Raw genomic sequence first — 107,266 nt, 5'->3', positions numbered from 1 at the left:
GGGCGATCGAAAAGCAAAGGGTGCTCTTGACGCTGTTGGTACCCACTTGAACTGCCGTTCGGGTAATTCAATACAAAGTGTTTCGGCATTTTTGGTATGGTGCAGCACCTGTTCCAAGGACTGATCTTTGCACCGCAGGAAGCGGCATTGTCCCTGCTCAACGAGATGCTGTAGAAATGCCCGAAGCCATACCTATCAAAGACCACGAGAAAGAACATCGCCTGGTCAATAAACGCCTGTTGGCCTGCGCAATACTGGTGCTTGGCATCACCTGTGCCTTGGTCGCCCGCATGTATTTCCTGCAAGTGGTCGAGTTCGACTATCACTCCACCATCTCCGAAAACAATCGTGTCCATGTCCTGCCCATTACCCCGGCCCGCGGCCTGATCTACGACCGCAACGGCGTGGTCCTGGCCGATAACCGCCCCAGTTACAACCTGACCATCACCCGCGAGCGGGCTACCGATCTCAAAGGCGAACTGGATTCGATCATCACTCTCCTGCATCTGCCGCCCGAAGACCGCGCAGTCTTTGACAAGGCCTTGAAACAGGCGCGTCACCCGTTCGTGCCCGTAACGTTGTTCTATGAATTGACTGAAGAACAGATCGCCATATTGGCGGTCAACGAATTCCGCCTGCCAGGCGTGGATGTGGAGCCACAGTTCGTGCGTCACTACCCGTTGGGCGCACACTTCGCGCACTCCATTGGCTACGTGGGCCGTATCAACGAAAAAGAGTCAAAAGAACTGGATTCGGTCGAGTACCGTGGCACGCAATCTATCGGTAAAACCGGAATCGAGCGTTTCTATGAGGCGCAATTGCACGGCCATGTGGGTTATGAGGAAGTCGAGACCAATGCCCAGGGCCGAGTGCTGCGGGTGCTCAAACACACCGACCCGATTCCCGGTAAAAACATTGTCCTGAGCCTGGATATCAAGCTCCAGGAAGCCGCCGAAGAAGCCCTGGGCGACCGTCGCGGTTCAGTGGTTGCCCTGGATCCACAAACCGGCGAAGTCCTGGCAATGGTCAGCAAGCCTAGCTTTGACCCCAACTCGTTCGTCACCGGCATCAGTTTCAAGGAATATGCCGCTCTGCATGATTCCATTGACCGCCCCTTATTCAACCGGGTGCTGCGCGGGCTGTATGCGCCAGGCTCGACGATCAAGCCGGAAGTGGCCATCGCCGGTCTCGACAGTGGTGTCGTCACCGCACAGACACGGGTCTTTGACCCCGGTTACTACCAACTGCCCGACTTTGATCACAAATACCGCAACTGGAACCACAGCGGCGATGGCTGGGTAGATATGGACGCTGCCATCATGCGTTCCAACGACACCTACTTCTATGACCTGGCCCACAAACTGGGGATCGATCGCCTACACGACTATATGGCCGAATTCGGCCTCGGCCAGAAAGTCTCCCTGGATATGTTCGAAGAGTCGGCCGGCCTGATGCCGTCCCAGGCCTGGAAGCGTGCGACGCGCCGCCAGCCGTGGTTCCCGGGCGAAACCGTGATCCTTGGCATCGGCCAGGGCTATATGCAGGTCACGCCATTGCAACTGGCCCAGGCCACCGCGCTGATCGCCAACAAGGGCGTGTGGAATCGCCCGCATCTGGCCAAGACCATTGACGGTGTACCGCCCGTGGATGAACACCCCATGCCCAATGTCGTGCTTAAGAACCCCCGCGACTGGGACCAGGTCAACCACGGCATGCAAATGGTGATGCACGATCCGCGCGGGATCGCCCGCGCATCGGCCGCCGGCGCGCAGTACCGGATCGCCGGAAAGAGCGGGACCGCACAGGTGGTGGCGATCAAACAGGGTGAGCGCTACAACCGTCTGAAGACTCGCGAGCGCAACCGCGATAACGCACTGTTTGTCGGCTTCGCTCCGGCGGAGCATCCCAGGATCGTGATTTCAGTGATGATCGAAAACGGCGAGGCGGGCGGCCGCGTGGCCGGCCCTGTGGTCCGCCAGATCATGGATGCCTGGCTGCTTGATCAGCAGGGTCACCTTAAGCCGCAGTACGCGGCGCCCGCTAAGGCTTCGGGTGATCCGCGCGTCTGAAAGAAGGTTTTACTCCAGCCAGAGAGCGGGACCGCCCGGTAGATAAGCGATTGCATTTAGCCACAGCCTGCGCAGATAATGAGATGAATTATCATTAACGTCTGTGGCTGCCCGCGTGTCTACTCCTACCGATCCCAAGGCTCTTCTGGCAACGCTCTATGACGACAACCATCGCTGGCTACGCGCATGGTTGTATCGTCAGCTCAAGTGCCCGCAGGATGCAGCGGACCTGACCCAAGATACGTTTATCCGCATTCTGGATGCGCGCCAGCTCAACCAGCTCGATGAGCCCCGTGCGTTTCTCAGCACCGTGGCCCGCCGGCTGTTATTCAGTTTCTGGCGCCGCAAGCGCCTGGAGCAGACTTACCTCGACAGCCTGGCGCAACTGCCGGACGCCTATACACCGTCGGAAGAAGATCTGGCCCTGGTACGCGAGGCGCTCGAAAGCATCGACCGCCTGCTCAATGGCCTGCCGCCCCGTGTCCGGCAGATCTTTATGCTCAACCGTCTCGAGGGCTTGTCGCAACCGGCTATCGCCCAGCAACTGGACGTGTCGCTGGCCACAGTGGAGCGCGATCTGCGGCGGGCTTTCCTGCACTGTCTGGCCGAGTCGGCGGACCTGACATGAGCCAGTCCAAGGTTGACGCCACCACCCGCGCTGCCGTGGATTGGTTGCTGCGCCTGGAGGCGGCCGCTGATGATCCCTCTGTGCGTCAAGCCTTCGAAATGTGGTTGCGGGCCAACCCCCAGCATGCCGTTGCCTGGCAGCGGGTCGGCAGTTTGCTGCAGCAGCCGATTGCCGACTTGCAGCGCGTCGAAGCCCGCGGCCCCGGTCAGTTACGTGCCATGACCCAAGCCCTGGCAGCCCCGGATTCGGAGTCGCGGCGCAAGGTGCTGCGTGGTGGCTTGGCACTGGTGTTGTTCGGCGTCAGTGGCGCGGCGATCTTTGACCGCGACCAGCCACTCACAGGTCTGTGGGCCGACCGCCACACAGCCACCGGCGAGCGGAAGACCTTCGCCTTGGCCGATGGCAGTCGCCTGAGTCTCAACGCCCGTAGTTCGGTGGATATACAGTTCAGCGATAGCCGCCGCCTGATACGTCTGCGCGAGGGCCAAGTGTTCGTCGATGTCGCCGCCGACCCGCGCCGACCGTTTGTCATCGCTACCGCCCAGGGAGAAGTCCAGGCCCTGGGGACACAATTCATGGTGCGCCAGGAGGCCGCCGGCAGCTTGACCTCGGTGCAACTGCATAGCGTGCGTGTCACCACGCTCGGCGGCAGCCAGCGCCGTGTAGAAGCGGGGGAGGCGGCGTGGTTCAGCGACAGCGATGTGCGTCCAGTACCGCTCTCGGTGCGCAGTCGGGCAGATTGGCGCGATGGTCGCGTCGACATCCGTGATGAACCCCTGGGCCTGCTGATCGACGCCCTGCGCCCGTATCGCCGCGGTGTGCTGCGGATCAGCGAGCAGGCCGCAAAAGTACGCGTCTATGGCGTGTACCCGCTGGATGATCCGGCGCAAACCCTGGAGTCGCTGGCCCAGACCTTCCCCCTGCGCATCAGTCACTACGGTCCTTGGTTGACCCTGATTGATGTGCGCTGAGTGGCCGATGGGAATTATTTTCAATCAGCGTGAGGGGATCGCGGATCTCGCGAGTCAAGGTTAGGGAACGCCAACCTGACAATGAGCATCCTCACCCTATGGCACCCTTGATGATCCGTCCCTGCCTGTTGACCCTGGCCGTAACCCTGGCTGTGATTGGCCAGCCCGCTGTGGCCCTGGCCGACACCGCCGCCAGCGCCCAGCAATATTTCAATCTGCCCGCTGCAGCCCTCGGCGATAGCCTGAGCCGGCTGTCCCGGGAAAGCGGGCGCACGCTGTCGGTCACCCCGGCCTTGCTGCAAGGTCGTCGCGCACCCGCATTGCAGGGCCAATACAGCCCGGAGCAGGCCGCGCAACACTTGCTGGCCGGCAGCGGCCTGGGCTTGACCGTCACCGAAAACGGCACATGGAGCCTGTATCTGCTGCCTGAGGGCGCGCTCAATCTTGGCGCCACCACGGTCACTGGCCAAGTCGCAGAAAATGCCTGGGGCCCCGTCGATGGCTATGTCGCGACCCGCAGCGCCACGGCCACCAAGACCGATACACCGATCCTGGAAATCCCGCAGACCGTCAACGTGGTCACCGCCGACCAGGTCAAGGTCCAGGGCGCGCGCAACCTGACCCAATCCCTGCGCTATACCCCGGGCATGGACACCAACGGCTACACCGACCGTAATACCATCGCCGATGAGTTGGGCAGCCGTGGCTTTTCTCCCACGTTGCTGTACCTCGATGGTGCCTACCTGCCTTACGCCGGCAGCCTCGGCGGTGCGCCACAAATCGACCCCTACACCCTGGAACGTATTGAGGTACTCAAGGGGCCGGCGTCGGTGCTATTCGGGCAGAACCAGCCGGGCGGGATGATCAACCTGGTGTCCAAGCGTCCCACCACCGAAGCGCGACACCAGGTCAAGTTCGGCGTGGGCAGCTACGACCGGGTCAACGGCGCCCTGGATTTCAGCGGCCCTATCGATGACGCGAAAACCCTGAGCTACCGCCTGATCGGCCTGGCCCGCGACGGCAACGAGATGGTCGACCACGCGACCGACAGCCGTACCTTGCTGGCCCCCAGCCTGACCTGGGCGCCGACCGAAGACACCGCCCTGACCCTCTACGCGCAGATCCAGCGCGACAAATCCCTGGCCGATTACCAGGCACTACCCGCCATCGGCACGCTCTATCGCAACTCCAAGGGCCAGCGCATCGACCGCGACACCTTCCTCGGCGATTCCGATTGGAACAACTACATCCGCGATCAATATGTGCTGGGCTATGACTTCTCCCACGCATTCAACGACAACCTGGAATATCGCCAGACCGCACGTTTTACCGACGTCAACGATCGCTATAAAGGCTTCTACCTCAACCGCTTCGCCGAACTGCCCGACGGCAGCACCGACGATACCCGCGCCAGCCGCACCAAACTGGACTGGCGCCAACACAACAGCGCCTACACCCTCGATAACAACCTGCAGGCCAAGTTCGCCACCGGTGCCCTGGAACACACCTTGCTGGTGGGCTTCGATCACCGCGAGTTCACCCGTAAATACCAAGGCTACAACCTCTACGGCGCGGAAATCATCGACCTCTACAAACCGTCCAACTACCACACCTTTGGCCAGCCGCAACTGACCACCAAGTGGAACAACACGGTCAAGCAGACCGGCCTGTATGCCCAGGACCAGATCAGGTTTGATCGCTTCATCCTCACCATGGGCCTGCGTGAAGACTGGGCCGAAGTGATCAACCGCGACCTGCTGGACCGCAGCACGGTGTCGCAGAAAGACAAAAAACTCACGCGTCGCGTGGGCCTGACTTACCTCACCGACTTCGGCCTGGCGCCCTACGTCAGCTATGCCGAGTCGTTCCTGCCAAGCGTCGGCCGTCTGGCCCCGGAACGCGGTGGCGGCGCCTACAAACCGGTGGAGGGCGAGCAATATGAAGCGGGGGTCAAGTACCAGCCCAACGACCAGTCATTGCTGACCTTGTCGGTGTTCCAGATCAAACAGAAAAACGTCCTGACCGGCGATCTGGTCTATCGCGAATACCAGTTGCAGGAAGGTGAAGTGCGCTCACGCGGCGTCGAATTCGAAGGCAAGGCACGGTTCGGCCAGGTGGAGTTGATCAGCGCGCTGTCGTACCTGGACGCGATCTATACCAAGAGCAACTACGGCGATGAGGGCAACCGCAGCGAGGCGCAAGCCCCGTGGAGCGGCAGCGTCTGGGCCGACTACCATTTTTCCAGTGATGCCTTGGCCGGCCTGACCGCAGGTGGCGGTGCGCGTTACACCGGGAAGAAATACGGCGACTCGTCCAACACCTTCAAGACCCCGTCGTTCGTGGTCTACGACGCTACGGTCAGCTACGACCTGAGCCGCCTGAGCCCCACATTCAAGGGCGCCGAAGCCAGCCTCAACGTGCAGAACCTGTTTGATCGCGAGTATGTCTCGTCCTGCAACTACGCCTTTGGTTGCTATTACGGCCAGGAGCGCACTGCGTCCCTGGCCGTGTCCTACGACTGGTGAGCTACTTGATCACCACCGGGTTCACCGGCGCGCCGCTGCCACCGACAATCTTCAACGGTGCGGCGGTGTAGAGGAACTTCCACTGGCCGTCGTCGGCACAATCGGCGGCCAGATCCTCCAGCAGCACGATCTCGGTAAAGGCGATGCCGAGGTTGCGCATCAGCGCGCAATGCAATGGAATCTGCACCCCCGACACCGGATCGGTGATCACCTCATTGGCGATGGTGTCGGTCACCAGGTTGGGGATTTCCATGGCATGGAACCACTCCACCAACTCCCGGCTGTAGGTCAGGCCAGGCTCCACCAGGTCCTTGAAGAACTCAGTCTTGCCATACTCGTAGAACGCGCCCATGGAGCCGGTACGGATGATCAGGATGTCGCGTTTTTCGATGGTCACGCCCTGGGCCTTGGCGGCCGCCAGCAAGTCCAGGTGATTGAAGGTTTCGCCACGGCCCAGGTATTTCTTGCCGCGATGGCGGGCCATGTCGATCAGCACCGCGCGCCCGACCACGCCACGTTCGGCAATCGCCAGCACACTGGCCTTGGCCATGCCGCCGACGGTGCTCATGGCGTCGTAGCCGTTCCACAGTTGATTGTCGTACCAGGCATGCCCGAGGGCGTCGTACTGGGTCGAGCCTTGCAGCTGCATGAAGATCACATCGTCGCAATACGCTGCGCCGCCGGTCATTTCGGGTTGCTTGCCGAAGTGATAGTGGCTGTGATCCAGGGTATTGAAGCGCATCGACGGGTTGCGTGCCGGCCACATCGGGTCGCCGCCCGGATGGCCGATTTGCACTTGCAACGTGAAGGTCTTGCCTTGGCGCACCGAGGCCACGCCGCGCAGTACTTCGGCTTCGGTCAGGTAATTGAGGGCGCCGACCTCATCGTCCGGTCCCCATTTACCCCAGTTCTTTGGCAGGCCATCGAGTAATTGCTTGGTGCTCGGTTCGTTCTTGTTATGTAAGTCACACATATCGACTCCGATCCCTATGGTCGTTGAGTTACACGCAGCGCCCACCATCGACTTCAAGGCAAGTGCCGGTGATAAAAGCCGCTTCGTCCGAGGCCAGGTACAGGCAGGCATTGGCCACGTCTTGCGGGGTGGAAAAACGTCCCAGGGGGATAGTCGCCATGAACTTCTGGCGGTTTTCCGGGGTGTCCGGCACACCCATGAACTCACTGAGCAGCGCCGTGGCGCCGACCACCGGGTTCACGCAGTTGACGCGGATATTGTCCGGGCCCAGTTCCGCTGCCATGGTCTTGCTCATGACCACCACCGCACCCTTGCTGCCGTTATACCAGACCAGCCCCGGGCGCGGGCGGATCGCCGCAGTCGAGGCAATGTTGACGAACACGCCGCCGCCCTGGCCGCGAAAGTGCGGCACAAAATGCTTGGCGCTGAGGAAGATACTTTTGACGTTGACCGCGAACACCCGGTCGAACTCGGCCTCGTCCACTTCCAGCATCGGTCGGTTGCGGTGGGTGGTGCCGGCGTTGTTGATGACGATATCCAGCCCGCCGAATTGCTCCAGGGTCGCCCGCAACAGGGCGCCCACGCTTTCGTCGTTGGCCACGTTGACCTCGATGAAATGCGCATGGCCGCCGCTGGCCTCGATCTCATTGACCACCCGCTGGCCGCCGGTGGCGTTCATGTCGGCGACGATAACCCGCGCACCCTGTTGGGCGAAGGTCTTGGCGATGCCTTCACCAAAGCCGGAGCCGGCGCCAGTGACGATGGCTACTTTGTTTGCGAGACGCATGGAGTGTTCTCCTTTCTTGTTGTTGTAATGGCTTAGCCGTGTTTGATCGCAATGGTCTTCAAAGTGGTAAAGCCCAGCAGGGCCTCGAAGCCTTTTTCCCGGCCATAACCGCTGGCCTTGACGCCGCCGAAGGGCAGTTCAACCCCGCCGCCAGCCCCGTAGTTATTGATGAAAACCTGGCCGCAGCGCAGCTTGCGCGCCAGGCGCATTTGCCGCGCGCCGTCGCGGGTCCACACGCCGGCGACGAGGCCGAAATCGGTGCCGTTGGCCAGACGGATGGCCTCGGCTTCGTCGTCGAAGGGCATCACGGCCAGTACCGGACCGAAGACTTCCTCCTGGGCCAGGCGGCTGTCGGGCGGCACGTCACGAAACAGCACCGCTTCCTGGAAGTAACCGCCACTGCCGGCTTCGGCCACCACCTGGCCGCGCGCGGCAACGGTGATGCCGGCCTGCTCGGCTTCGCGCACGAACTCGCGCACCAGGCGTTGCTGCTTCTGGTTGATCAGCGGCCCCATATCCAGGTCCAGCGCCGAAGGCCCGGTGCGCAATTGGCGGAAGCGCTGGCTGAGCTTCTCCAGCAGCGTTTCATAAATACTGCGCTCTACCAGCAGCCGGCTGCCCGCCGAACAGGTCTGCCCACAGTTCTGCACAATGGCATTGACCAGCACCGGCAAGGCTTCATCCAGGTCCGCATCGGCGAACACCAGTTGCGGTGATTTGCCGCCCAGTTCCAGGGTCACCGGGCAATGCCGCTCAGCGGCCGCTTTCGACACCGCCGTGCCGGTGACTGTGGAGCCGGTAAACGAGATGTGATCGATTCCAGGATGAGCGCACAACGCAGCGCCGGCTTCGTAGCCGTAGCCGGTCACCACATTGATCGCGCCGGCCGGAAAGCCCACTTCGGCGGCAATCTGCGCCAGGCGCAGCAGCGACAGGCTGGCATCCTCGGCCGGCTTGACCACGCAGGCATTGCCCGCTGCCAGGGAGGCGCCGACGCTGCGGCCGAAGATCTGCATCGGGTAGTTCCACGGGATGATATGCCCGCTCACTCCATGGGGCTCGCGCACGGTGAGCACCGTGTAGCCGTTCTGATAGGGCAGGGTTTCGCCGTGCAGCTTGTCGGCCGCGCCGGCGTAATATTCAAAATAACGGGCGAGGGCAGTGGCATCGGCCCGTGCGACTTTCAGCGCCTTGCCGGTGTCCCGTGCTTCGATCTGCGCCAGCTCTTCGTGGTGTTCCAATACGGCCACGCCGAGCCTGGCCAGCAGGCGGCTGCGCTCCAGGGCCGACAATGTGCCCCATGGGCCATCAAAGGTCTCGCCCACGGCCAGGCGTGCGGCGCTGACGGCGGCGTCGATATCGGCGGCGGTGCCCCGGGCGATGCTGGAGTAGGTTTCGCCGCTGCTGGGGTCGATCACCGGGATATCTTCAAGTGAGGTCGAGGCCTGCCATTGGTTGGCGATGTAGTGTGCGTTGATCATGTTCAGCTCCTGTTCCCGGCGATGCATTCGGCGATGGCCACGCCCACTTCAATCGTACTGGCACTGCCGCCCATTTCCCGGGTGCGTGGACCCTCGGCAAGTACCGTCTCGATGGCCAAGACAATGGCGGCTGCGGCCTGTTGGTGGAGCGGGTTGCCATTGCCCAGATGCTCGATCATCAACGCAGCCGACCAGATCTGGCCGATGGGGTTGGCCACGCCCAGCCCGGCAATGTCCGGTGCCGAACCATGCACCGGCTCGAACAGCGACGGGTAGCGTCGCTCGGGGTTGAGGTTGGCCGATGGGGCAATACCGATGGTGCCGGTACAGGCCGGGCCGAGGTCGGAGAGGATGTCGCCAAACAGGTTGGAGGCCACCACCACGTCAAACCAGTCCGGGTGCTGCACGAAGTGTGCACACAGAATATCGATATGGAATTTAGCGGTCTTGACGTCCGGGTAGCGCTGGGCAATCAGGTTCACCCGCTCGTCCCAGAACGGCATGGTGATGGAAATGCCGTTGGATTTGGTGGCGGCCACCAGGTTCTTGCGCGGTCGCTGCTGGGCCAGTTTGAAGGCATAGTCCACCACGCGGTCCACGCCTTCGCGGGAGAAGATCGACTCTTGCACCGCGATCTCGCGCGGCGTGCCTTCCCACATCCGCCCGCCGACGCTGGAGTATTCGCCCTCGGTGTTTTCCCGCACCACGATAAAGTCGATATCCCCCGGCACACGGCCGGCGAGCGGGCAGGGCACGCCGGGCATCAGGCGCACCGGGCGGATGTTGACGTACTGGTCGAACTGGCGGCGGATCTTCAGCAGCGACTCCCACACCGCCGTGTGGTCGGCGATGATGTCCGGTGCGCCCACGGCACCGAAGAAGATCGCGTCATGGCTGCCGATCTGCTCGGCCCAGTCGTCCGGCATCATGCTGCCGTGGGCCAGGTAGTGTTCGCTGCACCAGGCAAAGTGATCGAACTCAAAGGCAATCCCGAAACGCCGGCTGACGGCCTCCAGTACACGCAGGCCTTCGGGCACCACCTCGCGGCCGATACCGTCGCCGGGAATCACGGCAATACGATGGGGGGTGCTGGTCGTGGAATTGGACACGCCGTGTCTCCTGTTTTTGTTGTTGTCAGTGAGGCGGGGACATTCTTGGCACAGGTGCAACGGTGGGGGAATTGCTGATTGTGGAAGTGGCCTTCGCAAAATTCGAAGGCCGGCGGTTATGCGCGATTACAGGCACCGAGGTAGTCGAATAATGCCAGGCTTGTAGGAGAGGGCTGTTGCTGGCGCATGCACAGGTACATCTGGCGGTCGGCCCAGGGGTCGTCGATTTCGATAAAGCGCAAGGCCATTTCCTTGCGAAAGATCTGCACGGCGCCCTGGGGCAGCACGCCAACCCCTTGGCCGGCGGCAATCAGCCGGCACACGGCTTCAAAGCTGCGTACCTGGACCCGCAGGCGCAGGGGCATGCCAATCGCCGCAGCGGCTTCGGTGATCAGCGCGGTGATGGCGGCGTTATCTTCCAGGCCGACAAAGTCGTAGCCCAACAAATCCTCAAAGCGCGCATGGCGCATCTTGAACGGATGATCATCAGGCACCAACAGGCACAGGCGGTCCTGGCAGTAAGGGACAAAGCGCAGTTCCTCGCCGCTGGGCTGGGTGGTGACGATCCCCACATCGGCCACGCCATCACGCACCGCTTGCAGGATTTCGCGGCTGCGTTCCTCGCGGATATCCAGGCGGATACCAGGATGCAGGGCGTTCCATTGGGTCAATTGGCTGGGCAGTTGCTGGCTCATCGCCGAGCTGTTGGCATACAGGCACACGCGGCCGGTGGCGCCCTTGGCGTAGTCGGCGAGGTCGGCATGCATTACGTCGACCGCCCGCAAGATCGACAACCCATGCTCCACCAGCACTTCCCCGGCCGCCGTCGGTGAGACGCCGGTTGAGGAGCGGTGCAACAGGGCGACCTTGAAATGCTGCTCGAGCAACGACAGACGCCGGCTGGCCGCCGACAGCGAGAGGTGCGACTGCTCGGCAGCCCGGGACAGATTGCCCAGCTTGACCGTCTTGAGGAACAGCTCGATGGAGGTGAGGTCGGGGGCCATGCCAGAGTCCTTGTGCGCGGTCTTTGAAAACTACGCAGTTGGGGCCGGGCTGTCCAATAGCCTGCCAACTCAACATACTTTGTGAATGCTGTTTTCGGCCTGATACAGAACAAAATGTGGGAGCTGTCGAGCGTTAGCGAGGCTGCGATAGCGGTGGCTCAGGCGATATTTCTGGTACCTGTGCCGCCGCTATCGCAGCCTCGCAGGGCGAGACAGCTCCCACAGGAGCTTAGCGCTGGATCCGGGATTTCAGTCTGTAAGGTGGGGCTCAGAACTCGATGCTTGCCGACAGCTTGGCCACCCGCGGATCGCCTTGGGTCAGGTAGCCGCCCATCGCCGATTCCCAGTATTTGGTATTGGCCACGTTGTCCACGGTAAGTCCCAGGGTGACGTCGCGCTGGTCCATCTTGAAGTTGTAGCGTGCACCCAGGTCAAAGCGGTTCCAGGCCGGCAGGCTGAGCTTGTTGGCGGCATCGACATACTGCCCGCCGGTGCGCAGCATGCGCCCGCTGAGGGTCACGCCTTGCAGGCCTGGCACATCCCAATCCACCCCGGCATTGAGCTGGAACGACGGCACGCCAATCGCGCGGTTGCCGTCGTTGGCGCCGTTCTGTGTGCCCTTTAGCTCGGTTTTCATGACTGTCACACCGCCCAGCAGGCGCAGGCCGGCCAGCGGTTCGCCGAATACGTTGAGTTCCACGCCCTTGTTGATTTGTTCGCCTTCACGCACGAAACGCGCAGTGGTGGCGTCGATGATCTCGCTGTAGCCGGCGCCGGGCTGCTCGATGCGATACACCCCCAGCGTTGCGCCGTAGGTGCCCATGTCGACCTTGACCCCGGCCTCGACCTGCTTGGAGCGGGCCGGGGCGTACACCAGGCCAGCGTTGGTCACCGTGCGAACACCCAGTTTCTCTGGTGCGGTCGGCCCCTTGGCCAATCCTTCAATCCGATTGGCATACAGCGACACATGCTCCCAAGGCTTGAACACAATGCCGTACACCGGCGTGGTAATCGACTGATCGTAGTTGGCGGTGCGGCTGGCGCTCATGTAGTTGTAGCCCTGCACCACCATTTGCTGGCGGCGCAGGCCGAGCGTGACCAGCAGGCGATCCTCGACAAAACCAAAGGTGTTGGAGACCGCCGCGCTGCGCACGAAGGTCTTGGCGGTGATGGTCGGATCGCTGAAGTCGGTGCCAGGGGTATTGCGTGGGCTGTTCAGGCGCGGTTCGGCGCCGGTCACCGGCTGGTAGATATTGGTGGGAGTCTTGGCGCTGTCGAACACATAGGCGTTACGTGCCTCGGTCCAGATCCCCGCCAGGCCGAAGTTCAGGCGATGGCTCACCGGGCCGGTCTGGAACTTGCCGTTCAGGCCGGCCATGGCGCTGCTGTTGTCTTCTTCGTGGGCGATGGTCGAAGCGCTGGTCTGGGCGTTGCCCAGGTTGTCGTTGATGGTCACCGATGAGTACTGGCCCATCTCCCGAGTGTGCTTGACCCCGCCCGCCGCGTAGGCGGTCCAGTTGTCGTTCAGGTCATATTCGGCGCGCAGCATGCCCAGGGTGTCTTCAATATTGGTCGCACTCCAGCGCGGTGCGTAGTTGGTGTCGGCCGACGGTGCGTCGGGTACCTGGGTCACGGCTGTCCCCAGGAACACCGAGTTGCGCCCGCCATTGACGCGCTGCTTCTGATACGCGAAATCCCCCGACAGACGCAGTGCATCACCCTGGTAATCGAGGCCCGCGGCAAACAGCTTGGAGCGCTGGTTTTCATTGTCGGTGCCGGTATCGCCTTCACGCTGGGACAGGTTCACCCGTGCCCCAAAACGATTGTCTTCGCCAAAGCGCTGGCCGATATCCAAGTGCTGGCCAATCCGGCCTTCGCTGCTGATATCGGTGCTGAAGCGGCGCAGCGGTTCATCGCCGGCGCGCTTGGGTTGCAGGTTTACGCCGCCGCCGATACCGGAGCCGGAGGGCGTTACCCCGTTGATAAAGGCGTTCGGGCCCTTGAACACTTCCACCCGCTCCAGGGCGTCGGTGGACATGATCTGCCGGGGTAGGATGCCGTAGAGGCCGTTGTAGGAAATATCATCGCCATTCAGTGGCAGGCCACGAATCACGAACAATTGCGACTGGTTGGCGTAACCCGACGCCTGGCGCACGGATGAGTCGTTGAGCAGTACATCGCCCACGGTCTCGGCCTGCTGGTCGCGAATCAGTTTTTCGGTGTAGGAGGCCATGCTGAATGGCACGTCCATGATGTCCTGGTTGCCCAGTACCCCCAATTGCCCGCCGCGCGCTACTTGGCCGCCGGCGTACACCGGGGGCAGGGCGCCGGGGATAATTGATTCGGCGCTGATGCTGGTTGCCCCCAGTTCCAGGGCCTGGCCGTTGCTCGCATCCTGCGGGGTTGGTTGGGGGGCGCTGTGGGCGGCAAAGCTCAGGGAGCAGCACAGGGCGAGCAGGGTCGGGCGAAACGGCACGGCAAGTCGGGCACAGGTGGGCATGGTCGATCCGGACGGTGAACCGTCAGTGTGAGGAAGGGGGCAATGGCGTTGCGCTTCCTCATTGCGCGAATACGACTCCGGTGCAAATGATAATAAGTGCTAAGTAGTGTTTTACAAACTGTTTTTTGCTGTACGACTTTTCTGAAGGCCAGAAAATTTCTATTAAGGCCTTACGGCGGATGCCGAGTAGAATCGCGCCCTGAAAGCGATTCCTGAGGTGCGGCAAGGTGGATTTACAGCAGGGTTTTGTCCTGACCCGGCATTGGCACGACACCCCGGCGGGCACGCAGGTCAGCTTCTGGCTGGCCACCGACCAGGGGCCACGGTATATCCGTCTACCGTTGCAGCCTTCGGTGATGTTTATTCCCGTGGCCCATCGCGAGCACGCGCAACGAGTGCTCAAGGGTGAGCGCGATGTGGATCTGCGCCCGCTGCAGTTGTGTGACTTCCATCACCGCCCGGTCCTGGGCCTCTATACCCGCCAGCATCGCCAGGCCATGGACCTGGAAAAACGCCTGCGCCAGGCCGGCGTGGATGTCTACGAAGGCGATGTACGCCCGCCTGAGCGCTACATGATGGAACGCTTTATCACCGCGCCCGTGGCGTTTGACGGCACACCGGGCGAGGGCGGGACACTGCTGGAGGCGCAGATGAAGCCGGCGCCGGACTACCGTCCGGCGTTGAAACTGGTCTCTCTGGATATCGAAACCACCGCGCGCGGCGAGCTGTACTCCATCGCCCTGGAAGGTTGTGGTGAACGCCAGGTGTATATGCTGGGCCCGCCGAATAAAACCGACGCGGTGGATTTCCAGCTCGAATACTGCGACAGCCGCGCCCAACTGCTGGAGCGCCTGAACCAATGGCTGGCACAACACGACCCCGACGCAATCATTGGCTGGAACCTGGTGCAGTTCGATCTGCGGGTCCTCCATGAGCATGCCAAGCGCCTCAACGTGCCATTGCTGCTCGGCCGTGGCGGCGAGGCCATGGCCTGGCGCGAACATGGCAGCCGTAACCATTACTTCGCCGCCGCTGCCGGGCGACTGATCATCGATGGCATCGAAGCCCTGCGTTCGGCCACCTGGACCTTTGAATCCTTCAGCCTGGAAAACGTCGCCCAGACCCTGCTCGGCGAAGGCAAGTCGATCTCCACGCCCTACCAGCGCATGGACGAGATCAACCGTATGTTCGCCGAGGACAAGCCCGCGCTGGCGCGCTACAACCTCAAGGACTGCGAGCTGGTGACGCGGATTTTCGAAAAGACCGAACTGCTCAAGTTCCTGCTGGAGCGGGCCAGCGTCACCGGCTTGCCGGCGGATCGCAATGGTGGTTCGGTGGCGGCGTTCACTCATCTGTATATGCCGCTGATGCATCGCCAGGGCTTTGTCGCGCCGAACCTGGGGGACAAGCCGCCCCAGGCCAGCCCCGGTGGCTTTGTCATGGACTCGCGGCCCGGCCTGTACGAGTCGGTGCTGGTGCTGGACTACAAAAGTCTCTACCCGTCGATTATCCGCAGCTTCCTGATCGACCCCGTGGGCCTCATCGAAGGCCTGCGCCATCCCGACGACAGCGAGTCGGTGGAAGGCTTTCGCGGCGCCCGTTTTTCCCGCACCCGGCATTGCCTGCCGTCGATTGTGGCGCGGGTCTCCGAAGGCCGCGAGGTGGCCAAGCGCGAGCATAACGCGCCGCTGTCCCAGGCCCTGAAAATCATCATGAATGCCTTCTACGGCGTGCTGGGTTCCAGCGGTTGCCGGTTCTTCGACACACGACTGGCCTCGTCCATCACCCTGCGCGGCCACCAGATCATGCGCCAGACCCGCGAACTGGTCGAAGCCCAAGGCTATGAAGTGATCTATGGCGACACCGACTCCACCTTCGTCTGGCTGGGTAGTGCCCACTCCCAGGAGGAGGCCACACGCATCGGCCAGGGCCTGGTGCAGCACGTCAACCAATGGTGGCGCGAACGCCTGCAGAGCGAATTCGGTCTGCAAAGCGCCCTGGAACTGCAATACGAAACCCACTTCAGCCGCTTCCTGATGCCGACCATTCGCGGTGCGGAGGAGGGCAGCAAGAAGCGTTATGCGGGCCTGGTGACCCGGGCCGATGGCAGTGAAGAAATGATCTACAAAGGCCTGGAAACCGTGCGCAGCGACTGGTCGCCCCTGGCCCGCCAATTCCAGCAGGAGCTGTATCAGCGCATCTTCCATCGCCAGCCCCACCAGGATTACGTGCGTGACTACGTGCGCCGCACCCTCGACGGCGAACTCGATGAACTGCTGATCTACCGCAAGCGCCTGCGCCGGCAACTGGGCGACTACGAGCGCAACGTGCCGCCCCATGTGCGCGCCGCGCGCCTGGCGGATGAGTACAACGACCGCCAGGGTCGTCCACGGCAATACCAGAACGGTGGCTGGATCCGCTATGTGATCACCGTCAACGGCCCCGAGCCCCTGGAGGTGCGCCAGGCGCCGATCGACTACGACCACTACGTCACTCGGCAATTGCAGCCGGTGGCCGACGCGATCCTGCCGTTTGTGGATGACGATTTCAGCACCTTGGTCGGTGGTCAGATGGGCTTGTTTTAACGGCGGGAAAGCGTTTCACTCTGGACGCTGAACCGGTCGGAGGAACGCCCCATGTACACGCTCTACGGCACGCAAAGCTCAGGCTCATGCATCGTTGAAATCGCCCTGCAACGTTGCGGCGTGCCCTGGCAACAGGTCGATGCCAGCCCCTGGGGCGACACGGCGGGGATGGAGGCTCTCGGGCAGATCAACCCGCTGCGACAAATCCCCACCCTGCAACTGCCCGACGCCAGCGTGCTGACGGAAAGCGCGGCGATCCTGATCCATCTGGGCCTCGCGTATCCGGCCAGCGGACTGCTATCTGGTAACCGCGCCCAGATCATTCGCGGCCTGGTGTACATCGCCGCCAACTGCTACTCGGCGATCACCATCATTGACTACCCACAACGCTTTCTCGACGACGCCGACGAGACGGTGCAGGCGCAACTGATTGCGGGCACGCAACAGAAACTGCATCGAACCTGGCAGGTATTTGCCGAGCAGTTTGCCGGGCAACTTTTTACCCCGCAGGGGTTGCCCAATGCCCTGGGCATCATGGCGGCCGCCGTGTCCCGTTGGGAGGGCGTGCGGGACGTCCTGCAGCATTCCCACCCCGCGTGCGCCCAGGCTCTGGCGGGGGTGGATGGCGATCCGCAGGTGGCTCCGGTCTTTGCCTGGCACTGGCCGGATTGGCCCGCGCAGTGAGCCCTGGCAATCAGAAGAAACAATGAGGCCCGATGGGCCTCAAACCCTTGCGTCGCGGGCGTCCTAGCCTACTCTTTCTGATAGTCGCGTAGGAATCATCCTTGAAATTGACTGTCGCAGACATGAAACTCAAAAACTCTGCATGGAATTGGAAGGAGGTACGCATGCTCGTCCGGTCGCTGACCCTGGCTACCTTGATGGCGTTTACGGGGCCGTTGTTGGCTGCGGATAACCGAGGCCCGCTGGAACAGGATCAAGGCAAATTCCGCCCGCTGATCGTGATTGCACCCAGCTCTATCGACCCGACTCAGGTCCAACTCAAGAAAGATCTTGAACAGCCTGAGAACAAACAGAAGTTCGCCGAGCGCAACATGGTGCTCTACACCGTGAACTACACGAGCATCGGCACCGTCGGCCAGCGCGACGGCAAGGACCTCGGCGCCCAGGACACCAATGCGCTGATCCGTGCCCTCAAACTTGGCGCCAGCGCCGGTACCAAAGTGATCCTGGTGGGCAAGGACGGCGAGAAGAAAGTCGAAAAGACCGTACCCCCCGATACCCTTGACCTTGCAGAATTTTTTGCCGCAGTCGACAAAATGCCAATGGCCGAAAAAGAAGCCGCCGCACCCGTCGAACCAGAACCTGCCGCACCGGCTGCGGGCAAGCCTGGCGCCAAAGCCAAGCCTGGCAAGCACGCGCCGCAACCCCTGGAAGATTGACGCTTTCGGAACAACCCTTTGTAGGAGCCGGCAAGCTGGCTCCTACAGTGGATGCGTTGGCAAGTCCTACAAGCCGTGTGCCACTTGCAGGCATTGCGCCATGAAGCATATGATAACCGTTATCATTTACGGCTTACCTCCTGTGCGCGTCCTCCATGCCTCCGATTCCTGCGACAAGCCCCACTGACCTCGCCACCCTGTATCAGCAGCAACACCGCTGGCTGCAGCACTGGTTATGGCGTCGTTTGAACTGTTCGCAGAGCGCTGCTGACTTGGCCCAGGACACCTTTCTGCGCCTGCTCGCCAAGAATCAACCCCTTGAGGTCCAAGCCCCCCGCAGCTTTCTGGCGAAAGTCGCACAAAGTGTGCTGTCCAATCACTTCCGCCGGCAAAAGCTGGAAAAGGCCTACCTGCAAGCCCTGGCGCTGTTGCCAGAAGAGGTGGCGCCCAGCGCCGAGACCCAATGGCTGCTCCTGGAAACCCTGATGGCCCTCGATGAAGTGCTCGGCCGCCTGGCATTGCCGGTGCGCCAGGCCTTCCTCTGGTCGCAGCTCGATGGCTTGAGCCACGGCGAAATTGCCGAGCGCCTGGGCACCAGCATCACCACGGTCAAGCGCTACATCGTCAAGGCCGGTGCGCAGTGCATTGTGCTCGACAGCCAGCGCCCATGAATCCGTTGCCCCTGACCCTGGAAGCTGCTGAGCAGGCCATGCACTGGCAATTGGAGTTGCAGGCAGCGGACGTTACTGAACAGACCCGGGCGCAATGGCTGGCCTGGCGCCAGCAAGATCCTCTCAACGAGCAGGCATGGCAGCATTCCCAGCGGTTTTTCCAGCGCATGCACGAGGTGCGAGACCCCGCGCACCAGGCCCTGGTCAGCGCCACCCTGTTACCGGCGCTGTCCCGTCGTCGGGTCCTGAAAAACCTGGCCCTCTTGCTGGCCGCCGGCAGTGTGGCGTGGACCGCCCGGGATGCCGGGCTGTTGCAGCCCTGGACCAGCGATTTCAGCACCACCGTCGGTGAGCAATGGCGTATCGACCTGGCGGACAATACCGAGATCCAGCTCAATACCGACACCGCTATCGATGTGAACTACAGCCCCGACCAGCGCCTGATCCATCTGTTGCGCGGGGAGATCCTGGTAGTACCCAACCCGTTGGACGCCCGCCCGCTGTGGGTGAAAACCGCCGAAGGCCTGACCCATGCCGCAGGCGGGCGCTTCAGCGTGCGCCAGCGCGATGGGTTTACCCAGTTGGGGTCCGACCGGCAGCCACTGGCGGCGCAGATTCCATCGCGCAGCCTGAGCCTTTCGCCCGGCGAGATCGTCAGCTTTGACCAGCAGACCCTGTTGGCGCGACGCCCGCAGCGCGCCGGCGAACTGGCCTGGGGCCGCGGCATGATCGTCGCCGAGGGCCTGCGCCTGGAAGACTTCCTCAATGAATTGAGCCGCTACCGACGCGGGCATCTGGACTGTGACTCGAGCGTGCGCGAGCTGCGTGTGTCCGGCACCTATCCGTTGGCCGACACAGACCGCATCCTCACTGCGCTGCAACAGACCCTCGAGCTGGACGCGCAGCATTTCACGCGGTTCTGGGTCACGCTTAAACCGCGTCGGGCGCAGGTATGAATTTATTTTGCATGCATGTGGTCCGTTTCCGAATCTCACGAGACTTATATCCCCAGACACTCACTTATCTGGGGAACAGCGCATGCACCCGCAACGCACCATTCGGGCAACACTGAAAAAATCACTGGCTGTGGCCGTCGTCCGCGGCATTGCCAGCTTCGCCGGGGCCGCACCGTTGTTGCTGGCGCCGGCCTGGGCCATGGCCGCGCCACAGCAGGAGTTCGACATTGCCCCAGGCTCCCTGGCCGGTGCGTTGAACCAGTTTGGCCAGGCCACGCATATCTTGCTGTCCTACCCGGCCGCGCTCACGCAAGGGCAGACCAGCCCCGGCCTGCAAGGGCGACATGACCTCGACACCGGCCTGGCAATCCTGCTCAGTAACAGCTCGCTGCAAGCGGTGCGCGGCAGCGGCGATAACTACTCCCTGCAACCCCGTCCTGCCGACGGCGCATTGCAACTGGGCACCGTATCGATCTCCGGCAAGGCGCCGGGGTCGACTACCGAGGGCACCGGCTCCTACACCACGCAGTCGTCCAGCAGCTCAACCCGCCTGAACCTGACGCCCAGGGAAACCCCGCAATCATTGACCGTCATGACCCGCCAGCGCCTGGACGACCAGCGCCTGACCAACCTGTCGGACACCCTGGATGCCACCCCCGGCATCATCGTGTTGCGCGACGGCCTGGGTTCGGAAAGCGACGCCTATTTCTCCCGTGGCTTTCAGATCCAGAACTTCGAAATCGACGGTGTGCCCACCGTCACCCGCATGGACAACTACACCCAGAGCATGGCGATGTACGACCGGGTGGAAGTGGTGCGCGGCGCCACCGGCCTGATCAGTGGCATGGGCAACCCCTCGGCCACCATCAACCTGATCCGCAAGCGCCCGACAGCCGAGGCGCGGGCTAGCGTAACCGCCGAAGCAGGCAACTGGGACCGCTACGGCAGCGGCCTCGACGTATCCGGCCCCCTGACCGAAACCGGCAATGTGCGCGGGCGCTTGGTGGCCGACTACAAGACCGAACACGCCTGGGTCGACCGCTACAAGCAGCAGACCCAGTTGCTGTACGGCATCACTGAATTCGACCTGACCGAAGACACCTTGCTGACCATGGGCTTGAGCTACCTGCGCACCGACGTCGACGCCCCGGCGCGCTCCGGTTTGCCCACACGCTTTACCGATGGTTCGCGCAGCAACCTCAGCCGCTCCCTGAATACTGCGCCGGCCTGGTCCTATAACGACCATGAGCAGACCAGCTTCTTTACCTCCATCGAGCAGAAGTTCGACAGCGGCTGGAGCGCCAAGGCTGAGTTCACCCATTCGCAAAACAAGTTCGATGAGGTGTTCAACTACGTCAACGGCAGCCTCAACAGTGATGGCAGTGGCACCACCCAGTTGCCAGTGCGATTCTCTGGTACCCCGCGCCAGGATAATCTCGACCTGTACGCCACCGGCCCGTTTGACCTGCTGGGCCGTGAGCACGAGTTGATCGCCGGCGTGACCTTGTCCAAGTACAAGGAAAACGTGCCCAGCCATGGCGGCTGGAACTATGCGTATTCCGGCTCCCCGGCGGGCGCCATCGACAACCTGTTCAACTGGGACGGGCACTCGGCCAAGCCGGGCTTCCCGGTGACCGGCAAATCCTCGGTGGATGAAAGCCAGTACGCCGCCTACCTGAGTACCCGCCTGCGCATGACCGACGATTTGAGCGTGATCCTCGGCAGTCGGGTCATCGACTGGAAGCGCGACACCCAGGACAGCCCCTACGGCGGCGTTGCCACCCGTACCAGCGAGTCGGAAACCGGCGTGTACATTCCCTATGCCGGGGTGGTCTACGACCTGACCGACAATTGGTCGGCCTATGCCAGCTACACCAAGATCTTCAATCCCCAGGCCAGTTGGGTGCGCGACATCAACAACAAGGCCCTGGAACCCATGGAAGGCAAGGGCTACGAGCTGGGCTTGAAGGGCAGTTTCTTCGACGAGCAGTTGAACACCAGCCTGGCGCTGTTCAAGTTGGAACAGGACAACCTGGCGATCTGGATCGACACGCCGGGCGGCAACACCTATCGCAACGAGAAGGGCACCACCACCGAGGGTGTCGAACTGGAACTCAACGGTGAGCTGGCCGAAGGCTGGCAAGCCTCGGCGGGTTACGCCTATGCGGTCAGCACCGATGCCGACGACAAACGCATCGTCACCACCTTGCCGCGCCAGAGCCTGAAAACCTTCACGACCTACCGCCTGCCGGGAGCGTTGAGCAAGGTGACCGTGGGGGGGGGAGTGAACTGGCAGAGCAAGGTCGGTGAAGACCTGCACACGTTCAGCCAGGGTAGCTACGCCATCACGAACCTGCTGCTGCGCTATGACGTGACGCCGCAGCTAAGTACCTCGGTCAACCTCAACAACCTGTTCGATCGCGAGTACTTCAGCTATGCCGGCAACCACGGAATGTACGGCGCGCCGCGTAACCTGATGACCAGCATCAAGTACGACTTCTAACCCTGCCCCCGATCCCCTGTAGGAGCGAGCTTGCCCGCGATAGCAGTAGTTCAGGCACTGTTACTGTCGACTGACACACCGCCATCGCAGGCAAGCCAGCTCCCACCTTTGATTGGTGTCACGGCCAAAATACTGCACCCGACAAAAATCCCCTGTAGGAGCGGGCTTGCCCGCGATAGCAGTAGTTCAGGCACTGTTTTTGTCGGCCGACACACCGCCATCACAGGCAAGCCAGCTCCCACCTTTGATTGGTGTCACGGCCAAAATACTGCACCCGACAAATATCCCCTGTAGGAGCGGGCTTGCCCGCGATAGCAGTAGTTCAGGCACTGTTTTTGTCGGCCGACACACCGCCATCGCAGGCAAGCCAGCTCCCACCTTTGATTGGTGTCACGGCCAAAATACTGTACCCGACAAAAATCCCCTGTAGGAGCGAGCTTGCTCGCGATAGCGGCGTATCAGCCACCGAATCTATTGGCTGATCCACCGCCATCACAGGCAGCAGCTCCGCGCGTTGCCTTTTTGCTGTGTGCAGCTCACGCCTTCCACGGCTTGAGCCACAGCCCCAACCCCAGCAGCACTCCGGCGCCCGCCAGGGTGCTCAAGCCCAACTGCCAGCCATCGCTGTGCAATGGGTGCAGGACCAGCGCCGCTGCTCCCAGCAACACCACACTCAGCCCCCACTGCAATGGCCAGCCCAGTTGCCCGAGCAGGTGTTGGCGTTGCATCAGCAGCAGGTTGGTGACGATCACCCCACCCAAGGCCGCCAAGGCGATGCCCGGCAGGCCGAAAAAGTACGGCAGCACTACCAGCAGGCCGGCATTGACCAGGCTGCCCAGCAGTTCGCACTTGAGCGGCAGGCGCGTATCGCCGCTGGCGTAGGCATAGCGGGCGAGCATGGCGTTCCAGGCGCCGAACACCAGGGGCGTGGCGAACCAGGCAAGCAGGGCGGGCAGCGGGCCGTCGGCACTTTGCGCCGGCATCAGCAGGTGAATCAGCACGGGGCTCGCGCCAATCAGGCCGAGGGCGGCCGGCAGGCTCAATAGGGTCGCGGCGTCCAGGCCACGGCGCAGCAAGGCCAGGCGTTGTTGGCCCTGTTCGCCGCTCATCAGCCCCAGCAGCACCTGGTTGAGACTCATCAGCGCAATCAACGGCAGGTTGATCAGTTTGCGCGCCAGGTTGACCCAGGTCACCGCGCCTTCGCCCAGGTAGCTGGCGATCAGCCGTTCGAGCAAGGCCAGGCCCTGACTGGCGACATTGCTTGCCAACAGCGGACCGATACGTCCCAGCAGCTCGCGGCCGGCCTGGGCATCGCCCTTGACCTGCCAGGGGCGCCAGCCGAACGACCAGACCGGTGCCAGCAGCGGCAGGCACATCAACACGCTGCCGGCAAAAAAACACAGCGCCAGTTCCTCGCTGTCGCTGGCCGTGCCCTGGATAAACAGGTACAGCACCGGCGGCAGGTTGAACAGTAACGAACCCAGCCCCGGCAGCACAAAGCGCTGGCGCGCCTGCAACGGAATACTGAACAGGCCATGCATCACCAACCCCGGCGCACAGGCGGCCAACCAGCGCAGGTTGGCGGCGGCCTGGTCGTGGGCGGCGGCATCCAGCCCCGGGCCGATCAGCCGTACCCACAATGGCGCGCCCAGTGCCAGCAGGGCGAACAGACCCAGGCCCACGCCGAGCAGGCGCGGCGACAGGCTGGCCAACCACGCTTGCTGGCGTTGCCCATCACGTTGTTGATAGAGGGGCAGGGCAGCCGCTGCGAGCAAGCCGGCAGCCAGGGTCATGCGTAGCGCTTCGGGCAGAAACACCGCCACCAGGAACCCATCGCTGCGGCTGCCCGCACCCCAGGCCGCGACCAGCAGCCATTCCCGGGCAAAGCCGGCCACCAGCCCGGCGAGGGTCGCCAGGGTCAGCCACAGGGTGCTGCCAAACATCAGTGCAACAGGGTGAACAGGCCCTTGCCACCCACCTTGTAGTTCAGCCCGCGAACGCGTTCGCCCATGACTTTGGCACCGGTGCCGCCGACAATTTTGTATGGTGCGACGGTTTTGGCCACCACGGTATTGGCGGTCACCACCGAGCCTTCGCACAGATGGGTGCCGAAACCGATCAGTGCCCGGCTGCCGATCCACACGTAGTCGTCGATGTAAATCGCCCCGGAAATCGACCAGAACTCCGGCGCCTGCAAGTCATGACTGCCGGCGATGATCAGCACATGGGAGGCAATCGCCACATGGTTGCCGATCACCAGGCCAGAGCGCGCATCCACCTGGCAATGCCAGCCGATCACGGTGTCGTCGCCCACTCTGAGGTTGTGGATGCCCAACACCTCGGTGTTGCGCCACAGGCTGGAGCCCTTGCCGATCTTCGCACCGCCCAGGCGCAGCCAGCCGATACGGATGTGGTGGCTGGGGATCTTGTTGATCAGGATGTTGTAGGCCATGTCCCAGGCGCTGCGCCAGCGGTCCTTGAGGGTTGCCCAGTTCTTGCCATAGATCGGCAGGAACTGCGCCGGGACATCCTGTTTCATGCGATGGAACAAGCGGCGTGCCACCGGATGTCCAATGGTCGGCTCCACGTCGAAAGAGGTCATCCAGAAGAGTTTGTTGCTGCCTTCGCCTTCTTCAAAAACCACCTCGTTGGCCAGGCACCAGGCCAAGCCATCTTGCAAGTCTTCCAGGCTCACACCGAGTTCGCTGGCCAAGGCGGGCAGGCGGTCACGCAGGTCGGGGGAGTGAATAGTGCGATGTTTCATGGTTGGCTATCCTTTGGCACGGAAACAGGAGCAGAAGCGGTCACGGTCGGGTTCAGGCGCACCTGTTGCAGGCTGATGCCCATCAACAGCCAGAACAGCGCGATCAATACAAAGGTGAAGCTGAAGTAGTGGTCGAAGATCCCGGTCAGCAGCGCCGCCAGTACACCGCACACACAGCCCAGCCACAGTGCGTTGTCGGCGGTGACTTTACGCACCGAGCCCAGCGGCCGAACCTCACGCCACCACAACACGGTGACGGCGATAAACAACAGCATCCCGGGAATGCCGATCTTGTAGATGAAGTTCAGCCACAGGTTGGAAATCCCCAGCAGGTTAGTGCCCGGCACCGGTGGGTCGATCTTGAAGCCGATGCCCAGCGGGTACTTGGCCATGACATCGGGGAACCCGGCGTACTCGTCGAAGCGGATCTCGGTACTGGCGTTGGTGGTCGAGAACATCGTCATCAAACGGTCCTGCAACGGCGGATAGAACATCACCAGGGCGATCACAAAAGCGACGCCGATGCCGATAATCCGCCCGCTGTGGGGCACGCGCTTGTAGGTCAGCCAGATCAGGATCAGCGCCAGGGCCACAATCGCGCCCCGGGAGATACTCAGCAGCAGGCCGGCGCAACCGAGCACCGCCACCGCCAGGCCCAGGGCACGGCGCCAGCCGGTGCGGGTCCAGCCGTAAAACAGCGCCAGTGGGATGAACAGCACCAGCACGCCACCGGTCAGGTTCGGGTGGACCCAGGGCGAGGCCATGCGTTTGTAGTTGGCCGAGAAGATGTCCTTCACCGCCTCGGGGTGGGCGTATTTGAGGTCGGTGAGGATGTCGATCATCGACATCGCATTGCGCGTCTTGAGGAACATGAAGATCGACAGCGACAGCATCGCCAGGTTGCCCAGCAGCAGGGCGACCACCACTTTGTCGCGGTCGGCATCGGTGCGCAGCAGCAGCGGCACGATAAACAGCAACGACAGGTTCATCAGCCAGCGCACCCAGTTGACCGGCCCGTTGCCCTCGGCGTGGATGATGATCATGCCCCAGATAAACGGGATGGTGCTGAACAGCATCAGCCACATCAAGGCCCGCTCCGTGGGGCGCCAGACCATGAAGCCACGGGTCTTGCCGATAAACGATTGCCAGAATACCCCGGCCCAGGTCAGGCCCAGCACCGCTTCGCTGATGGTGGTGCGGATCCCCAACTGCAAGGTGGTGTAGGGAATACTGGTGGCCAAGACGGCAAAGATCAGCAGCCCCCACAAGGGTTTGCGGATCAAGGTCAGCGCCACGCCCAGGCCGACCACGATCATAAAGACCTTCATCGGCGGCAGTGCCAACAGCAAGCCACCGAAGATCAGGCCCAGGAGCAGACTAACGAGTTTTCCTGGCAGCATTAGCGGTTCAATTCCTTGAGCAGTTTATCCAGGCGCAGGCGGTAGGCCGGTTCGGCAAATTGCCGGGCCCACGTGCGTTGCAATTCGGGGTCGGCCGTGGTCCCGGGCGCTGCCAGTGACACCATCAATGTTTGCAGTTGCCCGGCGTCGTCGGGCGCAAAGCGCGCCGCCGTGGGGGGCGCCACTTCATCCAGCGCCGAACCACGGGCCACCGCCACCGGCGTGCCGACACTCAGTGCTTCCACCACTGGCAGGCCAAATCCTTCGGCATAGGAAGGCTGCCACAGGTACGCGGCATGCCGGTAGAGCGCCTGCAACTGGCCGTCGGACAGACCGTTGCGCCAATGCAGGCCGGGCAAGTCGCCGAGGGTCGCCGGCACATCGCTGGCGTGGCCGACCAGCACCAGGTCCGGCACGTTCGGGTCCCTGGCGCGGCTGGCTTGCCATTGCGCAAGAAAGAACGCCATGTTCTTGCGTGGCTCACGGGTGCCCACCACCAGCCAGTAGCGCGCGGGCAAGCCCTCGGGCAGCGGCTCGGGTGCTTCGGTGAACTGCGGCACCAAGTTGTGCAACACCCGGAACTTGGCCCGCGCCCAGGGGAACAGGCGCGCGGCTTCATCACACGAAAACTGCGACGGGCACCACACCCGGTCCGCCTGCCACACCGACCAGGCAATCGACGCGCCATCGATCATGCGGTAGGCCACGGCCTTGAGCCGGGAGCGATGGAAGTTGCGATGGGTCAGTTGGAACAGGTCGTGCAGCACCAGCACATAGCGGGTGCCGGCGGGTTTGCGGCACAAGGGCAAGCCCATATTGGCCGTGGCGATGTACAACTCGATCCGCTGTTCGTGGATCCCCCGGGGCAAAAAACCGCGTTCAAAGCGCAGCCGTACCTGGGGGCGTTGCAGGCCTTCCAGCGGGCTGGCCCAGGGCGGGCAAACCGCGGTGTCGCGCTGGGGATGATCCAGCGGCGCCTCGCTGAACAGCACCACTTCAGTGTTGTCCCGGGCGCGCAAGGCTTGCTCCAGGGCCAGGACCTGACGGGCGATACCCGACGAAGGCGCGACCGTGGCGGGGCGGTAATCCAGGGCTACGCGCATGCTTGGGGCTCCTGTTGGGTGGGCAAGGTGCGGTAGATCTGCTCCAGTTCGTTACCGGCCACCGCCCAGTCGTGATAGTTGCGCGCGTAGTCCCGCGCGGCATTCGCCAGTTGGCTGGCCAGCGCCGGCTCGTCCAGCAGGCGCACAATGGCCTCGGCCAGGGCTTCGGTGGTTTCGCCAGGCAGATAGTGTGCTTGCGCCTCGACCGCCAGCCCGGACACGCCCTGGGCGGTGCTCACCAGCGGCAGGCCGGCGGCCATTGCCTCCAGCACTTTGAGTTTGGAGCCGCCGCCATGGCGCAGGGCGGCGACAAAACCTGCGCAGCGGCGTTGCAAGGCGGTCAGGTCGGGGACAAAGCCCTGCCATTCAATACGTTCGTCCGGCCAGCGCTCACGCCAGTGCTCGGGCAAGCCAAAGCCAGCTACCGCCAGGCGGGCGCCGGGGCACTGCAACCAGACCCTGGGGAATATTTCGTCGAGCAGCCACTGCACCGCATCGAGGTTCGGTGCGTATTCGTAGTTGCCGACAAACAACAGGCGCTGGCTCTGCGCATCGGCGCTGACCGCGCTGAACGCACGGCTGTCGACCCCATTGACCACCACGCTCACCGGGGTGGCGGTCAGTTGGCCGATGGCCTGGGCGTCGGCCTGGGTTACGGCCACCACATGGCACGCCGCATCAAACGCCTTGCGCTCCCACTGCCGGCAGCGCCACTGGTCGTAGCGCACGAACGGCCCGGCCCACTTCGGGAAACGGTCATAGGTGGCGCCGCCCAGGCTGGATTCCAGGTTGTGCTCGGTGAGCACGAAGTCCCGCGATTGCTGGTGCAGGACACTGAAGTACGGTTGCAGGCTGTAGCTGTGCTCGACCTGGATCACATCCCAGGTTTCGTCCAGCAGTTCGCCAAAGCGCGCCTGCAACACCGGTGACAGGCCGTTGACCGTGGTCAGCAACGGCCAGGGCGCAAACACTCCGGCGAGCAGGGTCATGGGGTGTTTCAGCGGTCGGCGTGGTACCACGATCAAGCGTTCGAGCAGGGGCTCGAGGGCGGCGTGCACGGCGGCGTCGGCCGGCGTCTTTGATTGCACCAGCAAGGTGATGCGGTGCCCGCGCTCACTCAAGGTACGCAGCAAATGGTACTGCCGGGTCTTGCCGCCGCTGGTCATCGGCCACGGCAGATAGGGCACAATCCACAGGATTCTCACGTGCAGCTCTCCATGCCTGGGCGTGCTACCACACCAGTATCTGCAACGACGGTTTCACCACGGGGCGAATGCCGTTGTAATCGTTAAGGGCCTGCCTGGCGCCGGTCAGCGGGTCCAGCAACTCGGCGCGCTGTACCTTGGGCAAGGTGATGCTGGTGCCTTCAGCGCTCCAGTACATCAACAGGTGTTTACCGTCTTCGCGGGTCCAGGCCACGCTGTAAAAAGTCTTGGGTACGTCTTCCAGCGCCGGGGTGACGCCCGGCTTGAGCGTCGGCCCGGTGATCTCGAGGAAGCGGGCGAGGGCGCTGTAGACCGGCTTGGGTTCGCCGTTGAGGTCGAGCAGGCCGTAGTGCTGGTCACGCACGGAGGCGCGTTCATCCAGGTCGGACAGGGCAAACAGGAAAATCTTCTGGTAGTCCTGGGACGCCATCAGCGCCAGGCGGCGCAAGGTGAAGTCGGCCTGGCCGTCGACGCCGATCAGGTCCTGCATTTCCTTGGGCCCGCTATAGCTGGACCAGCCCCACTCGGTGGCCCAGACATCCTTGACCCCGGCACCGTGCAGCACCGCATTGAGCTGGTCGCCGCGCAGCAGGACTTCGTTCTTGCCTGGTTCGTCGGTTTCAGGGGTCATCGAATACGGGTGATATGCCGCCACCATGCCCAGGGTTTGTACGCCCATTTTGCCGAGGGCTTCAAACATCAGGGTTTTGCCGCGCGGCGGCATCTGGCTGTAGTAGGCCATGCCGCCCATCACCTGGATTTTGTCCGGGGCGGCGATATTCAGTGCCTGGTGACTGGCCAGCAGCAAGCGCGCGTATTCCTCGGCATTCACTTGCGGGCGCCAATTGTTCGGCAGGTTCTGTTCGTTCCACACCTGCCAAGCGTTGATATTCGGGTAGCGCTTGGCCAACAGCGCCAGGCGCAGGGCGTACACGTTGGCATCCCGTGGGCGGTACTGGTCCTGGAATTCCGCGCCCCTGGGGGCGGTGGTGATGAACGGCGCCGAGCCCACCAGGTAGAACACCGAGCGGATCTTCTCGGCGGTCAGGGTGCGGTCCAGTTCATCGAAGGTGCTCAGTTGATAGTCTTCCTCCTTGGGTTCCAGGCGGTCCCAATGCAGGTCGACGCGCACCCAGTCCAATCCCAGTTTCTGGTATTGGCGGATCTGCTTCTGGTACTGCTCGGGCTTGAACCACAGAAAGTGCGCGTTCACCCCCAAAAACTCGCGCCACACCACGGTGCGCTGGGGCGCCAGGTTGACCGGCTCTGCGTCGACCTTTTCACTGAGCAGCAGCGCGCCGCCCACGGCCAGGGCAATGACCAATGGCAAGTAGCGCCACATCGGGCGAGTAGAGGACGTGTTCATCGCAAAGGCTCCTTGACTACGGCCTGGAACAACTCGGCAAAGCGTTGGGCGGTGCTGGCCCACTGGCGCTGCCGGCCGATATCGGCAGCGTGGTCGGCCCACTGGCGGGCCTGTTGCGGGTCGAGGATCAGGCGGCTCAAGGCATCGCTCAACGAGGCGATATCCCCCTGTTGATAGGTGATGCCATTGCCACCGGCGACTTCTTCGGCGAAGGCGCGGGCGTTGGAGGTAATCACCCCGCGCCCGCAGGCATTGGCCCAGGACAGCGCGCCGCTGGTGCCGCGCATCTGGCCGAGGAAGCCGAGCTTTTTCGATTCGCGGTAAGGCAGCACCATCACATGGTGCGCCTGGATCGTGTGCGGGATATCGGCCGAAGGCAGGTCCAGTTGCCAGTCCACCACATCGCCCAGGTGCAGGGTGGCGATCAGTTGGCGCAGGCCATCGAGGTAGTTGCCGGCCGGGTCGAAGGTCATTTCTGGTGCGGTGCCACCGGCCAGCGTCAGGCGCACCTGGCCACGGCATTGCGGGTGGGCGGCCAGGGTGCGGGCCAGGGCCTGTAGCAGGTCTTCGATGCCCTTGCCCCGGTAGATAAAGCCGAAGTACAGCAGGCGCAGCGGTTGCAACGGCGCCAAGGCCACGGGGGCGATGGGCAGGTTGCCGTGGGCAATCACCGCCACATGCTCGGGCTTGAGGCCCATGCGCTGGCGCAGGCAGTCGCCGCCCAGGCGGGTGAGGGTGATCAGGCGGCGCATGCTTTTGGCCAGGCGCCGTTCTTCGTAAAGGGTCAATGGATCGGCCAGCAACGCCGCCGCCTGGGGCAGCGGGTGGGGCAGGCGTTCGAGCAGGGTCAGCGGGAAAAACAGCTTGGCCCGGCGCCAGATCAGGCGTTCCGGGTCGTGCACGGTGGCGGTCAGCGGCAATTGCGGTTGGGTGCGGCGCAGGTAGTCCAGGGCCTGAAACTCGGCAAAGCGCCCGCCGCCCAGCTCGGCATGCACCAGGTCCACGCCGCGCCAGTCAAAGGCTTGCAGGCGCTGCAGCTGTTGCGCCAGGTCCAGGCAACCCTCCAGCGGCGTCAGCACCTCCAGGCCTTGTTCGCGCAACGCGCTGCGCAAATGCGCAGCGTAGTCGGCGATCCCGGTCTGCTCCGGCGGTAGTGGCGCCAGCAGCGCAATGCGCATCAGGCCGCACCGCGCCAGCTGTTGATCCGCGCCAGGACATTGGCCGGCACTTCAAAACGGCGGCGGTTGAGGATCATCCCGTCGACTTTGCCGAACGCGGTGGTCAGCAACGACAGGGCGTTCTCGATGGTCGGCACGGTACTGGTGCGGGCTTCGATCACCAGCACAATCTGGTCGGCACGGCGCAGGGTGAGGAATGCCTGCGGGTTGGACGACAGGGCAGACGCATCCAACAGCAGCACTTCACCCGGCTTCGCGGCGTCGCTGCCGTTGACCGAGACCCGGTGGCCGCGTTCTTCCAGCAGACGCTTGAGTTGCTCGATGATAAAGCTCACGCCCTCGCCATGCCGTGCCGAGGTCAGGCCCAGGGCAAAGCCCTCGCTGGCGATGCGCTCGGCGGGCAGCAGGCTGTACAGGCGATAGATGCTGGCGGTGAGGGCTGCCGGCGTGGCGTGTTGCACATCGGGGATGCTGCTCCACAGCGGTACACCGAACACTTCCTGCAAGCGCGCGCCATCGTGGATACGTTGGTCCAGCAGGTACAGCACATAGATGGTCAGCAAACCGACGGCCAGGCCGGCAGGAATGGTGAACAACAGAATCAGCAGGCTCTTGGGAAACACGCGCGCCGGGTTGAGGGTGGCGTGTTCGATCAGGGCGATGTTGCTGATCTGGCTGCTGTCCAGTTCGTGGTCGATGCGCGCCTGTTCGAGGTTTTCCGAGTACAGCGCGTAGCTTTTCTCGGCGGTGCGCAGTTGCTGGGTCAGCTTGTTCAGTTCGGGTTCATCGGTCATCGCCTGGTCACGCTGGGCGCGCAGTTCGGCGAGGGTCTTGTCGTAGTTCTCGATTTCCCCGGCCAGTTTGCGCTCCTGCAACTGGGCGTCGATGATCTGCTGCTTGACGTTGATCACCAGGCTGTTGGGCGCGGTGTTTTGCGAGCGTTCCAGGCGTGTCGCTTCCTGGGCGCTGAGAGCTTCCATGTCGCGGATGTTCTGCTCGATCTGGTTGACCTGCGGCGTACCTGGCAGGTAGGTGCGCAGCAGGCGTGCGCGTTCTACTTGCAGGGCGTTGAGCTGGCGCTTGAGGTCAAGCTGGGTCGGGTTGAGGCTGGTTTCCCGGGCCGTTACCACTTCCGCTGGCTGGTTCTTGATCTGCTGGCTGGCGTTGGCCAGGAAGCTGCGGATCCCCGCGATCTGGTTTTGTGCGGTGACCTTGGCGTCGGTGACGCGGTCGATCTGGTTGGTCAGGTTTTTCAGGCGCGCGTCCACGCTGATCGAATCGATCTGCTTCAAGCGGCCCTGCAGTTCATCCTTGAGCCCCTGGATGTTGGTGGCGACCTTGGTGCGCTCGGCTTCATAGAAGGTATGCAGGCTCTTGCGCCCGAGAATCCGCGCCCGCTCTTCGAGGTAGGCATCGACCCAGGTCTCGACGACCTTTTGCGCGATGACCGGATCGTCCCAGGTGAAGGAAATCTCGATCACCGAGGAGCCCGGCTCGTGACCGGCTTCGAAGTTCTTCTCCAGCTTGGTCGCCAGGCGTTCCAGCGGGCTTTGCTTCTCGGCCAGGCCCACGAATTGCAGGACGCTGCGCACCGCATCGAGCACTTCACCCGCGGCTTTCTTGACGTAGAACTTGGTGACTTTCCAGAAGCCCTGTGGCGGCTCGGACGTCATCGCCAGGTAGCGCTCGGCAACGATATGCACGATGGGCCGACCGGTGAGCATCTTCTCCTCATCCACGATCGGGTCGTGTTGGGTGCTGGGCGCAATCAACGTCTGGCGGTTAGCGGCTTCGATTGGCAGCGTGGTGTTGTCCCGCCCTGGCTTGACCAGCAAGCGCGCGTCGGACTCGTAGCGAGCCGGCAACAGGAAGGCACCCAACACGGCCACCACAATCGTGGTGATCACGGCCAGTTTGAATTCGCGGCGGAAGATGAAAAACAGCCGCAAGAGGTCGCGTAGAGAGCGGATTTCGATCACAGGATCACTCCATTGATGGGGAGGTGAAAACTTCTATTTTTCGGAAGGGCGTGATCATTAGTGGCTAGAAGCATGTGCCACCCCGACAGTCGACGGTGTTCCCGCTATTTTTAACGTCACTCTGATTCAGGTCGTAGTTCAAGCCCACGCCAATGCCCTTGTTGATCGGGAACAGACGGGTGAAGTACATATCCACTGCTTCCACCGTCGCGCCGATACCTGACTGCGGCACATAGATTAGGTCGCCACGTTGCAGGGCCACTCGAGGGTGATTTGGGTCGGTCAACATGCTGTTCAAACTGATGAAGTAGGTCTTGTACTTGCCATCCGGGCCGGTGCGCATTAACGCCACATTGGAGCTGTCCGCTGATGGCAACACCCCGCCGGAACTCAGCAACGCCTGCTCCACACTGACATTGCCCGCCAGGTCAAAAAACGCCGGATTAGGTACCGCACCACCGATAAACACCTTATTGCTCGGTGCGCTGGCGATGTTCACCGTCACTGCTGGCTCGCGGTAGATGCGCTTGTACTTGTCGGTAATTTCCTTCCCCAGGTCTTCAGGCGTGCGTAATGCCGCCTTGATCCGACCGATGCTGGGGATCGAGATCACTCCGTCGGGACGCACGACAAATACCGTCATGTCGTCGGCTGCTGCGGGCTCCTGCGCATCACGCACGATGCGCAACAAGTCCCCACTCTGGATCAAGACCTGGGGCGGTGGCAGGTCGGCCAGGCCCAGCGCGGCCTGGTGCCCGGCCTTGAGCGTATTGTCATCAGGAAGCGGCACCCGCGCAGGGGTCGAACAACCAGCCAGCCAGATCGAGGCAGTCAACAGGCTGAACAGGGTAAGACGGGAACGTCGGTTGGTAGTCTTCATGACGGCTCAAGTCCAGTAGGTGGAAAACATGCCCAGGCGCTGCTTGAGCGATTTGGGCAGGTAGCGTTCAAGGTGGCCGAGGCGATAGCCCAGCAATTTAAAAGCACTGCGCACCACCACTTCGGGGGCGCGGTGCAAGGCGTTGGCCTCGCGCAAGGCACGTAATTCGGCCAGTACATAGCGTTTACCTTCGCCGCCGGCGTCGCCGAACGCTTGGCGAATCCACGGCTCGCGGCCGTAGAACACACCAATGTCGAAGTAGCGGTGAAACTCATCCATGAGTCGGTAGTCGTGGGAGTGATAAACCCGGGCGCTGGCCGCGTACTGCACCTTCCAGCCTGCCAGCAGCATGCGCGCGGCGACGTAAGCGTCCTCGCTGCCGATCACGTCGGCCGGGAACCCGCCCACGGCCTGCAGGGCGCTGCGCCGGTACACGGAAAACGAGTCGGAGCTAAAGCACGTCTTGATCCCCAACTGCGGCGCATCGGCCAGGCTTTTGCTGCGGCTGTGCGCCGGGTAATTGAAGTGCCGCGACTGCGCACCCAGCACCCCGGCACCGGGGTGCGGCAGTTGCCGGCCGTAGGCAACACCATTGAGCGGGTCCAGTTGCAGCTCTTCGAGCAGCTTGGCGAACGTCTCGGGTTCGGCCGGGATCGCGTCCTGGGTCATCACGATCAGGGCGTCGCCGCCCACCTGTTCGCTGGCCCAGCGCCGCGTACCTCCGTGGTTGAAGTGGCGGGCGTCGATCACTTCGACACGGGCGCCGAACTCGCGAAAGCGCGCCACTGTGTCGTCGCTCGATGCGCTGTCGACCACCAGCATTTCGTCGGGTTGCACGGTTTGCATGCGCAGCGCCGGCAGCAGCCGGTCGAGGTGGCTGGCTGCGTTACGGGTCGGAATGATCAGGGAGGTACGCATCAGGGCTGGGGCTCGCTGCCGGGCGCGCGGCCGTAAATATCATCGAAGCGCACGATGTCGTCTTCGCCCAGGTATTCGCCGCTCTGCACCTCGATCATTACCAGATCGATGATGCCGGGGTTGGTCAGGCGGTGTTTGTGCCCGGCGGGAATGTAGGTGGACTCGTTCATGTTGAGCAGGATCTCGCGCTCACCATTGGTGATCATGGCGGCGCCGCTGACCACTACCCAGTGTTCGCTGCGGTGGTGGTGCATCTGCAAAGACAGCGAGCCCTTGGGCTTGACCACGATGCGCTTGATTTTGAAACGGGTGCTTTCCTCCAGCACCGTATAGGTGCCCCACGGCCGGGTGACGGTGCGGTGCAGGCTGAATGCCGGGTGGTTCTGGCGCTTGAGCTCGGCGACGATATGGCGCACGTCCTGGCTGCGGTTGGCGTCGGCAATCAGCAGGGCGTCGGGGGTGTCGACGATGATCAGGTCACGCACCCCGACCGCCCCCAACACACGCTTGGGTGAGTCGATGTAGCAGTTGTGCACGTCGTGCAGGATCGCTTCGCCATTGATCTGGTTGCCGTTGTCGTCGCTGGGGGTCAACTGGCGCACGGCTTCCCAGGAGCCGATATCGCTCCAGCCAATGTCACAGGGCACCACGGCGACCTGGGCGGATTTCTCCATCAGGGCCACGTCGATGGAAATGTCTGGCGCGGTGCCAAAGCCTTGCGGGTTCAGTTCGCGCTGGCGGCTGCTGCTGTTCTGCAAGCTGGTGCTGTGCGCCAGCGCGGCTTTGGCGGCGTCGAGCACGGCTGGCGCGTGGGTCGCCAGTTCGTCGAGCACGGTGGCGGCCTTGAAGCAGAACATCCCGGCATTCCACAGGTGCTTGCCGCCGTCCAGGTAGCCTTGGGCGGTGGCCAGGTCGGGTTTTTCGACGAAGCGCTGGACGCGAAAACCCTGTGCCAGGGCCGAACCTTGTTCGATATAGCCAAAGCCCGTTTCGGGGCGGTCGGGCTGGATGCCGAAGGTCACCAGGTAACCCGCTTCGGCCAGTTCGCGGGCCTGGGCCACGGCCTGGGCGAACGCGCTTTCATCAAGGATCAGGTGGTCGGCCGGCATCACCAGCAACTGTGCGTCGCCGCCGAAAAACTCTTGCACATGCAAGGCTGCGACAGCGATGGCGGCGGCGGTATTGCGGCCAAACGGTTCGAGCAACAGGTCCAGGCCCAATTGGGCCGTGTTGACCGCGCGGTAATCGTCGAGGGTGCGAAACAGCAGGTCGCGGTTGGTTACCGTCAGCACGCTGTCGACCCCCGGCAGGTGGCTGGCGCGCAGGAAGGTTTTCTGCAGCAGGCTCTGGTCGTCGCGCATGCGCATGAACGGTTTGGGCATGTTCTGCCGCGAAACCGGCCACAGCCGCGTGCCCGAGCCACCGGAAATGATGCAGGGAATCAATCCGTTGAGGGTGTTCATCAATAGACTTCCTTGGTGGAAAGGACGGCCGGGACCGTCATGAAAACGATGTACAGGTCAAACCACACCGACCATTTGGCGATGTATTCCAGGTCGTACTCGACCCGTTTCTGAATTTTGAACAGGGTGTCGGTTTCACCGCGGTAGCCATTGATCTGTGCCCAGCCGGTGATGCCTGGCTTGACCCGGTGGCGCGAGCTGTACTCGCTCACGGCTTCCTCGAAAGGAATCCCGGCGGCCTTGGTGGCAGTGGCATGGGGGCGGGGGCCGACCATCGACATGTTGCCCAGCAACACGTTGAACAGTTGGGGCAGCTCGTCGATGCTGGTCTTGCGGATAATCCGCCCGACGCGGGTGATGCGCGGGTCGAGGCGGGTGGTCTGGCATTCGGCATTGCGGTCGGTCTGGTCGACGTACATCGAGCGGAACTTGAACACCCGGATCAGGTTGTCGTTGTAGCCAAAACGCTTCTGGCGAAACAACACCGGGCCCTTGGAATCGAGCTTGATGGCGATGGCCGTCACCAGCATGATCGGGGAAAACAGCAGCAGCCCGGCACTGGCAAGCAACAGGTCTTCGCAGCGCTTGATAAAGGGTGACCAGCCGCGCAGTGGCAGTTGCGAGGTGTTGAACATCAGGATGCCGCCGACATCGGTGATGCGGTTGTGGCCATAGCGCAGGGCAGCCATGTCGGGCACCAGCATGACGTTGACCGACATCTGCCGCAGGCGCTTGACCAGCCCGTTGATGCGCTGCTCGGCGGCCCAGGGCAGGGTGATCATCACCTGGTTGACCTGTTCGGACCTGATCAGCTTTTCCAGGTCGCGGGTGTTGCCCAGCAGCGGCAGGTTGCTCAATTCCTTGGGGATGCGCTCGGTACGGTCGTCGATAAAACCGATCAGGCCGGAACGGATATCACTGTTGCGCGACAGGTGTTCGGCCACATGCACGGCGGTGTCGGTAAAACCGAGAATCACCGTGCGTTGCAGGAACTTGCCGTTCTTCATCAGGTTGCGATATAGGCGCAGCATCAGGATGCGTTCCACACCAAACAACATCAGGCTCAGGGTGAACCAGAACATCAGGTTGCGCGGGCTCAACTGCGGGAACAGCAGCAGGATCTGGTACATGAACAGCAGGATGCAAAACGCGGAAATCCAGGCGACCAACATCACGCGAAAACGCAGGCGGTTGCTGAACAGATCCTCGGAGTACACCCCCAGGGCCTGGAACAGAATGATGGTCAGAATCGCAAAGAACAGCAGCAGGCCAAGGTAGTGGCTACGCATTTGCGGGTCCACCGGATCCGGATAGAACAACAGGATCATCGCCGGCAGGACCGCCGTCAGGCCGTGCAGTAATTTGACGAAAACCACGAAGAATTCAACAAAGCCGGTACGAGTCAGAAACAGGCTGTCGACTGACGACTTCTCACGCATAAATCATCCCTCAATGCACCACCAGGACTTCCCTGTTCGTATGCTCATCCATAAGGCAGGTTTGCTTTATAAGTGGTGCAATGCGAACGACTGCTTTCGCTGGGTAAAACGCAATTACCTGTCTGCTCGCAGGTATTTTTGCTCGGTAATGTCTAAATGATGGCTCCTTTTGATAGGCTCGTCAAGGTTTTGACTTTTATCAAGGTTCTCGCCGTCGAGCTTCATAAGATACTCTTGTTGTGACGGTTTGTTGACATGTTTTGTGGGGGTTCTCAGATTTATCGAGAATAAGTGATGGCTTTTTGGAGTGTAGGAACAAAAACGGGAATTTTCCTGCGGGGAGGGAAATCCCTTTTTTGACGCAGTATAGGAAGGGCGCGGGCTGAAACTTGGGCCGGCTCCCACAGCTATGGCTTCAAGGCCGGTATCGCCTTCGCTGGCATCGGCGGCTGAGGTAGGACTAATCTACGGTTTTCCCTGGCGGATGAGTTGAGCATGATCGATCTCGCAACCCTGGCGGTTTTCTCTGGTTCTGTGCTGCTGTTGTTGCTGTCGCCCGGGCCGAACATGGCCTTTGTCATCAGCCATGGCGTGAGTTACGGCTGGCGGGGTGGGGTGGCGGCCGGCCTGGGGATCGGCGTGGCGGACCTGCTGCTGACCGCGTTGACTGCTACGGGCGTCACCGCCCTGGTGGCCAGTTGGCCTCCGTCCTTTGATTTGATTCGCTATGCAGGCGTGGTCTACCTGCTGTGGCTGGCGTTCAAGACCCTGCAGAAAAAGCCGTCCCTGGACACCGCCCAGGTTGTGCGGGTGCGCCTGGGCGGGGTGTTTATGCGCGCCATGCTCAACAGCTTGCTCAACCCTAAGGCGCTGTTGTTTTTCATGGTGTTCCTGCCGCAATTCGTCAAGCCTGAGGCCGGTCCCATTGCCCTGCAATTGGTGCAATTGGGCTTGGTCCTGACGTTGATTGCGGGCGTGTTTCACGCGGTGCTGGGTATTTTTGGCGGGGCGATCAGCCGGTTTTTTGCTGGCAGTGAGAAGACCGCAGGCCTGCAAAAATGGGGGCTGGCCACGGTGTTGACGGTGCTGGCCGTGCGCCTGGCGTTGATGCCGCGCACGGTGTAGATGGCGCGCAGGTGTATCTCCTTGTGTGAGCGGGCTTGCCCGCGATAGCGGTGGGCCAGCCAAAACATTCGGTGACTGACACGACGCCATCGCGGGCAAGCCCGCTCCCACACTAGTTCGGCCTTCAGCCCAGCCGCGCCGCTGCCCGTGCGGTAATTTCGCCGCGGGTCTTGCGTGATTGCGCGGTGCGCTTGTTGGCCTCGTCCAGCACAGGCTGTGGTGCGCTGTCTGGCCGCCCGGCGTTGAAGGGCGGGGCCGGCGCATATTCGAGTTGCAGTTGCACCAGTTGCGCGGCCGCCTCGCCGTACAACTCGGCGGCCAGGGTCAGGGCAAAATCAATCCCCGCCGTGATGCCGCCACCGGTAAACAGGTTGCCGTCGCGCACCACGCGCTCCTGCACCGGGATCGCGCCCAGGGTGGCCAGCATGTCGTGATAGGCCCAGTGCGTGGTGGCCCGCCGCCCGCGCAGCAAGCCCGCCGCACCCAATACCAGCGAGCCGGTACACACCGACGTCACATAGCGTGCGGTCTGGGATTGCTGGCGCAGAAAGCCCAGGGTCGGCTCATCTTCCATCAACGGTCCTACCCCTGAACCGCCCGGTACGCAGATCACATCCAGCACCGGGCAGTCGTCGTAGGTGATGGTCGGACTGAGCACCAACCCGCTGCTGGAGGTCAGTGGCGCCAGGTCTTTCCAGATCAGGTGCAGCTTCACATCCGGCAATGACGCCAGCACGTCGTAAGGGCCGGTGAGGTCCAGTTGCTGGATGCCGGGGAACAACACAAAGCCGATCTGCAAGGTCATGGTGAAACTCCAGGAAAGAGGATGGACGGCTTCACTCTAGTGGCCTAGGCTTTGGCGCATACGCCATTGAGCCCACGAATCACGCCAATCATGCCAAAAATCATCCATGTACTCGCCTTTGCCAACGTGCAGGTGCTCGACGTCACCGGCCCCTTGCAGGTGTTTGCCTCGGCCAACGACCTGGCGCGCCAACAGGGTTTGCCGTTGCCCTATGCGGTCAACGTGATTGCCGCCCAGGCCGAGCCGGTGATGACCTCTGCCGGCCTGGCGCTGGTGGCCGAGCCGTTGCCTGGCGCCGAGACGCCCTGCGACACCTTGGTGATCGCCGGCGGCTGGGGAGTGTATGGCGCGGCCGAAGACCCGGACCTGGTGGCCTGGGTGCGGGACAAAGCCCGGCACTCACGGCGCGTGACGTCGGTGTGTACCGGCGCCTTCCTGCTGGCTGCCAGCGGCCTGCTGGACGGCTGCCGTGTCGCGACCCACTGGACGCGCTGCGAGGAATTGGCGCGCAAATACCCGAGTCTGCAGGTCGAGGCCAATCCGATTTTTATCCAGCAGGGGTCGGTCTGGACCTCGGCGGGGGTCACCGCCGGTATCGATTTGTGCCTGGCCCTGGTGGAAGAGGACCTGGGCCGCGCGGTCGCCCTGGAGGTGGCGCGGCACCTGGTGGTATTTCTCAAGCGCCCCGGTGGGCAGTCGCAGTTCAGCGTCACCCTGTCCCTGCAAAAGGGCAGCAGCCGCTTCAGCGAGTTGCACGCGTGGATTGCCGAACACCTGCACCTGGACTTGAACATCCCGACCCTGGCGGCGGCGTGCGGCATGAGCGAACGCAGCTTCGTGCGCCATTACCGCGCCGAGACCGGGCAGACTCCAGCGCGAGCAGTCGAGCTGATCCGCGTGGAAACCGCACGCCGGCAACTGGCCGACAGCGCCGTAGCGATCAAGCGCATCGCCGCACAATGTGGTTTTGGCAGCGAAGAGACCATGCGCCGCAGTTTTCTGCGCACCTTGTCGATCACCCCGCAGGTTTACCGCGAGCGGTTTTCGGCGCCGGCTTGAGTCAGCTCAATGCTCGTGTGACAGCAGTGAAAATACCTGCAGGTCCTGATAACACCCCGCCCAGAATCCGGCCTCGCGCAGCACACCTTCGCGAGTAAAACCCAAACGGTCCAGCAACGCCTGTGACGGCAGGTTTTGGGGATGGACGTTGGCGGTCAACTCCCGCAGTTGCAGGCGTTCGGTGTAGAGGGTGGGGAAGCTATTCAAGTCGAATGGCCTGGTTGTCGTAGGCCGATACAGTTGCCCCATGGGTCGCGGACCTGGCAGATCCAATGCCCGCCCTCGATGGCCAGCGGTCCGCGGTACAACATCGCCCCGAGTGCTGTCAGGCGCTGCACCTGCTGCTCCAGGTTTGCCACTCGCCAATAAACCACTGACCCGGCTGCTCCGCTGGCGACCTTGTGGTCGGCGTTGACAATCTCAATGGCTACCCCGTCCAGTTCCAGATGACCAAAGTCATCCGGGTCATGCGCCCGGCGTTCTGCGCCAGGGAAGGCGGCTGCATACCAGTCGGTCGCGGCACGCCAGTCGGGTACGTGGATGAGGATGGAGAGAATGGGGGACAGCCGAGCATTATCGGGCATCATGTTTCTTCCTTGCACACAGGAGGAGCGGTATATACCTGGCTTTTTCCGATTATGAAAGAAGTCGAGGTTCTGCGATGCCAATGGCAAGCACACTTATTGTGGCGAGCTGGCTTGCTGTGGCGAGCGGGCTTGCCCCGCGCTGGGCTGCGAAGCAGCCCCAATAAGGCTACCGAGTTCCCTCAGGCAGATCGCGAAAACAGGTTTTGGGGCCGCTTCGCAGCCCAGCGCGGGGCAAGCCCGCTCGCCACAACAAGCCCGCTCGCCACGGCCAGTAAGCTGCAGCGCTGTAAAGCCAGCGGATCAAGGCTGCCACACCGTTTTCTCTCCACTCTACTTGCGATCCGTTGCCTGGTTTAAGTTGAAATTCTGATGGCAAGCACACTTATTGTGGCGAGCGGGCTTTTCGTGGCGAGCGGGCTTGCCCCGCGCTGGGCTGCGAAGCAGGCACAATGAGGCCACCGAGTTCCCTCAGGCAGATCGCGAAAACAGGTTTTGGGGCCGCTTCGCAGCCCAGCGCGGGGCAAGCCCGCTCGCCACAACAAGCCCGCTCGCCACGTCCAGTAAGCTGCGGCGCTGTAAAGCCAGCGGATCAAGGCGGCCACACTGTTTTCTCTGCACTCAGCTTGCGATCCGTTGCCTGGTTTAAGTTGAAATTCTGATGGCAAGCACACTTATTGTGGCGAGCGGGCTTTTCGTGGCGAGCGGGCTTGCCCCGCGCTGGGCTGCGAAGCAGCCCCAATGAGGCCACCGAGTTCCCTCAGGCAGATCGCGAAAACAGGTTTTGGGGCCGCTTCGCAGCTCAGCGCGGGTGTAAGCCCGCTCGCCACAACAAGCCCGCTCGCCACGGCCAGTAAGCTGCGGCGCTGTAAAGCCAGAGGATCAAGGCTGCCACACCGTTTTCTCTCCACTCAACTTACGATCCAGAAACGTCGCCGCGCTGATCAACGCCAAATGGCTCAGCGCCTGTGGCGTGTTGCCCAGGTGTCGCGCCTGGCTGTCGAATTCCTCGGCATACAACCCCAGCGGGTTGGCATAGCGCAGCAGTTGTTCGAATTCCAGGTGGGCCTTTTCCACTTGGCCTGCGCGAGCCAGGCATTCGACATACCAGAATGAGCAGGCAGTAAACGCCCCCTCAGTGCCTTGCAGGCCATCAATCTGGCTGTCGTCATTGCGATAGCGGTACACCATGCCGTCGCGCACCAGACTTTTCTGGATGGCCTCCAGGGTCGACAACCAGCGCGGGTCGGTGGCTGCCACGAAGCGCACCAGTGGCATCAACAGCATCGAACCATCCAGGGCGGTGCTGCCGATGTGCTGCACGAAATGCCCGCGTTCCTCGTTCCAGAAGTTGCTCCAGATATCTTCATATATCGCCTGGCGGGTCTGGTCCCAGCGGGCAAAAGGTGCCGGCAGCGAACGCTTGGAGGCCAGGCGGATCGCGCGGTCGAGGGCGACCCAGCACATCAGGCGCGAGTGCAGGAAGTGATGTTGCTCGCCGCGCATCTCCCAGATGCCGACGTCTTTCTGGTTCCAGGTCTCGCACACCTGGTCCACCACTTCCAGGGTATGTTTCCAGCCCTCATGGGAGATGGCTTCGCCGTACTTGTTGACCAGGTACACCGCGTCCATCAGTTCGCCGAAAATATCCAGTTGCACCTGGTCAAAGGCCTCGTTGCCAATGCGCACCGGTTGCGCGCCGCCATGGCCGCTGAGGTGGGTCAACTCGGTTTCCGGCAGCTGTTGGCGGCCGTCGATGCCATACAGGATGTTGATTTTCATCGGCTGCCCGCAGCAGTCGCTGACGCGCCCGCGCAACCAACGCATGTAGTCATTGGCTTCCTGGACAAAACCCAGGCGCATAAAGGCGTAGACGGTGAACGAGGCGTCGCGGATCCAGGTGTAGCGGTAGTCCCAGTTGCGTTCGCCACCTGGGGCTTCCGGCAGGCCGAAGGTGGCCGCAGCGAGGATCGCGCCGTGTTTGCGTGAGGTCAGCAGCTTCAGGGCCAGGGCCGAGCGATTGACCATTTCCCGCCAGCGCCCGCGATAGTTGGACTGGGCCAGCCAGCCGCGCCAGAACGCCAGGGTGTGCTGTAGGCACAGGTCGGTGCCGCTGCTGTCGACGCGCACATCGTCCAGACCGCCCAGGACAAATTCGGCACCTTGGTCCTGGTCCAGGGTAAAGCAGGCGACGGCGGCGTCATTGTCGATCTGCAAAGGCTGGCTGCTGGCCAGGCGCAGGCCAGGCAGGCCCGCTGCTTCGAAGCACACATCAGCGTTATCGGCCGTGGCCCGCGTGGGTGCCCTGGCATAGTCATGGCGCACTGCGCAGCGCATGTGCAGGGTGGCCTTGCCGCTCACCACGCGCACACGGCGGATCAGCAGGGGCAGGTCGTCGACGTCGTCGCTGACGCTCAGCAGGTCGGTGATTTCCACCACCGCTTCATCGCTCAACCAGCGGGTTTGCAGGACATTGGTGTCCGGCAGATAGATCTGTTCCCGACGCGCCTGGGGCAGGTCCGGGGTCAGTTGGAAGATCCCGGCGGCGGGGGAGTCCAGCAGTGAGCAGAAGATCGACGGGCTGTCGAATTCCGGCCAGCAGAAAAAGTCGATGCTGCCCTGGTCGTTGATCAGTGCCGCACTGCGCATGTCGCCGATGATGCCGTGGGCATCGATGGCGCTTTGAGCTTCGTTTTTCAGATCAACCATTGTCTTTGAACTCCGGGTAGAGGCTCATGCCGCCGTCGATAAACAAGGTGCTGCCCACCACATAGTCGGAGGCATCACTGGCCAGCCAGACCACGGCGTTGGCCACATCTTCGACGTCACCGACGCGGCCATAGGGGATCAGTTTCAGCAGCGCCTGCTCGGCATCACCCTCGGTGGCGGCGCGGTTGATGGCCGTGCGGATCGCCCCTGGCGCGATGCCGTTGATGCGGATCCGTTGGTGGCTGACTTCCTGGGCGAGGCTGCGCATCAACATCTCGACGCCGCCTTTGGACGCGGCGTAGTTGACGTGGCCGGCCCATGGGATCAACTGGTGCACCGAGCTCATGTGGATGATTTTGCCGGCGGCCCGGGATACGCCTGCTCGCACGCCCTGGCGGTTGAAAATGCGCAGGGCGGCGCGGGCGCAGAGGAACTGCCCGGTGAGGTTGACGCCGATCACCGTGTTCCACTGCTCAAGGGTCATGTCGCTGATGGCGGCGTCTTTTTGCAGGCCGGAATTGGCCACCAGAATGTCGAGATGACCGAAGGCGTCGAGGGTCTGCGCAAACAGGCGCTCGACATCGTCCTCCCGGGACACATCGGCGCCGATGGCCAGGGCCCGGCCGCCACTCTGGTTGATCTGCGCCGCCAGGGCCTGGGCGGGCTCTGCCTGACGGTTGTAGTTCACCACCACCGCCGCGCCGGCCGCGGCCAAAGCCCTGGCGGCGCCCGCGCCGATGCCGGAGCTGGCGCCGGTGACCACGGCCACTTGTTGTTCCAACGAGATGCGCATTGTCCACCCAACCTTTATTGCGGGAGTCCATTGAGCTGACTGACGGTGCGCGGCACAAGTTCAGTGGCTTGTCCGAAATGCGACGATGGCTGTCTATATCTATCGTTTTCGCCATTGGGCTTTTGGTTAGAATCACTGGCTTAACGACGTGAGATGCTGCCCATGACAACTGCGCCCCGGCCTTGGCTTGAGGCTTATGCCGACAACTACCGCAACGACGAAGTGGTCCATCCCCATTGTCATACCCAGGCGCAACTGATTCACGGCGTCACCGGGGTAATGGTGGTGAGTACGGCCCAGGGCAGTTGGCTGGTGCCGTCCGGGCACGCGTTGTGGGTGCCCGCCGGGACGCCCCACGAAATTCGCATGGCCGGCGAGGTGCACATGCGCACCTTGTTTCTCATGCCTGAGGTTGAGCCTAGCCTTGGCCGCACGTGCCAGGTGATCGAGGTGTCCGCGCTGTTGCGGGAGCTGATCGTGGCCGCCACACTGATCGCCGGTCAGGTCAACAACCCGCGCCTGCTGGCGATGGTGGAGTTGATCCGTATGGAGTTGCTGGCCGCGCCGGTGGTGGCGATGCACGTACCGGTGCCCGGCGACGCACGGCTGGCCAGGTTGTGTACGCGGTTCATCCGCAACCCGGCTGATGACAGCAGCCTGGAGTCCTGGGCCGACACCCTGAACATGAGCGCACGCACCCTCAGCCGGATTTTCCAGCGCGAGCTGGGCATGAGCTTTGGCGAGTGGCGCAAGCGTGCGCGCCTGGCGTTGAGCCTCAAGTTACTGGCCCAGGGCGCCTCCATCCTGGAAGTAGCGCTGGAACATGGTTATCAAAGCCCCAGCGCGTTCAGTGCGATGTTCCGTCGTTCGCTGGGGTATCCGCCGAGTCATTTCCGCCCTGGGGCCTGATGTTGCTTCATGTAACCCTATTGTCCATTTGGCGACGATACATGGCCCTGGCGCGGGCGAATCCGCCAGGGCGCATGCCTAATCTGCAAAGCTCATTCTTCAGCGAGCTTTGTGATGCCCAGCCTTGTCGTTCATCCCCCCACTAGCAATCGATTCCCGGCGGCCCTGACGCTGCTTCTGCTGGGCGCGCTGGCCGGATGCAGCGGCCTGCCCGACGAACCTGCAGCGCCGTTGGCGGCCCAGGCGATACCGCAATTGTCCAGCGGGTCGGCAACCCAGGCGCTGCCCCAGCGCTGGTGGCAGCTTTACCGCGACCGGCAACTGGACCTGTTGGTCGAGCAGGCCTTGCGCCACAACAAAGACCTTGAGGCCGCCGCCGCGCACGTCGATGCGTTGCTGGCCCGCCTGGAGCAGGTCGACCGCCAGCGCCAGCCCTCGACCTTGCTGACCTACGGCGTGGGCTATGGCCGTAGTCGCGACGACCAGACCCTGGCCCAGGCCACCGGTGAACATGCCGATGCCGAGTGGAGCCATGCTCCCGGATTCTCCCTGAGCTACACCCTGGACCTGTGGGGCGAGGTGCGTTACCGCCTGGCTGCCGCCCGCGCCGATGCGCAGGCAGCGCGGGCGCTGGAGGACGAGTGGCGGGTGACGGTGGCCGCGCAAACCACGCGGGCCTATGGCCAGGCTTGCGTCTATGCCTTCAGCAGCCAGGTGCAGCGTCATTCGGTGCAGGTGTTGGAGCGCAGTGTCGAAGTCACTCGCAAACTGCAGCAGGCCGGTGCGGCCACCGCTCTGGACCTGGCGCGCCTCAATGGCCTGCTGGAAGAAACCCGTGCGCCGTTGCCCATGTTGACTGCCCGCCATCAGGCCGCACTGTATGAATTGGCGGTGCTAAGTGGCATGCGGCCCCAGGACGTGGCCCGCAACAGCTGTGCCCAGCCCCCGCAATTGCAGGCGCCGCTGCCCGTGGGGGACGGCTGGGCGCTGGTGCAACGGCGTGCCGATATCCGGCGTGCCGAGCGCCAATTGCAGGCGGCCACGCTGGCCATTGGCGTCGCACGCGCCGAGTTGTACCCGCGAGTGACGTTCGGTGCTGCACTTGAGTCTTCGGCGAGCAGCCTGGGCAAGTTGGGGGACAGTGAGGCGCTGGTGTATTCCGTGGGGCCGTTGTTGTCCTGGCGCTTTCCCAACCGCGGCGTCGCCCAGGCCCGGGTGGGCCAGCGCCAGGCCCAGGCGCGCGAGGCCCAGGCGCGTTTCGACGGCACGGTACTGAGCGCCTTGAAACAGGTCGAACAAGCTCTGGCGCTGTACCAGGGCGAACAGCAGCGTCGTCAGGCCCTGCAAGCCGCGCTGGACAACAGCCAGCAGGCGTTTGAACTGGCCACCCGCAGTTATCGGGCCGGTGCCCTTGATGCCCTGCAATTGCTCGACAGCGAGCGCAGCCTGGTCAGCCTGCAGGCCACCCTGGCCCAGGCAGACCTGCGCTTGGTCAACCGCCAGATCGACCTGTTCCAGGCTCTGGGTGGCGGCTGGCAACGTGACGATCAACCTCAACCCTTACCCCTTGCTGCCCTTGGAGCCAAGCCATGAACCAGGCTGTTGAACCCGCCATCCTGCAATCCACTCCCAGCTTGATGCAACGCCATCGCCGCGCATTGCTCACAGGCGCCTCCCTGGCGACGCTGCTGGGGCTGGGGCTGTTTGCCGGGTATTGGTGGCAGTGGGGGCGGTTCCTTGAAGAGACCGACGATGCCTACGTCCGTGCCGACTGGGTGGCGGTCAGCCCGCGCATCGCCGGCTACGTGGCCCAGGTACTGGTGGAGGACAACCAGCCGGTGAAGGCGGGCGATGTGCTGGTGCAGTTGGATGACCGGGACTTTATCGAGCAGTTGCGCAGCTCCGAGGCGAAGTTGCAGCAAGCCCGGGCAGCAGCGACGGCGCGCCAGTCCAGCCTGCATACCCTGGATGCGCGGCTGGCCGAGCAGCAGCAACGCATCGCCCAGGCCCAGGCGGCCTTGCATAGCAACGAGGCCGAGGCCCATCGTGCGCGCCTGGACTACCTGCGTTATCGCGATCTGGTGGACCAGCAGATCGCTACCCGTGAGCGCCTGGAAACCGCCAGTGCCGGCCAGGCCAAGGCTCTGGCGGCGGTGACCGAAGCCCGTGCCCAAGTGGCCCGGCAGCAGGCTCAGTGCCAAGTCTTGCAGGCGCGTCGCCAACAGGCCCAAGCGCGCATCGCCGAATCCCAGGCCCGGGTGGGCGAGGCCCAGGCCAATCTGGCCCTGGCCCGCAATGCCTTGAATGACACAGCAATCCGCGCGCCGTTCGACGGGGTCGTGGGCCAGCGCAAGGTCCGTCGCCAGCAGTATGTGATGCCCGGCCTGCCGTTGCTGGCAGTGGTGCCGGTGGAGCAGGCCTATGTGATCGCCAATTACAAGGAAACCCAGTTGCAGCACATGGCGCCGGGGCAATCGGTGGATATTGCGGTGGACAGTTTTGCCGGCCAGCGCTGGCGCGGCCAGGTGGAAAGTATCGCCCCCGGTTCCGGCGCGGTGTTCGCCTTGTTGCCGCCGGACAACGCCACCGGCAATTTCACCAAGATCGTGCAGCGCTTTCCGGTGAAGATCCGCCTGGTCGCGGACGAGGTCAACGGCCCCGCGATCTTGCCGGGAATGTCGGTGATCGCCACGGTGGATACGCGTCCGGCCCGCCAGCAGGACAGTTCCCATGGCGGCTGATGCGCGCAGCACTTCGACGGTATCGTTTCGCGCCTGGGTCGCGGTGATCGGTGGTCTGTTCGGTTGCTTCATGGCTGGCATGAACGTGCATGTCACCAGTGCCGCGTTGCCGGAAATCGAAGGGGCCCTGGGCGCCACGTTTGAGGAGGGATCGTGGATTTCCACGGCCTACCTGGTGGCGGAAATCATCATGATCCCGCTCACCGCATGGCTGGTGCAGGTGTTCTCGTTACGACGGGTAATGCTGTGGGGCTCCGGGGTATTTCTGGTGGCCTCGGTGGCCTGTTCGATGGCGCCGAACCTGCCGGTGATGATCATCATCCGTGTGATCCAAGGGGCCGCGGGGGCGGTGCTGATTCCGCTGTCGTTCCAGTTGATCATTACCGAGTTGCCCGCCAGCAAGATCCCGCTGGGCATGGCGCTGTTTAGCCTGGCCAACAGCGTGGCCCAGGCCGCAGGGCCGTCTATTGGTGGCTGGTTGACCGATGTCTATTCGTGGCGCTGGATCTTCTACCTGCAGCTGTTCCCCGGCATCGCGCTGTTGGCGGCAGTGGCCTGGTCCATCGATCGCCAGCCAATGAACCTTGGGTTGCTGCGCCAAGGCGACTGGCTGGGCATCGCGTGCATGGTGCTGGGCCTGGGCGCGTTGCAGATCGTGCTGGAGGAGGGCGGGCGCAAGGATTGGTTCGGCTCGGCCTTTATTGTCTGGATGAGCCTGGCGGCGGTGGTCGGGCTGGCAGGGTTTATCGGTCGCCAATTGTGGGGCAGCAAAAGCTTTATCAACCTGCGATTGTTGGCGCACTACAACTTTGGCGTAGCCAGCGTGGCGATGTTTATCTTCGGTGCCAGCACCTATGGCCTGGTATTCCTGGTGCCCAACTACCTGTCCCAGATGCAGGGCTACAACGCCAGCGAAATTGGTATCAGCCTGATCGCCTACGGCATGGTGCAGCTGGTGCTGGCGCCGTTTTTGCCGCGGCTGATGAAGTGGTTTAGCGCGAAAATCCTCGTGGCTTCAGGTTTCGCGATCATGGCCCTGGGCTGTTGGATGGGCGCGCATTTGTCGGCCGACAGCGCCAGTAACGTGATCATCCCCTCGATCGTGGTGCGCGGCATCGGCCAACCATTGATCATGGTGGCGCTGTCGGTGCTGGCGGTGCATGGGCTGGCCAAGGCCGAGTCAGGCTCGGCCTCGGCGGTCTTCTCGATGCTGCGTAATCTGGGCGGCGCAGTGGGTACGGCCCTGCTGGCACAGTTGGTGGTGGTACGCGAGCAGGTGCATTCGGCGCGGATCGGTGAATCGCTGAACATTTTCGAGCCGGCCTTGCAACAACGCTTGCCGGGCGGCGGTTTGCTGCAGGAACAATGGCCGCAGCATCAGCAGGTGCTGGGGTTGCTGGACCAGAGCGTACGGCACCAGTCCTTCTTGATGGCTTACAGCGACGCGTTCTACCTGGCGTGTGTGGCGCTGACGTTGTGTGCGGTGGCGGCGCTGTTGTTGCGGCGAACCTGAGCCTCGTTTTCAGGGGTAGTTGTGGTGAGGGGCCTGTTGTGGAGAGGGGGCTTGTCCCCTCTCCACAACAGGCTAGGGGCTCAGGCCACAGGCTTCAGCCCCCGAAGCAGCAAATCCAAGCCTTGCAGCGCTTGCTCCAGGCATTCATCCGGGCGTTCGGCATGGGCAATCCATTGCGCCGTATCCACCAGGCTGCCATTGATCAATCGGGCCAGCGCCAGGCTGGGGGCCTGTTCAATCAATCCGACCTGCATCAATCCCTCCAGCAGCCGACGCAGTGAGTCGATGCATTGCTGTTGGGCGCCGACGTCAGCACCCAGCACTGCCGGCGCATCTTGCAGCACAATGCGCTGGATTTCCGGATCCTGGGCCATGCGCAAATACGCGCGACAGCGTTCGCAAAAACCCTCCCAGGGGTTTGCGGCCTGGGCGCTAATTTGTTGCAGGTGCTCATCCATTTCGCTGTCGAGTTGCGCGACCACCGCTGCCAGTAAGCCTTTTTTGTCGCCAAAATGATGGTACAGCGCCCCCCGCGTGAGGCCGGCGCGCGCGGTGAAATCGTCCATGGAGGTATGGGCAAAGCCTTGGGTCGCAAAAGCGTGGCGGGCGCTGGCTAGCAAGCGGGCGCGGGTTTCTTCGATCATCTCGGCGCGGGCTCGGCTCATGGAAAATGCTCGTCCTGGTCAGGTGGGTAGTTGACATACGCTGCGTATGTTACTCATGATTTGTCACATACGCACCGTATATATTTCGCCCGGATTGCCTTGAATGGCAAGCTCCAGGGCTCCCAGCAAGAGGACACGCACCATGGCAAACCCCTACGCCGAGCTGTTTCAGGCGCCAGGTTCCAGGGCTTTTGTATCGGCCGGCATGCTCGCGCGCATGCCGATTTCCATGACCGGTATCGGGTTGATCACCATGTTGTCCCAGGTCCGCGGTGGTTATGGGCTGGCGGGCGCAGTGGCGGCCACCTTTGCCTTGGCTACGGCGTTTTGCGCGCCGCAGGTTTCACGGCTGGTAGACCGTTACGGCCAGGGCCGCGTATTGCCGGTGGCGGCCATGATTGGCGGGGGCGCGCTGTTGATGCTGTTGTTGTGTACCCGCTTGCAGGCACCGGACTGGACGCTGTTTATCTTCGCCGCCCTGGCCGGTTGCATGCCCAATATGTCGGCCATGGTGCGTGCGCGCTGGACCGAGATCTACCGTGGCCAGCCCCGCTTGCAAACCGCCTTTGCCCTGGAGTCGGTGCTGGACGAGGTGTGCTTTATCCTTGGGCCACCGATATCGGTAGGGCTGTGCGTGCTGCTGTTTCCCGAAGCCGGTCCGCTGGTGGGGGCGATCTTGCTGGCGGTCGGCGTGAGCACCTTCGTCCTGCAAAAACAGACTGAACCGGCTATTCACGCTCAGCTTGAGCAGCAGGGCCGCTGGTTGATTACCCAGCCTTCGGTATTGGTGCTGATGATCCTGCTGATGGCCATGGGCACCATCGTCGGTGTGGTGGACGTGGTCAGCGTAGCGTTCGCCCAGCATCAGGGCCAACCGGCAGCCGCGAGTATTGTGCTGTCGGTGTATGCCATTGGCTCGTGCCTGGCGGGGCTGGCCTTTGGTGCATTGAAATTGCACATGCCGTTGCCCCGGCAGTTCCTGCTCTGTGGCCTGGCCACGGCGTTGACCACGCTGCCGTTGTTGTGGGTGGGGGATATCCTGGGGCTGGCGCTGGCGGTGTTTGTGTCCGGGCTGTTTTTTGCGCCGACGCTGATTGTGTCCATGGCGCTGGTGGAGCAGGTCGTCCCCCCCAGCCGCTTGACCGAAGGCATGACTTGGCTGATCACCGGCCTGAGCATCGGCGTGGCCATCGGTGCGGCAAGTTCCGGCTGGATGATCGATCAATTCGGCGCCCCCAGCGGGTTCTGGGTGGCGCTGGTGGCCGGGGCGGTGGTGCTGGCGGCCGCCGTGCTGGGCTACCGCCGCCTGGGCTAAGTCACCCCAGGGCGGGGTGACTGTCTGCCGCATGATGACGCAGGAACTCGTTCAAGGCCTGGCGCGTCAGGTCGTTGAGCGTGACCTTTTTCTGCGTCGCCGCCAGGGCTGCGGCCAGGTGCAGATCATGGCCGACCCGTACATTGAATGAGCCTTTGCAGGGCTTTTCTGGTGCCTGGCCCAAGGTCTGGCACGTAGTCAGGTAATCCTCCACCGCCTCGCGAAAGGCGGCTTCCAACTGGGCCACGGTCTGGCCTTCGTAGCTGACCAGGGCGCGGATAAACAGCAACTTGCCGAACAGGCAATTGTCCTCGACGCTGGCTTCTATGGAGCCGATGTAGCCTTTGTATTTCAACTGGTTGCTCATTGAAGCAAGCCTCCTGATTCCAACTGTTCAATGATCTGGCGCCGAATGTAGTGTTTCAGCTCATTGCCAGGGTGGGGCTTGTGCAAGGTGATCATTGCACTCGGGTCGCCGATGTCGAACTTGACGCGGCTCCCAGCCCCTTCGATTTGTCGATAACCCAGCCAGCCCAGCAATGTGACGAGCTCAGGCCAGGTGAATGCCATCTGCAGGTTGAGCAGTTTGGCGAGCAGCTTTTCATTTTTGGACACGGCGTTCCCTGCGTGTAACTAAATGTAGTTGCAAATACGGTTGTGCGTCAATGATAGGACCGCTTTGCGGACTTCTCCCGGCTTTGATGTAACGCCTGATGACTGCACCCGCCTGCGCTAATTTTTCCCGTCTGGATTCGTTTTATAGGGACGACGTGCCTTTGTGCTTCCTGCCTATTGCTCCGGATCCCAAGAAATGAACGCTGAAGACTCCTTGAAACTTGCTCGCCGGTTTATCGGGTTGCCCCTGGAAAAACGCCAGATGTTCCTCCAGGCGCTGCAAAAAGAAGGGATCGACTTCTCGCGTTTTCCGATTCCGGCCCAGGTCGAGGCCGAGGATCGCCAGGTGTTGTCCTACGCCCAGCAGCGGATGTGGTTTCTGTGGCAATTGGATCCGGCCAGCGCCGCCTACAACCTGCCGGGAGCGGTGCGTCTGAAGGGGCGTTTGAGCCTGGCGGCGATCGAGCAGGCGTTTGCCAGCCTTATCACGCGACATGAAACCCTGCGCACGGTGTTCCAGCGCCAGGCCGATGAGCGCCTGTTGCAAGTGCCCTGCGAGCCTGCGCTGGCGATCGAACCTCTGGATCTTTGCAACTTGCCGCCGGCCGAGCGCGAACAGGCGGTGATGGCCGCCGCCACCGCGCAATCGTTGCAGCCCTTCGACCTGGCCACCGGCCCGTTGCTGCGTGTGCAATTGCTCAAGCTTGCCGAGCAGGAGCATGTGTTGCTGTTGACCCTGCATCACATCGTCTCGGACGGCTGGTCGATGAACGTGCTGATCGACGAGTTCATCCGTTGCTATGACGCCTTTGAACGCCAGCAGTCGCCGCAATTGCCGGCCCTGCCGATCCAGTACAGCGACTACGCCCTGTGGCAGCGCCGCTGGCTGGAAGCCGGGGAGCAAGCGCGACAACTGGATTACTGGCGCGAGCAACTGGGCGATGAGCACCCGGTGCTGGAGTTGCCCCTGGACTTTGCGCGTCCAGCCGTGGCCAGTCATCAGGGCCAGCGTTTTGAGTTCGCGGTGCCGGCTCAATTGGCCGAAGGCGCGCGCTTGCTGGCGCGCCAGCAGAACGTGTCGTTGTTCACGGTGTTGCTGGCCGCCTTCAAGATCCTGCTGTTTCGCTACACCGGCCAGACCGACCTGCGGGTGGGCGTGCCGATTGCCAACCGGCACCGGGGTGAAACCGAAGGCTTGATCGGCCTGTTCGTCAACACCCAGGTCATGGCGGCGCACGTCGATGGGCAGGCGCGGGCCAGCGACTTGCTGCAGGTACTCAAGGACGTGGTCAATGGTGCCCTGGCCCACCAGGACCTGCCGTTCGAACGCCTGGTCGAGGCCCTCAAACCAGAGCGCAGCCTGAGCCACACGCCGCTGTTCCAGGTGCTGTACAACCACCAGCCGCAAGTGGCTGATCTTGAGGCGTTGGTGCTGGAGTCCGGCCTATCCCTGAGCCTGGTGGAGTGGCAAAGCCGCACCACCCAATTCGACCTGAGCCTCGACACCTGGGAGCAGGGTGGCACCCTGCGCGCCGCGCTGACCTTTGCCACAGACCTGTTCACATCCGCCACCATCGAGCGCATGGCCCGTCATTGGATTCACATACTGGGCGGCATGGTCGACAACGTGCAGCAGCGTGTGGCCGAGTTGCCCATGCTGGATGCCGCAGACTACCAGCAGCAGATTCATGACTGGAACGCCACCGCCTCTGAGTACCCGCAACAGCGCAGTATTCATCGACTGATCGCCGAGCAGGTGGAGCGCCAGCCCGACGCCCTGGCCCTGACCTATGGCGCCAAGACCCTGAGCTATCGCCAACTGGACCGCCAGGCCAATCAACTGGCCCACAAACTGATCGAGCTGGGCGTGGGCCCCGAAGTGCGGGTCGGCGTGGCCATGCAGCGTTCCGACGCCTTGATCATCGCCTTGCTTGGCGTGCTCAAGGCCGGTGGCGCCTATGTGCCGCTGGACCCGGATTACCCCGCCGACCGCGTCGCCTACATGCTCGAAGACAGCCGCGCCCAGGTGCTGCTGACCGAGGCCGAGCTGCTCGCAGACTTGCCCGAGACCCAGGCCCAGGTGCTGTTGATGGATGACCTGGCCGACTACCCGCTGACGGCACCCGTCACGCAGGTCGAGCCCGACAACCTGGCCTACGTGATCTACACCTCCGGGTCCACCGGCAAGCCCAAGGGCGTGGCGATTGCCCATGGTAACGTACTGGCGCTGATTCACTGGTCGCAGCAGGTCTACAGCCGTGAAGATATCCAGGGCGTGCTGGCCTCGACCTCAGTGTGTTTCGACCTGTCAGTGTGGGAAATTTTCGTCACCCTGGCCAACGGCGGCTCGCTGATCCTCGCGCGCAATGCCCTGGAGCTGCCGGACTTGCCGGCCCGCGACCAGGTGCGCCTGATCAACACCGTGCCGTCGGCGATCAATGCCTTGCAGCGTGCCGGGCAGATCCCCGAGAGCGTGCGCATCATCAACCTCGCGGGTGAGCCACTGAAGCAGTCGCTGGTCGATAGCCTCTATCAGCAGCCGTCGATCAAACAGGTCTATGACCTGTACGGCCCCTCCGAAGACACCACCTATTCCACCTGGACGCCCCGCGAAGCCGGGGGCCAGCCGTGCATTGGCCGACCGTTGAGCAACACCCAGGGTTACATCCTCGATGCCGACTTGCAGCCCGTACCCACCGGGTCCGCTGCCGAGTTGCACCTGGCCGGTGCCGGGATCACCCGGGGTTATCTCGGCCAGCCAGCCTTGACCGCCGAAAAGTATGTACCCAACCCATTTTCCACCACCGGCGAGCGCCTGTATCGCACCGGCGACCTGACCCGTTACCGCCCTGACGGCGTCATCGAATACGTCGGGCGCATTGACCATCAGGTGAAGATCCGCGGCCTGCGTATTGAACTGGGGGAAATCGAGGCACGTCTGCTCAGCCACCCGCAGATCAAGGAAGCGCTGGTGATCGCCCAGGATGGCCGGTTGCTGGTGGCCTATGTGGTGCCGGCGGCCATGCCGCAGGATCAAGCCGCGTTCGAACAAACCTTGCGCGCGCACCTGGCCGAAACCCTGCCCGAATACATGCTGCCCACGGTGATCATGGCCTTGGCGCAATTCCCCGTGACCCCCAACGGCAAGCTGGACCGCAAGGCCTTGCCACGGGCCGGCGAGGCCAAGGTGCAGGCGTTCAGTGCGCCTCAGGAGCCCCGGCAGTTGCTGCTGGCCGGGATCTGGCAGGACATTCTGGGGCTGCCGCAGATCGGCCTGGATGACAACTTTTTCGAGTTGGGCGGCGACTCCATCGTGTCGATCCAGGTGGTCAGCCGCGCCCGTCAGGCCGGCCTGCAACTGGCGCCCAGCGACCTGTTCCGCCACCAGACCCTGCGCAGCCTGGCCGCTGCCGCCGGCGAAGTGTCGACGCTGACCATCGAGCAAGGGCCGGCCCAGGGCCCGGTGTTGCTGACCCCGGTCCAACAATGGTTCTTTGCCCAGGATATTCCGGCTCGCCAGCACTGGAACCAGTCGCTGCTGCTCACCCCCCGGCAGCCGGTCAACGTCGCGGCACTGGCGGCCGCGTTGCAGGCACTGGTGGCCCAGCACGATGCCTTGCGCCTGCGTTTCGTCGAGCGCGGGGAAGGCTGGGAGCAGGCGCACGCGGAATCGGCCACGGTGGATTTGTGGCAGCGCCAGGCCGCCAGCGTCGAGGCCTTGCGTGAGCAATGTGATCTCGCCCAGGCCAGCCTGGATCTGCAACGCGGCCCATTGATGCGGGCCATGCTGGTGGACATGGCCGACGGCAGCCAGCGCCTGTTGCTGGTGCTGCATCACTTGGTGGTGGATGGGGTGTCCTGGCGTGTGCTGCTGGAAGATCTGCAGCGCGGTTACGCCCAAGGCGTGGCCGGCGAACCCCTGGTGTCGGCGCACAAGACCAGTGCCTACCAGCAGTGGGCCGCGCGCTTGGACGACTACAGCCGCAGCCCGGCGCTGCTGGCCGAGTTGCCGTACTGGCGCGAGCAATTGCAGGGCGTGGCAACCGACTTGCCTCGGGATAACCCGCAAGGCCGGCAAACCCAGGCAGTGGCTGAGCATATCCGCCTGCGCCTGGGCCGCGAACAGACCCGGCAACTGCTGCAACAGGCGCCTGCGGCCTACCGCACCCAGGTCAACGACCTGCTGCTGGCAGCCCTGGCGCGCACGGTCTGCCAATGGACCGGCCAACCCTCGGCGCTGATCCAACTGGAAGGCCACGGTCGCGAAGAACTGTTCGACGATATCGACCTGACCCGCACCCTGGGTTGGTTCACCAGCCTGTATCCATTGCGCCTGACCCCCAGTGGCGAGCTGGGCGACACGCTCAAGGCGATCAAGGAGCAATTGCGCAAGGTGCCCCACAAGGGCATTGGCTACGGCGTGCTGCGCTACGGCGCTGCGGCTGACGAGTTGGCGGCGCTGGCCCAGCCACGGATCACCTTCAATTACCTGGGGCAGTTCGACCAGCAGTTTGGCGAGGATGCGCTGTTCGTGCCGGCCAGCGAAGGCGGCGGTCAGGCCCAGAGCCTGGAGGCGCCCCTGGCCAACTGGCTGAGCGTGGAAGGGCGGGTATACGCTGGCGAGCTGGAACTGGACTGGAGCTTCAGTGGCGAAGTCTATCGTCGCCAGACCATTCAAGCCCTGGTGGACCACTGCGCCCAGACCTTGCACGAGTTGATCGAACATTGCCTCGATCCACAACAGGGCGGCGCCACACCTTCGGACTTTCCCCTGGTCAGCCTCGACCAGGCGCAACTGGAAGGCCTGGGCCTGCCCCTGGCGCAGATCGAGGACCTCTATCCGCTGTCGCCGATGCAGCAGGGCATGCTGTTCCACAGCGCCTACGACGCCGGTGGCGACGCCTATATCAACCAACTGCGCCTGACCATCGATGGCCTGGACGTGGAGCGGTTTGGCCAATGCTGGCAAGCGGTGCTGGAGCGCCATGAAGTATTGCGCGCGCGCTTCGTCTGGGAAGGCCAGGCGCAGGCGTTGCAAGCGATCCAGCGCTCGGTGCAACTGCCGCTGAAGGTGCTGGACCAGGCCCCCGACGACCTCGACCGATTGGCCCTCGAACAACGCAAACAAGGCTTCGATCTGCATCAGGCGCCGTTGTTGCGCCTGGTGTTGGTACCGCTGGCGGGCCAGCGTTATGAGCTGATCTACACCAGCCATCACATCCTGATGGATGGCTGGAGCAACGCGCAGTTGCTTGGGGAAGTCCTGCAACGTTACGCAGGGCACGTGCCTGCGCCGGTCAGCGGGCGTTATGCCGACTATGTGGGCTGGCTGCTGGCCCAGGACGCCCGCGCCAGTGAACAGTTCTGGAGCGCGCACCTGCAAGCGCTGGCCGCGCCGACCCTGCTGGCCAACGCTTTGCCGGCGCCGCGCTCAGGCAGCGGCCATGCCAGTCACCACCTGCTGCTGGATACCCACACCACGGCGCGCCTCGGGGCGTTTGCCCGGCACAACAAAGTCACCTTCAACACCCTGCTGCAAGCGGCATGGGCGATTTTGCTGCAACGTTATTGCGGCCAGCCAAGCGTGGCCTTTGGCGCGACGGTGGCCGGGCGTCCGGCCCATTTGCCGGGGATCGAACAGCAAGTCGGGCTGTTTATCAATACATTGCCGATCATTTGCAGCCCGGATGCCACCCATAGCGTCGCCAACTGGCTGCAACAGGTGCAGGCGCACAGCGTGGCCCTGCGTGAGCACGAGCACACGCCGCTGTACGACATTCAGCGCTGGGCCGGGCAGCCCGGCAGCGCACTGTTCGACACCTTGCTGGTGTTCGAAAACTACCCGGTGTCCCAGGCGCTGCAAGCCGGTGCTCCTGCCGGCTTGAGCTTCAGCGGGCTGCACAACCATGAACAGACCAGCTATCCGCTGACCCTGGGCATCGAGTTGGGTGAAACCCTGAGCCTGGATTTCAGCTACGCCCAGGCCGACTTCAGCCCGCAACAGATACACGCTATCGGCACGAGTCTGCTGCAATTGCTTGAACAGTTTGTCGAAGATAACGGCCAGGCATTGGGCAACCTGAGCCTGCGCGATCCAGCCTTGGAGCAAGGCGCAGTGCAGCCGGCACTCGACCCACTGCTGGCGCACCAGCGTATTGAACGGCGTGCCGCGGCGACCCCGGATGCCCTGGCCTTGATCAGCGGTGACGAGCGTTGGACCTACACCGAACTCAACCAACGCGCCAACCGCCTGGCCCACCGCCTGCGCGAGCAGGGTGTGATGCCTGGCCAGCGAGTCGGGCTGGCGGTGCGTCGCGGTGCGGCGATGATTGCCAGCCTGCTGGCGATCCTCAAGGCGGGTGCCGCCTATGTGCCGCTGGACCCTGATTACCCGGCCCAGCGCCTGGCCTACATGATTGATGACAGCGCCATGGACTTGCTGCTGCGCCAGCCTGGTGTGCTCGACGATGCCCTGGCCGATGCCCGCGTGCCATGCCTGCTGCTCGACGGTTCGGAGCGCGACTACCCGTGTACCAACCTCGTCAACCTGGCGCTGGCCGAGCACCTGGCCTACGTGATCTACACCTCCGGCTCTACCGGGCAGCCCAAGGGCGTGTCCATCGCCCATGGCGCGCTGCGCGAGTTCTGCACGATCGCCGCCGAATACTCGCAACTCACCCCGCAGGAGCGGGTGCTGCAGTTCGCCACGTTCAGCTTCGACGGGTTTGTCGAGCAATGCTTCCCACCGTTGTGCGAAGGCGCCTGCCTGGTGCTGCGCGGTGACGACACCTGGGACACCGCGACCCTGTACGAGCAGATCATCGAGCACGGTGTGACCCTGGCCGACTTGCCGGCGGCGTACTGGTTCCTGCTGGCCCAGGACTGGGCAGCGGACCCGCAGCGCAGTCGCGGGCAATTGCGCCAGGTGCATGTCGGTGGCGAAGCAATGTCGGTGGAAGGCCTCAAGCTCTGGCACGCCGCCGGCCTTGGCAGCGTGCGCTTGCTCAACACCTATGGCCCGACCGAAGCCACGGTGGTATCCAGCACCCACTTGTGCCAACGGATGGATGCCGACGCGGCCAATGGCGTGCCGATTGGCCGTGCCTTGCCGGGGCGGGCGCTGTATGTGTTGGATCGCGACGCCAACCCGCTGCCCGATGACGTGGTCGGTGAGTTGTGCATTGCCGCGTGCGAGGGCTTGGCCCAGGGTTATCACCAGCGTCCGGCGCTGACTGCCGAGCGCTTCATTCCCGACCCATTCGCCGCCGTGGCTGGCAGCCGCGTGTACCGCAGCGGCGACCTGGCGCGCCGGGACGCAGCGGGCGTGGTGCATTACTGCGGGCGGATCGACCATCAGGTGAAGATCCGTGGGTTCCGTATCGAGCTCGGCGAAATCGAATCGCGGCTGCTGCAACAACCGGGTGTCCGTGACGCAGTGGTGCTGGCCCATCAGGGCGCAAGCGCCCAGCAACTGGTGGCCTATATCGTGCCGGCGCAGGCCGAGCCGGCCTTGCGCGAGCGGCTCAAGGCCAGTCTCAAGGCGAGCATGCCGGACTACATGGTGCCCACCTACTGGATGCTGCTCGACCACTTGCCGCTGACCCCCAATGGCAAACTCGACCGCAAGGCCCTGCCAGCGCCGGACGCCAGCTTGTTGCAACACGATTACGTGGCACCGGTCACGGCGCTGCAACAGCAACTGGCGGCTATCTGGCAAACGGTGTTGAACCTGCCGCGCGTGGGGTTGAACGACAACTTTTTCGAACTGGGCGGCGATTCGATCCTGTCGATGCAGGTGGTCAGCCGAGCCCGTCAGGCGGGCCTGCACTTTACTGCCAAGGCGTTGTTCGAGCAGCAGACCATTCACGGCCTGGCCACTGTAACCCGCAGCGGCGATGGCTTGCCGAGCATCGACCAGGGGCCGGTGGCCGGTGGCATGCCGTTGCTGGCGGTGCAGCAGGCCTTTTTTGACGAGGAGATTCCCCAGCGTCAGCACTGGAACCAGTCCGTGCTGCTGACGCCCCAGCAGCCTTTGGACAGCGCACGACTTGCCCAGGCCTTGCAGGTGCTGGTTGCCCATCACGATGCGTTGCGCCTGAGGTTCCAGCAGCACGGCGAGCAATGGCTCGCCAGCCACGGCGAGGCGTCAACCCCCGCGCTGCTGTGGCAGCACCGGGTCAACGATGAAACCGAGCTGCAGGCGCTGGCGGATCAAGCCCAGGCCAGCCTGGACCTGCAACACGGCCCGCTGCTGCGCGCGGTATTGTTCGATAAGGCCGATGGCAGCCAGCGCCTGCTGGTGATCATCCATCACCTGGTGGTCGACGGCGTGTCCTGGCGCATCCTCCTGCAAGACCTGCAGGACGCGTACCGCCAGCCCGCTGTGGGCCTGCCGGCCAAGACCACCGCGTTCAAAACCTGGGCCGAGCAACTGCAAGGGCTTGCCCGCAGCCCCGCGCTGCAAACCGAGATCGCGTTCTGGCAATCACTGCACGCAACCGACAACCATCTGCCGGGCGCCAAGCCTGGTGCCAGCCTGCGCAGTCGCGATGGTGTGACGCTCGACACCCGCCTGGATGCCGACTTGACCCGGCGTTTGTTGCAGGAGGCACCCGCGGCCTATCGCACCCAGGTCAATGACCTGCTGCTGACGGCATTGGCGCGGGTTGTCACGCGTTGGACCGGGCGCCACGAAGTGCTGATCCAGCTCGAAGGCCATGGCCGTGAAGAGCTGTTCGACAACCAGGACCTGACCCGCACCGTGGGCTGGTTCACCAGCCTGTTCCCGGTACGCCTGGCACCTGCCGAGGCGCTGGGCGATTCGATCAAGCAGGTCAAGGAGCAACTGCGCGCCATTCCCAATCGGGGCGTAGGCTTTGGCGCCTTGCGTTACCTGGGCGACGCTGCCGTGCAGCAAACCCTGGCAGCGCTGCCGGTGCCGCGTATTACCTTCAACTACCTGGGCCAGTTCGACAGCAGCCTCGAAGGCGGGCAAGCTGCCTTGTTCGTACCCAGTGGTGAACACGCCGGGCTGGAACAGCACCCGGATGCGCCACTGGGCAACTGGTTGACCCTCAACGGCCAGGTGTTCGACGGCGAGCTGTGCCTGGGCTGGACCTTCAGCCAGCAGATGTTCGACGCCGCGACCATTGAGCCACTGGCCGATGCCCTGGCCGTGGAGCTCAAGGCGCTGATTGAGCATTGCACGACCCGTGGCGAACACGGCGTGACGCCGTCGGACTTCCCGCTGGCGGCGTTGACCCAGGTGCAAGTAGATACGCTGGCTGACGTGCCTGCAGCCATCGAGGACATTTATCCGCTGTCAGCCATGCAGCAAGGCATGTTGTTCCACAGCCTGCTGGAGCAGGGCGGTGGCGATTATGTCAACCAGATGCAGGTCGGCATCGATGGCCTCGATCCCGAACGCTTCCGTGCGGCGTGGCAGGCGGTGGTCGATGCTCACCCGATCCTGCGCACGGCCTTCGCCTGGCAGGGTGGTTTGCCGCAGCCGGTGCAGGTGGTGCACAAGCAGCTTGAAGTACCGTTCAGCGTGCTCGACTGGCGTGACCGCAACGATCAACCGGCGGCACTGCAAGCGCTGGCCGCTGCCGAGTTGGCCCAGGGCTTTGCGTTGAACCAGCCAGGGCTGTTGCGCCTGGTGCTGGTGCGCCTGGATGAGCGTCGTAGCGAGCTGCTTTACACCCACCACCACATCCTGATGGATGGCTGGAGCAACTCCCAGCTGTTGGGCGAAGTGCTGCAACGCTATGACGGCCAGGTGCCGACGCCGTCGGTGGGGCGCTATCGCGATTACATCGCCTGGTTGCAACGCCAGGATCAACAGGCCGGCCAACAGTTCTGGAGCGCCAACCTGGCGGCACTGGAAGAGCCGACCTTGCTGGCCCAGGCGGTCAGCGCCCCGGGGCCGGCGCTTGGCAGTGGCCATGGCGATCATTACCTGACGCTGGATGTGGAGCAAACCCGCCGTCTGGGCGAGTTTGCCCGCCAGCAGAAAGTCACCCCCAACACCCTGGTGCAAGCCGCGTGGCTGCTGCTGTTGCAACGCTATACCGGGCAGGACTGCGTGGCCTTTGGCGCCACGGTTGCCGGCCGCCCTGCAGACCTTGCGGGTATCGAGCAGCAGGTTGGATTGTTTATCAACACCTTGCCGGTGATTGCCAGCCCGCGCGCCGAGCAAACCGTCAGCCAATGGCTGCACGCCGTACAGGCGCAAAACCTGGCCCTGCGCGAGCATGAGCACACGCCATTGTTCGATATCCAGCGCTGGGCCGGGCACAGCGGTGACGCGCTGTTCGACAGCCTGCTGGTGTTTGAAAACTACCCGGTGGCCGAAACCCTCAAGCGCGGTGCGCCCCAGGGGCTGGTGTTCGGTGAGGTACGCAGTGTCGAGCAGACCAACTACCCGCTGAGCCTGCTGGTCAGCCTGGGTGAGACCCTGACGGTGCATATGCGCTTTATCCATGCGCATTTTGGCGTCGGCACCATCGACGAACTCAGCGAACATTTGCGTCACCTGCTGCTGGGCATGCTCGATCAGCCCGAGCTGGCGCTGGGTGGTTTGTCGATGCAAGGCGTCGCCCGCCAACGCCAGGTGGTCGCGCAATGGAATCCGCCAGCGGTGGAATACCCGCGCGAGCAGTGCATTCATCAATTGTTCGAGGCCCAGGCCGAGCGCGCGCCCGATGCCGTCGCCCTGGTATTTGGCCAACAGTCGCTGACCTACGGCGAGCTGAACCGCCAGGCCAACCAACTGGCCCACCGGCTGCTGGCCGAAGGTGTCGGGCCGGACCATCTGGTGGGGATTGCGGTGGAGCGTGGCTTGCCGATGATCATCAGCCTGCTGGCGATCCTCAAGGCCGGTGGCGCCTACGTGCCGCTGGACCCGGCTTACCCGGCCGATCGCCTGGCGTACATGATGCAAGACAGCGGCCTGGGCTTACTGATCACCCAGGCGCCGCTGCTCGGCGCGCTGCCGATTCCGGGCGGCGTGCAGGCACTGGTGCTGGAGGGCGAGGCGGGCTGGTTCGCCGGTTATCCGAGCCACAACCCTCCCGCGTCGGCGGGGCCGGACAACCTGGCCTATGCGATCTACACCTCCGGTTCCACCGGCAAGCCCAAAGGCGTGATGGTGGCCCATGGCGCCCTCGGCAACTTCATTGCGAGCATGGCCCGCGCACCGGGGCTTGCGGCGGGTGAGCGGATCCTCTCGCTGACGACGTTCTCGTTCGACATCTTCGGCCTGGAGATTTACCTGCCGCTGACCGTCGGCGCCTGTGCGGTGCTGGTGGACAAAGACACCACCCTCGACCCGGACGCAATCCTCACCACGGTCGCGACCCAGCGCGTCAACACCCTGCAAGCCACGCCCTCGACCTGGCGCATGTTGCTCGACAGCCCGCAGGTGGCCGCATTGCAAGGCTGCACCTTGCTCTGCGGTGGCGAAGCCCTGGCCGATGAACTGGCGGCACGCATGCTTGCCCTCGGCGGCGTGGTGTGGAACCTCTACGGGCCGACCGAAACCACCATCTGGTCGGCCGCCCATCGCCTCGACGGCCAGCCATGGCTGGGCCGGCCCATCGACAACACCGCGTTGTACATCCTCAGCCAGGACGGCGCGCTGGCCCCGGTCGGCGTGCCCGGCGAGCTGTTGATCGGCGGCGATGGCCTGGCGCGCGGCTACTTCCAGCGCCCGGGCCTGACTGCCGAGCGCTTCCTGCCAGACCCATTCGGTGCCCCCGGCCAGCGCCTGTACCGCACCGGCGACCTGGCGCGTTATCGCGTCGAAGGGGTGATCGAGTACCTCGGACGCCTGGACCACCAGGTGAAAATCCGCGGCTTCCGTATCGAACTGGGGGAAATCGAGGCGCGCATCCAGGCCCAGGACACGGTGCGCGAAGCGGCCGTGGTGGCCCTGGACGGCCCCAGCGGGCCACAACTGGTGGGCTATGTGGTGCTCGCCGAAGCTACCGATAGCACTGAACAACACGCAGCGTTGCGCGAGTCGATCAAGGCCGGCCTCAAGCAGCACCTGGCCGACTACATGGTCCCGACACACCTGGTGTTTGTCCCACAGATGCCCCTGACCCCCAACGGCAAGCTGGACCGCAAGGCCCTGCCGGCCCCGGACGTCAGCCAGATGCAACAGGCCTATGTGGCGCCGGTTACGCCGCTTGAGCAGCAACTGGCCGAGATCTGGCAGCAAGTGCTCACGGTAGAGCGCGTGGGGCTTGGCGACAACTTCTTCGACCTCGGTGGGCATTCCCTGCAAGTGGTGGTGATGCTGTCCCGGGTGCGGGCGGTGCTTGGGGTGGACGTGGCCGTGAAGGACTTTTATGCCCAGGGCAGCCTTGGGGTGTTGGCCCAAACGTTGGCCGACGCGGTCCAGGACGACGGCCTGGGAGATGACTTTGACCTGATCTTCGATGCCCTCGATGAGCTGGAGCAGGAAAACCTGGAGGAAAGCAATGCTTAACAAAACTGCGGAACTGGTGGCGCGCATCAAGGACTTGAGCGCACCCAAGCGCGCGCAACTGTTCAGCAAGCTGGAGCAACAGGGCGTCAACGTCGCGCGTTTTCCGATTGTGCCGGCGAGCGAAACCGGGCCTCAGCAACTGTCGTATGCCCAACAGCGGCAATGGTTTCTCTGGCAGTTCGACCCTCAGGGCAGTGCCTATAACATCTGCGCGGCATTGCGTTTAAAGGGCCAACTGGATGTCGAGGCGCTGCAATGCAGTCTGTCGCAGCTGTTGGCGCGCCATGAAGGCTTGCGCGCCGGCTTTGTGCAGCAGGATGAGCAGGTGCGTTGCATTGTCCGGCCCATCGAAGCGCTGGAACTCGTGGTAGAGGACGCTGCGGCGGGCGACCCCGAGTCCGCAGTCAAGGCCTTTGTCCAGGCGCAGAGCAGCCAACCGTTCGACCTGCAACATGATCTGCTGCTGCGTGCCGCAGTGTTGCGCCTGGCGGACGATGAGCATGTGCTGGTGCTGACGCTGCACCACATCATCACCGATGGCTGGTCGATGCAGATCATGATCGATGAGCTGCTGGCGCTGTACATCGCCCAGGTCACGGGTACGCCCTGTGAGTTACCGGCGCCGGTCATTCAATACGCCGACTACGCCGCCTGGCAACGACAGTGGCTGGAGGCCGGGGAAGGGCGTCGGCAGCTGGATTATTGGTGCGCCAAGCTGGGCAGCGAGCACGTATTGCTTGAGCTACCGGTGGATCGCCCACGCCTGGCGCCGCCGGACCAGCGCGGCGCGACACTGCCGCTGGCGTTGGACCGCGCCTTGAGCGACGGCCTCAAAGGCTTGGCGCAGCAGCAAGGGGTGAGTCCGTTCATGCTGTTGCTGGCGTCGTTCCAGGTGCTGTTGCACCGCTACAGCGGCCAGTCGGATATCCGGGTCGGCGTGCCCACCGCCAACCGCAACCGGGCCGAGACAGAGCGGGTCATCGGCTTTTTCGTCAACACCCAGGTGATGCAGGCCACGCTCGACAGCCAGCAGCCGTTTGCGGACTTTGTGCAAACCGTCAAGGCGGCCGCCCACGAGGCCCAGACCTGGCAGGACCTGCCGTTCGAGCAATTGGTGGAGGCGCTGCAACCCGAGCGCAACAGCCTGCACACGCCGTTGTTCCAGGTCATGTTCAACCACCAGATGGAAGCCGGGCGGTTTGCCGATGGCCAACCCTTGGGGGGGCTGCTGTGTACCCCCGTCGACTCGGAAAACCTCAGTGCGCCGTTCGACCTGACCCTCAACACCTTCGACGGCCCCGACGGCCTGTCGGCGGCGCTCACCTATGCCACCGATATCTTTGACGCTTCGACCGTCGAGCGCATGGCGCGGCACTGGCAGGCCTTGTTGCAGGGCATGGTCGATGATCCCCGGCAGCGCATCGGCCAATTGCCGATGCTCAGCGCCGCCGAACAACACCTGGCGCTGCAAACCTGGAACGCCAGCGCCGCCGACTACCCCCGTGACAGTGCCATCCACTCCTTGATCGAGTCCCAGGCTGCCCGTACCCCGGATGCGCTGGCGTTGGTGTTTGATACCCAATCGCTGACCTTTGCCCAGCTCAACCAGCAGGCCAACCGCCTGGCTCATCGCCTGATCGAAAGCGGTGTGGGCCCGGATGTGCTGGTGGGCATCGCGGTGCAGCGCAGTGTCGACCTGGTGGTCGGGCTGCTGGCGATTCTCAAGGCCGGTGGCGCTTATATCCCGCTGGATCCGGCGTACCCCGAGGATCGCCTGGCCTACATGATGCAAGACAGCGGCCTGGCCCTGCTGCTGACCCAGGCACCGTTGCTCGCGCGCTTGCCGATCCCGGCCGGGGTCACTGCGCTGGCCCTGGACCAGCCGGGTGCGTGGCTCGATGGCTACAGCGTGGAAAACCCGCTGCCGCGTAGCACCGCCGAACACCTGGCCTATGTGATCTACACCTCCGGCTCCACGGGTAAACCCAAAGGGGTGATGGTGCGCCATGGCGCCCTGACCAATTTCGTGTGCAGCATGGCCCGCCAGCCGGGGCTGGGCGCCCATGATCGGTTGCTGTCGCTGACCACCTTTTCGTTCGATATTTTCGGCCTGGAAATCTACGGGCCGCTGCTGGTCGGCGCCACCCTGGTGTTGACCGGGCAGGACATCAATCTCGACCCGCAAGCCTTGCTCACCCTGGTCAAACAGCAGCGCATCAGCGTGTTGCAAGCCACGCCTTCCACATGGCGCATGCTGCTCGATCACCCCCAGGCGGATGCCCTCAAGGGCTGCAAGCTATTGTGCGGCGGCGAAGCGCTGCCCCTGGAACTGGCGACCCGCCTTTTGGCGCTATCGCCCCAGGTCTGGAACCTCTACGGGCCGACCGAAACCACCATCTGGTCGGCGCAGTACCCACTCGCGCCAACCCAGCCACAGCCGTGGCTCGGCGGGCCGATTGCCAATACCAGCCTGTCTATCCTCGACGATAACCTGGCGCCGGTAGCAGTCGGGGTCGCCGGCGAGTTGTTGATTGGCGGCGACGGCCTGGCGCGGGGTTATTTCCAGCGTCCGGCACTCACCGCCGAGCGCTTCCTGCCCGACCCGTTCGGCGCTCCCGGTGCGCGCCTGTATCGCACCGGTGACCTGGCGCGCTACCGCGCGGATGGGGTGATCGAGTACATCGGTCGGGTGGATCACCAGGTGAAGATCCGTGGGTTGCGGATCGAACTGGGGGAAATCGAAGCGCGACTGCTGGAGCAACCACAGGTGCGCGAAGCGGCCGTGGTGGTGCGGGACGTCGCAGGCCATCCGCAGTTGGTGGCGTACGTGGTCGCCATGCACGCGGTGAGCGATGAGCAGGCGTTACGTGACGCCTGCAAGCGTCAGCTCAAGGGCGACCTGCCGGAATACATGGTGCCCAGCCATTGGGTGTTCCTTGACAGCCTGCCGCTGACCCCCAACGGCAAGCTCGACCGCAAGGTGTTGCCGGCGCCGGATGCCAGTGCCTTGCAGCAGCACTACATCGCGCCGCGCAACACCCTGGAGCAGCAGATCGCCGAGGTCTGGCAACAGGTGCTGGGCCTGGCACAGGTGGGGGTGAGCGACAACTTCTTCGAGTTGGGCGGGCACTCACTGCTGGCCACCCAGGTGATCGCGCGGCTCAAGCCCATCCTGACCAGTAGCCCGGGTTTGCGTGACCTGTTCAATGCCCCGGTGCTGGAAGACTTTGCCGCATTGCTGGCAAGCCGCTCGGCCGCGCCCCCGGCGCAGATCGCCTTGCACGCCCATGGCCCGCGCAGCACTGCGCCCTTGTCCCTGGCCCAGCGCCGCTTGTGGGTGGCCGAGCAGTTTTCGGCCGGCAACGGCGCGTATGGCATGCCGTTGGCGTTGCGCTTGCGGGGCGAAGTCTCGGTGCCGTTGCTGATGGAAAGCCTCAAGTGCGTGGTGCAACGCCATGAGGTGCTGCGCACCGCTTATGTCGCCGACGATGACGGCGATCCCCTGGCGGTGATCGCACCTGACGTGACGGTGGACTTCGCTCTGGTCGACCTGTCGCACATGGACCGTATCGAACAGGAAGCCCAGGTCGCCCAGGCCACCCTCGACAACACTCGGCGCCCGATCAACCTGGAACAGGCGCCGTTGTTCCGTGGGCAGATCCTGCGCCTGGGCGCCCATGAACATGTGCTGCTGTATTCGATGCACCACATCATCTCCGATGGCTGGTCGATGGCGGTGCTGGTCGGTGAGCTGGTGCAGCACTACGCCGCGCTCAAGCAGGGGCGTGGCATCGATCTGCCGCCGCTGCCGGTGCAATACAGCGACTACGCCCAATGGCAGTTGGCGTTGGAACAGGCCGGGGTGTTGCAGCAACAGGCCGGCTACTGGAAGGACGCCCTGGCCGGTCACTCTGGGCAACTGCTGCTACCGACAGACTTTGCGCGGCCGCCGATGCCGTCCTTCGAGGGCTCCAGCGAGTCATTCAGCGTGCCGCCGGCGTTGGGCGAGGCACTGAAAAGCCTGTCCGCACGCCAGGGTGTCACGCCTTACACCACGTTGTTGGCCGCCTTCCAGGTGTTGCTGCACCGCCTCGCCGCCAGCGACGACCTGCTGGTGGGCGCCGATGTGGCGGGGCGTCAGCATGCCGAGCTGGAAGGCCTGATTGGTTTCTTCGTCAACATCCTGCCCCTGCGTTCGCGCTTCGACGCCAAGGCGCGGTTCAGCGATTTCCTCGCTGCTGCCCGGGAAACCACGCTTACGGCCTTCGAGCACCAGGACCTGCCCCTGGACATGATCGCCGAAGCCAGCAACGTGCCGCGTCACAAGGGCTTCAACCCCTTGGTGCAGGTGCTGTTTGTGATGAACAACCTGCCGGTGCACAGCGCGGGCCTGGCGGACATTGCCGTGGAAATGGTGCCCAGCCTGGGCGGCTATTCCAAGTTCGATATGGCGCTGTTTATCGACGAAGAGGCTGGGCAGTGGCAAGGCACCTGGCAGTACGCCAATGACTTATTCAAACAAGAGCGCATCACCGAACTAGTGAGCGCCTGGATGGGAATTCTTCAACAGATTGTCATGGATCCAGACATCCGATTAGGGGACATCATCATGCCGTCGAATACCGCTGTTGCTCCTGCCACTCCTGCCAGCCCGAAGGCCGACAAGCTGGGCAAGTTCCTAAAGAAACCGTCGAACCCGGTGGCCAGGGCGCCGCTGCCGGTCATGCGCGAATCACTGTTGAACGCCGACCAGGTGTTCCCGTTGCTGATGGAGCCCAACGACCCGGGGCTCGACCTGGTGACCTGGGTCCAGGCCAATCGCGCCCTGGTCGAAGAGAAACTCGCGCGGCACGCGGGGATCCTGTTCCGTGGCTTTGCCATGCGCGATATCCACGATTTCGAGGCCTTTGCCGAAGCGGTCCAGCCGGGCCTGTACGGCCAGTACGGCGACTTGCCGAAGAAAGAGGGCGGCAAGAATACCTACCGCTCCACGCCGTATCCGGAAAAGAAAATGATCCTGTTCCACAACGAGAGCTCGCACCAGGATCGTTGGCCGCGCAAGCAACTGTTCTTCTGTGAACAACCGTCGCCCGTGGGCGGGGCCACGCCGGTGGTCGATTGCCGGCTGATGTACCAGCGCCTACCGCAGGCGTTGCGCGATACCTTCGAAAGCAAGGGCCTGCTGTATGTGCGCACCTTCGCCGACAAGCTCGACGTGTCCTGGCAGCACTTCTTCAAGACTGAAGATCGCGCCCAGGTCGAGCAGCGCTGCGCCCTGGCCGGCATCCAGTGGACCTGGCTGGACAACGACGAGCTGCAAATCCGCACCCCGTGCCCGGCGATCATCACTCACCCGAGCACCGGCGAAAAAACCTTCTTCAACCAGGTGCAACTGCACCATATCTACTGCCTGGACCCCGACGTGCGCGACGACCTGCTGGGCCTGTTCGGCGCCGAGCGCATGCCGCGCCACGTGTATTACGGCGACGGCAGCCCGATTGAAGACGAGGTGATGCAGCAACTGGGCGAACTCTACGAGGCCTGCGCGGTGCGCTTTGACTGGCGCAAGGGCGATGTGATCCTGCTGGACAACATGCTCGCCGCCCACGCCCGCGACCCCTTTGAAGGCCCGCGCAAAATCGTCGTGGCCATGGGCGAAATGATCGAACGGCGCGACCTGGAAACGGTAGCGCCCTCCACACGTATGCAAACTGAAGGGACTGACGCATGAGTACGCTTAACGATGCAGGCCTGGCGCTGCTCGCGGAACAGCAACAGCGGGTGCTGGACGCCCAGGACGGCGCGAGCTGGGGCGATATCGCGCACCTGCTGACGATCCAGATCAGCGGCGCACTCGACGTGCCACGCCTGCGGGCGGCTATCAACCGTTTGCGTCAGCGTCATACCGCGCTGGCCGCGCGTTTGGCGAACGCCCCCGGTTACCGCGGCCTGCGGCAGTTCTTTGATGCCGGTGCGGCGAATGACGCATTGACGGTGGATGAGGCCAGCAACACCGCGCAGGTCTTGGCGCTGTGGTGCCAGCGCCCGGTGAGCCTGGCGTCGGGGCTGTTTTTCGAGGGCCTATTGCAGCGTATCGACACCCAGCAGTGGCAACTGACCTTGGGCCTGGCGGGTTTTGTCGGCGATCAGGCGAGCCTGGGGATCCTCTATCAAGACCTGTGCACAGCCTATGAGCAGGGCAGTTGCAGTGTGGACGAGGAACTGGGGCAGTTTGCCCAGTACCTGGAATGGCACGCAGAAGTGGTGCTGGACGAAGACGCGCACACTGCCAAAGCCTATTGGCAAGCCTACCTGCCGGGAGCGGGCGCGCTGGCACCGGACTTGCCGGGCCGCTACGCCAATACCGTGCAGGGCAACGCTGCAGGCCAGTCCTTGAGCAGCGACCTCGACCCGAGTGTGTTGGCGCGCCTGGGCTCGCTCGCCACCCAGCACGACACCCAAGTGACCACGCTCTTGCAAGCCGCGTGGTGGGTGCTGCTGGCGCGGATCAGCGGCCGCGAAGGGTTTGTCGCTGGCCTGCGGCATGACGCGCGCCAGGACTATGAGTTCTTCGCACCGACCGTGGGCCTGCTGGAAAGAACCCTGGCGCTGAACCTCAACCTGGCGCCGACGGCCTCGTTCAGCAGCGTTTTGGCGCAGCTGGCGGGCGTGCTGGACAGTCATGGCACCTGGCAGGAATATGCGCCGCTCGACGCGGGCCTGCCGCTGACCCACGGCTTTGGCGTGCGCCAGCAACCGGCCCCGTGCACGCAGGGCACCGGCGCCTGGCGCTGCGCCTACCGTGCTGATAGTCGGCCGCTGTTCGAACTGGCGTTGACCGTCAGTGTGGAGGAGGGCGGTGCCGTCTGCGGCCTGTCGTTGGACTATGCCGCGGCCGTGTACAGCCAGGCCGCGATGCAGACGCTGCTGGCACAGTATCAAGTGCTGCTGGCCAGTTTGCTGGCGCAGCCGGACGCAGCCATCGCCACCCTGAGTCTTTTGGGTGAGGCGGAACGCCAACGCCTATTGGCCTTGAACCCAGCGCCGCAAGTGCTGGAAGAGCGGGTGCTGTTGCCCGAGCATATTCGCAACTGGGCCGAAATCACCCCGGATGCAGTGGCGCTGGTCGCGGGTGATCAAGCATTGACCTATGCCGAGCTGGAGGGCGGGGTGCGTCAACTGGCCAGCCGCCTGTGCGAGCATGGCGTGACCGCGGGGAGCATCGTCGCCCTGGCCTTGCCGCGCGGTGTCGCGCAGGTGCAGACCATTCTCGCCGCCTGGCGCACAGGTGCCGCCTACCTGCCCCTGGACCCGAGCTGGCCGGCGGCGCGCCAGGCCCAACTGGTGGAACAGGCTGGCGCGCAACTGCTCGTCACCCAGGGCACGGCGGTGGCTGGTTTGGGCTGCGCAGTGCTGGACCTCGATCAACCGCTGCAGCAGCCATTGCCGGAAGGGCCCAGCGCCAACCTGCAAGGCCACGACGCGGCTTACGTGCTGTTTACTTCCGGCACCACCGGTGTGCCCAAGGGCGTGGTGGTGGAGCATCGGCAATTGCTCAACTATGTCGCGGGTGTTAGCAGTGAGCTGGACCTGGCCGCCTGCCGGCACTTCGCCCAGGGCTCCACGGTCGCCGCAGACTTGGGCAATACCAGCCTGTTCGGCGCGTTGTACAACGGTGCCACCTTGCATATCGCTGATGAAGCCACGATGCAGGACCCGCAGGCCTTTGCAGCATTCATCCAGACCCAGGGCATCGACTGCCTGAAGATCGTCCCGTCCCATCTCGCCGCCTTGCTCGAGGCGCCGCAGCCGCAAGTGCCTGCTACCCTGATCCTGGGCGGCGAAGCAATCGGCCAGGGGGTGGTGGAGCGCATCTTCAACCTGCGCCCCGATTGCCGCCTGTTCAACCACTATGGCCCCAGCGAAACTACCGTCGGCGTCGCTGTGCATGCGATCCGCCCGCAGGACTTGCAGCAACTGGGCGTTCCCCTGACTCGGGTTCTACCCAACAACCAGTTGTATATCCTCAGCGAGGACCAGCAACTGCTGGCCAGCGGTGAACTGGGTGAGCTGTATATCGGCGGGCAGCAATTGTGCCGTGGCTATCTCAACGATCCGGCGCAGACCGACGCAGCGTTTATCAACAGCCCGTTTGCCCCTGGCGAACGCCTCTACCGCAGCGGCGACCTGGCCCGCTACCTGCCCCAGGGCGGTATCGTGCTGTACGGCCGGCGCGATCATCAGGTGAAAGTGCGTGGGTTCCGTATCGAACTGGCAGAGATCGAACAACACCTGCTGCGCGCCCCTGGAGTGAGCGAAGCCGTGGTGTTGCTGGCGCAGGATGAGCCGGTAGCCTTTGTACTGCCAAGCCAGGACGCGCCTGCCGAGTGGCTGCCAACCCTCAAGCAACACATGACCGAGCACTTGCCGGCGGTGATGGTGCCGCGTCAGTACCAAGTGGTGCAGCACATGCCCCGCCTGGGCAATGGCAAAGTCGACCGCCAGGCCTTGCAGCGCCTGGAACTGATCGAAGAAGACGACAGCTTCGTCGAACCCCTGGACGCCCTCGAGGCCCTGCTGGCCAGCCGCATGGCCCAGTTGCTGGGCCGCGAACGCCTGAGCCGCGACCGCGACTTCTTTGCCGCTGGCGGCCATTCGCTGCTGGTGATCAAGTTGGTGGCGGGGATTCGCAAACTGCTGCACTGCGAAGTCCACCCTGGCATCGTGTTCGACCACCCAAGCCCCGGGGCACTGGCCCAGGCCCTGCGTGCCCAGGAAGACAGTCCCGGCCAACTGGAGAAACTGGCCCAGGCACGTTTGCGCCTGGATGCATTGAGCCCAGAAGAGAAGGCCGCATTGCTGGAAAGGGCGCGCCAACAGGCGGCGGTGCAGAGCTAAGGCAGTGGCGGGCGCTGGCGATCAGTCAGCGCCCGCTAATTTTATGCTGTTGCGAACGATTCTCATAAATTGTAGTCTAGCGCCCCCTATGTGTGCCCTGCACACGGATGCTCATGGAGTGTGCGTTGGATCATCTGGATCGGTTGTTTCGCCTCTATCATCGCGAACTGCAGCAGATTGCCTACCGGCGCCTGGGTGACCGGGAAATGGCGGCAGACCTGATGCAGGACGCGTTCGTACGTTATGTCGGCCTCGACCGGCAGCAGCGCACCCATACCATCACCAATCCGCGGTTCTTCCTGATTCGCGTCATGCGCAACCTGATCATCGACCTGGGCCGCAGCCGTACGCGGCGTGGGCCTATGGATTCGCTGGAAGATGTGCAGCACGAGCTGCTCGACCCATGCCCGGGCCCTGCCGCACTGGTGGAGATGCGCCAGCAGTTGCAGCTGTTGCAACAGGCGTTGGGAGAATTGTCCGATAACAGCCGCCAGGCTTTGCTGCTCAACCGCCTCGACGGCTTGGGCCATGCGGCGATTGCCAAGCAACTCGGGGTGTCTCCCAGCATGGTCAGCAAATACATCATGAGCGCGGTGCTGCATTGCGCCCGGCGTCTTGGGATGACCGAGTGACGCGCGAGCCTGCCCCGGATAAACCTTCGCCGCTGCTCACCGAGCAAGCATTGCAATGGTTGGTCGACCTGCATTCGGGCACCGCCGAGGCACCTACCTGGGACGCCTACCTGCAGTGGTGCGAAACCTCGCCCGAACACCAGCGTGCCGCCCACGCGGCGGAACGCTTGTGGGAGAGCCTGGGCAGCGCACTGGAGCGTCCACCAGGCTCATCACGCCGCTTGCTGCAACTGGGGCTGGTCGTCGCATTGGGCCTGGCCGGCGGTTTGTCCTGGCAGGCAGAACACCAAGGCTGGATGGCGGACCAAGTGACAGGCCTGGGCGAGCACCGCCGCGTGACATTGGCCGATGGCTCGCACCTGGAGCTGGCGCCGCGCACCCGCGTGGATATCGACATGCAAGCGGGTCGCCGGGTGTTGCATTTATATAGCGGCGAGCTGTTCGTCCAGGTCGCCCCCGACACCCAGCGCCCATTCGAAGTACGCGCCGGCCGTGGCAGCCTGCGCGCGCTGGGCACCGGCTTCGACGTGCGGCGCGAGGGCGAGCAAGTGCGCATGGTCGTCACCGAACACACCGTGCGCGTGACATTGGACGGCGACCCGCAGACCACCGATGTGGAAGCCGGGCAGGCCGTGCAATACGGCCCGGACGACCTCTCGCGCAGCCAACCGGTTGACGTCGCCACCGCTACCGCCTGGCGCCGCGACAAACTGGTCTTCAACCGCCAACCCCTGGGCGAGGTGCTGGAACAACTCGGCCGCTACCACCGTGGCGTAATCTGGGTTCGCGACAACAGCCTGCGCGACCTGCCCGTGACCGGCATCATCGCCACCGACGACACCGACGCCCAACTGAAACTGCTGCAACGCACGCTGCCACTGCGCGTGCGCCTGCTGCCATGGCTGACCGTGATCGAACGCGACGACTCGCCGCGCCAGTAACCCCGGGTTTAAAAAATACGCTGGCTGCCGCTGTCGGGTTTCAGAAGGCTGACGTCTTTCCTGTTGAGATTGATTTTTATTTGGCTGATTTCAGCAGGGGGAGCGTTATGCAGCATCTGATCAGGCACACCGCCTTGAGCCTGGCACTAGCCACGGCCAGTGCCGTGGCAATGAGCCTGCCGGCACAGGCGGCGCAGCAGCAGAAGACCGACACCCGGACCTACGACATCGAAGCCGGGCAACTGGATCAGGTACTGACGCGCTTTGCCGAGCAGTCCGGGTTGCGATTGATGGTCGTCAGCGAGTTGGTCGCTGGTCAGCAGTCGGACGGGCTCAAGGGAAATTATCCGGTGCAGCAGGGGCTTGATCGGTTGCTACTGCGCAGCGGCTTGAGCGCCCGGGTCAGTGATGACGTGATCCTGATTGAAAAAACACCGGCGCAGGGAGGGGCGGTGGAGTTGGGGGCTACGACCATTCAGGGGCAGGGGATGGGGGAGATGACGGAGAATTCGGGATCGTATACCACTGGCCTCACCAGTATCGGTTCGAAGACTCCGACCAGCTTGCGACAGACGCCGCAGTCGGTGTCAGTGGTGACAGCGAAGGTTATTGAAGAAAAGCGCATGACCGACCTGGCTGAAGCGATGAAAACCACACCAGGCATTACGGTTACCAACAATAACTTCCGGTTGTCAGATTTCTCCTCTCGAGGCTTCAAAATCGAGAACATCCAAATCGACGGTGCCGCTCCCATGGCCCTGGGTACCACGTCGGGCAGTTTCTATTCCAACAAGAGCTACGACCTGGTGGAGTACGACCACGTTGAAGTCTTGCGGGGTGCGTCCGGGTTGTTCGGTGGTACAGGTGACCCAGGCGGCATGATCAACCTGGTACGCAAGCGTCCGTTGGATGCCTACCAGTTAAAGATCGATGTCTCGGCGGGGAGTTGGGACAACTACCGCACGCAGATGGATGTCACCGGACCTTTGGGGTTTGACGGCAAGCTGCGTGGGCGAATGGTGGCCGCCTACACGGATCGCCAATACATGGCTGATGATCGCGCCCTGGAAAAGCCGATTTTCTACGGGGTGTTGGAAGCGGATATCACGGATGACACACGACTTACCCTGGGTGGGCGTTCTGAACGCATCCATGAGACGGGGTCAGGCACCGGCTTGCCGCGTTACCTTGATGGCCGGGATCTAGGCCTCTCGCGAAGCGCCAGCCTGACGCAGAACTGGGCGTACCTGGATGGTCGCTCCCAGGAAATATTTGGCAAGATCGATCATGAGTTCAACGAGAACTGGAAGGGCAACGTTTCCTATACCCAGACCCTGGACTCAGGGTTTTCCAAAAGCGCATTCTCATTTGGCGCGGTTGATCCTGCGACCATGACAGGGCCCAATACCGGGGGCTCCAATAACAAATACCGCAGCGATCAAAAGCTGTTTGATGTGAATCTCGCCGGCAAATTCGAGGCAATGGGGTTGCAGCACGAACTCCTTGTGGGGATGGATCACCAGAAAATCACCAGTTCATGGGCGGGGACTGCCCAGGCCACTGGATCGGGTGTACCAATCGATGTCTTTAATCCAGCACCATGGCCACAGCCCGACACCGACAAAGATTTCTTCCACCGTTTTAGCCCCAACACCCAAGTGCAGTACGGCCTGTACTCCACCCTGCGTTTGCAATTGGCCGCGCCGTTGCATCTGATTATCGGTGCTCGTGCGCAGCGTTATAAATTCGATCAACTCTATCGTTCCCGCGACAAGGGGGTCTGGGGTACTGATTCAGATGTTTCTGTGCGCGAACCCACGAAGGTGGTGCCATACGGCGGCATCGTCTATGACCTCACGGATGAATGGTCGACATACGCCAGTTATTCCGAGATTTTCAAACCACAGCAAACCAAACTGATGGGGCCGTACCCGGGTAGCCCTATCGAATCCATGACGGGCAAGACTTATGAAACGGGAGTCAAGGGAGAACTGTGGGGCGGGGCCGTCAATACGTCATTTGCGCTTTACTACACCAGCCGTAAAAACGAGGCAGTCCTTGATCCCCGCTACGAAGAGTCCAGTGTGCTGCACGGCGGTAACTGCTGCTACCTACCTCAAGGCGAGGTAACGAGCAAGGGTGTTGATATGGAGTTCACCGGCGAACTATTGCCGGACTGGAACGTATTGGCCGGCTACACCTATAACCACAACCGCAATCGCACCGCAGCAAAAGTATTCAGCAGTGTGACACCCAAGCATCAGGTCAAGCTTTGGTCTACCTACCGTATGCCCGGTTTGTTCAACGACCTGAAGGTGGGTGGCGGCGTTAATCTACAGAGTGCTACAGATGTCAGCGGGACGACCTGGTTCAACGCTCATCAGCGGTCTTACGATTTTAAATACAGCCAGTCCGGATACGCCGTTTGGGACGCCATGGCCGAGTATCAGTTGGATGAGAACTGGAGCGTGCTTTACAACATCAATAACCTGCTCGACAAGCACTACTACAGCAAACTGGGGACACCGTCCTCGGGCAACTGGTATGGCGATGAACGCAACCATATGGTGACCTTGCGCGGTACTTTCTGGTAAATCGCAGATAAAAATGAGCCCGCGTGATGGCGGGCTTTTTAATGAGCGCATGCCAGCCTTGGCTGACTGTGATGGGGCGCCATGAGCGCAGTTTGTGGAAAAAAATATATACCTATCGCCACTGTCGGTGTTCGGAAGGCTGACGTCTTTCCTGTTGAGATTGATTTTTATTTGGCTGATTTCAGCAGGGGGAGCGTTATGCAGCATCTGATCAGGCACACCGCCTTGAGCCTGGCACTTGCCACGGCCAGTGCCGTGGCAACGAGCCTGCCGGCACAGGCCGCGCAGCAACAGAAGACCGACACCCGGACCTACGACATCGAAGCCGGTCAACTGGACCAGGTACTGACGCGCTTTGCCGAGCAGTCCGGGTTGCGATTGATGGTCGTCAGCGAGTTGGTCGCTGGTCAGCAGTCGGACGGGCTCAAGGGAAATTATCCGGTGCAGCAGGGGCTTGATCGGTTGCTACTGCGCAGCGGCTTGAGCGCCCGGGTCAGTGATGATGTGATCCTGATTGAAAAAACACCGGCGCAGGGAGGGGCGGTGGAGTTGGGGGCTACGACCATTCAGGGGCAGGGGATGGGGGAGATGACGGAGAATTCGGGATCGTATACCACTGGCCTCACCAGTATCGGCTCGAAGACTCCGACCAGCTTGCGACAGACGCCGCAGTCGGTGTCAGTGGTGACTGCGCAAGCGATTCAGGACAGCAGGGCGGTGGACCTGACTGACGCGTTGAAGCTGACGCCTGGGATTACCCTGAAAAAAACCAGTGTTCGCACCACCGATTTTTACTCTCGTGGCTTCATGATCCAGAACATCCAGATCGACGGCGCCGCCCCCATGGCCCTGGGTAACTCGGCGGGGAGCTTTTATTCCAATAAAAATTACGACCTGGTGGAGTTCGACCACGTAGAGGTTCTGCGCGGGGCCTCAGGGTTGTTCGGCGGCACGGGGGATCCGGGGGGCATGATCAATCTGGTACGCAAGCGTCCGTTGGATGCCTACCAGTTGAAGATCGACACTTCGGCAGGCTCCTGGGACAACTATCGTACGCAGTTCGATGTAACAGGCCCTATGGGCTTTGACGGTAAGTTGCGCGGCAGGTTGGTGGCGGCCTACAGCAACAATGGATCTTTCCAGGATCATATAAGCGACGAGAAGCCAACGGTGTATGGGGTGTTGGAGGCGGACATCCAGCCAGAAACCCGCGTGACCTTTGGCGGCCGCTCCGAACGAATCCATGTTAATGGCTCCGGCATTGGCTTGCCGCGGTACATTACTGGCGATGACCTGGGTTTATCCAGGCGCACTAGTCTTACACAGGGCTGGGCCTATCAGGATGGTCGGTCCCAGGAGCTGTTTGCCAAGATCGACCATGAGTTCAACGATGACTGGAAAGTAAACGCGACCTACACGAGAACCCTGGAATCCGGGCTTTCGAAAAGTGCTTTTGCCAGCAATGGCCTCAATCCGATCACACTCAAAGGTACTAACTGGGGTGGTAACACAACCGCCTATCGCAGCGAACAGGGATCGGCAGATATCAACCTTGCCGGGAAGTTTGATGCGTTCGGTTTACGACATGAGTTTTTGCTCGGCATGGATCATCAGAAGATCACCAGTCGGTGGCGCGGCACCAGCCAAAGCGAAGGGGCCGGTGGTGACCTCGACGTATTTGATCCAGGCTCCACACCTTGGCCTCAGCCACCAACCCGCAAGGATTTTTTCCGTGATTACAGTCCCAATGACCAAGTTCAGTATGGGTTGTATTCCACCTTGCGTTTGCAACTTGCCGAACCTCTGCACCTGGTTGTCGGTGCCCGTGTCCAACGTGTTAAGTACAGCCAGACGTACATGGCGGATTGGGATGGGGGTGGGTTCAAGACGGAGTCCGATGTGTCGTCGCGTGAGCCTACCAAGCTCACACCCTATGGCGGCCTGGTCTATGACCTGAATGATGAGTGGTCGACCTACGCAAGTTATTCCGAGCAGTACAGGCCTCAGCAGCTGAAATTACAGGGCCCGCCACCTGGCACCCCACTTGAGGCAATGAAAGGCCGTGCCTATGAGACCGGGTTGAAGGGCGAACTGTTTGGTGGGGCGGTGAATACCAATTTCTCGATTTACTACACCGAGCGGGAAAACGAAGCGGTAGGCGACTCCCGTTATCCATCGACCGAAGTGCAGTTCGGTGGCAACTGCTGTTATCTGGCAGAGGGCAAAGTCATCAGTAAGGGCGTCGACATGGAGGTGTCGGGTGAAGTAATGCCTGACTGGATGCTGATCGCTGGCTACACCTATAACAACAACCAGAACCGCAAGGACAATGCTGCGTTCAGCACTATCACCCCCAAGCACATGGTCAAGTTCTGGTCCACTTATCGCCTGCCAGGTGCTTTCAATGATGTGAAGCTGGGAGGTGGGGTCAATCTGCAAAGCGCCACTTACGTCAGTGGCTCTGCTGGTGTCCTGGATAAAATGGGGAACCCGGTCAAGGATGCCGACGGTGAAAATCTGTCCATTCCCTTTGATTACAAACAATCGGGCTACGCCGTCTGGAACGCCATGGCTGAGTATCGCCTGGACGAGAACTGGACGCTGGTCTACAACCTCAACAACGTATTCGACAAAACCTATTACACGGCTGTTGGGTCTTCCTACTCTGGTAACTGGTACGGCGACCCTCGTAACCACATGCTGACCTTGCGGGGGACCTTCTGGTAAACAAGGTTTGAAATGAAACAGGGACATCGTGAGATGTCCTTTTTTGTTTCTGTTACAAAGTGATTGGGAATCCTTCTAAATTATTTTTATCCCGAACGTTCATTAATGGCTCGATACCGATTCAAGTCAAAACCGTCCCTCTGCAACAGGGAGTGGGGTCCGGACGGTTTAGCTAAATTCAGGTCATTCCGCCTCAAGAGTGGAAGGCCTTCGACATTAATGACATATCTGGGGCTAAACCAAACAATGAAACGCGAGAGAAAAAGGTTCAGGCAAAAACTCTTCAACACCCCCCTGGCGTCCTGCCGCAGTTGCGTGTCGGTGGCGGTCCTGGGATTGGCCCTCAGTGTCTGCGGCGGGGCTTTCGCCCAGCCCATGCAGGTGAACGTGCCAGCCCAGTCCCTGGACAAGGCCCTGACCGAGCTGGGTAAGCAGACTGGCCTGCAAGTGCTTTTCGGGCCGGATATGGTTGCTGGCAAGAAGTCCACCGCTGTCAATGGCAGCCTGGAGCCCGCAGTTGCTCTTGAAGCGCTGCTCAAAGGAGCAGGCCTGAGTTTCCGGATCGAAAACAATACGGTCATCCTCAGCCCTGAAAGTGGCGCAAGCACAACGCTGGAGTTGGGTACCACCACCATCCAGGGCCAGGGGATGGGGGAAATGACGGAAAACTCCGGCTCCTATACCAGTGGCCTTGTCAGCGCCGGTTCCAAAACGCCTACCAGCTTGAAGGACACACCGCAGTCGGTGTCTGTCATCACCCAACAGGTCCTGCAGGACCGGCGCATTGTTGATCTGTCCGATGCCATGCGGCGCACGCCAGGTATCACCGTCAAAAACGCCAACTACCGCCTGCCGCAGTTCATTTCCCGTGGTTTCCGTATCGATAACATCCAGATCGATGGTGCCTCGCCGATGGATATCGGCTCTGGTGTCGGTACGTTCTATGCCAACCAAACCTATGACATGGCCGAGTTTGACCATATCGAAGTGTTGAGGGGGGCGTCTGGTCTGTTTGGTGGTACTGGTGATCCGGGCGGTATTATCAACCTCGTACGAAAACGTCCGTTGGATTTCTTCCAACTCAAATTCAATACTTCGGCTGGCTCTTGGGACAATTACCGTAGCGAGGTTGATGTAACGGGGCCGATGGCCTTTGACGGCAAGTTGCGGGGGCGCGTTGTGGTGGCCAATACCGACCGCCAATACTTCATGGATAAACGTAGTACCGAAAAGCCTTTCATCTATGGGGTGCTGGAGGCGGACGTGACTGACACCGCCAGAGTTACCGTCGGTGGTCGTTACGAGAAGACCCACGAAAATGGCACGGGGGATGGATTGCCGCGATTCAGTACCGGCGAGGATTTGAAACTCAAGCGTAGCAGTTGGTACACGACCAATTGGGCGTATGCGGATATCAGTACCCAGGAACTGTTCGCCAAGTACGACCAGGAACTGGCGAACGACTGGAAACTCAACGTTTCCTTCACCAATACCCTCAACAAATCCGATACCAAAGGTGTGTTTCTATGGGGGGCGCCGGACCCGGTCACCCTTGAAGGCGCTACCTGGGGAGGAAGTTTCGTTAGAAGTTGGAGCGAGCAGTCGTTGTTTGATACCAACGTGTCCGGGAAATTTACCGCGTTCAATCGTGAACATGAACTGCTGATCGGGGCCGATGCCCAGAAAGTCACCAGCCGTTGGCGTTCAACGTGGGGTATGGCAGGTTTCTATCCGGTCGATGTCTACAATCCGGATGTACCACCTCTACCGCCTTCCAGTATTGGTAGCGCGCTTGAGCGTGACTACAGCCCCAATACTCGCAAGCAGTATGGTTTGTACTCGACCTTACGCCTGCAATTGACTGATCCGCTCAAGTTGATTCTCGGGGCCAGGGTTCAGCGCTATAAGTTTGAACAGACCTACAGGACCGTAAATGCTGTTACGGGCGCATGGGACGTTCAGTCCCAGAGCAATCATCGTGAACCGACCAAGTTGGTTCCCTTCGGTGGGTTGGTATATGCCCTCGACGATGAATGGTCGGCGTACGCCAGCTATTCGGAAATCTTCAAGCCCCAGGCCCAGCAACTGCAAGGCCCAAGTACTTCTGGAAAAGTCCTGGAACCCATGGTTGGCAAGACTTACGAAACCGGTATTAAGGGTGAGCTCTATGGCGGAACGCTGAACGTTTCGGCTGCGCTGTTCTATACCAAGCGCGAGAAAGAGGCGATTCAAGATCCGCGATACGTGGCGGAATCAGTCTTGTATGGCGGCAGTTGCTGCTATCTGGCTCAAGGCGAAATCATCAGTAAGGGGCTTGAGCTAGAAGCCAGTGGTGAGGTGTTGCCTGGGTGGATGGTGATGGGTGGCTACACCTTGAACCTCACGGACAATGGTACCAAGGACACTTTCCTCACTACGGTTACACCCAAGCATTTGGCGAAACTGTGGACCGTTTACACGTTGCCTGATCGCCTTTCTGACTGGAAAGTAGGTGGTGGTGTCAACATTCAGAGCGCCAGCTACGCCAGCGGAACCGCTTACCGAGTTAGAAAAAATCCGACGGAAAATTACTACGATGTCTACGATGAGCGGCCTTTTGATATGGTCCAGGGCGGCTACGCTGTATGGGATGCCATGGTCGAATACAAAGTCGATGAAAACTGGACCGTTGCCCTCAATGGCAACAACCTGTTTGACCGCAAGTACTTCGAGACCCTGAAGACTTCCGAGTACGGCAATTACTACGGTGAACCGCGCAACTACATGCTGACAGTACGTGGTACGTTCTAGGTTCCCCTCAAGCGTCGCATAAAAAACCACCTCGATTGAGGTGGTTTTTTGTGCCTGTTTCTATGTGATTAAAGCTGGGCCAACCAACGATCGACCTCGCTGTAAATCCCCGCAATGTCCCCGGTGATCCCGGACATACGCAGAAAGTCATGGGTCAGGCCGTTTTGTGTCAGCAAGGTCACTTGGGTGCCGGTGCTTTTCAGGAGTTCTGCATACTCAAGGCCTTCGTCATACAACGGGTCATATTCAGCCAGGCTGATATAGGCCGGCGCCAAGGCGGTCAGTCCCTGGGCCAGCAATGGTGAGGTGCGCCAGTCGCCACGTTGCTCGGCTTCAGGCGTGTACTGTCGATAAAACCATTGCAGCGTCTTGCTCTCCAGCAGGAAGCCTTCGGCGTAACGCTGGTGGGAAGGGCGAGTACGCTGGGTATCTGCGACCGGGTAGAACAGCAACTGAGCCTGGGGCATAAGCATCATATTCTCAGGGTGTTGCACAGCGCTGATGGCCAGGACAGTTGCCAGGGTTGCTCCGGCACTGTCACCAGCGACGGTCACCTGGAGTGAGTCAAGATGCAGTTCGGCACCCTGACGGGCGAGCCAGTTTGCACTGTCTACGGCATCATTCACCGCCGCGGGAAATGGGTGTTCAGGCGCCAGGCGATACGCCGGCGCTAGCACCGCATGACGGCCGCTGGCGGCCAGGCGTCGGCAGATCGAGTCGTGGGAGTCGAGGCTGCCAACCACATAGCCGCCGCCATGAAAGTACAGAATCACCGGCAGCACGCTTTGTTCTGTACCGGTCTTGCGGTAGAGGCGGGCCGCCAGTTGTTGACCGTCCCGAGTGGGGATCTGTAGTGCGCTGACACTGATCGCGCCGGGTGGGCTGGGGTCGAGAGTCTGCGAGGTCAGGTCGAACTCGGTACGCGCGGCGTGCGGTGTGAGTTGGTGCATCGGCTGGCTTTTGCCGGTCAGGCGGCCCATCTCGGCCAGTTCCAGAAAACCTTCGAGGTCAGGGTCCAGAGGCATTGCGTGTTCCTTATCAGGTAGTACCAAACAAAAAACGCCCCGGATTACAGGTCCGGGGCGGCAGTAGGTTTAACCGGTCACCGCTTCACACTGCATCAATTGCAGGAGCAGGCTGTGCAGCAACTGGCTGTTGTTGAGCATCTGGTAATGTCCGGCGGCGATCCGCTCGTCCAGTACGCTGCCCGGCACCGGGTTGGTAAAGTCCGGCGTATGGGCGTCGCAGGCCCACCAGCAACTGGCCGCGGCACGTGTCTGGGGCAACGCTGTCAGTCCCAGGGACAGTGCCTTGAGCTTCATCGCGACCCTAAATGTGTGGGCCAATTCCTCAACACTGATATCGCTGAACGCTGAAGTGCCGGCGACTTGTTGACGAATATCCGCGATCAGTTGCTCCAGCACCGCTTGGGGACTGTCGGCGGGCAGTTCCACTACAGGCAGGTGCTCGGTGGATTGACCGAAGATCACCGCGAGGAAACCACGTAAGTCATCGCCCCAACCCAAATCGGCAGCAACAGGGGTGGCAGACGGGATAAAGCTATCGACCAGTCCCAGGAACTCTACTTCCTGGCCCTGCTTTTCCAGTTCATGAGCCACCAGTACCGCGAGGGTTCCCCCCAGTGACCAACCGACCAGTTGATAAGGCCCTAGAGCCTGTTTCTGGCGGATGTACTGGGCATAGTCGATAGCCATGGACGCCAGCGACTCATCCTGCCAGTCACGGTCGAGCAGCATCCGGCATTGCAGGCCATAGACGCTGCGTTTGCCTTCCAGGCCGCGGGCGAGGGTATCGTAGTCGAACACTGTGCCAAAGCCGGCATGCAGACAAAATAGGGGTTGGGCATGGGGCAAGCGGCTATTGAGCAGCAACAAAGGATCCATGTCGGTAGCCGGGGCAAAGCCTGACAGTTCGGCAATGGTTGGCTTGCCGATCATGTCCCGCAGTTTCAGTTCAAGCCCCAGTTCAGGTTGGTTACGCACTTTGGATAGAACTTTGAGGATGCGCAGCGAATCGCCACCCAGCTCGAAGAAGTTGTCAGTCACACCCACGGTTTCCAGCTCCAGCACTTGTTGCCAGATGGTTGCCAAGGCACGCTCCACGGCATTGCGCGGGGCCACGAATTCACGGCCCTTGAAGTCAGGATCAGGTAGGGCCTTACGGTCGATTTTGCCGTTGGGATTAAGCGGCAATGCGACCATGCGGATGATCTGTGCGGGCACCATGTAGTCCGGCAGATCAGCCTGGAGAAGGCCACGCAGTCGCTCTGCAAGTGCCTCTTCGGTCGGGGTCACGACATAGCCGATCAGTTGTTTGCTGGCCCCTGTCTCGCGGGCGACAACCACCGCATCCTGCACCCCTGGAATATCTCGCAGTCTGGATTCGATTTCGCCGAGTTCGATGCGGAATCCACGAATTTTCACCTGGTTGTCCAGGCGACCCAGGTAGTCAATTACTCCGTCAGGTCGCTGACGCACCAGATCGCCGGTACGGTAAAGACGTGAGCCGTCGGCGGCAAATGGGTCTACGACAAACCGTTCGGCCGTCAACCCTGGACGCTGATGGTAACCTCGGGCTACGCCCTCTCCACCAATGTACAACTCACCGGCTGTACCCTCGGGCAAAGGATTGAGGTGTTCGTCGAGGACATACAATGTGCGCTCGCCAACGCGTGTCCCAATCGGTGCATACACCGCACCGCAGGTCTCATTGGCGGAGACTTTCCACAGCAGTGGCGTCACCACGGTTTCGGTAGGTCCATAGCCATTGGTCAAAAAGGCAGGCTTGAGGGCCTGCTTGACCAGCTCAAAGTTGGCGTCGGCCACCGCATCCCCGCCAAAGCAGTAAATGCGCACAGCAGGCGGCGCCTTGCCGCAATCACGGGCGTACTCCGCCAGTTGTTGCAGATAGGCCGGTGGGAAGCAGGCGATGCTGATCTGGTGTGCATGCAAGGCGTGCCAGGTCTCCTCGGGAGTCCATAGGCGGTTGCCGCGCACCACTAACTGGCCGCCGTGGGCCAAGGTGCTGAGCCAGCGCTCCTGGGCCCCGTCGAAGGCAAACGACATGAACAACAGCTCACGGGTGGTGCTATCCATTTCATAGCGTTGACCGATAGCCTGGCAGTGCATGCGGATCTGCCCGTGACTGACCGCCACGCCCTTGGGTTTGCCGGTGGAGCCGGAGGTGTAGATCAGGTAGGCGAGGTTGTCGGCATCTATCAGCGGTACCGGGCAGCTATCAGGCTGCGTTGCCAGTGACAGGGTGTCGAGCTCGATAAGCGTGGGCGCCCAGGGCTGGTCGAAGCGTTCGCGCAGCTGGCTTTGGGTTAGCAGCACCCCCATGGCCGAGTCCTCGACAATCCACTTCACCCGGTCTTCTGGGTAATCGATATCCAGCGGGACGTAAGCGCCGCCGGTCTTCATCACGGCGTAGAAGGCTACAACTACGTCCACCGAGCGCTCCAGTGCAACGCCAACGAAGCTCTCCGCTCCTATCCCCTGAGCGATCAGGTGATGAGCCAGGCGATTGGCGCGTTGCTCAAGTTGACCGTAGGTCAGCCGGTTGTGTTCGCAGGCCACGGCCACAGCATCGGGATTGCTGTGGGCATGCAGGCGAATCTGTTGCGCCAGAAGTTGTTGGCCATGGGGTTCGGTTGTCAGTTGATTGCGTTGCCGCAATGTCCGTTGCTCTTCTGCACTCAGCGTGGACAGGCTGCCCAGGGACGCCGCGGGGTCGCCCAGCATGGCCAGCAACAGGGTTTCAAAGCTACGGCGTATTTGCTCAACAGCCTCGACGGTGAAGCGGTTGCGCAGGTACATGAACTCGACGGTCAGGCGATTACCAAGGTTGACCGCCAGGTCCATGGCGAAGGTGGTGACGTCCTGGCTCTTGGTTTCACCGAATCTGAGCTGATCTTGTTCGGCTTCTTGCAGGCGCTCGTCCACCGGATAGTTTTCGAACACGATGATGCTGTCGAACAGCGCCTGGCCACCTAGGCCAGACCAGCGTTGCACATCGGCCAGCGATGCGTGCTCGTGATCGCGTACTTCCACGTTGTAGGTTTGCAGCTCGAGCAACCAGTCGGCCACAGTCTGCTGAGGTTGTGGGGTCTGGATGATCGGTAAGGTGTTGATAAACAACCCCAGTATTTCGTCCGCGGCCGCAAGACCTGGTGGCCGGCCTGCGACGGTGCTGCCAAAGCACACGCTGTCTTGGCCGGTATAGCGTTGTAGCAACAGTAGCCAGGTCGCTTGGATCAGGGTGTTGGGAGTTACGCGCAGACGCTGTGCCTGATCTTTCAAACGCAGGGTTTGTTGCGCGTCCCAGTTTAGGTAAAGCGCCTGATGACCGTCGTTGTTCTGGTCAGGACGGGGCGACAGGCTATTGGCAAGCACGGTCGGGCCATTCAGTCCTTGTAGCTTGTGCTTCCAGAAGGCCTCTAGCGACGCCTGCGGTTGAGCTTGGAGCCATGCAATGTAGTCGCGGTACTTGCCGCGCTTGGGGGCCCGGGACTTGCCGTTGTAGACTTCGAACACTTCCGCGAGCAGGCGTGAGCTGCTCCAGCCGTCTAGCAGAATGTGGTGGTTAGTCCAAATCAGGTAGAGCTTTTCGGCCGCCAGTTTGACCAGCGTCAGACGCATCAGGGGCGCGCAGAGCAAGTCGAAGCCTTCGCGACTGTCGGCTTCGACCTGTTCTTGCAGATCTTGCGCGCAGACGTCCCGCTCCTCCCAATCAAGAACCCGTAGGGGCAGGACGGCGGCTTTGAACACCAGTTGCAGCGGCTCATTCAGATGGCTGGCGGCCCAGAAGACGGTACGCAGAATCTCATGGCGCTCGATCACTGCATTCCAGGCGGCGGCAAAACGCGCGATATCCAGACCACTGACCGGTACTGCCGTCTGATTGATGTAAGCCGCAGACTCTGACGCTTCAAGGGTGTGGAACATCATGCCTTGCTGCATCGGCGAGAGTGGGTAGATGTCCTCGATCTGTTGTACCGGGATAGTCAGCGTATCCAGTTGTGCCTGGTTCAACCTGGCCAACGGGAAGTCAGACGGCGTGGCGCCTTGATGACGGGTATCGCAGCAGTAGGCAATTAGCTGTTCCAGTGCTTGCAGGCAACTGTTGGCGAGGGTCTGGATAACTTCGACAGGGAACACGTCGTGGCTGAAGATCCAGCCCATGCTTAGCTGATTGTTGTAGACCTGGCTGTTGATGGTCAGCCAGTTATCCAGTGGGGCTTCATTGTTCTTTTCAGCACCCTGTGCTTCGCCCGATGGGGAAAACAGCGCACCTTGGGTGTTATCGAAACTGGCATCGAACTGGCCCAGGTAGTTGAAGGTAATGCGCGGCATCGGTAATGCACCCAGGCGTGCCTGAGCCTGAGTGTCGCCCAGGTAGCGTAGGACGCCAAAGCCAATACCTTTGTTCGGGATGGCCCGTAGTTGCTCCTTGACCTGTTTGATGGCGTCACCAAGGTCAGAATGGGCGGTCAACTTGACCGGGTACAGGCTGGTAAACCAGCCCACCGTGCGGGTCAGGTCGATATCGTCGAACAGTGCTTCGCGGCCATGGCTTTCCAGTTGGATCAGTACGTTGTCACGGGTGGTCCATTGGCTGACAGCGCGAGTCAGGGCTGTCAGAAGCAGGTCGTTGATCTGCGTGCGGTAGGCAGCGGGTGCTACCTGCAGCAGCTGTTGGGTCAGGGCTTTGCTCAGTTGGACATTGACGGTTGTCGCCTGACTATGCCGCTGGCTGCCTTTAGGGTTGGCCTGAGGCAGATCGTGACTGGTGGCGTCCAGTTGCTGCTCCCAATAGGCCAGTTCCTGTTGCACAACGTCATGCCGACTGTAGGCTTGCAACTTTTCGCCCCAGGTTTTGTAGGCACTGGTCTTCTCCGGCAGCGCGATAGCCTGGCCGGCGTGCAGTTGGCGGTAGGTACTTTGCAGATCATCGAACAGGATGCGCCAGGACACGCCATCGACCACCAGATGATGGATCGCCAGCAACAGGCGCTGGCTACCGTCGTTCAGGCTTACCAGTACCGCTCGTAGCAGCGGCCCTTCTTGCAGGTTCAGGCTGTATTGGGCTTCGTCACCCAAAGATTGCAATTGCGTAGCGTCGTCAATCCGGGTTTGCCATAGCACCGAGGCCGTGCTCGGGCGGTATTCGGAGTGCCAGCCATGTTCCGCCTGGGTGAAGCTCAGGCGCAGGGCATCGTGGTGCTGGATCAGGGCGTCGAGGGCCTGCTCCAGCAACTGAGGGTCGAGGACGGTGGCGGGTTTGAGCAGGACCGACTGGTTCCAGTGGTGACGTTCGGGGATGTCGGTGTCGAAGAACAGTTGTTGGATCGGCAGCAACGGTGCCATGCCTTTGACCGGCCCTTGATCGATTGCGAGGCCCTGGCCGTGATTTTTCGCCACGCTGGCCAGGCCCTGGATCGTCTGGTGCTGGAACAGTTCCTTGGGGGTGAAGTGGATGCCTGCCTGACGCGCGCGGCTGACCACCTGGATGGAGATGATCGAGTCGCCGCCCAGCTCGAAAAAATTGTCGTTCAGGCCGATTTTTTCCAGCTTGAGCACTTCCTGCCAAATACTGGCGATGCGCTGTTGCAGATCGTTTTGCGGTGCTACATACGTGTGCAGGGCCTGGCTGACATCTGGCGAGGGTAGGGCCTGGCGATCGAGTTTGCCGTTGGGGGTCAGAGGCAGGTTGGCCAGGAACACCCAGTGGCTGGGCACCATGTACTCAGGCAGGGTTTCCTTGAGTTGGCGTTTGAGGGTGTCACGCAGTTGCGCTTGTGCAGCCTCATTGTCAAGGGGGCCAGTGGTGGTGGCATAAGCGACCAGTTGCAGGTTGTCGGTGACTGTCAGGGCCAGTACCACGGCTTCGCGAATGCTTTCTTGCGCTAATAGGCGAGCTTCGATTTCACCCAACTCGATACGGAATCCACGGATTTTTACTTGGTGGTCAATGCGCCCGACGTACTTAATGACGCCATCGTCGCCATAGCGGGTCAGGTCGCCGGTGCGGTACAACCGTTCACCCGTAGTGGAGAACGGGTTGGGTACATATTTTTCCGCAGTCATGGCTGCGCGCCCGAGATAGCCTCGGGTAATCCCTGCACCTGCCAAGTGCAGTTCGGCCGCCACCCCGGTTGGTACCGGTTGCAGGTCGGCATCGAGCAGATAGCTTTGAGTGTTGTGCAATGGCCGGCCAATATTGGCCTGCCCGCCGCCCTCGCGGCGAGTCCAGGTAGAGTAGGTGGTGTCTTCGGACGGGCCGTAAAGATCGAAGATGTGCTTGATCGTGGCTTGTTGGTAGAGGCTGTCCACCAGCGACTGCTTCAGCGGTTCGCCGGCCAGGTTGATGATGCGCACGCTGTCAGGGATTTGTCCGGCTCGCTGCAGGGCATTGATCGCCGATGGAACGGTATTTATCAGGCGGACCTGTTCCCGCCCCGGCAATTCCGGCAGCTCCAGGGCATTGCGTGCAAGGACGATTGAGCCGCCATTGGCCAGGGTGACGAAGATTTCCCAGACCGACAGGTCGAAGCACACCGAAGTGGAGGCCAGCACGCCCTGGATGTCCTCACGACTATAGACTTGCTGCGACCAATGGATCAGCGCCAGCACATTGCGATGAGCAATCGCCACACCCTTGGGGTTGCCGGTGGAGCCGGAGGTGTAGATCACGTAGGCCAGGTTGTCTGGGGTGACCTGAGTGTTCGGTGCGGTTTGCGGGTAGTCAGTCAGTTGATCCATCAGCAACACGTTTGCGCCTGTGTCGGGCAGATCGGCGAGTAGCTTGGTTTCAGTCAATAGGACCTGTGCGCGACTGTCTTCGAGCATGTAGGCAACGCGATCGGCAGGGTACTCGGGATCCAGCGGCACGTAGGCGCCGCCGGCCTTGAACACACCGAGCAAGGCCACGATCAGCGCCTCGGAACGCTCCATGGCCACGCCAACCCGAACTTCGGGGCCGACGCCGAGTTCGATCAACTTGTGGGCCAGTTGGTTTGCTCGGGCGTCCAGTTCGCGATAGCTCAGGGTTGTAAGACCATGGATCAGGGCCACGGCATCGGGGCTACGCTCCACTTGTTGCTCGATCCACTGGTGAGTGCAACGCTCATGGGGGTAGGGGGAGGAGGTGTTATTCCAATCGCGCAAGATCTGTTGTTGTTCAGCCCCGCTTAGTAACGAAAGACTTGCAATAGGCAAGTGTGGCGCGGCGATGCAACGCTCAAGCAGGTTCAACCAATGCTGCCCGAGGCGTTCAATGGTGCTCGCCTCAAACAGGTCGCTGGCATAGTTCAGGGTTGCCGAAAGCCCTTGCGTCGATTCGAAGGTGTTGAGGGTCAGGTCAAATTGAGAGGTGCGACTGCCCCATGTCATACCTTCGATGTGTAACGAGGACGGCGAAAATCCTTGAGTGGGTGCAGTTTCCTGATGCTCACTGAGGTGGTTGTACATCACTTGGAAAAGCGGGTTGACGCTCAGGTTGCGCTCCGGTTGCAGGGCCTCGACCAGTTGTTCGAAGGGCAAGTCCTGGTGGGCCTGGGCATCCAATGCGGTTTGCTTGACCTGGGCCAGCAGATCGCTGAACGACAGCGGTTCATCGAAGCGCGCCCTGAGCACTTGAGTGTTGACGAAGAAACCCAGTAAACGCTCGGTTTCGACCCGATTGCGGTTGGCTACGGGCACACCCACCCGAATGTCGGCCTGATGACTGTAGCGGTGCAGCAGGGCCTGGAACGAAGCGAGCAACAACATGAACAAGGTCACGCTGTGTTGCTGGGCAAGCTGCTTGAGCTTCTGCTCCAGCGCTGCCGGAAGCGTGACCTTGATATTCGCGCCCCGGAAGCTCTGCACAGCGGGTCTTGGATGATCGAAGGGCAACTCCAGGACGGGTTGGTCGCCGCCCAATTGGTCTTTCCAATAGTTCAGTTGACGCTCGCTTTCTCCCGCTTCCATCCAGTTACGCTGCCAGATGGCGTAGTCGGCATACTGGATTGCCAGTTCAGGTAATGCGTTTGGCAGACCCTGCTGGAAGGCGGAGTACAGAGCGATCAACTCTTTGACCATCACCTGCATCGACCAGTCATCGGAGACGATATGGTGCTGGGTCAGCACCAGCACATGATCGTCGTCGCCCAGTTGCCGCAACGCGACACGCAGCAGTGGGCCTTCCTGCAAGTCAAATGGTTGGTAAGCCTGGGCCTGGATAAACGTCTTGATCGTGGTTTCGTCGAATGCAGTGACGGTGCTTTGTTGAATCTGCAGCGGCATGTCCAGGTGAATGACTTGCAGTGGTCGCTCTTCGCCAGAGGCAAATGTAGTACGCAGCGTCTGGTGGCGAGCGATCAAGGCATTGAAGCTTTGCTCCAATACAGCAACGTCCAGCGGGCCCCTGAGGCGCAGGGCGGTAGGAATGTTATAGGCAGCGCTGCCGGGATCCAGTTGCCAGAGCACCCACTGGCGTTCCTGAGCGAAAGACAGGGGGATTGATTCGAAAGCCGATTGCACTTCGGGGATCGGCAGGTTGGCGGGAGAAACACCTTCCGCCAACATTTTTTCCAGGTACAGCTTGCGCTTGTCCAGGGGCAGGGTGATGAACCGCCGGGCAATGCGGGCAGCGACAGCCTTATCCATCAGAACGCCTCCATGTCATCGAGCAGGGCTTCGAGCTTGTCCAGCTTCTGCGCGCTGACGGGGCCCGCCTGCTGCTCAAGCTGGGCGGCAAACGCGCCCAGGGTCGGGTGTTGGAATATCAACTGTGGCGTCAACTGCATGCCCAGCTCCAGTTGCAGGCGCGAGACCACGCTTACGACCAGCAGAGAATGTCCGCCCAGTTCAAAGAAGTGATCTTCAAGACCAATGGGCTCGACTTTCAGTACGTCCTGCCAGATCGCCGCTATTTGCTGTTGCAAAAGGCTATTGGGCGCGACATAGGTTTTTTGTAGCTGACTAACGTCAGGTTTTGGCAATGCCTTGCGCTCCAGCTTTCCGTTTGGACTCAAAGGTAATTGATCGAGAAAGAGCCAATGCGCTGGCACCATATAGTCCGGCAGATGCGTCTTGAGACGAGCTTTGAGTATGTCGCGCAGGGCCGTGGAGTCGCTGTCCGAAGCGGGAACGATGTACCCGACCAACTGCAAGCCAGTGGCAGTGTCAACGGCCAGCACGGCCGCTTCATGCACTTCGTTTTGCGCCAGCAACTGTGCCTCGATTTCACCCAGTTCGATGCGCAAACCGCGAATTTTCACTTGATGGTCGATACGTCCGACGTACTCGATAACCCCATCAGGACGCTGGCGCGCCAGGTCGCCGGTGCGGTAAAGGCGTTCGCCTTTGGCGTAGGGGCTTGCTACAAAGCGTTCGGCAGTCAGCGCCGGTCGCTGGTGGTAACCCCGGGCAAGGCCTTCGCCACCGAGGTACAGCTCGCCGATCACTCCAGGCGGCACGAGCGTCAGCTCTGCATTGAGAACCCACGTGCTGAGGTTGGCGATGGGCTGGCCGATAGGTACGCTGCTGCGCGCCTCTTCACGACAGGTCCAATGGGTCACGTCGATGGCCGCTTCGGTCGGGCCGTAGAGGTTGTAAAGCCTCGCGTTCGGTAATTTGGCGAACACCTGTCGCTGGGCATCGACGGACAGTGCCTCGCCGCTGCACACGATACGTTGCAAGCCGCTGCATCGGGACACCTGCGCATCGGCCAGGAATACTTGAAGCATCGACGGTACGAAGTGCAGGGTGGTGACCTGATGCTGACTGATCAACTCGACCAGTCGGGCCGGGTCACGATGGTCGCCAGGCTTGGCAATAGCCAGACGAGCGCCGGTCATCAGTGGCCAGAAAAACTCCCAGACTGACACGTCAAAACTGAACGGGGTTTTTTGCAGTACCGTATCTTGCGCCGTGAGGCCATACGCCTGTTGCATCCAGCACAGGCGATTGACCAGTGCGCAATGCCGGTTGGCCGCACCTTTGGGCTTACCTGTCGAGCCGGAGGTGTAGATCACATAGGCCAGGTTTTGCGGGTCAAGGCAAACCGCGGGATTGTTGCTGGCATACGTGTCCGGAGCCGGTTCATCCAGGCACAGTGTGCGAACGTTTGCAGGGACTGGCAGGGTATCAAGTACGGCCCGTTGGCTGAGCAACAAGGTAATGTTGCTGTCCTGCATCATGTAGGCCAGGCGGTCGCTTGGATATTCAGGATCCAGTGGCACATAGGCGCCGCCAGCCTTGAGGATGGCCAGCAGGCCAACGACCATTTCCAGGCTGCGGTCGAGCGCAATGCCCACCAGCCCGTCCGGACCTACGCCATGGTCTATCAGGCGATATGCCAACGCATTGGCCTGCTGGTTGAGCTGGGTATAGGTCAGTCGCTGCTCGCCGAAAATCAGCGCTATCGCGTCGGGAGCACGCTCGACTTGCTGTTCGATCCAATGGTGGATACAACGCTCAAGGGGATAGGCCTTACCGGTCTGGTTCCAGCCAAATAGACCTTGCTGTTCGGCGTCGCTGAGTAAAGATAAGGTGTCGATTGGCTGCTGCGGCGCTGCAATACAGCGTTCCAGCAAGTTCAGCCAATGTTTCCCAAGGCGGTCAATAGTGCTGGCGTCAAACAGGTCGGTGGCGTAGTTCAGCGTTGCAGACAGCCCCTGTGCTGATTCAAAGGTGTTGAGGGTCAGGTCGAATTGCGCGGTATGGTGCTCCCTGCTCAGGCTCTCGACATGTAAGACCGAAGGCGATGAGGGTCGGTCGGCAGCCGCGCTCTGGTGTTCGCTGAGGTGGTTGAACATCACCTGGAACAACGGGTTGTGGCTCAGGTTACGTTCCGGCTGGAGGGCTTCGACCAGTTGTTCGAAGGGCAGGTCCTGGTGGGCTTGGGCCTCTAGCGCGGTTTGCTTGACCTGTGCCAACAGTTCGCTGAAGGACAGCGGTTCATCGAAGCGCGCCCTGAGCACTTGGGTGTTAACAAAAAAGCCCAGCAAACGCTCGGTTTCTACCCGGTTACGATTGGCCACGGGCACGCCGACACGAATGTCGGCCTGGCGGCTGTAATGGTGCAAAAGTGCCTGGAACGAGGCAAGCAGTAGCATGAACAGCGTCACATTGCTCTGCTGGGCAAGCTGCTTGAGTTTTTGTGCCAGCGCCGGGGGAACCGTGACCGTGATGTTTGCCCCACGATAGCTCTGCACGGCAGGTCGCGAACGATCAGTGGGTAACTCCAGGACCGGTTGTTCGCCGCCCAGTTGACCCGTCCAGTAAGCCAGCTGGCGTTCACTTTCCCCAGCCTCCATCCAGCGGCGCTGCCAGATCGAGTAGTCGGTGTATTGAATCGGCAATGCTTCCAGCTCGACGGACAGGCCCTGGGAATAGGCACCGTATAGCTGCACCAACTCCTGGACCATCATGTGCATCGACCAGTCATCCGAGACGATATGGTGTTGGACCAGCAGCAGCACATGATCGTCGTCGGCCATGCGCAGCAATTTCACCCGCAGCAACTGATCGTTGCGCAAGTCGAACGGTTGACGGCTATGGTGCTCGACGAAGTCCTTGATGAAGCCATCAGTGGCGCCATTTTCACCCGTGACCTCCAGGATCAGGCCGCTCCGGGGCTCGATCACCTGCATCACGCCTTGCGGCTCTTCGACAAACCGGGTGCGCAGGCTCTGGTGCCGCTCGATCAGGGTATCGAAGCTGCGCTGTAGCGCATCGATATCCAGCGGGCCGCGCAGGCGTAGTGCCGTCGGCAGGTTATAGGCGGCGCTGGCAGGGTCCAGCAACCAGAGAAACCACTGGCGCTCCTGGGCAAACGACAGGGGTATGTGCGCGAACGCATGCCGGGTTTGTGGTATCGGCAAGCGTGACAAGCTCATGCCCTTGGCACTCATTTGTTCATAAAGGGTTTTGCGCTGGGTAACTGGCAACTTGATAAAACGATCAATCAAGTCGTTCAGGGCATTGGCTTGCATTTATTGGGTCTCCAGCACATCGAGCAGATCAAACAGATCATTCAATGAGTCATCAGGGGTTTGTTCGCCAGCGGGCTCGATGCGGCGTGCGTAGTCTTCCAGCGAGGCACTTTCGAAAATCGCCGCCAGTGGCACCTCGATCCCCAGGTTCAAATGCACGCGGGAGGTCACTTGTGTCGCCAGCAACGAGTTGCCGCCAAGGGCAAAGAAGTTGTCATCCAGGCCAATGCGCTGGGTCTTCAGTACGGCGCGCCAGATAGCGGCAATGTCGGTTTGCAAACCACTTTGCGGTTCGCGGTGCTCCTGGGCTGCGCTTTGCACGTCCACCGTGGCCAGGGCCTTGCGGTCGAGCTTGCCGTTGGGGTTGCGCGGCATTTGCTCCAACAGGTGCACCTGGGCAGGAATCATGTAGGCCGGCAGGCGCGCCTTGAGGAACGCCCGCAGGGCATCGATACCCGAGTGATCGTGGCCTTCTTCCAGGGTCAGGTAGGCAATCAACTGCTTGCCCAGGGGGTTCTCGCCCACCAGTACTGCCGCTTCTCGAACCCCAGGGAACAGCGCGATTTGCGCCTCGATTTCCCCTAGTTCGATGCGGAAACCATGGATTTTCACTTGCTGGTCGACACGTCCCAGATACTCCAGGGCGGCGTCCTCCTTGCGCCGGCGGGCCAAGTCCCCGCTCTTGTACAGACGCTCGCCCGGTACCAGGGCAAACGGGTTGGGCACAAAGCTGGTAGCGGTACGCACCGGGTCGCCACAGTAACCGCGCCCGACGCCGACGCCGGCGATACAGATTTCACCCGTGGCACCAGTGGGGATTGGCGAGAGGTCGTCGTCCAGCACATACAGGCGATTGTTGTCGGTTGGGTAACCGATCGGGATGTAGGTGCGTTGAGTCGAGGCAGGGTCGATGTCGTAGAACGCCACATCATCAGAACACTCGGCCGGGCCGTAGGCGTTGATCAGCTTGATCTGCGGGTAACGTGCCAGCCAGTCGGCGGCGGTTTCTGCCGGTAGCGCCTCGCCCGTCGGCAGCAGCCAGCGCAGGTCGGGAAGGTCGCTGTGTTGTTCGGTCAGCAGCGCCTGGATCAGCGCCGGGACAATTTCCAGCACAGTGATGTGTTGCTCTTCAACGTGCTTGAGCAGGGCCTGTGGATTTTTCGAAATATCGTCGGCAAAAATACACACCCTGGCGCCGCACAGCAGCGCGGTGAGGAACTGCCAGACAGAAATGTCGAACGACTGGGACGCCGTCTGCGCAATGATGTCCTGTTCTGTCAATTGCAAGTAAGGCACTTTGCTCAGTTGGTTATTGAGCATGCCGGCCTGTTCGACCATGACCCCTTTGGGTTGCCCGGTAGAACCGGAGGTGAAAATCACATACGCAAGGTTGTTCGGGCCGCTGTAGCGCCCAGGACGTTGTTGGTTGGTGTGCGCGGGTGGCAGATCCTCCCAGACCAGCAGGCCTACGGTGTGACCGGGAGCGCTCGCGGCCAGCTCGGCAAGTAGCGTTTGCGCGTGTTCACGGTACTTGGCGGTGCAGACCAGCAGCGGTGCCTTGCTCAAGTGCAGGATGTTCTTGATCCGTTCGCCAGGGTGGCTCGGATCCAGCGGCAGGTAGCCTGCACCGGCCTTGAAGGTGCCGACAATCATTGCCAACAGTTCCAGGTCGCGATCGGCCAGCAACGCCACGGTCTGATCCAGCCCTACGCCATGCTCGATCAAACCGTGGCCGAGGCTATTGGCATGGCGGTCAAGTTGCTCGTAGGTCCAACTGCGGTCCTGGCATACGGCTGCCACACGTTGTGGGCCAGCATCGACCTGTTGCTCGAACTGTTCGACGAACGAGCGCTGCAGGTCGTGGGGTACCTGCGATTGGTTATGTTCAAGTACCCACTCGCCCTGGCGTGCCGGATCAAGCAGCGTGATCTGGGCTAACGGCTGGTGCAGGTGATGACGCAGGGCGACCAACCATTGCTTGAACTCCTCCAGCAGGCTGTCCATGGTCGAGCGTTCAAAGAAGCGCGTGTCGTAGGACAGGTGCAGGCCAACCTTGTCGCTGGGGTACACCACCACGGTCACCGGGTAGTTGGTGTGGGTCCTCGAGGACTCGGAGATCACCCCCATGTCCTGCGCGTCCTGGCCAACGGAGTCTTCCATCGGCGCGTTTTCGTAGACGAACAGGCTGTTGAAAAGCGGCTGGCCTTTGAGAATCTCGCTGCATTCCTGAATGTTGACCAGAGGCAGGTAGTCATATTCACGCAGCGATACGTTCTTGTGCAGGATGCTTTGCAGCCAGGCGAGGGTGCTGAGTTGGCTGTCCGGTGTGGGGATAGCGATCCGCAACGGTACGCTGTTGATAAACAGCCCCACCGTATTTTGCATCTCGGGAATATGCGCTGGGCGGCCGGAAACGGTGACACCAAATACCACGTCCCGCGAGCGACTGTGGTTATGCAGGGTCAAGGCCCAGGCCGCCTGGACGAAGGTGTTGAGGGTGAGGTGGTAGCGCGTGGCGGCTTCTTGCAGCGCGGTACTGTCTTCCTGGCTGAGCCAGGTGTAATTGTCGCCAATCACCGACACCGAGTGCGCAGCCACTTGCAGATGATCTACCGGCAGTGATGTGGTGTGCTCCAGGCCCGCCAGTTGGTCTTGCCAGAACGTCGTGGCGGCAGTGCGATCCTGTTGCTGCAACCATTGGATAAAGTCGCGGAAGCGGTAGGGTGTGGCTAGCTCGCAGGGTTTGCCTGCCAACATGGCGTGGTAGATCTCGAAGAAGTCCGACATCAGTAACGAGCGGCACCAGGCATCCAGCAGGATATGGTGGTTACTCATGACAAACCGGTGGGACTGGTCGGCCAGCAGGATCAGCTTGAAGCGGATCGGCGGCTGTAAGGCGAGATCGAAGCCGGCTTCACGCTCTACCTTGAGGAGGTGTTCAATTTGCGCTTGCACCCGGTCCATTGGCACATGGCTCAAGTCCAGCCGTTCGACCTGCACGCTGCTGTTTTTGTGGATGATTTGCAGCAGCGTGCCGCCGGTATTCCACAGGAATGACGCCCGAATCGCTTCATAGCGCTGCACCACTTGCTGCCAGGCCGCCTCGAAGCGTGGATAGTCCAGCGTTTCCTTAATGGTGTAGCACTCTTGCATGAAGTAAATGCCGGAGTTTTTTTCCAGCAACGTGTGCACCAGCAAGCCTTCTTGCATGGGCGACAACGGATAGATGTCTTCGATCTGCTGGACCGGGATGCTCAGTGTGTCCAGTTGTGCCTGGCTCAGCCCAGCCAATGGGAAGTCAGAGGGGGTTGCACCTTGATGATGGGTATCGCAGCAGTAGGCGATCAACTGTTCGAGCGCCTGCAGGCAGCTGTTGGCGAGGTTCTGGATGGCCTCGACGGGGAAGACTTCGTGGCTGAAGGTCCAGCCCATGCTCAGTTGGTTGTCATAGACCTGACTATTGATGGTCAGCCAGTTACCCAAAGGCGTTTCGCTGCTCTTTTCGGCACCACGCTCTTCGCCCGTAGGGACAAACAGCGCGCCTTCGGCACTGTCGAAACTACCGTCGAACTGGCCCAGGTAGTTAAAGGTAATGCGCGGTATGGGCAACGCGCCCAGGCGTTCCCGAGTTTGAGCGTCACCCAGATAGCGTAGAACGCCAAACCCAATACCTTTGTCCGGGATGGCTCGCAGTTGCTCCTTGACCTGTTTGATGGCTTCGCCCAAATCCTGGTGGGCGGTCAACTTGACCGGATACAGGCTGGTGAACCAGCCGACAGTGCGAGTCAGGTCGATATCATCGAACAGGGATTCGCGGCCGTGGCTTTCCAGTTGGATCAACACGTTTTCGCGCGCGGTCCATTGGCTGACTGCACGGGTGAGGGCCGTGAGCAGCAGATCATTGATTTGTGTGCGATAGGCTGCGGGTGCGACTTGCAGAAGTTGTTGGGTCAGGGTTTTGCTGAGTTGGATATCGACAGTCGTCGCCTGGGTGTGCCGCTGGCTGCCTTCAGGGTTTGCGTGTGGCAGGTCGTGGCTGGTGTCGTCTAGTTGCTGCGTCCAGTACGTCAGTTCCTGTTGCAACTCAGCCCTCTGCCCATACCCCAGCAACTTCTCACCCCAGGTCTTGTAGGCGCTGGTCTTTTCCGGCAGCCCGATCGTCTGACCCGCTTGCAGTTGACGATAAGCCATCTGCAAATCATCAAACAAAATCCGCCACGACACCCCATCCACCACCAGGTGGTGAATGGCCAACAGCAACCGCTGGCTGCCGTCCTTCAGACCCACCAGCACCGCCCGCAGTAGCGGCCCATGTTGCAGGTCGAGGCTGCGTTGGGCTTCGTCGCCCAAAGATTGCAACTGTGTGGCGTCGTCGATGCGGGTTTGCCACAGCACCGACGCGGTCTGCGGGCGGTATTCAGCGTTCCAGCCAGAGTCGGTCTGGGTGAAGCGCAGGCGCAGGGCGTCGTGGTGTTGGATCAGGGCGTTGAGGGCCTGTTCCAGTAGGTGCGGGTCCAGGGTTGTGGCGGGTTTGAGCAGCACGGACTGGTTCCAGTGGTGGCGCTCGGGGATGTCGGTGTCGAAGAACAGGTGTTGGATCGGTAGCAGCGGTGCCAAACCCGTGACCAGGCCCTGGTCGATCGCCAGGCCCTGGCCCTGGTTTTTCGCCACGCTGGCCAGGCCCTGGATGGTCTGGTGTTGGAACAGGTCCTTGGGGGTGAAGTGGATGCCGGCCTGGCGCGCGCGGCTGACGACCTGGATGGAGATGATGGAGTCGCCGCCCAGTTCGAAGAAGTTGTCGTTCAGGCCGATTTTTTCCAGTTTGAGCACGTCTTGCCAGATGCCTGCGATGCGCTGTTGCACTTCGTTTTGCGGGGCCACGTAGGCGTGCAGGGCCTGGTTGGCATCGGGGGCCGGCAGGGCCTTGCGGTCGAGCTTGCCGTTGGGAGTCAGGGGTAATTGCGCCAGGATCAGCAGGTGGCCGGGGACCATGTAGTCCGGCAGGTGTTCGCCGAGGTGGGCCTTGAGGGTGTCGCGCAAGGCGTCCTGGCGGATGATGTCCGTTGCCGGTTCTGTTGGCACCACATAGCCCACCAACTGCGCGCCGCCCGGGGCTGGGTGGGCGATGACCACGGCTTCGCGCACCGTCTGGTGTTGCAGCAGTTGCGCTTCAATTTCCCCCAGTTCGATGCGCAAACCGCGGATTTTGACCTGATGGTCGATGCGCCCGATGTAGTCGATGACCCCATCGGCGCGGTAGCGGGTCAGGTCGCCGCTGCGATACAGACGCGCGCCATTGCTGGCAAACGGGTCGGGAATAAAGCGTTCGGCGGTCAGGCCCGGGCGCTGGTGGTAGCCCTGCGCCAGGGAGTCGCCGCCGATCAGCAGCTCGGCGTGGGTGCCCACCGGGCACAACTGCAGGTCATGATCGAGCAGGTAGGTGCGCACGTTGGCGATGGGGCGGCCGATAGGGGCGATGGCGCCCTCTGGCAGGCGGTCGACATCAAACAACGTGGTGTCGATGGTGGCTTCGGTTGGGCCGTAGAGGTTGCACAGGCGGCCGTTCCAGCGCTCGCGCAACTGTGTCACCAACGCGGTGCCCAGGGCTTCGCCGCCGAGCAGCAGCAAACGCAAGGATTGCATCTGCGCGCCCTGTTCATCGGCAAGCAAGGCTTGCAGCAGCGAAGGGGCCATTTGCAACACGCTGATGCGCTGGGCGGCCACTTGCGACCAGAGCATCGACAGGTCTGCGGACAGTTCGCTGGACGCTAGGACCAACTGCGCACCGTTGAGCAATGGCAGCCAGAATTCCCACACCGAGGCGTCGAAGCTGAAGGCGGTTTTTTGCAAGACCCGGTCCGCAGCGCTCAGGCCCAATTCGCCCTGCATCCACAGCATATGATTGGTCAGGGCGCCATGGCGCACTTGCACGCCCTTGGGCTGCCCGGTGGAGCCGGAGGTGTAGATCATGTACGCCAGGTGATCGGCGCTGACCGTGACCGGTGGGTTGGCGCTGTCATAACCTTCCAGCCAGTCGCTGTCCTGGTCCAGGCTCAGGGACGGCAGGCGGTCCGGGACGGGCAATGCCAGGCTGCTTTGGGTCAGCAGCAGGCCGATGCCGCTGTCATTGATCATGTAGGCCAGGCGGTCGGCGGGGTAGGCCGGGTCCAGCGGGACATAGGCGCCGCCGGCCTTGAGCACGGCCAGCAGGGCGATCACCATTTCCAGGCTGCGTTCCAGGCCAAGGCCCACGCAGGTATTGGGGCCGACGCCCAGTTCCAGCAGCTTATGGGCCAGTTGGTTGGCGCGGCGGTTGAGCTGGTCCAGGGTCAGTTGCTGGTTGCCGAACTCCACGGCAACGGCATGGGGCAGGCGTTCGGCTTGTTCCGCGAACAAGACATGCACCGGTGCGGCGTTGGCGTAATGGACCGCCGTGGCATTCCACTGCGCCAACTGCTGGCCACGCTCCTCGGCGCTGAACATCGGCAGTTCGCCGATCCGTGCCTGGGGCTGCTCGAGCATCGCCTGCACCAGGTTCTGGAAGTGCCCGGCCAGGGTGGCGATGGTCGCCGGGGCGAAGCAAGCGGCGTCGTATTCAAAATGCGCAGTGATCTGCTGCTGGCTGTATTCCACATCCAGCGACAGGTCGAACTTGGCCTGCAGCGGGTGGCTGTCCATAAAACTCAATTGCAGCGGGCCCAGGTGCAGGGCCGCCTCCTGCACGGCGCCGACACGCCAGTTGAACAGGGTCTGGAACAGCGGGTTGGCCTGGGGGCTGCGTTGCAGGTGCAGGTCTTCGAGGATCAGCTCGATGGGGTAGTCGGCATGTTCCAGGGCAGCGAGGGATTGCTGGCGCAGGCCCTGGAGGAACGCGCTGCAGGTTTGTTCGGGCGCCAGTCGCGCGCGATACACCTGGCTGCTGACAAAAAAGCCCACCAGGTCCTGGATCTGCGCCTGGTTGCGGGTGGCGTTGGGCACGCCGACGGTGAAGTCGACTTGGCCGCTGTAGCGCCCCAGCAGCAGCTGCCAGGCACCCAGGAGCACCACGAAGGGTGTCACGCCCTGTTGCTGGCAAAAAGTCTGCAAACGTTCGCTCAACAGGGCGGGCAGCGCGTGCCCATGATGGCCGGCGCCTGCGTGTTGTTCCAGGCGCTCGCGGGGCAGCTCCAGGGTGGGGATCTCGTCGCCCAGGCAGGCTTTCCAATACTGCGCAGCTAAGCTGTGTTGCGGCGTCAGCGGGTAGTCCTGGCGCTGCCACTGGGCGTAGTCGGCGTACTGGATGGCCGGGCGCGGCAGGGCCTGGCCCGGTTCGCGCAGGGCGCTGGCCAGGTCGTGGATCAGGATCGGGTTGGACCACGCGTCCGAGACGATGTGATGCATGTTGAGCAGCAGCACGTAGTCCTGCTCGGCCTGTTTGAGCAGGGTGCTGCGAATCAGCGGCGCCTGGCGCAGGTCGAAGGGTTGGGTGGCGTGCTGGCGGATGCGCTGTTGCAGTTGCAGGTCGCGCTGCTGGCTATCCAGGGTGCTCAGGTCCTCTTCCAGCAGGGTCAGGCGCGCGCCGGGTTCGATGACTTGCAGGGGTGTGCCGTCGGTGTCGCGAAAGGCCGTGCGCAGGATGTCGTGGCGATCGATCACCCGATTCAGGGCCGCTTCCAGGGCGCGCGCATCCACCGGGCCCTTGAGGGCAATCGCCCGTGGCAGGTTGTAGGCATGGCTCTGGGGATCGAATTGTTGCAGGAACCACAGGCGCTGCTGGGCGAACGACAGCGGTACCGGGTCATGCCCGGCGAGGCTCTGGATGGACTGCCCGGCGCCGGCTTCATCGGCCAGCAATAGGGCCAGCAGGTCGTCGTCGGGAAGTTGGTTCAATTGGTTCATGATCGATCTCGTCGCCGTCGGCAGAGGAAATAAGCTGTGTCAGGAAGACGAAGATCGATCGATGAGATTTAGGCGCAATGGCCTGTGGCTAGGGAGCTTGTCTGTGGTTGCTGGAGCTTGTCCGTGGCGAGCGGGCTTGCCCCGCGCTGGGCTGCGAAGCGGCCCTAAAACCAGGCGCCTCGGTTTGTCTGAATAAACGCGGGGCGTTTAGGGGGGGCTGCTACGCAGCCCAGCGCGGGGCAAGCCCGCTCGCCACAGACAAGCTCATTGCCACAGAAGGCCTGCCTCAGGTATCAGGCAAAGGCTTTCTCGCTGATGACGCGCCCGGCCTGCATGCGCACCAGTTGGTCAGCCACATCGAAGTAACGGTCATCGTGGGAGATGACGATGATGGTCTTGCCCAGGCGCTTGAGGTCCGGCAGCAGCTCGGTGTAGAAAATCCGCCGGAAGGTCGGGTCCTGATCGGCCGCCCACTCGTCAAACACCAGCACTGGGCGCTCATCGAGCCAGGCGTTGACCAGGGCCAGGCGCTTGCGTTGCCCGGTGGACAGGTCGGTGGTGGTGAACGCACCGTCGCGCACGCTGACCTTGTGCGCGATCTCCAGGCGCTCCAGGTATTGGGTGGCGTCGTCGGGCAGGGCCTTGTCGTTCTGCACCAGGTCGTCGAACAGGAAGTAGTCGGCAAAGATCGTGGTGAACATCTGGCGGTAGTCGTCCAGGCCCAGTGCGTCCACGGGCAGGCCGTTGAGGCGGATTTCGCCTTGCTGCGGGGTGTACAGGCCCAGCAGCAGCTTGATCAGGGTGGTCTTGCCGCAGCCGTTTTCGCCGACGATAAACAGGATTTCCCCAGGCTCGATGCTCAAATTGACCGGGCCCAGCTTGAACGGCTCGCTGCCCTCCACGGGCGGGAAGGCGTACTGCACGTTGCGCAGTTCCAGGTGCTTCATCACCGGCACGCTTTTGTCGGCGTCATCGAGCAGCAGGTGCGGTTCCGGCGAGGAGAAGCGCTCCGACAGGTCGGCAATGCGGCGGAAGGCAATTTGCGCGCGGCTGATGATCGGCAGGTTGCCGATCAGGTTTTCCAGCGGGCCTTTCATGTACAGCAGCACCAGGACAAAGCCGCTCATCACCGCCGGGTCCGAGCTGGGCCAGAACTGTTGCAGGGTCAGCGCCAGGCCAATCACCACAAAAAACAGCATCGAGCCCAGGCTCTTGGCGATCACGAAAATATTGATCGAGCGGATATGGGTATCGCAGATATGGTCGGCAGTGCCCTGGATATTGCGGGTGTGCATGGCGTGCCGGCGCGGGCGGTGAATGCGCAGTTCCTTGGCGCCCTCGGCAATCGCCGAGTAGTGTTTTTGCAGGTTGTCTTCGGCGTCGCGGGCCGCGTAGAAGCCCTTGATGCCTTTGCTCTGGGCCACGAACTGCACCGCCGAACCAATCCCGATGGCCAGCAGGGTCATCAGGAAGATCGGCCAGGACAGCACCGCCAGGTAGCCCAGGCAGCCAAGGATCACTGTGGTGGAAATCGCCAGCGGGGCGAAAGCGAAGGCGAAGTCGCTGATGGTGTCGACGTCGTGGGTCAGCACCGGGATCAGGCGGTGGGTGCGATAGCGCTCGATCTGCTCGATGGGCGCGGCGAGCACCTTGGCGCCGAGGTCCTTGCGCAGTTTGGCAATCACCTTCTGCCCGACGAAGTTGGTGCCGATATCGGCGCCGATACTGCTGAGCAAGGCCAGCAGGCATAGCCCGGCGAAGGCCAGGACCACGCCGGTACCCATGCCGTCGGCGCTGTGCAGGCCGCGGTTGACCGTGGCCAGCAGCGCGGTGACGCTGAGGCCGCCGATGATGCCCAGGGTGATGGAAGAAATGACAATCCGTCGATAGGGCTTGAGCAGGCTCAAGAGTTCGCGAATGGCGCTGCGCGGTGCTGCGGTCATGAAACTACCTCGATCGCGACGTGGCTACGTGCTGTGGGCAAGTGAAGGCCTGCATGCGCAGGTTTACCGCTGGCAGGCCGATAGTAGGAGGACGAGTCGGGTGGGGCGCGATTTAGCCTCGCGCCGAGTTGCGCAGGCTCACAGGTCCCGTGCCACCCGCAAGCCCAGCCAGTCGCCGCGCACATTGGAGTAGAGGCTGTTGCGGTTGCCGGAACGGGAAAAAATCGGCGCTTCGCCCCAGTCGTTGCCGCGAATCTGCCGCACCTCGCATTGCCCGGTCAGCCAGGCGCTGCCATCGCTGGGCGCGCCCACATAGCTGTCGTGTTCACAGTCTTCGACCCATTCATAAACGTTACCGTGCATGTCATACACACCGAACGCATTGGGCGCATAGCTGCCGGCGGGCGAGGTGTAGCTGTAGCCATCCGCCGGTCCGTAGGTATTGGCGTGCTTGGCGATGCCGTATTTCTCGCCCTCGTCGAACGGGAACGGGAAGGGCCCGGAGGTACCGCCCCGGGCGGCGTACTCGCGCAGGGACTCGCTGATCAGGCGGTAGTGCTTGCCGGTTTTCTTCGACAGCCAGGCGACATAGGCATTGGCTTCGGCAAAGTCCATGCACACGGCCGGATGCTTGGCGGTGATGGGGTAGCTGGGCTTGCCAGCCGTGCATTTGC

At 62.1% G+C, this 107,266-nt stretch carries 56 protein-coding genes and 3 pseudogenes (1 of these 59 only partly in view); 25 read left to right on the top strand and 34 right to left on the bottom strand.

What is annotated here, in order from left to right:
• Positions 1 to 176: 176 nt before the first annotated feature.
• The 4 genes from mrdA to HKK57_RS26785 all read left to right on the top strand — a co-directional run bounded on the left by mrdA (position 177) and on the right by HKK57_RS26785 (position 6,193).
• Positions 177 to 2,069: a penicillin-binding protein 2 gene (gene mrdA / locus HKK57_RS26800; protein ID WP_029293249.1), complete on the top strand. Its 1,893-nt coding sequence runs from the start codon at positions 177 to 179 to the stop codon at positions 2,067 to 2,069.
• Positions 2,070 to 2,184: 115 nt separating this feature from the next.
• Positions 2,185 to 2,697: a sigma-70 family RNA polymerase sigma factor gene (locus tag HKK57_RS26795; RefSeq protein WP_029293247.1), complete on the top strand. Its 513-nt coding sequence runs from the start codon at positions 2,185 to 2,187 to the stop codon at positions 2,695 to 2,697.
• Positions 2,694 to 3,668 (top strand): FecR family protein, encoded by a 975-nt coding sequence (locus HKK57_RS26790; protein ID WP_169391162.1) that lies wholly within the window; start codon positions 2,694 to 2,696, stop codon positions 3,666 to 3,668. Before HKK57_RS26795 ends, HKK57_RS26790 begins: the two co-directional genes overlap by 4 nt.
• A 110-nt stretch (positions 3,669 to 3,778) precedes the next feature.
• A complete protein-coding gene (locus HKK57_RS26785; protein WP_237150414.1) occupies positions 3,779 to 6,193 on the top strand; it encodes a TonB-dependent siderophore receptor in 2,415 nt (804 codons plus the stop codon).
• Between the two features lies 1 nt (position 6,194).
• Here HKK57_RS26785 and HKK57_RS26780 read toward each other — a convergent pair whose 3' ends face one another.
• The 6 genes from HKK57_RS26780 to HKK57_RS26755 form a co-directional block, all read right to left on the bottom strand.
• A complete protein-coding gene (locus HKK57_RS26780) occupies positions 6,195 to 7,166 on the bottom strand; it encodes a cyclase family protein (protein ID WP_029293240.1) in 972 nt (323 codons plus the stop codon).
• A 28-nt stretch (positions 7,167 to 7,194) separates the two neighbouring features.
• Positions 7,195 to 7,953 carry an SDR family oxidoreductase gene (locus tag HKK57_RS26775; protein WP_029293238.1) on the bottom strand — a complete coding sequence of 253 codons (759 nt, stop codon included), beginning with the start codon at positions 7,951 to 7,953 and terminating at the stop codon, positions 7,195 to 7,197.
• Between the two features lie 32 nt (positions 7,954 to 7,985).
• Entirely contained in the window at positions 7,986 to 9,434 is a 1,449-nt protein-coding gene (locus HKK57_RS26770; protein WP_169391160.1) for an aldehyde dehydrogenase family protein, read from the bottom strand.
• 2 nt (positions 9,435 to 9,436) lie between these two features.
• The gene (locus HKK57_RS26765; RefSeq protein WP_169391159.1) at positions 9,437 to 10,543 is read right to left on the bottom strand and encodes a tartrate dehydrogenase; all 1,107 of its coding nucleotides are present in this window, start codon (positions 10,541 to 10,543) and stop codon (positions 9,437 to 9,439) included.
• Positions 10,544 to 10,659: 116 nt separating this feature from the next.
• Entirely contained in the window at positions 10,660 to 11,547 is an 888-nt protein-coding gene (locus HKK57_RS26760; protein ID WP_029293231.1) for a LysR family transcriptional regulator, read from the bottom strand.
• 268 nt (positions 11,548 to 11,815) lie between these two features.
• Entirely contained in the window at positions 11,816 to 14,047 is a 2,232-nt protein-coding gene (locus HKK57_RS26755; RefSeq protein WP_169391158.1) for a TonB-dependent receptor, read from the bottom strand.
• A 227-nt stretch (positions 14,048 to 14,274) separates the two neighbouring features.
• On the opposite strand from HKK57_RS26755, the gene HKK57_RS26750 reads away from it, so the two are divergent.
• From HKK57_RS26750 to HKK57_RS26725, 6 genes are all read left to right on the top strand, one after another.
• Positions 14,275 to 16,632, top strand: coding sequence for a DNA polymerase II (locus tag HKK57_RS26750; protein WP_104912032.1), 2,358 nt, complete (start codon positions 14,275 to 14,277; stop codon positions 16,630 to 16,632).
• Between the two features lie 51 nt (positions 16,633 to 16,683).
• Positions 16,684 to 17,316, top strand: a complete 633-nt coding sequence (locus HKK57_RS26745) for a glutathione S-transferase N-terminal domain-containing protein (protein ID WP_169391157.1) — start codon at positions 16,684 to 16,686, stop codon at positions 17,314 to 17,316.
• Positions 17,317 to 17,480: 164 nt separating this feature from the next.
• Positions 17,481 to 18,035, top strand: a complete 555-nt coding sequence (locus HKK57_RS26740; RefSeq protein ID WP_029293223.1) for a DUF4174 domain-containing protein — start codon at positions 17,481 to 17,483, stop codon at positions 18,033 to 18,035.
• A 155-nt stretch (positions 18,036 to 18,190) separates the two neighbouring features.
• Positions 18,191 to 18,706 (top strand): sigma-70 family RNA polymerase sigma factor, encoded by a 516-nt coding sequence (locus tag HKK57_RS26735; protein WP_029293221.1) that lies wholly within the window; start codon positions 18,191 to 18,193, stop codon positions 18,704 to 18,706.
• A complete protein-coding gene (locus HKK57_RS26730) occupies positions 18,703 to 19,662 on the top strand; it encodes a FecR domain-containing protein (RefSeq protein WP_029293219.1) in 960 nt (319 codons plus the stop codon). The genes HKK57_RS26735 and HKK57_RS26730 overlap by 4 nt, the downstream gene beginning before the upstream one ends.
• An 82-nt stretch (positions 19,663 to 19,744) precedes the next feature.
• Positions 19,745 to 22,165, top strand: coding sequence for a TonB-dependent siderophore receptor (locus tag HKK57_RS26725; protein ID WP_169391156.1), 2,421 nt, complete (start codon positions 19,745 to 19,747; stop codon positions 22,163 to 22,165).
• A gap of 536 nt (positions 22,166 to 22,701) precedes the next feature.
• Here HKK57_RS26725 and HKK57_RS26720 read toward each other — a convergent pair.
• From HKK57_RS26720 to HKK57_RS26665, 12 genes are all read right to left on the bottom strand, one after another.
• Entirely contained in the window at positions 22,702 to 24,108 is a 1,407-nt protein-coding gene (locus HKK57_RS26720) for a lipid II flippase MurJ (RefSeq protein WP_169391155.1), read from the bottom strand.
• Positions 24,108 to 24,929, bottom strand: a complete 822-nt coding sequence (locus HKK57_RS26715) for an acyltransferase (protein ID WP_070995579.1) — start codon at positions 24,927 to 24,929, stop codon at positions 24,108 to 24,110. Before HKK57_RS26715 ends, HKK57_RS26720 begins: the two co-directional genes overlap by 1 nt.
• Positions 24,926 to 26,329 carry an O-antigen ligase family protein gene (locus HKK57_RS26710; RefSeq protein WP_169391154.1) on the bottom strand — a complete coding sequence of 468 codons (1,404 nt, stop codon included), beginning with the start codon at positions 26,327 to 26,329 and terminating at the stop codon, positions 24,926 to 24,928. Before HKK57_RS26710 ends, HKK57_RS26715 begins: the two co-directional genes overlap by 4 nt.
• Positions 26,329 to 27,432, bottom strand: coding sequence for a glycosyltransferase family 4 protein (locus HKK57_RS26705; protein WP_070995581.1), 1,104 nt, complete (start codon positions 27,430 to 27,432; stop codon positions 26,329 to 26,331). Before HKK57_RS26705 ends, HKK57_RS26710 begins: the two co-directional genes overlap by 1 nt.
• Positions 27,423 to 28,637 carry a glycosyltransferase family 4 protein gene (locus HKK57_RS26700; protein WP_169391153.1) on the bottom strand — a complete coding sequence of 405 codons (1,215 nt, stop codon included), beginning with the start codon at positions 28,635 to 28,637 and terminating at the stop codon, positions 27,423 to 27,425. Before HKK57_RS26700 ends, HKK57_RS26705 begins: the two co-directional genes overlap by 10 nt.
• Positions 28,638 to 28,662: 25 nt before the next feature.
• Positions 28,663 to 30,003 (bottom strand): beta-xylosidase, encoded by a 1,341-nt coding sequence (locus tag HKK57_RS26695; RefSeq protein WP_169391152.1) that lies wholly within the window; start codon positions 30,001 to 30,003, stop codon positions 28,663 to 28,665.
• Positions 30,000 to 31,181 (bottom strand): glycosyltransferase, encoded by a 1,182-nt coding sequence (locus HKK57_RS26690; protein WP_169391151.1) that lies wholly within the window; start codon positions 31,179 to 31,181, stop codon positions 30,000 to 30,002. Before HKK57_RS26690 ends, HKK57_RS26695 begins: the two co-directional genes overlap by 4 nt.
• Complete coding sequence (locus HKK57_RS26685; protein WP_092235408.1) at positions 31,181 to 33,160, bottom strand: GumC family protein; 1,980 nt, start codon at positions 33,158 to 33,160, stop codon at positions 31,181 to 31,183. The genes HKK57_RS26690 and HKK57_RS26685 overlap by 1 nt, the downstream gene beginning before the upstream one ends.
• Positions 33,161 to 33,224: 64 nt before the next feature.
• Entirely contained in the window at positions 33,225 to 34,040 is an 816-nt protein-coding gene (locus HKK57_RS26680) for a polysaccharide biosynthesis/export family protein (protein ID WP_169391150.1), read from the bottom strand.
• 6 nt (positions 34,041 to 34,046) lie between these two features.
• A complete protein-coding gene (locus HKK57_RS26675; protein WP_029293197.1) occupies positions 34,047 to 34,958 on the bottom strand; it encodes a glycosyltransferase family 2 protein in 912 nt (303 codons plus the stop codon).
• Positions 34,958 to 36,421 (bottom strand): mannose-1-phosphate guanylyltransferase/mannose-6-phosphate isomerase, encoded by a 1,464-nt coding sequence (locus HKK57_RS26670; protein ID WP_029293195.1) that lies wholly within the window; start codon positions 36,419 to 36,421, stop codon positions 34,958 to 34,960. The genes HKK57_RS26675 and HKK57_RS26670 overlap by 1 nt, the downstream gene beginning before the upstream one ends.
• A complete protein-coding gene (locus HKK57_RS26665; RefSeq protein ID WP_029293193.1) occupies positions 36,421 to 37,860 on the bottom strand; it encodes an undecaprenyl-phosphate glucose phosphotransferase in 1,440 nt (479 codons plus the stop codon). Before HKK57_RS26665 ends, HKK57_RS26670 begins: the two co-directional genes overlap by 1 nt.
• A 495-nt stretch (positions 37,861 to 38,355) precedes the next feature.
• On the opposite strand from HKK57_RS26665, the gene HKK57_RS26660 reads away from it, so the two are divergent.
• Positions 38,356 to 38,985 (top strand): LysE family translocator, encoded by a 630-nt coding sequence (locus HKK57_RS26660; RefSeq protein ID WP_029293185.1) that lies wholly within the window; start codon positions 38,356 to 38,358, stop codon positions 38,983 to 38,985.
• Between the two features lie 124 nt (positions 38,986 to 39,109).
• Here HKK57_RS26660 and inhA read toward each other — a convergent pair whose 3' ends face one another.
• Positions 39,110 to 39,790, bottom strand: a complete 681-nt coding sequence (gene inhA / locus HKK57_RS26655) for an isonitrile hydratase (protein WP_070995585.1) — start codon at positions 39,788 to 39,790, stop codon at positions 39,110 to 39,112.
• Positions 39,791 to 39,880: 90 nt separating this feature from the next.
• Between inhA and HKK57_RS26650 the strand changes: the two genes are divergently transcribed.
• Complete coding sequence (locus HKK57_RS26650) at positions 39,881 to 40,849, top strand: GlxA family transcriptional regulator (protein WP_169391149.1); 969 nt, start codon at positions 39,881 to 39,883, stop codon at positions 40,847 to 40,849.
• A 6-nt stretch (positions 40,850 to 40,855) separates the two neighbouring features.
• Here the strand turns inward: HKK57_RS26650 and HKK57_RS26645 are convergent, their stop codons facing one another.
• The 4 genes from HKK57_RS26645 to HKK57_RS26630 all read right to left on the bottom strand — a co-directional run bounded on the left by HKK57_RS26645 (position 40,856) and on the right by HKK57_RS26630 (position 44,935).
• On the bottom strand, positions 40,856 to 41,056 hold the full coding sequence (locus tag HKK57_RS26645) for a GNAT family N-acetyltransferase (RefSeq protein ID WP_169391148.1): 201 nt from the start codon (positions 41,054 to 41,056) through the stop codon (positions 40,856 to 40,858).
• On the bottom strand, positions 41,053 to 41,436 hold the full coding sequence (locus HKK57_RS26640; RefSeq protein ID WP_237150415.1) for a VOC family protein: 384 nt from the start codon (positions 41,434 to 41,436) through the stop codon (positions 41,053 to 41,055). The genes HKK57_RS26645 and HKK57_RS26640 overlap by 4 nt, the downstream gene beginning before the upstream one ends.
• A gap of 879 nt (positions 41,437 to 42,315) precedes the next feature.
• A complete protein-coding gene (locus tag HKK57_RS26635; RefSeq protein ID WP_169391147.1) occupies positions 42,316 to 44,142 on the bottom strand; it encodes a glycoside hydrolase family 15 protein in 1,827 nt (608 codons plus the stop codon).
• Entirely contained in the window at positions 44,135 to 44,935 is an 801-nt protein-coding gene (locus HKK57_RS26630; protein ID WP_133715635.1) for a glucose 1-dehydrogenase, read from the bottom strand. The genes HKK57_RS26635 and HKK57_RS26630 overlap by 8 nt, the downstream gene beginning before the upstream one ends.
• A gap of 162 nt (positions 44,936 to 45,097) precedes the next feature.
• Here HKK57_RS26630 and HKK57_RS26625 point away from each other — a divergent pair, with 162 nt between their 5' ends.
• From HKK57_RS26625 to HKK57_RS26610, 4 genes are all read left to right on the top strand, one after another.
• Positions 45,098 to 45,844 carry an AraC family transcriptional regulator gene (locus tag HKK57_RS26625; RefSeq protein ID WP_029293175.1) on the top strand — a complete coding sequence of 249 codons (747 nt, stop codon included), beginning with the start codon at positions 45,098 to 45,100 and terminating at the stop codon, positions 45,842 to 45,844.
• Positions 45,845 to 45,958: 114 nt separating this feature from the next.
• The gene (locus HKK57_RS26620; RefSeq protein ID WP_070995592.1) at positions 45,959 to 47,437 is read left to right on the top strand and encodes an efflux transporter outer membrane subunit; all 1,479 of its coding nucleotides are present in this window, start codon (positions 45,959 to 45,961) and stop codon (positions 47,435 to 47,437) included.
• Positions 47,434 to 48,585, top strand: a complete 1,152-nt coding sequence (locus tag HKK57_RS26615) for an HlyD family secretion protein (protein ID WP_092235435.1) — start codon at positions 47,434 to 47,436, stop codon at positions 48,583 to 48,585. The genes HKK57_RS26620 and HKK57_RS26615 overlap by 4 nt, the downstream gene beginning before the upstream one ends.
• Positions 48,575 to 50,098, top strand: a complete 1,524-nt coding sequence (locus HKK57_RS26610) for an MDR family MFS transporter (RefSeq protein WP_169391146.1) — start codon at positions 48,575 to 48,577, stop codon at positions 50,096 to 50,098. Before HKK57_RS26615 ends, HKK57_RS26610 begins: the two co-directional genes overlap by 11 nt.
• An 80-nt stretch (positions 50,099 to 50,178) precedes the next feature.
• Here HKK57_RS26610 and HKK57_RS26605 read toward each other — a convergent pair whose 3' ends face one another.
• The gene (locus tag HKK57_RS26605) at positions 50,179 to 50,763 is read right to left on the bottom strand and encodes a TetR/AcrR family transcriptional regulator (RefSeq protein WP_070995594.1); all 585 of its coding nucleotides are present in this window, start codon (positions 50,761 to 50,763) and stop codon (positions 50,179 to 50,181) included.
• A gap of 142 nt (positions 50,764 to 50,905) precedes the next feature.
• On the opposite strand from HKK57_RS26605, the gene HKK57_RS26600 reads away from it, so the two are divergent.
• Positions 50,906 to 52,078 carry an MFS transporter gene (locus HKK57_RS26600; protein WP_169391145.1) on the top strand — a complete coding sequence of 391 codons (1,173 nt, stop codon included), beginning with the start codon at positions 50,906 to 50,908 and terminating at the stop codon, positions 52,076 to 52,078.
• A gap of 1 nt (position 52,079) precedes the next feature.
• Here the strand turns inward: HKK57_RS26600 and HKK57_RS26595 are convergent, their stop codons facing one another.
• Together HKK57_RS26595 and HKK57_RS26590 are read right to left on the bottom strand one after the other, a co-directional pair.
• Positions 52,080 to 52,445: a type II toxin-antitoxin system HicB family antitoxin gene (locus HKK57_RS26595; protein ID WP_070995596.1), complete on the bottom strand. Its 366-nt coding sequence runs from the start codon at positions 52,443 to 52,445 to the stop codon at positions 52,080 to 52,082.
• On the bottom strand, positions 52,442 to 52,693 hold the full coding sequence (locus HKK57_RS26590) for a type II toxin-antitoxin system HicA family toxin (RefSeq protein WP_029293161.1): 252 nt from the start codon (positions 52,691 to 52,693) through the stop codon (positions 52,442 to 52,444). Before HKK57_RS26590 ends, HKK57_RS26595 begins: the two co-directional genes overlap by 4 nt.
• A 196-nt stretch (positions 52,694 to 52,889) precedes the next feature.
• Between HKK57_RS26590 and HKK57_RS26585 the strand changes: the two genes are divergently transcribed.
• The 8 genes from HKK57_RS26585 (at position 52,890) to HKK57_RS26550 (ending at position 83,768) form a co-directional block, all read left to right on the top strand.
• Complete coding sequence (locus HKK57_RS26585) at positions 52,890 to 65,186, top strand: non-ribosomal peptide synthase/polyketide synthase (RefSeq protein WP_169391144.1); 12,297 nt, start codon at positions 52,890 to 52,892, stop codon at positions 65,184 to 65,186.
• Positions 65,179 to 70,917, top strand: a complete 5,739-nt coding sequence (locus HKK57_RS26580) for a non-ribosomal peptide synthetase (protein WP_237150416.1) — start codon at positions 65,179 to 65,181, stop codon at positions 70,915 to 70,917. The genes HKK57_RS26585 and HKK57_RS26580 overlap by 8 nt, the downstream gene beginning before the upstream one ends.
• Complete coding sequence (locus tag HKK57_RS26575; RefSeq protein ID WP_169391142.1) at positions 70,914 to 74,084, top strand: non-ribosomal peptide synthetase; 3,171 nt, start codon at positions 70,914 to 70,916, stop codon at positions 74,082 to 74,084. Before HKK57_RS26580 ends, HKK57_RS26575 begins: the two co-directional genes overlap by 4 nt.
• 125 nt (positions 74,085 to 74,209) lie before the next feature.
• Entirely contained in the window at positions 74,210 to 74,716 is a 507-nt protein-coding gene (locus HKK57_RS26570) for an RNA polymerase sigma factor (protein ID WP_224791175.1), read from the top strand.
• The gene (locus tag HKK57_RS26565) at positions 74,713 to 75,657 is read left to right on the top strand and encodes a FecR family protein (protein WP_169391141.1); all 945 of its coding nucleotides are present in this window, start codon (positions 74,713 to 74,715) and stop codon (positions 75,655 to 75,657) included. Before HKK57_RS26570 ends, HKK57_RS26565 begins: the two co-directional genes overlap by 4 nt.
• A 107-nt stretch (positions 75,658 to 75,764) precedes the next feature.
• Entirely contained in the window at positions 75,765 to 78,251 is a 2,487-nt protein-coding gene (locus tag HKK57_RS26560; RefSeq protein ID WP_169391262.1) for a TonB-dependent siderophore receptor, read from the top strand.
• Between the two features lie 198 nt (positions 78,252 to 78,449).
• The gene (locus HKK57_RS26555; RefSeq protein ID WP_169391140.1) at positions 78,450 to 80,978 is read left to right on the top strand and encodes a TonB-dependent siderophore receptor; all 2,529 of its coding nucleotides are present in this window, start codon (positions 78,450 to 78,452) and stop codon (positions 80,976 to 80,978) included.
• Between the two features lie 219 nt (positions 80,979 to 81,197).
• Positions 81,198 to 83,768, top strand: a complete 2,571-nt coding sequence (locus HKK57_RS26550; RefSeq protein ID WP_237150418.1) for a TonB-dependent siderophore receptor — start codon at positions 81,198 to 81,200, stop codon at positions 83,766 to 83,768.
• Between the two features lie 68 nt (positions 83,769 to 83,836).
• Here the strand turns inward: HKK57_RS26550 and HKK57_RS26545 are convergent, their stop codons facing one another.
• The 8 genes and pseudogenes from HKK57_RS26545 to pvdO all read right to left on the bottom strand — a co-directional run.
• Positions 83,837 to 84,793 carry an alpha/beta hydrolase gene (locus HKK57_RS26545; protein WP_169391139.1) on the bottom strand — a complete coding sequence of 319 codons (957 nt, stop codon included), beginning with the start codon at positions 84,791 to 84,793 and terminating at the stop codon, positions 83,837 to 83,839.
• A gap of 69 nt (positions 84,794 to 84,862) precedes the next feature.
• A complete protein-coding gene (locus HKK57_RS26540; protein ID WP_169391138.1) occupies positions 84,863 to 93,439 on the bottom strand; it encodes a non-ribosomal peptide synthetase in 8,577 nt (2,858 codons plus the stop codon).
• A complete protein-coding gene (locus HKK57_RS26535) occupies positions 93,439 to 96,771 on the bottom strand; it encodes a non-ribosomal peptide synthetase (RefSeq protein ID WP_050492768.1) in 3,333 nt (1,110 codons plus the stop codon). The genes HKK57_RS26540 and HKK57_RS26535 overlap by 1 nt, the downstream gene beginning before the upstream one ends.
• A pseudogene (locus tag HKK57_RS27480) lies at positions 96,772 to 97,026 on the bottom strand (phosphopantetheine-binding protein); the annotation flags it as partial.
• 84 nt (positions 97,027 to 97,110) lie between these two features.
• Positions 97,111 to 99,993, bottom strand: a pseudogene (locus tag HKK57_RS27475) (amino acid adenylation domain-containing protein); the annotation flags it as partial.
• A gap of 45 nt (positions 99,994 to 100,038) precedes the next feature.
• A pseudogene (locus HKK57_RS27470) lies at positions 100,039 to 104,649 on the bottom strand (amino acid adenylation domain-containing protein); the annotation flags it as partial.
• 293 nt (positions 104,650 to 104,942) lie between these two features.
• Positions 104,943 to 106,592 carry a cyclic peptide export ABC transporter gene (locus tag HKK57_RS26525; protein ID WP_070995218.1) on the bottom strand — a complete coding sequence of 550 codons (1,650 nt, stop codon included), beginning with the start codon at positions 106,590 to 106,592 and terminating at the stop codon, positions 104,943 to 104,945.
• Positions 106,593 to 106,730: 138 nt separating this feature from the next.
• On the bottom strand, positions 106,731 to 107,266 hold the 3' portion of the coding sequence (gene pvdO / locus HKK57_RS26520) for a dihydropyoverdine dehydrogenase (protein WP_169391136.1). 343 nt of this gene lie beyond the right edge of the window; 536 of the gene's 879 nt are visible here — the last part of the coding sequence; the start codon falls outside the window, past its right edge; its stop codon occupies positions 106,731 to 106,733.

It is taken from the genome of Pseudomonas sp. ADAK21 (genome assembly GCF_012935735.1).
In the GTDB taxonomy this organism is placed as follows: Bacteria; Pseudomonadota; Gammaproteobacteria; order Pseudomonadales; family Pseudomonadaceae; genus Aquipseudomonas; species Aquipseudomonas proteolytica.
The sequence above is the reverse complement of the archived record's forward strand: the minus strand, read 5'-3'. Positions and strand labels throughout refer to the sequence as shown.

Coding starts and splice junctions, on each gene's coding strand:
- HKK57_RS26775 (WP_029293238.1), bottom strand. CDS start 7,953: ATGCGTCTCGCAAACAAAGTAGCCATCGTCACTGGCGCCGGCTCCGGC.
- HKK57_RS26640 (WP_237150415.1), bottom strand. CDS start 41,436: ATGATGCCCGATAATGCTCGGCTGTCCCCCATTCTCTCCATCCTCATC.
- HKK57_RS26710 (WP_169391154.1), bottom strand. CDS start 26,329: ATGCTGCCAGGAAAACTCGTTAGTCTGCTCCTGGGCCTGATCTTCGGT.
- HKK57_RS26720 (WP_169391155.1), bottom strand. CDS start 24,108: ATGTTTGGCAGCACCCTGTGGCTGACCCTGGCGACCCTCGCCGGGCTG.
- HKK57_RS26605 (WP_070995594.1), bottom strand. CDS start 50,763: ATGAGCCGAGCCCGCGCCGAGATGATCGAAGAAACCCGCGCCCGCTTG.
- HKK57_RS26580 (WP_237150416.1), top strand. CDS start 65,179: ATGCTTAACAAAACTGCGGAACTGGTGGCGCGCATCAAGGACTTGAGC.
- HKK57_RS26690 (WP_169391151.1), bottom strand. CDS start 31,181: ATGCGCATTGCGCTGCTGGCGCCACTACCGCCGGAGCAGACCGGGATC.
- HKK57_RS26540 (WP_169391138.1), bottom strand. CDS start 93,439: ATGGATAAGGCTGTCGCTGCCCGCATTGCCCGGCGGTTCATCACCCTG.
- HKK57_RS26745 (WP_169391157.1), top strand. CDS start 16,684: ATGTACACGCTCTACGGCACGCAAAGCTCAGGCTCATGCATCGTTGAA.
- HKK57_RS26770 (WP_169391160.1), bottom strand. CDS start 9,434: ATGATCAACGCACACTACATCGCCAACCAATGGCAGGCCTCGACCTCA.
- HKK57_RS26560 (WP_169391262.1), top strand. CDS start 75,765: ATGCAGCATCTGATCAGGCACACCGCCTTGAGCCTGGCACTAGCCACG.
- HKK57_RS26715 (WP_070995579.1), bottom strand. CDS start 24,929: ATGAAACATCGCACTATTCACTCCCCCGACCTGCGTGACCGCCTGCCC.
- HKK57_RS26600 (WP_169391145.1), top strand. CDS start 50,906: ATGGCAAACCCCTACGCCGAGCTGTTTCAGGCGCCAGGTTCCAGGGCT.
- HKK57_RS26725 (WP_169391156.1), top strand. CDS start 19,745: ATGCACCCGCAACGCACCATTCGGGCAACACTGAAAAAATCACTGGCT.
- HKK57_RS26740 (WP_029293223.1), top strand. CDS start 17,481: ATGCTCGTCCGGTCGCTGACCCTGGCTACCTTGATGGCGTTTACGGGG.
- HKK57_RS26635 (WP_169391147.1), bottom strand. CDS start 44,142: ATGGTTGATCTGAAAAACGAAGCTCAAAGCGCCATCGATGCCCACGGC.
- HKK57_RS26555 (WP_169391140.1), top strand. CDS start 78,450: ATGCAGCATCTGATCAGGCACACCGCCTTGAGCCTGGCACTTGCCACG.
- HKK57_RS26630 (WP_133715635.1), bottom strand. CDS start 44,935: ATGCGCATCTCGTTGGAACAACAAGTGGCCGTGGTCACCGGCGCCAGC.
- HKK57_RS26780 (WP_029293240.1), bottom strand. CDS start 7,166: ATGTGTGACTTACATAACAAGAACGAACCGAGCACCAAGCAATTACTC.
- inhA (WP_070995585.1), bottom strand. CDS start 39,790: ATGACCTTGCAGATCGGCTTTGTGTTGTTCCCCGGCATCCAGCAACTG.
- HKK57_RS26550 (WP_237150418.1), top strand. CDS start 81,198: ATGACATATCTGGGGCTAAACCAAACAATGAAACGCGAGAGAAAAAGG.
- HKK57_RS26595 (WP_070995596.1), bottom strand. CDS start 52,445: ATGAGCAACCAGTTGAAATACAAAGGCTACATCGGCTCCATAGAAGCC.
- HKK57_RS26680 (WP_169391150.1), bottom strand. CDS start 34,040: ATGAAGACTACCAACCGACGTTCCCGTCTTACCCTGTTCAGCCTGTTG.
- HKK57_RS26575 (WP_169391142.1), top strand. CDS start 70,914: ATGAGTACGCTTAACGATGCAGGCCTGGCGCTGCTCGCGGAACAGCAA.
- HKK57_RS26670 (WP_029293195.1), bottom strand. CDS start 36,421: ATGAACACCCTCAACGGATTGATTCCCTGCATCATTTCCGGTGGCTCG.
- HKK57_RS26585 (WP_169391144.1), top strand. CDS start 52,890: ATGAACGCTGAAGACTCCTTGAAACTTGCTCGCCGGTTTATCGGGTTG.
- mrdA (WP_029293249.1), top strand. CDS start 177: ATGCCCGAAGCCATACCTATCAAAGACCACGAGAAAGAACATCGCCTG.
- HKK57_RS26610 (WP_169391146.1), top strand. CDS start 48,575: ATGGCGGCTGATGCGCGCAGCACTTCGACGGTATCGTTTCGCGCCTGG.
- HKK57_RS26650 (WP_169391149.1), top strand. CDS start 39,881: ATGCCAAAAATCATCCATGTACTCGCCTTTGCCAACGTGCAGGTGCTC.
- HKK57_RS26730 (WP_029293219.1), top strand. CDS start 18,703: ATGAATCCGTTGCCCCTGACCCTGGAAGCTGCTGAGCAGGCCATGCAC.
- HKK57_RS26785 (WP_237150414.1), top strand. CDS start 3,779: ATGATCCGTCCCTGCCTGTTGACCCTGGCCGTAACCCTGGCTGTGATT.
- HKK57_RS26660 (WP_029293185.1), top strand. CDS start 38,356: ATGATCGATCTCGCAACCCTGGCGGTTTTCTCTGGTTCTGTGCTGCTG.
- HKK57_RS26525 (WP_070995218.1), bottom strand. CDS start 106,592: ATGACCGCAGCACCGCGCAGCGCCATTCGCGAACTCTTGAGCCTGCTC.
- HKK57_RS26760 (WP_029293231.1), bottom strand. CDS start 11,547: ATGGCCCCCGACCTCACCTCCATCGAGCTGTTCCTCAAGACGGTCAAG.
- HKK57_RS26535 (WP_050492768.1), bottom strand. CDS start 96,771: ATGCAAGCCAATGCCCTGAACGACTTGATTGATCGTTTTATCAAGTTG.
- HKK57_RS26615 (WP_092235435.1), top strand. CDS start 47,434: ATGAACCAGGCTGTTGAACCCGCCATCCTGCAATCCACTCCCAGCTTG.
- HKK57_RS26665 (WP_029293193.1), bottom strand. CDS start 37,860: ATGCGTGAGAAGTCGTCAGTCGACAGCCTGTTTCTGACTCGTACCGGC.
- HKK57_RS26695 (WP_169391152.1), bottom strand. CDS start 30,003: ATGAACACGTCCTCTACTCGCCCGATGTGGCGCTACTTGCCATTGGTC.
- HKK57_RS26790 (WP_169391162.1), top strand. CDS start 2,694: ATGAGCCAGTCCAAGGTTGACGCCACCACCCGCGCTGCCGTGGATTGG.
- HKK57_RS26705 (WP_070995581.1), bottom strand. CDS start 27,432: ATGCGCGTAGCCCTGGATTACCGCCCCGCCACGGTCGCGCCTTCGTCG.
- HKK57_RS26545 (WP_169391139.1), bottom strand. CDS start 84,793: ATGCCTCTGGACCCTGACCTCGAAGGTTTTCTGGAACTGGCCGAGATG.
- HKK57_RS26755 (WP_169391158.1), bottom strand. CDS start 14,047: ATGCCCACCTGTGCCCGACTTGCCGTGCCGTTTCGCCCGACCCTGCTC.
- HKK57_RS26620 (WP_070995592.1), top strand. CDS start 45,959: ATGCCCAGCCTTGTCGTTCATCCCCCCACTAGCAATCGATTCCCGGCG.
- HKK57_RS26625 (WP_029293175.1), top strand. CDS start 45,098: ATGACAACTGCGCCCCGGCCTTGGCTTGAGGCTTATGCCGACAACTAC.
- HKK57_RS26735 (WP_029293221.1), top strand. CDS start 18,191: ATGCCTCCGATTCCTGCGACAAGCCCCACTGACCTCGCCACCCTGTAT.
- HKK57_RS26675 (WP_029293197.1), bottom strand. CDS start 34,958: ATGCGTACCTCCCTGATCATTCCGACCCGTAACGCAGCCAGCCACCTC.